Here is a 115,343-nt window from a genome sequence, read left to right on the forward strand (position 1 = left end):
TGTCAGGTACACCACCGCTATTTTTAGTAGTATAACCTATTATTTTATTTTCCTTCGGAAGTAATTTTACATATGATCCTTTATCTAATGCATCGATTACAATATAAGCACTATCGGTTTCTGGAAAAGTAAATCTAAAGCGAGCAGCTCTCTCTGTTGGTGTAATCTCTGTGGTAACATTGTGATCTGCCAAATAAACACTATAATAATGAGGCTTTACGGTTTCGGCTTTATGAGAAAACCAACTTGCACGATCGTCTTCATTAAAAACTAACTTTCCAGTAATTGGCATGATAGCAAATTGCCCATAGTCGTTCATCCAAGGTGATGGCTGATGTGTTTGTTTAAAACCTCGGAGTTTATCTGCATCGTATTCATATGCCCAACCATTCCCCATTTTACCAGTTTGAGGTGTCCAAAAATTCATTCCCCAAGGCATTGCAATAGCTGGATATACATTACCATTAGACATACTTGGTTTTGAGTCGGTTCCCATTAAGGGCTTGACATAATCAATTGGATTCTCAATTGAAGCTATTTGCTTTGTTTGTCCAAAAGCGACTGAACAAGCAAAGAATAGTGAGGTAAGGAGTAAAAATCTCATATAAAATGTAACTTAGGTTGTTTCCACTATTATGTGGTTTTTATTAAAATTTAATAGAGGATATATAAAAGCAATCTTCTTTAAAATGACTCTCCCACTCTTAAAAAAGAGAGGGAGAAATCAAACTAACTAATTGATAATAGAAAACATTTTTACCAATCTGGATTCTGTGTCAACTCTTTATTGTTATTAATTTCCCTTTGCGGAATTGGAAATAACAAATACTTTTCTGTAAGCGTAGGTCCATATGAAAATTGATGCCCTACAAAATTTTCAAAACTTCCAGTGGTAAGGTTTAAAGCTTTTCTTCTTCTTGCCATGTCAAACCAATATTTATTTTCGAACGAAAGTTCATAAAAACGTTCTTTCCAAATATCTTCCTGTGTAATACTTGCGTCATATAATGGTAAATTAGCTCTATCTCTAACTTCATTTATAGCAGCAAGTACATCTTTAGTTGCTCCATAAGCTTCGAATCCTGCTTCTGCATATGTTAATAAAACTTCAGCATATCTAAAGAACTTCCAACCAAGGCTACTTTGCGCCGTTCTTAAAACTGCATCTTCATCAAAATATTTATATATATATGTAGCGCTAAAATCAACTATTTCATTCGGGTCATCAATAGAAGGGTACTCTGTAAAGTAAAACTCTTGTTCTTCTAAACGTTTATCACCTGCTTCATGTGCATCTATAAAATCTTGAGTTGGATACAGCGCTCCATATTCATCAGAAAATTGAGAAATCCCTCTAGATCTTGGTAACATCCATGATGTTAAACCACTTGTAGCAAATCCTACTAAATATTGATTCTGAAAAATAATCTCTCCCGTGTTATTAATATTTGGGTCATGTAAATTATCATAATCATCAAAAAGACTATATTTCTTACTATCTATTACCTCTTTTGCTTTATCTGCAGCTAACTTATAATAATTATCCCCTGCCTGTAATGGATAACCCGCCATAGTAAGATACACACTAGACAATAATGTTTTTGCAGCTCCTAGACCTACTCTTCCTGACTCATCTGTAAAAGGAATTCCAGAGTTTTCTACATCTTTGAGGTCTGCAACAATTGCATTATAAACCTCCTGCTGCGGACTTCTTGCTGGATAAAGTAACTCAGATGATGCGTCTACAGGTTCTAAAATTAAAGGCACATCTCCAAACAACCTTACTAAATGAAAGTAATAAAAAGCTCTAACAAACTTAGCCTGACCAATAAGGTTGTCCTTATCAGATTGCGCCATATCTACTTCTGGGATACGAGCAATTGCCAGGTTTGCATTTGCTATGGCTCTATATGAATTCTGCCACCAGTTTAAAACATAAGCATCTTCTGAGTTTGCTGTTAGGTTTCTATATGCATTGTTAAATTGGCTTTGTCCAACCTCTGTATTGCACAGACCTGTTGCAAATTCTAGCATCATAAATGGACTTTCTCCATAGGTACCAGAACCATCACTAACAAACCTCAATGAAGCATATAGAGTATTTATTGCCGACTCCGCTTGTTCTCTAGTTTGAAAGTAATTGTCTTGAGTATATTCAGATTCATTTTCTTCAGCTAAAAAATCTGAACAACTACTTACTCCTACTAAAACTAAACATAGGAGAGCGTTGATATATATTTTTTTTGAAATTTTCATTGCTATCAATTTATAAGTTTAAAAAGTAAGGTTTAACCCCAAAGTAAATGTTCGAGGTTTAGGGTAGTCAAAAAATGTGATTCCTTGTGCAAACGCATCACCATATGTACTTACTTCAGGATCATAACCAGTATAATCTGTTGCCAAAAAGAAGTTTTGTACGGATGCGTATAATCTTAATCTTTTCAGTTTAAATTTATCTAAAATATCTTGAGAGAAGTTATAACCTAAGATTAAGTTTCTACCTCTAATAAAGGAAGCATCTTCTACCATTCTTGAATCAATAGTAGATCTATAGTAAGCACTAGACGGTCTGTTTTGAGCAATCATTGTATTTTGATTGTCTGGTGTCCATCCATCTAAAACAGTTGCATAACTATTTGCTTGCCCTGTTCTATCTTCTCCAGAGTGTCTAGACAAATTCAAAACATCATTACCATATGAGAACTGAAGATCTAATGTAAGATCTAAGTTTTTATATCTAAATGTATTAAACAATGCACCAAACCCTTTAGGATATCCACTTCCTATTATTTTTCTATCGGCAGCATTTATTTGCCCATCTTCATTTAAATCTGCATGCTTAATATCTCCAGGTAAAAGACCATAGATAGCAGCCTCATCAGCCTCATCGCTCCCCCAAGTTCCTTCTCGAACTAAACCGTAAAAAGATCCTACAGATTCTCCTACTCTTAAAATATTAGTGTCGGATAAAAAGCCTGGGCCAGGGAAAATATCATCATCCTCTTCTCCCAAAGCCAATATTTCATTCTTATTAAATGAAATATTGAATGTTGTAGTCCATGAAAAGTCTTCAGAACTGATATTAACAGTGTTTAGCGTTAACTCCAAACCTTTATTCTGCATACTCCCTATATTAGAATAAATATTAGAGTAACCACTAGAAGTTGGAACTGGTGCATTCAATAGCATGTCTGTTGTCTTTTTGTAATAAACATCTGCTTCTAATTCTATTCTATTATTAAACATACCCAATTCGACACCAGCATCAAATTGCGCTGTTTTTTCCCATTTTAGATTAGGATTTGCTAAAGTCCCAATACCTACACCTGGATACCTTTCTCCTCCTAAAATTGCTGTATTAGAGCCCAAACTAGCTAAAGACTGATAAACTCCGATTTCTGAATTTCCAGTTTCTCCATAACTTGTTCTGAATTTAAGATTGGAAATAGTTTCACTATCTTTTAAAAAGTCTTCTTCTGAAACTTTCCACGCAAATGCTGCTGAAGGGAAAAAAGCTCTTTTATTCTCTTCCCCAAATTTTGAAGAACCATCTAAACGCCCAGTAACAGTGAATAAATATTTATTCATTAAACTATAGTTTATTCTTCCAAAGAAAGAATTAAGTGTCCATTGGTATGTATCTGAATCAGGTGTAAGTGGATTTGCTCCTACTTCTAAATTATTAAATTGATAAAAATCATCTGTAAAACCTCTACTTCCAGCATAGCTATAAAAATAGTCATATTGTTGCCAACTAAGTCCAGCTAAGGCATTAATTCTATGATTCTCGTTGAATTCATAGTCATAAGTTAGATAGTTTTCAAATTGCCAATAATTTGTTCTCGTATTTCTTATAGTTGCTTCCCCTTGAAAATTTGCACTTAGGTTATTTAATTCTCTTCCTGAGTAAAAATCATCTTGGATATTATTAATATTCGCTCCAATACTACTTCTTAATTGAAGATTTTTAGTAATATCAATATTAGCATAAACATCTCCTAAAAAGGATTGTGTTTTTAGAATGTTAGTACGGTTTAAAAGTATGTTTACAGGGTTTTCTCCTCCTTCCATATTTGGGTAATCAGCGTTTGTACCATAATCTCCATTTGGATATTTCACAGGAACAATAGGAAGTGTCTCAACCATCATTCTTAAGGCTGTTAAACCACCTACACCTCCATCAACTCTATTTTCTTCTATATGATTAAATGTAAAGCTACCACCTACTTTTAGCCAGTCTTTAACCTGACCATCTAATACTAATCTCCCAGAATATCTTTTTAAATATGATTCTAAAAGAACTCCTTCCTGATCAGAATGATTTAAATACAATCCATAAGATGTCTTTTCATTCCCTCCAGTAAACGAAAGATTATGATTTTGAGTTATAGCAGTTCTAGTTGCTTCTTCTTGCCAGTCTGTATCATATAATGGATTTCCATTAGCATCAAATAAATTAGAATCATCACGATAATTCATTGGGTTTTCATACTTCCCATTCGCCCAACCAACTGGATCATACTTTTGCGCATTGTTATAAGAATTCATTTCTACTTGCAAAAACTCTTCAGAATTTAAAACATCTAGCTTTCTTACCATCTCACCAATACTAATAAAAGAATCAAAGCTTACTTGACCTCCAGTTTTAGAACCTCTCTTAGTTGTTACAATGATCACTCCATTAGCACCTCTTGCTCCATAAATTGCGGTTGCAGAAGCATCCTTCAAAACCTCCATTGATTTAATATCATTGGGATTTAAATAATTAATAGGTCATGCTCCAATAACTCCATCTACTACATATAATGGCGAATTATTTGCATTAATAGAGTTATTACCTCTAATTCTTACATTTGTATTTCCTCCTGGCCTACCAGAGTTTGAAGAAACATTAACCCCCGCTGCTTTACCAGCCAATGCCTGCTCCGGATTAGTCGTTGGAATCTCTTGGATAGACTCACTATTTATTGTTGATACAGAACCTGTTAAGTCAGATTTTCTTTGAGTTCCATAACCTATCACAACAACTTCATCTAAAGCCTGTGTATCAGGTTGCAATGTAATATCAACAGAAGATTGTCCGTCTACTGCCACCTCTTTAGTTTTAAAACTGATAAAACTAAAGACTAAAATAGCATTATCAGGTACATCATTTAACTCATAGTTACCATCAAAGTCGGTTTGTGTTCCATTTGAAGTACCTTTTACTAAAACATTGGCTCCAGGCAATGGACCATTTTCATCTGAAACAGTTCCAGAAACCGTTTGCGCTTGCGTAATACCAAAGCATAAAAATGCTATTGGCAAAACAAGCCTTTTAAATAAATTAGCTTTCATAAATTACAGTTAGTTAATAATTAAACTTGCACTAAATCGTTTTTAACGAACTAAAAAATAACACTAAAATCATAGTAAAACGTTTTAGTAGTGTTTTTTAAAAAAAATAGAAGTAAAAATACCCCTATGTTTTAAAATCAATAAAACGATTAAATTCAATGCTATATTACAAAAAATATAATATTCTTACAAAATCAAGCGTAGTATTTTATGAAATATATAAAATATGAAGCTAAAAAATTTCATAAAACCATATGTAGAAGCCTACATTTTTAAATAAAAGTCTGTGGTAAGCTCTATATAGTCTGTGGTATACTTATGTCTTTCTTTTTCTATAATCAGTTCTGCATAATTACAGTCTGATTCTAAAAAGGACAATTCTATAAGAGATCTTTTAATTTCTGAAGTGGGATTTCCTTTAACTCGTAATACTCGATTAGGAAAAAGGTTGTTTTTTGAAGCCAATTCTAAAAAACTAACTTCTTCTTTATATGGAATAATGATACTAAAAACTCCACTAGGAGATAATAGAAGAGACACTCCTTTTAATAAATCTTCAAAAGGGAGTGAAAAATTAGATCGTGCTTTTTCTCTTTGATTATCTTGGCTTGTAAAGTCTTCTGTATAAAAAGGAGGATTGGAAATTATCAAATCATATTTATCCTCAATCTCCTCAACGAACTCATCAAAACCTGCATGATAACAAAACAAACGATCTCCCCATGGAGAAGTTTCAAAATTACCTACACATTGCTCATAAGCATCATCGTCTATTTCTATTGCATCAATTAATTCGGCATTACTCCTTTGCGCTATCATCAATGCAATTAATCCGGTTCCTGCTCCTATATCTAGAACAGAAAAAGGACTACCTTTTAAAGACGTCCATGCTCCTAATAGCACTCCATCCGTTCCTATTTTCATAGCGCAACGGTCTTGCTGAACAGTAAACTCTTTAAATTTAAAAGGCTTCGTAGACATTTTTAATATATTATAGAGAATTTATAGATATAGGTCAATAAGTCCCTCGGGAGTTTTTACGACCACTTCATTGTTTTCTCGATCTATTTTTTCAATAAACTCATCGTTCATTGGAATCAAAATTTGTCTACCTTCATTTTCTACCTCAAAAAGTGCTTGGGCAGTATTATCATTAACGGAAACAATGGTCCCTACAGTACCATACTTCACATCTTTCATTGTAAAACCAATAATCTCATGGAAATAAAACTTATCTCCAGTTAATTTAGGCAAGAACTCTAAAGGCAAATAGAGTTCACTCTTCAAAATAGAATCTGCTTCGGCTTCTGTATCTACATCCTCTAATCGCATTCTTAAGAGCTGCGATTTATGCAAGGAAGATTTCTCTATAAAAAAAGGAACCAGATTATTGCCATGGGCAATAAATACTGATTCCAAATCTTTGTAAAGTTCAGGTTCATCAGTATCGAGCTTTGCCAATACTTCACCCTTAAAGCCGTACTTTTTAACTATTTTTCCGAGATAGAAGCATTCTTCTTTTCTCATGGAAATATATTAAGCGTCTGCTTTATTTTCTTCTTGTGCATCAGCTGCTGGAGCCTCTGCTTCCGCTTCAGGAGCAGCTTCTTCAGCTACTTCTTCTTCAGCTGGAGCTTCTGCTTTAGCATCTGCAATACGCTTCTCATTAATTGCTTTTTCAGCTTCTAATGCTTTAGCTTTAGCCTCTTCTTTAGCTTTGTCTAAGTCACTTTGCTTAGCCTCTACTATTCCAGCTTTATCTTCAACCCAAGCATTGAATTTCTCTTCTGCTTGCTCTGCTGTTAAAGCTCCTTTAGCTACACCTCCTAAAAGGTGGTGCTTTAATAAAACACCTTTGTAAGATAAAATTCTTCTAGCAGTATCAGTTGGCTGTGCACCATTCTGAAGCCATTTTACAGAACCATCTACATCCAAGTCAATTTGAGCTGGATTTGTGTTTGGATTGTAAGTTCCTAATTTTTCAAGAAATTTACCATCTCTTTTTGCGCGAGCATCAGCCGCTACAACCCAATAAAAAGGTTTTCCTTTTTTACCGTGTCTTTGTAATCTAATTTTTACTGGCATAATCCATTAATTTGCGGGGTACTCGACCCCATTATTAATTATGTTTCGCTCGCCATATGGCTTAAGCGGGTGCAAATATACGCTATTTCTCTTTTGATATCAATATCAAACACTTCTTTTTGTGTAAAAAACTGAAAATAAATTATTTATTGAAAATTTCAAAAAAACATAATAATGTTAAATATTCTATAGTTTTACTATTAATTATGAATATAATAGTTAATATGTCGTATATTTACACGCTCCTTCAACAACAATTGATCATATAATATTTTACCGAATAAGTGATGATTCATCTCACCCCCCAACTACTACACTATATTAGTTAAGAAAAAAGAGATGTTTTTTTCGATGGAAAGCCTGGTTTATACCGGGCTTTTACTATTTACAATACACTACTTCAATACAAGAGACCCCTTATAGGTTACTAAACGCACCCCTTTTAGTATAATAATAGTAACTTTGTGTTTTCAGAAATTATATCTTCACAACATCATGGCACAAGAAAACAATAGAAAGGTCTCTTTTGAAGGTGACATAAAATTCACTGGAATAAAATTAAAAACACCCGAAGTTTATGCTGCTGGTTTTAAAGCTGTAAAAGTCGCATTACAGCATACTTTTAAAGAAATGGGAGTCTCCAGATCGCTACCTACACTTTCACATATGAATCAGAAAGATGGTTTTGATTGCCCAGGTTGCGCATGGCCAGATCCAGAAAAGCCTTCAAAATTAGGAGAATACTGTGAGAATGGCGCAAAAGCCTTAGCAGAAGAGGCAACTCTTAAACAAGTGGATATCAATTTTTTTGAAAAATATTCTCTTGAAGAACTCTCCAAATGGTCGGATTTTGAAATTGGAAAAAGCGGGCGTATAGAAACTCCTATGATTTTAGAGGAAAACTGCACACACTATAAGCCAATTTCATGGGAGGAGAGTTTTAATGTTATTGCTGAAGAATTAAAAAAACTGAATTCTCCAAATGAAGCTGTTTTTTACACTTCTGGAAGATCAAGTAATGAAGCGGCATTTTTATATGGCCTATTTGCTAGAGCTTTTGGCACTAATAATATGCCAGATTGCTCCAATATGTGTCATGAATCTAGCGGAGTAGCATTAGTAGAAACACTGGGAATAGGTAAGGGCTCTGTAAAGCTTGAAGATTTTGAAGATGCAGAAGTGGTTATGGTAATCGGTCAGAATCCAGGCACAAATCACCCTAGAATGCTTTCTGCTCTAGAAAAATGTAAAAATAACGGCGGACATGTAGTAAGTATTAACCCTTTAGAAGAGGCCGGATTAACAAGGTTTAAAAATCCACAGGAAGTAAACGGGCTCCTATTTTCTGGAACTGCCCTTACGGATATTCATCTTCCTGTGAAAATAAATGAAGATGTTGCGCTCTTAAAACTTATCATGAAGAAGCTTGCTTTACTAGATACTTCAGAGCCTGTTTTTGATCATGATTTTATTAATAAATATACTGCTGGTTACGAATCTTTCTTAGCGCATTTAAATCAATTTTCAGAAGAAGAACTTTTAAAACGTTGTGGCGTAAAAGAGAGTTTAATAAACCAAACTGTAGCTCTATTAGCAAAAAAGAAGAAAATTATTGTTTGTTGGGCAATGGGACTTACACAGCATAAAAATGGTGTTGAAAACATTAAAGAATGCGTAAATCTATTGCTTCTAAAAGGTAGTTTAGGAAAACCTGGCGCTGGTACATGCCCCGTTCGCGGACACAGTAATGTACAAGGTGATCGCTCTGTTGGAATTATGCATTTTGTAGATAAGGAGTTAAATAATAACATCAAAAAGGTTTTTAATTTCTCCGCTCCGCAAGAAGAAGGTTATGATACCGTAAAGGCCATCGAAGCTATGCATGAAAATAAAGCAAAAGTGTTTATTGCTCTTGGAGGAAACTTTGTTTCTGCAGCTTCCGACACAGAATACACAGCAAACGCATTGCAGAAATGTAACCTTACTGTGCATATAAGTACCAAACTGAATAGATCTCACTTAATCCCTGGTAAAAGAGCATTAATTCTCCCTACATTGGGACGCTCTGAGCAGGATAAAAAAGATAATACGATTAGATTTCTTACTGTAGAGAATAGCATGGGTAAAGTTCATCGTACAAAAGGAATTCTCCCTCCATCTTCTACAAACTTAAAAAGTGAACCTGAAATTGTAGGAGGGATTGCTAATGCATATTTTAATGGTAATCACTCTGTAAATTGGTCTGATTTAAGTGAAAATTACGATCTTATTCGTGAGAAAATGGGTGCTGTAATTCCTAGTTTTAATAAAGTTTCTAAAAAGAGTGAAGGCACAGGCTACTACTTGCCTAACAATGTTCGAGAGTTAGATTTTAGTAAGCTTCCGCAGGGAAAAGCACAGTTTAGCAATTGTAATTTACCTTCTCACGAATTATCAGAAAATGAGTTTTTATTGATGAGTATTAGATCTCATGATCAATTTAACACTACTATTTACGGACTCAATGATCGCTATCGAGGGATTTATAATGAAAGACGTATTGTTATGATTAATGAAAATGATATGGGAAAATTTCAGCTTAAAAAACTCGATAAAGTAAACCTTATAAGTAATTATGATGGCGTTACACGAATTGCTAGACAATTTCTTGTGATCCCTTATAAAATACCGAAAGGCAACTTGGCAGCTTATTTTCCTGAAACTAATGTTCTAATTCCACACAATCAGTTTGCAGATAAAAGCTATACGCCCATTAGTAAATCCGTGAAAGTAACAATTGAAAAATGTAGTTAATAGCAAATAAATAGAACGTCAAAACTACTCCTTTTATATACTGATGCTTCAAATAGAGGGATTCTAACTACAAAGTGATACTTTTGTAATATGGCTGGAATTTACATTCACATCCCCTTTTGCAAGCAGGCTTGCCACTATTGCGATTTTCATTTTTCTACTTCTCTGAAAAAGAAATCGGAACTTATAAATGCGCTTGCTCAAGAAATGATTCTTCGGAAGTCAGAAATCGATGAGCCTATAGAAACTATTTATTTTGGCGGAGGTACTCCTAGCGTTTTATCAGTTGAAGAAATTAATTTTTTAATAGACACAGCATACAATCATTATGAAATAAGTGAAAAGCCAGAAATAACGCTAGAAGCTAATCCCGATGATCTTGACAAAGAAAAAATAATTGCATTTTCGCAAACTCCAATAAACCGCTTAAGTATTGGAATACAATCTTTCTTTGAAGAGGATTTAAAACTAATGAATCGTGCTCATAATGCTAAAGAAGCTAAAGAGAGTCTAGATCTTGCTACCCGATATTTTGCAAATATTTCTATCGACCTTATTTATGGAATCCAACAGATGTCTATAGCGCGCTGGAAAGAAAATATCCAAACAGCTTTAGATTACAACATTCCTCATATCTCCAGCTATGCACTTACAGTAGAGCCCAAAACAGCATTAGCAAAGTTTATAGAAAAAGGTATTATAGAAGATGTAGACGACGCCTTAGCGCAACAACATTTTGATGTATTAGTAGACACTTTAGAGAAGAATAATTTTGAGCATTACGAGCTTTCTAACTTCGGGAAAAAAGGCTTTTTCAGTAAAAACAATACCGCTTATTGGCTCGGAAAAAAATACCTTGGCATTGGTCCTTCTGCTCATAGTTTTAATGGCAAAAATAGAAGTTGGAACATTAACAATAACACTAAGTATATTAAAAGCATTACTGAAAGCATGCTACCAAGCGAAATAGAAACATTAACCCCCATCGATAGATATAATGAAGCTGTTATGACGGGCTTAAGAACTTCTTGGGGAGTTTCTATAGATAAAATTCAGGAAGAATTCGGTGAGGATTTTAAGAAATACATCTTCGAGCAAGCTGAAAAACATACTACTAGAGACTTGCTAATTTTTACTTCAGAAAAAAATAAAACAGTTCTTAAAACTACAAAAAAAGGAAAATTTCTAGCTGATGGAATTGCATCCGATCTTTTTATGTTAAATTTAGAGTGATTCAATAAATTGCATGAAAACAATCATAAAATACAACAATAAAACATACGAAGTTGACTTCTCTAAACCTTTAGATATTTCTATTCCTTTAAAGGGAGATGTTTCGAACCCAAATGCATGGTATATTCCTGCCCCAAAAATAACGCCAGTTAAAGACGGAGATTTTACTGGGAGCATTAAAGCAGGTGCCTCTACCAATTTTAATAACATATTTTTTAACCCTCACGCACACGGTACGCATACAGAATGCGTTGGCCATATTACCAGAGAGCTCTATAATATAAATGATGTTTTAAAACAGTTCTTCTTTATAGCTGAATTGATAACTATTTCTCCAGAACAAAGGGGAAATGACATGGTAATCACAAAAAAACACCTAGAGTCTAAACTGAAAGATACTACAACGGAGGCTTTAATTATTAGGACTCTACCCAATACCAACACCAAACTTACTAAACAATATTCGCATACAAACCCGCCTTATCTTTTAGAAGAAACCGCTATCTTTATAAGAGAATCTGGAATTAATCACCTTTTAATAGATTTACCTTCTGTAGACAAAGAAAAAGACGACGGAGAATTATTAGCTCATAAAAGTTTTTGGGATTATAATAATAACATTAGATTGGATGCTACAATTACAGAGTTTATTTTTGTACCGAATTCAATTTCAGATGGTAGCTATATTTTAAACCTACAGATAGCTCCTTTTGTAAACGATGCTTCCCCTAGCAAACCTATTTTATATAAAATAGCGAATTCATGAAAAGTAGTTTAAGAATAGAAGAGTTTTGCATGCTCCTACTAGGAACTTTTCTTTTTAGCAAGCTATCCATAGATTGGTGGTGGTTTTTAATCTTATTTCTCACTCCAGATATTGGAATGCTAGGTTACTTAAAAGATTCTAAATTAGGCGCCATAACATACAACCTATTGCACCATAAAGGAATTGCAATAATTCTATATCTTACAGGGATTATTTTAAAAAATGAAATCCTTCAATTTATCGGGTTATTAATTTTCTCTCATGCTTCTTTTGATAGAATGCTGGGCTATGGACTAAAATTTAAAGACAATTTTAACAACACACATTTAGGAAAATATGAGTGATATTATCCAAATATTATTAGGACTGCTATTAGGGATTCTTGGTACTTATTGGCTGGTTTCAATATTATGGAAACGTAAATCTTCAGAAAGTACAGAAAAGCAATCTGTAATACTTTTAGAGAAAATTAGAAACGTATACAAACTAGTAACAGTAGAAGGGGAGTTTGCGGAAATTTATCAATATGAGAATGTCCGCGAACATTTTATGAAACTTATCAGCAGCAAGAAAAAAGCATTGCTAGTAATAAATGCGAAGGTAAATATTGGCTTCGATCTAAAGAAAATAGAAATGCATGCCGACCCGAGTTCAAAAAAAATAATTCTTACTGCATTTCCACAACCTGAAGTACTAAGTATAGAACCAGATGTAAAATATTATGATATAAAAGAAGGCCTTTTTAATTGGTTTAAAACTGAAGATCTTTCTACTTTAAACAGTGAGGCCAAAGAGCATATTTTGAAAAAAATCCCTGAAAGCGGATTGATAGAAACCGCAAAAAAAGAAGCGCTAGATGCAGTTCTTATGATTGAGAATATGGTTCAAGCCATTGGTTGGAAATTAGACTATAAAGCGCTAGAAACCGATTTCATTCCTGAAAAGATTAAAGAAAAAACTACTCTCAAAAAGTAACAACACATCCATAACATATAAATATCCGCTTATCATTGCGCCTATATAAGGATTCCAGCAACAAAGAGTTCCTCATATAAATCTATTATTCTATCTTTGCAGCTGTCTAAAAAACAATAGAAATGACTACAAATTTAGTAGAAGAACTACGTTGGAGAGGAATGGTACATGATATGATGCCAGGAACTGAGGAGCAATTAAGTAAAGAAATGACGCCAACATATATAGGTTTCGACCCTACGTCGGATTCCCTACATATTGGTAGCTTGGTGCCTATAATTATTCTTGTTCATCTATATAAATCTGGTCATAAACCTATTGCATTAATTGGAGGTGCTACAGGAATGATTGGAGATCCTTCTGGAAAATCTGACGAACGTAACTTACTAGACGAAGCTACGCTGGCAAAAAATGTTGCAGGAATTAAAGGTGTGCTATCAAAATACCTTGATTTTAATGCTACTACTGAAAATGCTCCAATTCTTGTTAATAATTACGATTGGATGAAAGATTTTTCTTTTATCGAATTCGCGAGAGACGTAGGAAAAAGAATTACTGTTAATTACATGATGTCTAAAGATTCTGTAAAAAAACGTCTTAGTGCCGATTCTGGTGTTGGAATGTCTTTTACTGAATTTACATACCAGTTAATTCAAGGATACGATTTTTACCATTTACATAAAGAGTACGGTTGTATGCTACAAATGGGTGGTAGCGACCAATGGGGAAATATCACCACAGGAACAGAATTAGTGAGACGTATGAATGTTGACGCTGACGGAGACGAGCCTGCAAAAGCTTTCGCTCTTACATGCCCGCTTATTACTAAAGCTGATGGTTCTAAATTTGGTAAATCTGAAGGAGGAAATGTATGGCTAGATGCCGATAAAACATCTCCATATAAATTCTACCAATTTTGGTTGAATACTTCTGATGAAGATGCTGAAAAATATATTAAGATTTTTACATTTTTAGATAAAGCTACAATTGATGCACTTATTACAGAGCACAAAGAAGCTCCACATATGCGTTTATTACAAAAACGCTTAGCACAAGAAGTAACAACTTTTGTTCACTCTCATGAAGAATATGAAAATGCTGTTAAAGCATCTAATATTTTATTTGGAGGAACAACAGACGACTTAAGATCGCTTAATGAAAAGACATTTTTAGATATTTTTGAAGGTGTTCCTCAAGCGGATATTGAACGTCAAGAAATTGAAAACGGATTAGATGTTATTGCTGCTTTAGCTGTAAATACAGGTTTCTTAAAATCTAACGGAGAAGCTAGAAGAGCGCTAAAAGAAAACTCTATTTCTGTAAATAAAGAAAAAGTAAAAGAAGACTATATAATTAAAAGTTCTGACCTTATTAACGATAAGTTTGTATTACTACAACGTGGTAAGAAAAACTATTTTGTAATTAAAGTGAAGTAAGAATATACCTCTTTTTAAAAAATACCCCAAGAGTTTTAAAACTCTTGGGGTATTTTTTTTGAATTCCATTCTATCAGATAAATTATAGAAACCATAAAATCACATCAATTAACTTCATAACAGGCAATTACACACAATTACATTCCGTAAAATAATTGCTCATTCAAAAGAATTAAAAACTACATTTGCCAGCTTTTTAAATTTAGTGAATGAAGGAATTGTTTGATCAATTGGATTTCGTTGAAAATCCGTTGTATGAGAATATTATTACAGATCTTATAGAACAACAATATAGTATTATTGATGATTTCTTTTCTCCAGAAGAAGTAACCTTACTTAGAGACTCTCTACTTGAAAAATACGAAGAAGACAACTTTAAAAAAGCTGCTATAGGTAATAAGTTTGAGGAAAAAATTATAAATGCCATTCGTGGAGATTTTGTTTTATGGATCGACGAAAAGAAAAATGACCCGAGCGAACAGCTATTCTTCTCGAAAATAAATAACCTTGTTAGCTATTTAAATGAAACATGCTTTTTAGGAATTCTCCACAAAGAGTTCCACTACGCAGTGTACCCAAAAGGCACTTTTTACAAACGTCATTTGGATACTTTTCAGAATGACAACCGTCGTAAGCTCTCATTTGTTTGCTATCTAAATGATGATTTATGGAAGAATGATAATGGTGGAGAGTTAACTATTTACAAAACGGAAAACAATCAAGAAATCACAAAAAACATCTATCCTTTACCTGGCCGAGTTGTTATTTTTGAGAGTCAGGTTTTAGAACACGAGGTAAAACCTGTTCTTGCAGCAGAACGTTACAGCATTACTGGATGGTTAAAAACAAGGTAGTCTCTAAAAAATATTTTAAAAATTAAACACCCTTACTTTTTAAGTAACGATTTACATTACGCTCCAAAATTGGGAGCGTAACTGTACCTTGCGCTAAAATAACTTCATGAAACTCCCTAATATCAAAATCTGCTCCCAATGCTTTCTCAGCCTTTTCCCTTAATTCTCGAATCTTAAGCTCTCCTATTTTATAAGAAATCGCCTGACCTGGCCAGCCTATATATCGGTCTGTTTCTGTGTTAATTTCATGTTCAGAAAGTGCAGTATTAGACCTCATATAATCCAATACTTCATCTCTTGTCCAGCCTTTAGCATGAATTCCAGTATCTACAACCAATCGGCAAGCACGCCACATTTCGTATGTAAGTTTCCCAAACTCCTCGTACGGAGTAGTATAAATTCCCATTTCGTCTGCTAGAGATTCTGTATAAAGCGCCCACCCTTCTCCATAAGCTGATAAATATAAGTTTCGTCTAAATTGTGGGATGCTATCTCCTAATTCATTATTTAAGGATCCTTGTAAATGATGTCCTGGTACTGCCTCATGAGCAGTTAAAGCTGGTAGATTATACAACGGCCGACTCTCCAAATTATAAGTATTTACAAGATAATAACCTGGTGTGGTTTTATTTAAACTTCCTGCGTAGCGTCCAGCAGTGTACTTTGGCGCCATAGCATCTGGAACTTTAATAACACCATATGGTTTTCTTGGTAGCGTATTAAAATATTTAGGAAGCTCCGCATCAATCCGTTTTGCAATATCTCTAGCTACCATTAATAATTCACGTCCTGAAGTGGCATAAAACTGCTTATCTGTTCTTAAAAACTCCAGAAAATCTTGAAAACTCCCTTCAAAACCTACTTTTTCAATTATTTTTTTCATTTCGCTCTTAATTCGAGCTACTTCTTTTAAGCCTATTTCATGAATCTCATCAGCAGTATATTCTGTGGAGGTTGTGTAATAGTTAATTCTATTTTGATAAAATTCTTTCCCATTAGGCGTTTCCGAAACACCTATTTTAGCTCTTGTATTTGGAAGGTATTCGCTTTCTACAAATACTTTAATTTTTTTAAAGGCAGGAACAACACTTTCTCTTATCGCTTTTTTAGCAGCCAATAAAACAGAATCCTTTTGAGCATCTGTTAGGATTCCTGGAAGCTTTTCAAAAGGACTATAAAAAGGACTCAATATTGGATCTTCAACAATATGATCGTTATAAGAAGATTCATATCCTTTAAAAATGACCTTTGGCTGCGCCATCCCTTTGTCAATTCCTTCTCTAATTAAAACAATCTTCTGATCTACAAAATGTGGGATATCATTTAAAATAGCTAAATAATTCTTTGCATCTTCGTAATTTAATATCGGTTTTATACGATAATTTAAGTCTAAATGAAATCCTTGGTCTGCTTGAATAGGATTTAGATACATTTCAAAAGTGACTTTATCAATTCTATTCTGGAGAGAAAACCGCAGTAATTCCCATGAGATTTGTTCCGTTTCTGATAAACTCTCTAAAGGTATTTGCTTTAACTTATCTAATTGTTCACTGGCAAACTCTGCATCTTTTTTAAATAATTCCTTTTCATACCTTCCTAAAGGATGATCCTTTCTGTCGTATAATTTAAAATCTTCTACCGTTTGAATAACACTTGCTAGTGCTTCAGAATTATCAGTTGTATTTTCTGTTTTACATGAAAATTGGAATGCTGTAGAAGTGAGTATAAACAATAAAGAGTATTTCTTAAAAATCATATCAGAATAGGTTTATTATCGCTTTTCCTATGAAGGAATCTTGAAAAGTTCCCAAGTTAGTATTTTTAAGGTAAACATCTTACACTATCGAATCTCGAACTTTTTTTGGCAATCCTTTTACGACCAGCTCATAAGAATGATCTATTAATTTCATTAAAAAGGAAGGAGTCATTTCTGTTGCATCATAAGTAACAGTATTCCAATGCACTTTATTCATATGAAAACCTGGCTTTATATTTTCATACTCATCTCGTAACTCCAAAGCCCATTCAGGATCACACTTTAAATTTATCCCGTTAGCTCCCGACTCCCAACTACTGATATCGCAAAGTGCAAACATTTTCCCCGCTACTTTAAATACCAATGTATTATCATCAAAAGGAAAACCCTCTGTAACCTGCTTCTTAGAGAGACAATAATCACGTATCATTTCAACATCCATAATTCTAAATTTTAAGGAACTCTTAAAGTTAATCAGAAGTATTGAACCCTAAAACAACAATAAGGGTTATTGCATCTTTTATTACCAAAAATTCTCCCAATCTTTCCAAACAACATCCACACCTTTATTTCTAAGCATTCCCACAACTTCTTCAGTAGAGCGCTCATCGGAAATCTCAAATTGATCTAAAGATTGTGGATCTACTACATAACCTCCAGGATTAGTTTTAGATTCTGCGCTCATAGAAGTAATTCCAAGATGGGAAGCATTATTCCTAAAAACTTCGCTTTCTCTCGTAGAAATTGTTAATTCCAGATCTTCATCCAACAATCTGTAAGCACAAATAGTTTGCACTAAATCGCGATCTGTCATTTCTACTTTAGGGTCTAAACCTCCTGAAAAAGGTCGCAACCTAGGAAAGGAGATGGAATACTTCGTCTTCCAATATGTCTTTTTAAGGTAAGCTAAATGTAACGCTGTAAAATAACTATCGGCTCTCCAATCTTCTAAACCAAATAAAGCTCCTAATCCTATTTTATGAACTCCAGCTCTCCCCAATCTATCGGGAGTTTCTAAGCGATAGAAAAAATTAGACTTCTTTCCCTTCGGATGGTGTTTTTTATACTCTTCTTGATGATAGGTTTCTTGATATACTAAAACTCCATACAATCCATGTTCTGACAAAAGCTTGTATTCATCTTCGTCTAAAGGCTGAACTTCTATACTGATATTAGAAAAATGCTTCCGAATTAATTGAATTGCATTTTTAAAATAAGAAACTCCAACTGTAGTATTTGCCTCTCCTGTAACCAATAAAATAGTATCAAATCCTTTACTCTTTATAAAGGCTACCTCCTTTAGAATCTCATCATCAGTAAGCGTTCGTCTGGGTATTTTATTTGTCAAGCTAAATCCACAATATGTGCATATATTTTGACACTCATTACTCAAGTACATCGGAGCAAAAAGCTGCATAGTATTTCCAAATCGCTTCTTTGTTATTTTATTACTTTCCACTGCCATTTCTTCAATATAATTGCTTGCAGCAGGAGAAATTAATGCCTTAAAATCTTCTAAATCTCTTTTTGGACTCTCAATTGCTCTTAGCACATCATTACTGCCTTTTTCCATTATGCTTTGCAGCACCTCATCCCAAGAGTATTGTAAGAATATATCTTTAAAATTAGTCATATAAAAAACTGGTTAACGGACTACTAGCTTCGGCCTTGGTTTTTATTGGAGCAAGATTAGCTATGTACGCTTCTCTTCCTGCCTCTACAGATTTTTTAAATGCATTCGCCATTTGTATCGGGTTGTTAGATACGGCAATTGCAGTATTTACTAACACAGCATCTGCACCCATTTCCATCGCTGCTGCAGCATGAGATGGCGCGCCAATCCCAGCATCTACAATTACAGGAACATTACTTTGTGCTATAATAATTTCTAGAAAATCGAAAGTTTTCAACCCTTTATTCGTTCCAATTGGCGCCCCCAAAGGCATCACACATTGTACTCCTACATCTTCCAAGCGCTTGCATAAAACTGGATCTGCATGAATGTATGGCATCACAACAAAGCCTTTATTTACCAATTCTTCAGCTGCTTTTAATGTTTCGATAGGATCTGGAAGTAAATATTTAGGGTCTGGATGGATTTCTAATTTTATCCAATTCGTTTCCAATGCTTCCCTTGCCAATTCTGCTGCGAAAACAGCTTCTTTAGCGTCTCTTACTCCAGAAGTGTTAGGTAATAAATTTACGCTCGAATGTTGTAAGCTCAACAGCATAACATCTTCGCTATCTTTTACATCTACTCGTTTCAACGCTACCGTAACCAATTCACTTTTACTGGCCAAAACAGCCTTTTCCATCATTGATGATGATGAGAATTTTCCTGTTCCCACAAAAAGTCGGGAGTTAAATTCTCTATCACCTATTTTTAAAATATCTTCTTTAACCATAATTCTTTATTTTTTTGGATTCCATTGTAGTTCTTATAAAATGGATTCGCTCTTTTATATCCTCATTTTCTGTTAGCCACCCAGACATAGCAACTCCATGTATTCCTATATCTACTAACTCTAAAACATCATTATTGGTAATCCCTCCAATTGCAATGATTGGGGTCATTTTTTCTACTGAAGTAAGCCCTAAAAGAAGCTTTTTGTAGCCTTCAGTCCCTAGAATTGGACTCAATTTCTTTTTCGTATCGGTAAACCTATAAGGACCCAAACCAATATAATTCACTCCTTTCTGTATGAGTAATTTACAATCATCTAATGTGTTAGCCGTCCCTCCAATTATTTTATTATCTCCAAGAAGTTTCCTAGCAATAAGTGGACATTGGTCTTCCTTTCCTAAGTGCACACCATCTGCGTTCATTTCTCTGGCAATCTCCAGATGATCATTGATTATTAATGTAGCACCAAAATCCTTACAGATCTCTTTTGCAGAAACTGCTGTTTTATAAAGCACTCCTGCTTCTTCACTTTTTAATCGCAACTGTACCCAATTTGCTCCCTCTCTACAAACCTTTTCTATATTCTGAAGATGGTCTTCTGGCGTTGCCCCTTGTGATATATAATGTAATGCCGCTATTTCCATAAATGATATCCTAATTTTGTTCTGTTAGATGCTAATAAACTCTCTGTATATCGTTTTGCTTCTTTACAAGCGTTTTCTATCGTACTCCCCTTTGCCAAAAAACTAATCAAAGCAGAAGCTAAAACACATCCACTACCATGCTTTTCATAGGTTTTTACTGCTGAAGGATAAAAGTCAATTGATCTTCCATTCTTTAAATACAATACATCTTTTCCTTTTTCTGAAGGATGATGACCGCCCTTTAAAAAAACATTTGTCGACTCTTGAAGCTTAGCAAGAGTATCTTTAATTGATAGGTCTTTAAACAACCGTTCTATTTCCTGATAATTTGGAGTAAGCACTGTAATCTGCTCTAAAATTTCCTCCGAAAACACACAATCATTATTATGGAAAGAGAAGCCACTACTCGCTTTTAATACAGGATCTAAAACTATTGGCATCTTAGCATCATACCTCCGAATCCGAGAAACAACTTCCAATAAAACATCCGTATTCTCTATAATTCCAATTTTCACCCCTTCTATTTTATACCGACTTAGCAACACTTTCAATTGAGAATAAATAACTGATGGACTTGCCCAATTGCAAGCCTCAAAGCTATCTTCCGTTTGGATGGTGTTGGCAGTACAAACTCCAAAACCATATACATGCATAGCTTCAGCAGTTTTTATATCCGCCAATAATCCCGCGCCTCCAGAAGGATCAAATCCTGAAACACTAATTATATAAGGACGATTCTCCATATACTTTTTTATATTTCTGATTTATACTTTTAAAGCTTTCCAAAGGGTCTTTAGCATTCCAAACACTCCCTAAAACAGCAACGCCACTATACCCTAAGTTATAGGCGCTTTCTATATTTGTAGCATGTACTCCTCCAAGAGCAATTATATTTTTTTTCAAAGAAGAAGCATCAAATCCCTTCCCTTGATAGTTTTCTTTAGAGATGGAGTTAAAAACTGGACTTAAAAAAGTATAGTCATAACCTTCTTCTATAGCTACAATAGAATGAAATCCTGTACTAACCAACTTGCCATTATTTTGATGATTTTTAATACATTTCTGCACGTTTTCATGCTCTTTTCTATAGTTTTCAGTAAAATGGATGCCTTTTAGGTTAAATTCAGAAATCAATTCATGATGTCCATGTAACATTATTTTCTGATGATAACACTCCTCAAGATTTTCTAATAATAGATTGAGTTCCTCCTTTTTAATGCTAGGCTTACGAATATGTAACCTCTCTAAACCACTATCAAAAAGCATTTTCCATATTTTCCATTCCTCTCTATTGTTCTCCTCGTTTGTAATTAAAATTAGCATCGCTTTATACTTTAATTAGATAAAATGAATCAGACCAAATTATAAATACACTTCACTTCCTTTTTGCTTAAACTCTTCCGCTTTCTTTTTCATCCCTTCTTCGATTGCCTCTTGGGAATCCAATCCATTCTCTTTTGCATAATTTCTTACGTCTTGCGTAATCTTCATAGAGCAAAAATTAGGACCACACATAGAACAGAAATGTGCTACTTTAGCATTATCCGAAGGAAGCGTTTCATCATGATAAGATCTAGCCGTATCGGGATCCAACGATAAGTTAAATTGATCTTCCCAACGGAACTCGAATCTTGCTTTACTCATGGCATCATCTCTGTGTTGAGCTCCAGGATGCCCCTTTGCCAAATCTGCAGCATGAGCAGCAATTTTATAAGTAATAACACCCGTTTTTACATCCTCCCTATTTGGCAATCCTAAATGTTCTTTTGGAGTTACATAACAAAGCATTGCGCAACCAAACCATCCAATCATTGCTGCTCCAATACCACTGGTGATATGATCGTAACCAGGGGCAATATCTGTAGTAAGAGGCCCCAAAGTATAGAAAGGTGCTTCTCCACATTCGTGCAATTGCTTGTCCATATTCTCTTTAATCATATGCATAGGAATATGTCCTGGACCCTCTATTATTGTTTGGATATCGTGCTTCCAAGCAATTTTTGTAAGCTCTCCTAAAGTTTCTAATTCTGCAAACTGTGCATAATCATTAGCATCAGCAATACTTCCTGGACGCAATCCATCTCCTAAAGAGAAAGAAACATCATAAGCCTTCATTATCTCACAGATTTCTTCAAAATGTGTATATAAAAAGCTCTCTTTATGGTGAGCCAAACACCATTTTGCCATTATCGATCCTCCTCTAGAAACTATTCCTGTTAAACGCTTTGCAGTATGTGGCACATATTTAAGTCGGACACCAGCATGAATAGTAAAATAATCTACTCCTTGCTCTGCTTGCTCAATTAATGTATCTCTGAAAATCTCCCAAGTAAGATCTTCAGCTTTTCCGTTTACTTTTTCTAAAGCTTGGTAGATTGGAACTGTACCTATTGGAACTGGAGAATTACGTAGAATCCATTCACGTGTTTCATGAATATTTTTTCCTGTTGAAAGATCCATTATGGTATCTGCTCCCCAGCGGCAAGCCCAAACAGATTTTTCTACTTCTTCTTCAATTGAAGAACTTACAGCAGAATTCCCAATATTAGCATTGATTTTTACTAGAAAATTACGCCCTATAATCATAGGTTCGCTTTCTGGGTGATTTATATTACACGGAATTACCGCACGTCCACTTGCTACTTCTTGACGTACAAATTCTGGAGTTATTTCTTTAGGAATAGAAGCTCCAAAACTCTCTCCAGGATGCTGCTCGGAAATCATTTTTGTTTGCTGTATTTTTTGATTTTCGCGAATTGCAATAAACTCCATTTCTGGAGTTATAATTCCCTTTTTAGCATAATGCATTTGGGTAACATTTTTTCCTGCCTTAGCTTTTAAAGGTTTCTTTATATGCTTAAACCGTAGCTCATCTAGTTTTTCATTTTGTAAACGTGAATTTCCATAATTTGAGGTTAATCCCTCTAACTGCTCTACATCTCCACGTTTCATAATCCATTGCTCACGGATTGGTTGAAGTCCCTTTTTTACATCTATTTCAATATTTGAATCTGTATATGCTCCACTGGTATCATAAACTAAAACAGGTTGATTTTTCTCTGTTGTTCCATTAAATTGATCTGTGGTGTCATCTAATTTTATTTCTCGCATCGGTACTTTTATATCTTTATAGATATTACCGTAAACATAGATTTTAGAAGAATTTGGAAAAGGCTCTCTACTAATTTTTGAACTTGTACTTGGTGTTGACTGCTGGGTTTTCATATGCTTTATATTTGATGTATGTTTTGAGATTTACTGTTTTTTGCGTGAAGGATAGTAGCGGCATCCTTTTTGTTTTTCACAAAAAGATATAGCAGATAGCCTGACCGTAATAAAATGGAGGGCACGCCACTAAAACCGTAATTATCCGCCTTGAGTAGCTTTAATTATTAATATATTTACATGATTTGATAACGGCTCTTCCCATTTAGATTTTGGAAGAACATTGTTATCTAAGGCAACGGCAATGCCATTGGAAGAAATATTTAACCTCTCCAATACCTCTTTAATAGTGGGCGATTTTGAAAATGTGTGTGCTGTGTTGTTTACGTTTACAGTGATCATAATAAAATGGTTTACTGCAAACTTTAGGAAGTGCTCCTAAAAAAGTAGATTCCTAGAGTTATCTCCAAAAAATTATAGAAACAACTACTGCCATACAAAAGTATGGTGATAGGAAGTATATCAACTTTTCCCTTCGCTCGTACTAACGAGATCAGGTTCTAAGGGTTTTATCTCAGCTGATTTAACAGCACCCCTAAAGTTTACTTAATCCAAAGGTACTTAATTATTAACGAGAATACCAAGCGTATTAAAAATCTTTTAGAAAAAGAGAATTTTCCTTACAAAAGGATGAAAAATGCATTCAATTCATAATTTTAAAATTTCATTAACATTATTTTTTAAGTAAAATTGTTATAATGTACACCTATAATTATAAAATCGATATATGCTTAAAATTACAGTAAAAGAGGGGGAGAACATAGAACGAGCTCTTAAAAGACTTAAAAGAAAATTTAGAAATACTAAAGTGTTGCGAGAATTAAGAGACCGTAAAGAGTACACAAAACCCTCGGAACAAAAGCGTAAAACTATCCAAAAAGCGGCTTATAAAGAACAATATTTAAGAAGCTTAGAAGAATAACTTTTATTTGGCTTTTACATTTAGAATATTTATTTAGCTTTACTGAATAAGGAGAATAAAGCAGCGTATAAATCAATAATAAACCTTGATCTTAGACTTTGCTAAACTCCTACAAAAGTAAACCCATATCTGGGAAAAATAACAGTTTATTCTAAATGGAAAACCCACAACAATTTTATAATAAAGAGTTATCTCTCTTTAAACAACAACTTACAGCAGTCAAAAAAACACTTACCATTTTAAGCGTTTTTAGACTGCTTGTTTTTTTGGTAATTGCTAGTATCCTTTATTTTTTCTGGGGGAATACCTCCATAATCTTACCATCCATTGTTATTTCTATAATACTATTTATTGTATTGGTATCTAAATACACCGACCAGAAGTATAAAAAGAATAAGATTGCCGAGCGTATAAATATCAATGAAATAGAATTAAGGGTTCTTAAAAAAGATTTTCATGATTTAGAAGATGGAAAAAAATATAGTGATTACAATCACGATTATAGCCATGATATTGATCTCTTTGGCAAAGGTAGCTTCTTTCAATACAGCAACAGAACAGCAACGAATGCTGGGAAAGAATTATTGGTTAAAATATACACAGAAAATGATGTTAATAATATTGTAGCCAAACAAGAAGCCATTAAAGAGCTAGCTCAAAAAATAGAATGGCGTCAAGATTTTAGTGCTACCGCCGCACAAGTAAAGACAGAACTTGCTGCAAGCAAAATAGCTGATTGGCTACAAACACATACTCCTATAATCAAGAAAAGTAGTACATGGTTGCCTTACGCCTTTGCTATATCTTCGGTTGCTATTTTTCTATTAGCGTATTTTAATATTATTCCAAGCTCTGTAATTATTTATTGGTTTGTTATTGGACTCGGAGTTTCTGGAAGTAAAATAAAGAAAGTAAATAACCTAGCTGCTTATACTTCTAAAACGCAAGATACCTTCCAGCAATATCATCAGCTGATTGCAAAAATTGAAACTGCTCAATTTTCGAGTGATTTATTAAAAGAGAAACAAAAAATCATCTTAGGTAATGGCACTTCCACTTCTCAAATAATAAAAAAATTCTCTAAAATGTTAGACGCTTTAGAGCAGCGTAACAATTTACTTATCTCTGTGCCTGGAAACGGTTTCTTACTCATGGATCTGTATAATACACGCCGAATAGAAAAATGGATTGCATTGCATAAAAATGAAGTTAAAGAATGGTTTGAAGTAATCGCTTTTTTCGATGCCTATAACTCGTTAGGAAATTTTGCTTACAACCATCCTAATTATACATTTCCGACTATAAACACCGACAATACAACAATAAAAGCCACCCAATTAGGGCATCCTCTTATCGATGAAAATAAATTGGTGTACAACGATCTTCATGTAGAAAAAGAACACTTTTTTGTAATTACTGGCGCTAATATGGCAGGTAAAAGCACGTTCTTAAGAACTGTTTCTTTACATATTGTCATGGCAAATTGCGGCCTTCCTGTATGTGCCGAAAAAAGTGATTACAGTCCGATAAAACTTATTACAAGTATGCGTACGGCAGATTCTCTTACAGACGATGCTTCTTATTTTTATGCCGAGTTAAAACGACTAAAACTAATTGTAGATAAGATTAAAACCGACACCTATTTTGTGGTTTTAGATGAAATTTTAAAAGGTACCAATAGTAAAGATAAGGCTATCGGCTCAAGAAAATTTGTAGAAAAGTTATCGGCTTCTCACTCTACAGGGATTATTGCTACCCACGATTTAAGCCTTTGCGAGGTGGCTAATGTAAACGAAAAAGTAGATAATTATTTCTTCGAAGCCTTTATAAACGGGAAAGAACTTACATTCGATTATAAATTTAAAGAGGGTATTTGTGAAAATATGAATGCCTCCTTTTTACTTAAAAACATGGGAATTGTATAATTTATATTGGCAGTTTTACTCTCGGAGCACAACATAACGCGCGTTTACTCTTTTCCCTGCCAACATACAAACACAACAATTAAAACTCCCTATCTTTGCAATAAATTATGTGAGGTTATGAGCAACATACGTATTACAAAACAGTTTAATTTCGAAACTGGACACGCCCTTTATGGTTATGATGGAAAATGTAGAAATGTACATGGGCACAGTTACAAGCTTTCCGTTACTGTTATCGGGACACCTATTACCGACACTTCGCATGTAAAACTTGGGATGGTGATCGATTTTGGCGACCTTAAAAAGATCGTAAAAGAAGATATTATCGATGTTTTTGATCACGCTACCGTTTTCAACAAAAACACTCCACATAAAGAGCTGGCCGAAGAACTTTCTGTTCGTGGGCACAATGTTATTTTAGTAGATTACCAGCCTACAAGCGAGAATATGGTGATCGATTTTGCTGAGAAAATACAAAAACGTTTGCCAGAACATATCGATTTACATTCCATAAAACTCCAAGAAACAGAGACCTCTTTTGCAGAGTGGTATGCATCCGATAATAAATAGGGCGTTCCCTGCGGGCGGGCTTTTCACGCTACACGGTAGCTTGCTACAATCCCTAACGCAAAAAAAATAGTACTATAAAAACCAAAGAATGAAGATCCCTGAGGGTAAAAAAATATATTTCGCATCCGATAACCATTTAGGCGCTCCTACAAAGGAAGAAAGTATTATCCGTGAGAAAAAATTTGTTGCATGGCTAGATGAAATCAAAACAGATGCCGCAGCTATTTTCCTGCTTGGAGACCTCTTTGATTTTTGGTTTGAATATAAAACAGTAATCCCAAAAGGCTTTTCGAGAACTTTAGGGAAACTAGCAGAAATTACCGATTCTGGAATCCCAGTTTACTATTTTGTTGGAAACCACGATCTCTGGATGGATGGTTATTTTGAAGAAGAACTTAATATTCCTGTATACCATAAACCCCAAGAATTCACTTTTAACAATAAGAAGTTTTTTATTGGCCACGGAGATGGTTTAGGGCCTGGAGACAAAGGATATAAAAGAATGAAAAAAGTCTTTACAAACCCCGTTTCAAAATGGTTTTTTAGATGGCTACATCCTGATCTTGGTGTGAAACTAGCTCAATATCTGTCGGTAAAAAATAAGCTTATTTCTGGAGATGAGGATATAAAATTTCTGGGCGAGGATAATGAATGGCTCGTACAATATTGTAAAAGGAAACTAGAGAAAGAACACAGAGATTATTTTGTTTTTGGCCACCGTCACCTTCCTATGGAAATCTCTCTTCAAAAGGACAGCAAATACATAAATCTTGGAGACTGGATACACTATTATACCTATGCCGTTTTCGATGGGGAAATCATGTCTCTAAAAACCTATGAGAAAAAGTAATTCCTTTTTTCCTCTTAATAAATCCCGTTATTAGAAACTAGCAGCGATTATATCCTGCAAACGCTTACGTTTTTGTATTTTCGTCCTTAAATATAAAGATATGGCTCGTACATTAATTATAATTTCTATTCTATTTAGCTTTTTATGCAGCAATGCGCAAGCGGTAAAAGATAGTACCATACAGGTTGGCTACACAGGTTCGGAACCCTTTTCTATTGCTGGAGAAACCCCAAAAGGTATTGCAATCGACCTATGGAGAGAAATTGCTTTAAAACCGATTTAGAATACAATCTTGTACCTTATAAAACCGTAGATTTAGGACTTGCAGCCATTCAAGATAAAAAGATTGATGTACTTATAGGTCCGATTACAATTAACTCCGATCGTGCTTTGCGCGCAAGCTTCTCACAGCCTTATTTTGATACAGAAATGGCAATTCTAGCGCCCATTTTAGACTTAACAATTTGGGATAGAATCCAACCATTCTTTAGCTCTACCTTTTTATATGCTGTACTTGGACTACTCCTTGTTTTAACATTTGTAGGTTTCCTTTTCTGGCTTGCAGAAGGGAAATATATGTCAGAAGAATATGGAAATAGCGCCATTAAAGGAATTGGAAACGGAATATGGCTTGCCATTGTAACAATGACAACAGTTGGTTATGGAGATTATGCTCCAAAAACTATACTCGGAAGATTTATAATTGGAAGCTGGATGATTATCTCGTTAATTATGGCAACTTCATTTGTAGCAGGGATTGCAACAACATTATCTATTACTAGTAAGGAAGGAAAAACAATTACTTCTCTTTCACATTTGGACAATAAAATGGTGGCAATACCCGCAAATCAACGATTAATTAACAATGTAAATCTTGTAGGAGGAAAGCCTGTAATTGTTTCTAATGCTAAAGAAGGATATTCTAAATTATTAAATGGGGAAGTAGACGCCTTGGTTTACGATGTAATCCCATTAGAATATGTATTTGAAAACAGTAAAAAATCGGACTTTGTAATCAGCAAGAAAAATATATTCCCTCAACATTATGGTTTTGCTTTCCAAGAAGCAAATGCTCTTAAAAAAAAAATTGACCTTGAGCTCCTAAAGCTAAAAGAAGGTGATGCCGTTACTAGGATTATAAATACTTGGATAAATAATAACGAATAAATCTAATCGATAATGGTTTAACCATACCGATTAGATTTAGTTATATTTTTCAGAAGAAAAAATTATTAATGCATGTGCTCTTTAAACTGCTGCACAGCATCATTTACTACGTTCTCAACTTTCTTAACATCTAAATTATAAAGCTTTGCTATTTCTGTTTCTGTAAGCTTCCCAAAAGTTTTAAGATCTATAATACTAGATACACATTCTGGGAGTAATTTATAAAAATTCCCTACCGTTGCATTATCAGAATGGTATACTTCATTATGAAGATCAAATGTAGAAATCACTTCTGTATTTGCAGTTTCATCTTGATAAACCATATCAAAATCATTCTGCTGGTTATAAGAAATATCGTCTAAGTCTTTATAAAGAACAACCTCATTCCCTGCATCAACAAAATATTCAATCTCCAAAGATTGTAATTCCCCTTTTAAAAAATCATCAGAATTTTCTGTGTTAGAATTTTGAATCTCTTTTGCAAAGACACTTTTTAAAATATCATCTACAACTTTAAACAACAGTAGTTTTGTATCACCACCTTTTTCCTGAAGGTTATCCTCATAAATTTTTAAAATAGCATCATCTATAATACCAGTAGAATTATATAAGTTTCTCGGAAGAATCCCTTTGCTTTCTGCTACATATAAACGGTGTTTTACATAAGGATGTAAAAACTCCATATAAGAAAGTATGTCTTTATCAAAAGCCGTTGGGCTATCCTTTTCCTTTAATTTTTCTAATGATTTCATATAATTGTTTTATACTGTTTTAACTTCTTAATGCCAATTTAACTCACTACGCTCCTTCCAATAGAAATCACTTTCTACTGATAGCTCATTAAGCTGGGTAGTTTCCTCTTCCGTAAGTTTAAAGTTATACGCTTTTAAATTCGCTTCTAATTGCGAGCTGGATGAAGCACCGCTTAAAACTATAGAGGGTGCTAATGCATCCATGCAAAAACGCAACGCTACAGCATCAGCTCCTACATTATATTTCGCAGCTAGCTTTTCTAACAAAGCATACATATTTTTATACGCAGGGTAATTCTCATTCTCAAAAACTCTCCCGTTTGCTAAAGCTTCTTTTATAATTACAGTTTTACCATTTGCTAATGCACTCTTTAAAATAGCATTGGTACTGTTTTCTAATATATTATAGGTAACCTGAAAGCTATCAAATAATTCTTCTCCATTTACGACAACATCGAGCCCTTTTTGAATAATAGTTTTTTGATTCTCCCCACTAGAAGTCAGTCCTATTTTTAATCCATATTCAGACTTAATCTCTGCAAGCTTTTCTAAAACTTCTTTATTTTCTAACACCCCGCTTTCCAGCGTTGCAGAATGTATTTGGTAATATTTAAGATTCGGAAGTAACTTTTTTGATACCTCCCATTGCCCAAATAATTTTGCAAGTGAATGCTCTTTTATTTCATGCTTTCCATCATACCCCAACTCCCAATCGGCAACATATGTATATCCCCATTTTGTTCCTAAGAAAACACCTTGATGACTTCTTGTATCATTCCACTCCTGAAGATATTTTTCTCCTTTTCCATACGACGGCGCAGTATCATAATAACGAACTCCCTGCTCATAGGCATCATCTAAAACTTTAAAGGCATTTTTTTTAAATGTCTCTTCAGATTTATTGCTAACCGCAGTTTGCTTGACATTTATATATTCAGGCCGCCCTAATGCAGCTAAACCGATTCCTATAATAGTTTTAGCTCCTGCCATTTAATCGTATTTAATCTGGCAAGTAGCGCAAGTGTATGTATTTTCATCTATTATAATACCATTGATATGTTTGGTAACTATTTCTTTAATGAAACTATTGTAAGTATCGTCCATAGGACTGATATTTTTAGCTCTCATAAGTTCATAGAAATGCCCATCCCATTCTTGGCTCCCCCAACAATTTGGACAAACTCCCTCTGGTGCTTTTCCCGTTGCTTCTTTGTTTTCTTTTTTCTTGAAGTACTCTTTTATATTATCTATGATTGTAGCTTTCATGTTTATTAAATTTTTTATTTATATCTCTTCTGTTTCTATAATTACTTCACTTTGTAATGTTCTATGAACAGGACATTTTGAAGCTATTTCTTTTAACTTTTTTCGTTGTGTATCATCTAGGTTCCCTATAAACTTTAACTTCTTAGAGAGATGATCTATTTTACCAGATTTCTCAACATCTATCATCAAATCGTCAGAATGCTTTTTAGAATGTGTAACATATACATAAACTTCCTCCAGCTCCCATTCTTTTCTCTCTGCATATAATTTAACTGTCATTGCAGAACAAGCAGCTAATCCTGCACTTAAAAAATCGTAAGGTCCAGGACCAAAATCATCTCCCCCTATACTTCCAGGCTCATCAGCTATAAAAGAATGTTTTTTGGTTTGTATATTGGTTGTAAAATTATCCTCTTTAAGGTTTAAATGCGCTACCAACTGCTCTCCATTAGTTCCAAGCATTTCATTTTCTTGAGGTTTGATATATCGCTGCACCCATGTCCCTATAATATCACCTACATACTCGCTATCAACAGACTTAGATAAAAGGTGATCTGCATCATCTAGGCTGACAAAACTTTTAGGATGAATTGCATTATGATATAATTCGTGTGCATTTTCTATACCTACTGTTTTATCAAAAGGAGCATGCATAATTAGCAAGGGTTTTCTTAAAGATTTTACAATCTCAGGAAGATTGGTCTTATCAAAATCTTTGACAAACTCTTCATCAATAGCAAATGGCCTTCCACCTATATTCACCTCAACATTTCCTTTGCTTTCTATATCATCAATCTGATGAGAAAACAGATGCTTAACATGACTAACAGAAGCAGGAGCTCCTATAGTTGCTACTGCTTTAATATTTTTTAATTTTGATGCTGCTACTAGAACTGCAGCACCTCCTAATGAATGCCCTACCAATAATGTTGGTGCTTGAAGGTTTTCTGCCAAATATTCATTTACGGCAATTAAATCGTCCACATTAGCAGAAAAATGGCTTTCTGCAAACTCTCCTTCACTCTGTCCTAATCCTGTAAAGTCAAACCTTACAACTCCAAAGCCATGATTTGTAAGCGACCGACTCACATTTCTTACTGCATTAAAACTACTATTACATGTAAAACAATGAGCAAAAATCACATAATTATTAGGTTTCTGATTTGCTGGTAATTCTAAATGAGCTTGTAGTTTATATCCCTTTTTATTGGTAATTTCTAATTTTGAACTTTTCATTAGGCGGAATTTTATTGTATATGACTTAACTTCTCTTTCCTAGTGTATGCAGAAAAATCGGTTAATAATTTTTTTAACTTCGGATTAATATAACTTTTACAAAAAGGCTTTTCCGTATCGTTATAATAATAATTATGGAACATCTCCTCGGAAGCTTTAAAGCTTTCAAATGAGAAAACGCTGGTAACAATTGGCTCACTGAAATCTTTCTGTAACTTCATTATTGCTTGCGATGCTTCTTTTTTCTGTTCTTCTGAAAAAACATACACAGCAGATTTGTATAAATCACGACGACTATGATTAACAGTACATTTATGTGTGTGCAAATGAATTTTAATAAGAACTTCTAGAGAAATTTCGTCTGGATTAAAATGAACTATAACCGCTTCCGAGAATTCCTCAGGTGCAGATTGTGAAGCTATAAAACCCTGATCGACTTTCTGAATGCCAATTAAAGATTGATAAATGGCTTCCATACACCAATAACAACTTCCTCCAAAAGCAATTTTTTCCATTACATTAACCCTCTTGTATTTCTATACCTTTCCAAAAGGCAACATAGCCTTCAATATCTCTTGCTAAAGGAGATGCTTTTGGATAATACCAAGCAGCATCTTCATTCACTTTTCCATCCACCTCAACAGAGTAATAGAAAGCTTTTCCCTTCCATGGGCATGTAGTGTGCGTTTCCGTTTCTTTAAAAAACTCTTTACGAATACTATCTTCAGGAAAATAAATATTCCCTTCAATACTCTTTGTTTCGTTGCTTTCTGCTAAAACTTCATCATTCCAAACTGCTCTGTATCTCATCCTTCTTAGTTTTGCGTTAATTCTTTTATTTTGAGGTCTAATCGTAATAATGCGTTATTGGGATCGGAGCCAAAAATAGACTGAATCACAACTCCATCTTTGTTTACCAAAAGCCAATGCGGCGTTCCTCCTGCTTTATATTCATTAAAAGTCTTTGCTTCTGGCAGATCTCGATAATAAGGGAACCTTATATAAAATTCTTCCTTAGCAGCCATGAGCTCTTCGTCTGAGTAGGTACGACCCTCAAACCGTGTATGAATTCCTATTACCTGTACTCCAGAATCTTCATAAACAATTCTATTTGCAAACGGGATTGCTCGGCCTTTACATCCGGGGCATCCCATATAAAAAAACATTATTAACAACGGTTTCCCCTTGTAAGACTCTACATTTGGAACTTCATCATTTTCAAAAATTGGTTTAAGCAACCACTCCGGAAGCGGTTTCCCTTCTAATGTTTCCATTACATCAAATGGTTATTATCAAATTGAATTCTTCTAATAATTACTGTTCGCGAAGCATATACTATCAAAATAGAAATTCCAATAAACATCAATACAGTTCCCACATACAAAATAAGACTAGGTAGGCTCCAAATAGACTCCACTTCATAAATAGCTCCCATAATTCCTGAAAGCACATAACATCCAGTAGCAGTATATAAAAGAGTGCTTGCTCTGGTTAACAATCCCAATTGCTTGATCTTTCTATTTGCGATATCATGCTGGAAAGAGTTGCATTTTTTTGAAATTAACCCTGCTATTTCACTACTTAAACCCATCATTTGGGTAGCCGTTGACAGAATTAGCATTCCTAGCCCAGGCAGTATCGTTATCGGTATATACCAATTCATTTTTTTACTTTAAAATTGGCGTTTCCCCTTGTGCTAATTTAAGGCGAGTCCACAAATTCATATTAATAACAATTGCAGCTATTTCTGCGATCTCTTCTGTTGAGAAAAATTTAGCTAAATCATCATGATATTTCTGGAAATTTTTATGAGTTCCCTCAGAAAGTACATCTGTATAAGCAAGAGCTGCTTTTTCTTTGTCAGTGAATAAATCACTATTCCACCATGAAGATATATTATCTGTTTTAGTCTCAGAAATACCTATTTCTCTTGAAGTCTTAGCATGTAATATCACACAAAAAGCACATTCATTTTTTTGAGCAACTCTCAAACGAAGCAATTGTGCTAAATGTTTGTCTGTTTTTAAATCAGCTGTATAACCAAAAGCAGATGCTAATTGTTTTGCTAACCCAAGAAAAGGTGTTATTTCTGGATCAAATCTTTTGTTTTCGAATGTTACATCTTCCATAAATCTATAGTTTTTTATAATTTTTTAAAAAGTGAATCACCTTCTGCTGCGGCATTTCACATGGTTTTAAATTCTCTGCAGTACTAGTTATATAATAATTCAAACTTATAAAATCATTACCCCCTAGCTCTTCTGCATATACTTTTATACTTTTCCCTGCATTAAAATCTGTTCGCGTAACACCATATTTCTTTAGCTGATATTCCACTTCAGAATAACCCAATGGTAGCTCTTTAATACTTTCGAGAATCATTATTCTTTAATATTAACTCCTCCCCATACAACAGAAAACTTACGGCAATGAATTACTAAGGAATTAAAATCACTTAAATTAGTTCCAGATGGGATTTTGTATTTCTGAGCTCCTTTATTTGATGTTAACTCAGCTACAAAAACACCCCCTTCTTGATCTACAGCATCTCTGTTATTAATTTCTTCCATTTTAAGTGGAGATAAGTAGAGCTTTAAATCTGGGCCTGTTAGCGTGTAAAAATTATCGGCAAGTACAAAATATTTATCATCTCCATCTTCTTCTATGCTCCAGTCTCCTTTTACATCGTACACCTTGTCCACCCATTCATTTCCACTTTGAGCAATTCCATCTGTGTTTGTCATAACTACCAATAATAACGTTAATAAGATTGTTTTCATTTTTTTAAATTTGGTTAAGAACTACATGATAACATCGAACATCCAACTTTATGGCGTGCCCAATCTGGACGCTTTGCAAACCATTTTTCTTTGTCGGGCTGTTCGCTGTATGGCTGTTTTAATAATTGAAATAATTCTTCAATTAAAGAATAATCTCCCTTATCTGCGGCATCTATTGCTAATTGAGCCATATAATTTCTAAGAACATATTTTGGATTTACTTGATTCATTCTCTCAGTTCGCTCCCTTTTCGTTAAGGTTTCTTCTTTTAATCGCTTACTGTATAAAACAAACCAATCTTTCCATTTCTTTAAAATATCATTTGAAACATCTTCAAAAACATATAAAGCTTCCTTAAGAATTGCATCTCCGCTCTCAACATTCGTAAATTTACTCAAATTTCTGAAAAAAATCGTCATATCTGTTTCTGATAATTCTAAATTTTCCTCTAATTGTAGAATTAAAGCTGCATCTTGATTACTTTCTTCATACAAACCGAGTTTTTCTTTCATCATTTTCAGCGATTTGACTTCAAACGCAGACTTATAATCATTTAATATTTTCTCTAAAGGAGCTGCTTCATCTACCAAAGGATAAATAGCATTTGCTAATTGATAAAGATTCCATAGTCCAATATTTGGCTGGTTCCCGAAGCGATATCTCTTATGCTGAGCGTCTGTAGTGTTTGGCGTCCATCCAAAATCAAATCCTTCCAACCACCCGTATGGGCCATAGTCTATTGTTAATCCTAAAATCGACATATTATCGGTATTTAGAACTCCATGAACAAAACCAACCCGTTGCCAATGGAGTATAGTTTCTAATGTGCGATCTGCAACCTCCTTAAAAAATTCAACATAAACTTCTTTAGATGGCGCTCCCAAGTGTGGGTAGAAGTGTTTAATTGTATAGTCCGCTAATTTCTTTAAATTTTCATGGTCTCCTCTAGCTGCAAAAATTTCAAAACTTCCGAAGCGAATAAAAGAAGGTGCTACTCTACAAACTACAGCACCCTTTTCATAATCTGGATTTCCATTATAAAGAACATCTCTAAGAACACTATCTCCAGTTAAAGCAAGAGACAACGCTCTTGTTGTTGGAACTCCTAAATAATACATCGCCTCACTACATAAATACTCTCGGATAGAAGAACGTAAGACCGCCAAACCATCTGCAGATCTAGAATATGGTGTTTCTCCAGCTCCTTTTAACTGTAATGCCCATCGTTTATCATTATGAACAACTTCACCTAGATTAATAGCACGCCCGTCGCCAAGTTGTCCAGCCCAATTTCCAAATTGATGTCCTCCGTAACACATAGCGTAGGGTTTGCTGTTAGATAAAACCTCATTTCCTGTAAACACTTTTAAAAATGCATCAGAGTTTTTATCACTCTCCGATAATCCTATTTCATCCAACATAGCATCAGAAACATGGATAAGTTCCGGATCCGCTGTTTTTTTTGGAGTTACATACGAATAGAAAGACTCTTTTACTTGCCTTCTAGAATTTTCCATAATTGGATCTCCTGGAAGCTCTTCGCTAAAGGTATCTTGTATATTTAGTTTTAATTTGCTCACTATATTAATGTTCAATTATATTTTTCCACTTATCACTTCTGCTAGCCACTGCTCTTACATACGTACATACAGCAACTGCTTTGTATCCCTCTTCGGTTAATTTTTCAAAAGTTTTTTCAACCAACTCTTTTCCTATTCCTCTACCTCTAAGCTGTACAGGAACTTCTGAGTGATTTAAATACATTTTTCCATTTTTTAATTGGTATTCAACTTTCGCTTGTGCTCCATTGATATCCAATATGAATTCATTGTTCTGTTTGTCGTGTTCTATATCCAAAATTGACGGTATTAATTTGTTAATCCACTTATTGAGCTCTTTTTTATTCGGGTTTCTTAATTTCTTTGTTCCGATGGTGATCGTTGGAAAGTTTAATTTACCCGATTCATATAGACTTCTTAATTCTATTGCGTATTCCTCATTCTCCTCTACATCGAGAAATAAAAAAGGAAGCCCACGCGCTTCTAGCAATAATTGATAGTAGCGCGTTTTATGACAACCTTCTGCCCCATATAATTTAATTTCTGGGATATTCTTAATCATTAAATTGTTTTTAAAAATGCTATTGCATTATCTACATTTACATGAAAATCTGCAAAAACTACATTATCATGCTTATCAATAAAAATAAACCAAGGTGTCCCTCCAGTTTGGTAATTGGTTAATATTTTAGATCTATTCCCTGTAGATTCATCTCCAGGATCATGACCAAAAGGGATTGCTAGGTTATATTTCTTTTGAGTCTCTATCATTTTCTCATACGTATTGGCATCGTGTCCTTCAAAAACGGTTTGAATCGCTAAAAATTCTACACTTTCATTATCTTTTAATGCCTCTACCATCTTTTGCAATGCAGGAAGTCCTTGACTATGACAACCTGGACACCAACTTTGGAAACAATAAATCACCTTAAATTTACCATTATAATCCGACAATTTAATAGGAGAAGTCTTATTTCCGTTAGCATCAACCCAAGAATCTACTTGAAATTCTGGAGCTTTAAATATTTCTTTTTCTTGTTTATCAGTATTCATATATATTGCCTTTCTTTTATTGTCTCTATGGATTTCTTTGAGACGGTTGACTTAATAAAAAAAGCACCTAAGATTACTCTTAGATGCTAATTCATGTTAACTAAGTAATAATCAAAATTTCAATTAAGAAACTGTCTTTTTTAACTTATCAGCATGCATTTTTCGTAGTTTGGCCAACTTTGGTGTAATAACCGCACTACAATAACCTTGTGCTTGATTGTTTTTATAATAATCTTGATGGTAATCTTCAGCTTCAAAAAACTCTCCTATTGGACTGATTTCTGTAACTATAGGCCCATCATAAAATGGATCTATTTGTTTTGCAACCTCAGTTGCTATTTTCTTTTGTTCATCAGAATGATAATATATCACTGAGCGGTATTGAGAACCTACATCTGCTCCTTGACGATTCATAGTTGTTGGATCGTGACTTGTCATAAAAATAACCAACAAGTCTTCATAAGAAATAACACTAGGATCAAAACTAATTTGAATAACCTCAGCATGTCCAGTTAATCCAGAACATACTTCTCTATAGGTAGGTCTTCCTGGAGCGTTTCCTCCAGTATACCCAGAAACTACTTTTTCTACACCATTTACTTCTTGAAAAATGGCTTCGATACACCAAAAACATCCTCCACCTACAGTCGCTAATTCATAATTTTTATTTGTCATTATCTTTCCTTTCTAATTTAATTGATTCTGAATTTATACAATATCGTAATCCACTTGGTTCTGGACCATCTGGAAATACGTGTCCTTGATGCGCGTCACAAGTATTACATAAAACCTCTACACGCACCATTCCAAAAGAGCTATCTTTTATATACTTAATAGCGTTCTCTTTAATTGGTTGTGTAAAACTAGGCCAACCAGAACTCGAGTCGTATTTTATGGTAGAATCGAACAATGGAGTATCGCAACACACACAATTATATTTACCAGCATCATAAATAGAGCATAGAGCTCCAGAATGTGCCATTTCTGTTCCTTTTAAACGTGTAATTCTAAACTGCTCTGGAGTAAGTAATTCTTTCCATTCTGCTTCTGTTTTTTCTACACGTCTATCTGGTTCCGGATTCCCTTTTACAGAGAAATTAATAACATCTTTCCAAGTTAACATACTATAGTGTCCTTTCTTTTTTAGTTAAGTAATAATTTTCTTGAATTTGCACCTCGAAATATTTAGATACAAATTAATAGTCGTATTTAGTTTCAATTCCTTACAATTTTGAATTTATACTATCACCACTACGCATCTAAAGTTATAGAATTTAATCCTGATAATAAAGGAATAATACTATTTAAATGGTATTTATATTTAAGTGAAGCTTCTATAGCTTACATTTCACATACTATAAACTCCCATATGAATCACAACTAATATAATTAAGAGATTGGGAATTATTTAGATTGAAGAAGGAATCTTTAGAAGACAAATAAAATGTTATTTGATATCCTTTACTTTTAACTGAAGGGAAACTACTCCGTTCCACTCATTTTCATCAATAGCATACACGGCAGCAAATGTCTGTTTTCCTTTTATAGCTTCTATTTTACTTCCTAAATTAAATCCAATCCCACCGATAGAAGGCCCTCCATTTTGAGATACATTTATTTTAAGGTGACTATTATCCTGACCTACACATTTACTATAGCCTGTATCTTTAAGGTTTTGTGTAAGAAAAACAGGCGATAAATTTCCTGGCCCAAAGGGAGCAAACTGCTTAAGGATGCGATAAAACTTTGGTGTTATATCTTTTAATTCAATTTCTGTATCGATAAGAATCTCTGGAGTTAATAGGTTTTTATCTATTGTTGCTGAAACTACTTCTTCAAACTTAGTTTTAAAACCTTGATATTGCGCTGGTTTTAAAGTAAGTCCAGCTGCATATTTATGACCTCCAAATTGCTCCAGATGATCTTCGCATGCCTCAATTGCATTATAAACATCGAAACCTTTTACCGAACGTGCAGAAGCGGCTAACTTATCGCCACTTTTAGTAAAAACTAATGTTGGGCGGTAGTAATTTTCAATAAGTCTCGAAGCAACAATTCCTATAACTCCTTTATGCCAAGTTTCGTTAAAAACAACCGAAGTAAAATTTGTCTCTTCATTATTCTCTTGAATCTGAAGAATAGCCTCTTGTGTAATCTGCTGATCTAAAGTTTTTCGATCCGCATTAAAAACTCCAATTTCTTCAGCATAAGCTTTGGCAAGATCTTCATTCTTTTCAGTAAGTAACTGAACAGCATATAACCCATGCTTCATTCTTCCTGCAGCATTTATCCTTGGAGCTACCACAAAGACAACATCGGTTATAGTTAGTTCTTTTTTAAGCTGTTCTGTAAAAGCTTTTATTCCAGGTCTAGGATTACTATTTATTACCTTTAAACCATGAAAAGCTAAGGCTCTATTCTCTCCAGTAATGGGCACGATATCTGCACCAATAGCTGTTGCTACTAAATCTAAATATGGGATAAAATCTTCTATAGTTTCTCCTCTACGCGATCCTAAAGCCTGAATCAACTTAAAACCAACACCACAACCACATAATTCATCATAAGGGTAATTGCAATCTTCTTGTTTAGGATCGAGAATAGCTACAGCATCTGGAATTACATCGCCCGGTCTATGGTGATCGCAAATAATAAAATCAATCCCTTTTTCTTTGGCATAAGCAACCTTATCCACAGCTTTTATTCCGCAGTCTAAAGCTATTATCAAAGAAACACCGTTATCATCTGCAAAATCTATCCCTAAAGTAGAGACTCCATAACCTTCTTTATATCTGTCTGGAATATATGTTGCTACATTAGGGTAAAGCGTTAACAAATAGGACGACATTAATGACACTGCCGTAGTACCATCAACGTCATAATCGCCATATACCAATATACTCTCTCCATCTGCAATCGCCTGTTCAATTCTAGATACAGCTTTGCCCATATCTTTCATTAAAAAAGGATCATGAAGATCGTTTAAAGAAGGGCGAAAGAATTTTTTTGCTTCCTCGTAATTTGTAATTCCTCGTTGTATTAACAATGAAGCAATAAGATTATCTACCCCTAAAGCTACAGAAAGCTCTTGTACAGCTTCCTTTGGCGGCATTGCTTTTACAGTCCAACGAGTCATATATAATTACGAATTTTGAGTTTTATGAGTTATGAAAAATGGTTTCTATTTTAACTTCAGCAAAACGACGGAACATTTCCATCACGCCACAATAAGTTTCTACAGATAAATCTACAGCACGTTGTAATTTTTTCTCAGCTAAATCTGTACCGTAAAAATGATATTCTACCGTTACTTTATTGTAATATTTAGGGTGCTCATCTGTAAGTTCAGCGTGGATATCGATTCTAAAATCTTCTACATCTAACTTCATCTTTTTTATCATTGAAGCTACATCTAAACCTGAACATCCTGCCAAAGCAGATAACATTAAAGCTTTAGGTCTTAATCCATCTCCATTTCCTCCATCGTCTGGACTTGCATCGATAATTAATTCTCCTGCTGGATTAGTAGAATGAAATTGCATATTCTTTTTCCAGGTAGTAATTACGGTATTTGTAGTTCCCATTTATATGAATTTAAAGTGAACCTCAAAAATACGCATTCTACTAAGAATACACTTTGTTTTTATAGCTGCTTCCTATAAAATTGTTTTTATTTTTTGCTGAAAAACGGGTAACACAGTGGCTTCAAACCACTTATTTTTTGCCATCCAAAAACGATTGGTAGGTGAAGGATGTGGAATTGGAAAAATCTCTGGAAGGAAATCATTATAGTTTCGTACTGTTTCTGTGAGATTCTTATGAAACCTGTCTCCCAAATAATTTTTCTGAGCATACTGTCCAATTAATATTGTTAACGATACATTTTGCATCTCGCTCAATACTTTGTCATGCCATTGCGGTTTACATTCTGGCCTTGGAGGTAAATCTCCAGTCTTACCTTTGCCGGGGTAACAGAATCCCATTGGCATCACGGCTACTTTTTTAGTATTATAAAAGTCTTCTTCGCTAATTCCCATCCAAGAACGGAGCTTTTTCCCACTTGCATCATCAAAATCTTTACCGCTATTATGCGCTTTAATTCCTGGCGCCTGACCAATAATTAATATTTTGGCTTCTTTCGATACTCTAAGAATCGGTTTTGGAGGTAAAGGCAGAAAATCTACACAGACTTGACATTTACTTATTTCATGTAGCAGCTTTTCCATACCCCCAAGGTAAGCATATTATTTATTCTCCCAATGAGTTTAATACTAGGAGATTAAATCTAATTATGAAATTACCGTTTTTTTTGGCAACTATTTCTTTCCAGCAACCACCATTACAAACTCTCCTCTTGGTGCATTTTCTTCAAAATGTTGGATAAGCTCTTTTACGGTTCCCCTTATTGTTTCTTCATGAAGTTTTGTAATCTCTCTGGAAACGGAAGCCATTCTATCTTCTTCTAAATAAGCAGCAAAATCTTTTAAGGTCTTTAGAAGCTTGTGAGGAGATTCATAAAAAATCATAGTCCTTGTTTCTTCAGCTAAAAATTTAAGTCGTGTTTGACGTCCTTTTTTTACGGGTAAGAATCCTTCAAAAATAAATTTATCATTTGGGAGTCCGCTATTTACTAAAGCAGGCACAAAAGCTGTAGCTCCAGGCAAACAATCTACTTCAATACCTTTTTCAATACATGCTCTTGTCAAAAGAAAACCAGGATCGGAAATTGCAGGTGTTCCAGCATCACTAATTAAAGCTACTGTAGTTCCAGATAAAATTTTATCACAAATACCATCAACCGTTTTATGTTCATTATGCATATGATGACTTTGCATATGCGTCTGTACCTCCAAATGTTTTAAAAGCTTCCCACTGGTACGAGTGTCTTCAGCAAGAATAAGATCTGCTTCTTTAAGCACTCTAATAGCTCTTAATGTAATATCTTCTAAATTACCGATTGGTGTTGGAACAATATATAATTTGGACATAGCGTATCCTACAATGTAGATTTATAATTTACAAACACTCAGATTTAATATTGAGTGCCTTTGTTTCTTGTTTTTACATACTACACAAATTAGTGTTATGCTGTAAACGATTACAAAGGTAAAAAGGAATTAAAGAACAATCCTCTTTTAATTTTTTATTATCCATGGACGCACTTGCCTTCCTAAAAAATACGAAGCCATTAAAAGCACCAATGCAATTATAGCTCCCACACCTTCGCCATCTCCTAACACATAATGGGTAATAAAAGCTAATACAAAATTAAAAAACAATCCTGCATATGCCCATTCTTTAATGGTTCCCTTTATATTCGAAAGGATTGCAATGACTCCTAATACTTTTCCTGTTATTAAGATGTAAATAAGGTATTCTGGGTAGTTATAACTCGCTAGCATTCCTTGTACCATTTCAAACTTTGAAATGTACATATAAATAGCGTTTATTAATAATAAGGACAGCAGACCTGTGGAAACCCAATATAATATTCTTTTAACTTTCATTTTTTTATAGATCGAATTAAAGACAAATAACGCATTCTTGCAGTTGATTTTAAATGATAAATTACGAAAATTTGTTTTCTATAATTTCTAAAAAACGATTTTCATAGGCTTCTTTTCCTTCCCAATTATTATAATCTGGTTTTATCATTGTAGTTATAAAACCTCTTGCATCCTCAAAAGTATCCATGGTACTTATTTGAGAAACTACTCTTATATAATCTTCATTGCTATTATTAAAAAGATGCTTTACAAATGCAAGTTTATCATTTAAACCTATTGCCAATCCAGATTTTAACTGATGATTTCTAGAACGCACTTTTTTCTCTACAACCGTAGTTTCTTTAATCTTTGGAGTCACCAAATCCATATCTCTTTTTACAAAAGTAGGATCGGGTGTAATTCCAGACAATAACTCTTCCAGAGATTCTGCTTCCGGCATTTCTTGAACAAGATCCCGAATAGAATCTATAACGGGAGTCATTATAGCATCTTCATGTTCATTAGGGTTTGATTCCGGAACATCGGAATTTCCTTTTAAAACTGAATTTGCTAATACTTCAAACCTATCTGCAACTTCACTTTTTACATCAGAAGATTGGAGTTCTCCAAAATGATCTTCCACATATTTTAAAAGTGTAAGTTTTTCGTACAATTTTTGGGCATCCGACTGTAAAGCGGCTAAATCTCTTTTTCCATTCTGCCTTATTATTCGTTCGGATATACTTATTAATTCTGCTTCTAATTTCTTCTTCATAGTTAATATTATAATTTAAGTGCTGTCTTTCAATAGTAAGCACAAATTTTTATAATTATAGTTACTAAACACGCATAAAAGATAGCTATTTTTTTAATATTTTTCGGTGTAAATCCTTTTAAAAATAAAACTAAATACGAGTAAGTAAATATAAAAAAACTTAATTTTTGTTGATATTATTTCTGCTTTCTTAAATCCAACTTTAAATATTTGCTTAAGTTTGTTTAGTTTTTCTAGAGAAGGGAATTCTTTCCTTCTCAGTATAGAAAATTACAAGATGTTTCTCGAAAATACAGTAAACCATAAAGAGCAATTTGGCTGGATAGAAGTCATCTGCGGATCGATGTTTTCCGGTAAAACCGAAGAATTGATTCGTAGGCTCAAACGCGCCCAATTTGCAAAGCAAAAAGTTGAGATTTTCAAACCTTCCGTAGATATTCGCTATGATGAAGATATGGTCGTTTCTCATGATTCTAATGAGATCCGTTCTACACCTGTTCCTGCTGCTGCGAATATCCGCTTATTAGCCGATGGTTGTGATGTAGTTGGTATAGACGAGGCACAGTTTTTTGATGATGAGATTATATCTGTATGTAACGATCTTGCCAATAAAGGAATTCGTGTGGTTGTTGCAGGATTAGATATGGATTTTAAAGGAAATCCCTTCGGCCCGATGCCTGCACTAATGGCCACTGCCGAGTATGTTACCAAAGTACACGCCATTTGTACACGTACAGGAAATCTTGCTAATTATAGTTTTAGAAAATCTACAAACGATAAATTAGTATTATTAGGGGAAACTGAAGAATATGAACCTTTAAGTAGAGCTGCTTTTTTTAAAGCAATGTTACGAGAAAAGGTACAAAAATTGGAAGTTAAAGACCCCGAAGAAATTATTTCTAAAGAAGCTGTAAATAACATTAAGGATGACAAACATTCAGGAGACAACACTGGAAATTAGTCTTCCAGCACTTACTAATAATTACAAATTTCTACGTTCAAAATTACAAGAAACTACCAAATTAATGGCGGTAGTAAAAGCATATGCCTACGGAAGTGAACCTGCACAGGTAGCTTCTTTTTTAGAAAACTTAGGAGTAGATTATTTTGCCGTTGCATATACCGATGAAGGGATAACTTTAAGAAAAGCAGGAGTTACCAAGCCAATTTTAGTGCTGCATCCGCTGCCTGTACATTTTAAAAAAATAATAGATTATAAATTAGAGCCTAGCATATATAGCTCTTATGTTTTAAATGCATTTTTAAAAGCTGCTGAAAAAGAACATGAGTATCCTGTACATCTTAAATTTAATACTGGATTAAATAGACTTGGTTTTACTTTGGATGAAGTCGATGCTATCACTGATACATTATCAGAAAATAAAGAACTTAAAATAGCTTCTATATTTTCCCATTTAGGAGCTTCAGAAGACCTTTCTGAAAAAGAGTTTACACTGAAACAGATTCATACTTTTAAAAAAATTGCCGAGAAATTACTTTCTAAACTGACTTACAAGCCAATGCTACATATTCTAAATACTTCAGGAATATTAAACTACGCTGCAATAGCAGAGTTTGATATGGTGAGAAGTGGAATTGGGCTCTACGGTTTTGGAAATGATGTTCGTTTTAACAAACACCTAACTCCTGTAATCTCTTTAAAAAGTGTCATCTCTCAGATTCACCATATTTCTGCAAATGAAAGTATAGGTTATAATAAAGGTCATATTGCAAAAACAAACATGAAAACAGCCACCATTCCGATTGGTCATGCAGATGGTATTGGAAGACAATACGGAAAGGGAAAAGCTTTTCTTACAGTAAATGGCGTTAAATGTCCAATTATAGGAAACGTTTGTATGGATATGCTAATGATAGATGTTTCTAATGTGGATTGTAATGAAGGAGACGAGGTTCTCGTTTTTGGAGAGCATCCCACTGCTAGTGAATTTGCTGCCACCGCAGGAACTATTTCTTATGAACTTATAACGGCAATTTCGCAACGTGTAAAACGAAAAATTATATTATAGTAGACCTCATTTAATTATAATCCTTACGCATCATAACTATAAAATGATTCATTTTTGGTGTATATTTACATCAAATACATTGAATTATGCCAAGACAAAGCATCTCATTCACAGAACCGAACGACGAGTGGTTAAAAAATCAAGTGGACAAAAAAGAGTATTCAAGTAAAAGCGAACTCGTAAATGATCTAATTCGACAAGCGCGAAAACAACAAATTGAGATAAATTGGGTTCGAGCTAAATTGGAGAACGCTGAAAATAATGGTTTTTCAAATGAAAGTAAAAATGAAATTTTAGCTGAATCTAAGTCTTTGCTTAATGACTAAATACAAATTAAGTAAAGAAGCTAAAAATGATTTAATACGAATTCATCATTACGGAGTAAATAAATTTGGAATGACTCAAGCAGACAAATACTTTGAATCATTTTTTAAATGTTTTGATATTATCACCCAAAGGCCATATTCCTTTGAATCTGTAGACTTCATTAAAGTAGGCTATAGACGCTGTATTTGTGGGGTTGATAGCATTTACTTCAAAATAAACAAAAATGTTATTGAGATAATGGCAATTGTTGGAAGACAGGATTTAAATGAAAAATTATAAAAAATAGCTTATTACATACTTTTTAAAATTCTATCATCTCTTTAATCTATACTATTTCGCTTCTTATAACCTTAAAATCATCCGTTTAAAAACTATTAAAAAAATTTATATCTTTAAAAGATACTAATCAAGTAATCAAATAACATGGGATTTTTTAAAGATTTTAAGTCTTTCTTATTGAAGGGAGATATAGTAAACTTAGCCACTGCGGTGATTGTAGGTGGCGCATTCGGTAAAATAGTTACCTCCTTTACAAAAGATGTATTAATGCCACCAATAGGTATGCTCCTTGGAGGTGTGAAATTTACAGAGTTAAAATATGTACTAAAAGAAGCTGTTGTAAACGGAGACGAAGTCGTTTCTGAAGCTGTTACCATTAATTACGGAATTTTTATCCAAACTATTATGGATTTTATAATTATTGGTTTCTGTATTTTTATGATTCTAAAGGCTTACGAAAAGTCTAAAAAGAAAGAAGAGGAAGCTCCGGCAGCACCTGCAGGACCAACTCAAGAAGAGTTATTAGCTGAAATTAGAGACGAATTAAAAAGACAAAACACTAAATAATATTTCTTCTATTTCTATAAAAAGTAACAAGAATGCCACCTACTTTAGAAGCAGGTGGTTTTTTTAGTGACAATCTTAAATGTTATTTTTATAACAATCTGTTATATTTTTTTGAAGTTTTGCATTTTAGCTTGTACACATGTGAATATTAATTACTTTTGTCTTTCAGAATGAGAATTAATTAATCGGTTAATACACCATATTAATAAGATAGAAAATGAAAATAGCCGTTGTAGGAGCAACCGGAATGGTTGGAGAAGTAATGCTTAAAGTTTTAGAGGAACGCAATTTCCCTATTACAGAATTATTAGTTGTAGCATCAGAGAGATCAGTAGGAAAAGAACTTTCTTTTAAAGGAAAAACATATAAAGTAATCGGTTTACAAGATGCCGTTGCTGCAAAACCAGACATCGCTATTTTTTCAGCTGGTGGAGGAACATCTTTAGAATGGGCTCCAAAATTTGCTGAAGCAGGAATTACGGTAATCGATAATTCTTCAGCTTGGCGTATGGATCCAACAAAAAAATTAGTTGTTCCAGAGATCAATGCTAATGAGCTTACAAAAGAAGATAAAATTATTGCGAATCCAAATTGCTCTACTATTCAATTAGTAATGGCATTGGCTCCGTTACACAAACAATATAAAATGAAGCGTGTTATCGTTTCTACTTACCAATCTATTTCTGGTACTGGTGTAAAAGCTGTAAAACAATTAGAAAACGAATTGGCGGGTGTAGAAGGAGAAATGGCATATCCTTATCCTATCAATCAAAATGCATTACCTCATTGTGATGCTTTTGAAGAGAATGGATACACTAAAGAAGAAATGAAATTAGCTCGTGAACCGCAAAAAATATTAGGAGATAAATCTTTTGCTATATCTGCAACAGCGGTAAGAATCCCTACTTCTGGAGGACATTCTGAATCAGTAAACGTACAATTCGAAAGCGATTTTACATTGGCAGACGTTCGAAGAATATTAAACGAAACTCCAGGAGTCGTAATTCAAGATAATCCTGATACAAACACTTATCCAATGCCGATCTACGCACATGATAAAGATGATGTTTTTGTAGGGAGAATCCGTAGAGATGAATCGCAGCCAAACACTATAAATATGTGGATTGTAGCAGATAACTTGCGTAAGGGAGCCGCTACAAATGCAGTACAGATCGCTGAGTATTTACTAGAAAATAAATTGGTGTAATTAGGATACCATAAAAATATGTTAAAAAAGCCCTTGATATTAAGCTATCAAGGGCTTTTTCTTTAAATTATCATCGCTAATTACTAATCTAAACATAATGAAGAAACTCATCACTTGTGTGGTGGTTGCAACAAGCATTTTAAGCTCGTGCGACACTACAGAAACTAAAAAAGATTTAACATTGAAATATCCCGCTACTAAAAAGGTAGATACCGTAAACACATATTTCGGTACAGAAGTAAAAGATCCATACCGCTGGCTTGAAGACGATCGCTCTGATGAAACTGCAGCATGGGTTAAAGATGAAAATGAAGTTACCTTCGGATACCTAGAAAAAATTCCATTTCGAGATCAGCTAAAACAACGTTTAGAGAGATTATGGAATTACGAAAAAATATCTGCTCCCTTTAAAGAAGGAGATTACACCTATTATTATAAAAATGACGGACTACAAAATCAATATGTAGTATACCGCAAAAAAGGAGACAACGGAGCTGAAGAAGTATTTCTAGATCCTAATACTTTTTCTGAAGACGGAACGACCTCTTTAGGTGGATTGAGTTTTTCTAAAAGTGGAAAACTAGCTGCTTATTCAATTTCTGAAGGAGGAAGCGATTGGAGAAAAGTAATTATAAAAGATGCAGAAACTAAAGAGATTGTTGAAGATACTATCGTTGATGTAAAATTTAGCGGACTCTCTTGGAAAGGAGACGAAGGTTTCTTTTATTCTAGTTACGATAAGCCAGAAGGAAGTGAACTTTCAGCAAAAACAGATCAGCACAAATTATACTATCATAAGTTAGGAACTTCCCAAAAAGAAGATCAGCTTATTTTTGGAGGTACAGAAGCCGAAAAACACAGATATATTGGAGGGAATGTTACCGAAGACAATAATTACTTACTTATCAGCGCTTCAATTTCTACTTCTGGAAACAAATTGTTTATTAAAGATCTTACCAAAGACAATTCCCCTTTAGTACCGATTATAGAAACTACGGAAAGTGATACCTATGTAATCGAAAATGAAGGATCTAAACTTTATTTAGTTACAAATTTAAACGCCCCTAATAAAAAGATAGTTACTGTTGATGCATCAAATCCAACGCCAGAAAATTGGAAGGATTTTATTCCTGAAACAGAACATGTTCTAAGTCCGAATACAGGAAGCGGTTACTTTTTTGCTGAATATATGGTAGATGCCGTTTCTCAAGTAAAACAATACGACTACGAAGGGAAGTTAATCCGCGAAGTTAAGTTACCAGGACTCGGAAGTGTTGGTGGCTTCGGAAGTAAAAAAGAAGACAAAGTAATTTACTATTCTTTTACCAATTACAATACACCAGGAAGCACCTATACTTTTAATCCAGAAACTGGAGATTCAGAAGTTTATTGGACTCCAGAAATCGATTTTAATTCAGACGATTTCGAATCGAAACAGGTTTTTTATACTTCTAAAGACGGAACTAAAGTTCCTATGATTATCACCTACAAAAAAGGAATTGAGCTTAACGGTAAGAACCCAACGATTCTTTATGGTTACGGCGGATTCAATATTAGTTTAACACCATCCTTTAGCACGGCTATAGCTGTTTGGTTAGAGCAAGGTGGTGTGTATGCTGTTCCAAACCTTCGTGGAGGTGGAGAATATGGTAAAAAATGGCATGACGCAGGAACTAAACTTCAGAAGCAAAATGTTTTTGACGACTTTATTGCGGCTGGAGAATACCTTATCAAAGAAAATTATACTTCATCAGATTATTTAGCAATACGTGGTGGATCTAATGGAGGTTTATTAGTAGGTGCAACTATGACACAGCGTCCAGATTTAATGAAAGTGGCATTGCCAGCGGTTGGTGTTTTAGACATGCTGCGTTACCATACTTTTACTGCGGGAGCCGGTTGGGCATATGATTATGGAACTGCAGAAGACAATCAAGAAATGTTTGAATACTTAAAACAATATTCACCTGTCCACAATGTAAAAGAAGGAACCAAATATCCTGCTACCCTTGTTACGACAGGAGATCATGACGATCGTGTGGTACCTGCTCATAGTTTTAAATTTGCTGCAGAATTACAAGAGAAACAAAGTGGAGACAATCCTGTTCTTATAAGAATCGAAACCAATGCTGGACATGGAGCAGGAACTCCTGTAAGCAAAACAATCGATCAATATGCAGATATTTTTGGATTTACCCTTTATAATATGGGTTATGAAGAATTACCAAATAAAGCTGCATTAAAAGAATTTAAAAAATAAATATCTAGAACGTGATTAAAAAAATAAATCTATTATCTGCATTCTTTATCATTACAAGCGTTTTACACGCACAAACCGATAAAGAAGTTATTGATAAAATTGTAAATGAAGCTTCTCAAAATTCGCAATTAAAAGAACTGGCCTACGAACTCATGGACGGTATTGGTCCGCGTTTAGTAGGAACTCCACAAATGCAAGAAGCACACGATTGGGCTATTAAAAAGTTTGATTCTTGGGGGATTTCTGCTGAAAATGAAAAATGGGGAGAATGGAAAGCTTGGGAACGAGGAATTACACATATCGACATGGTATATCCTCGTGTAAAATCTATTGAAGGAATGCAATTGGCATGGAATCCTGGAACTTCTAGTAAAGGTGTGACGGCAGAATTAGTAGTGCTCCCTTCTGTTAAAGATTCGCTAGCTTTTGATAAATGGTTAAAGTCTGTAAAAGGTAAAATTGTAATGGTTTCTATGAACCAAATTACAGGAAGACCAGATGATAACTGGGAAGAATATGCAACGCCAGAATCTTTCGAGAAAATGAAAGCGGAGCGAGATGCTTTAGAAGAGGCTTGGCAAACTAATATGAGAAACACTGGCTACACTTCTAGAACACTTCCTGAAGCATTAGAGAAAGCAGGTGCTGTAGGAATAGTGCAATCGTATTGGTCTAAAGGCTTTGGAGTAAATAAAATTTTTAGCGCTCGAACTAAAAAAATTCCAATGGTAGATGTAGCTCTTGAAGATTACGGAATGCTATATAGAATGGTAGAACACGGAGCAAAACCTCAACTTAAAATTGTAGCTGAGGCTAAAGATCTTGGCGTAGCTCCTACCTTTAATACTATCGCAACAATTAAAGGAACCGAAAAACCTGATGAATATGTTATTCTTTCTGCACATTTCGATTCTTGGGATGGGGGAACTGGCGCTACAGATAACGGAACTGGAACTATAACAATGATGGAAACAGCAAGAATCTTAAAGAAACTGTATCCTAACCCAAAACGAACTATAATTATTGGTCTTTGGGGAAGTGAAGAGCAAGGTTTAAATGGTTCTCGTTCTTTTGTAGAAGACCATCCAGAAATAGTAAAAAATGTACAAGCCGTATTTAATCAAGATAACGGAACTGGAAGAGTTGTTAACCTTTCCGGACAAGGTTTTTTACATTCTTATGAGTATTTAGGAAAGTGGCTTAAAGCAGTTCCTAATGATGTTACAAAACATATCGATACACATTTTCCTGGAACTCCGTCTAGAGGAGGCTCCGATTATGCATCTTTTGTAGCTGCTGGTGCTCCTGCATTTTCATTAAGCTCGTTAAGTTGGTCGTATTGGAATTATACATGGCATACCAACAGAGATACTTATGATAAAATTGTTTTTGATGATGTTCAAAATAATGTTATTCTAACTGCTATTTTAACTTATATGGCTAGTGAAGATCCAGAAAAAACATCAACAGAAAAAAGTGTTTTACCAATTGATGATAAAACCGGAACTCCAAGAGAATGGCCTTCTCAAAAAGAGCCAACTAGAAGAGGTGGTTTAGATTAAATAATACCATTTTTAGAATAAAAGGAGGTTTATTAAAGAGATCATAATTAGATTTTTTTAATAAACCTCCTTTTTTATACAATCCTTCCTTCTTTAAGCTACACCTCTTTATTCTACTTCTTATATTTGCTAAAACCTAATATCTATGCTCGAAGTAAAAAAGGTATCCTTTCAATATCACGAAACTCCTATTTTAAAAAATATAAACTTTACTTTACAAAAGGGAGAACACTTATCTATTATTGGGGAAAGTGGCTCTGGAAAAAGTACTCTTTTAAAGATTATATATGGACTTTATCATTTAGAGAAAGGAAAACTCTTTTGGAATAAAACACCAATGTTAGGACCTAATTATAACATTGTTCCTGGAGAGCCTTTTATTAAATATGTAGCCCAAGATTACGATCTTATGCCTTTTATTACTGTGGAAGAAAATATAGGGAAGTTCCTATCTAATTTTTATCCTCGGAAGAAGAAAAAAAGGATTGCAGAGCTGTTAGAACTTGTTGGTATGACAGCATATGCTAAGATTAAACCAACAGAATTAAGTGGCGGACAACAACAGCGCGTTGCCTTGGCAAAAGCTTTAGCAAGAGAACCTGAATTGCTTTTATTGGACGAGCCTTTTAGTAACATTGATAATTTTAAGAAGAATCAGTTAAGGCGCGATATTTTTGGATACTTAAAGCAAGAAAATATCAGCTGTATTACTGCCACTCACGACAATACCGACAGCCTCTCTTATGCGGATATTACAATGGTTTTAAAGCAAGGAAAATGCATTGCGTTAGACAATCCTGAAACGCTTTATAAAACGCCTAAAAATAAATATGTAGCCTCTCTCTTCGGAGAAGTAAATGAGCTTCCTATCAATTTGTTTTCCAAGGAGGAAACAAGTAGTAAGAAAGTTTTATTATATCCACATCAATTGGAAGTAACTAATTCTTCAGCAATAAAAGTAAAGGTTAAAAAATCATATTTTCAGGGAACTCACTATTTAATAGAAGGGATTAGAAATAGAACAACAATCCTTTTTAATCACACAAAAGAAATTCCAGTAGATAAGGAAGTAAATATTAAAGCAGTTTACGAGTTTTAGAAGAGCTTAAAAACAATAAAAAAGCCGACATTTAAAACTTATTAAATGTCGGCTTTTAACCTAAAACTTACTTATATTTTCTTAGTTAGCAGGCTCTATTTCTGCTAGCTTTTGAGAGTACGTGTACGTAACAACAATTTGGATTTGCTGTCCGCTTGCATCTGTTGCAATCCCAGAAGTTTGAACTGTATATTCTGTTTCTTCTGCATTGAACTCAAGAGTTTGAATCGACTCATAACAGTTTGTAACAAGACCAAGCGTTGTTCCTCCTAGCTTCCAACTTCCTGAGAAATCTTCAGTAGCTTCACAATCTTCAACTACACCCCCTTGCTCATATGTATAAGTTCTATCAGAATTAAAAGTGTACACTATATCATTCTGACATTCTGTTTGTTGAGCATAAATATCTGTACTTGGGTTCTCTTCCTCATCATCAGTTAAATCGATCTCTTCATCAGATGTTATTCCTGTTAACTCCCAACTTCCTACAAAAGTAGTCTCTTCATCAGAAAGAGCTCCTGTGTAATCTGGTGTACAACTTACAGTATCGTCGTCATCACAACTAATAAATAATCCTGTTAGCGCTACAAATAATGATGCAGCAATTAATTTTCTTGTTTTCATTAAGGTTTTTGCTTTTATGTTATGCTATATATAATAGAAGCAAAGCTTAAGAAATGGTTGCGTGGAAGATTGTTAATTTTTTAAACTAATAGAATGATTAAGGAAAGTTCACTTAGAATTCTACTAATAAATAGCTTGAATTTTTATATTGGAAGTTTGAAAAGTAACCTCATCATCAATCCCTTTTCCTAATAAAAGCTTTCCGATTGGAGACTGTGCAGAAATACAATATACATCTGTATTATCTATGGTTATCTGACCTAAAGAAACGGATATAAAGTAGTTAACGACATTTGTTTGCACCAAGCTTCCCATTTTTACGGCTTTTTCTGCTGAAGTATTCCCGAAATTAATTCTCGAAAATGCATGATGCATCATCTCAACTTCTCGCAAGCGGTTGCCAGCTTTCTCTCTTTCCAACTGAAGCATAGCACGCCCTGTTTCATGCTTATCTCCAGCACTGCTTTTAGTTTCGGAAGCAAAAGATTCTTCTATAGTTGCAATTGCCTTTTGAACTTGATACAACCGTTCATTTAAAAGTTCTTGGCATTTATTTACTAACTGCTCTTTAATGCTTTTCATTATAAGAATTTATTCAAAGATAAGGGAACATGGGCATATTATAAACACTATATAACTATCAAAACTCTACAACAAAATATTCCTTTCTTAAAACTGTAGAATTATTACTATATTCAATATCTTTAAAACTACACCGCCAAAACTAATTTATAAAAATGGAATTCTTACAAACTCTTTACCAGGAGATTATAAACTTTCTTGGAGTTACGCAAGCATGGGAAATTCTCCGAGAAGGTAATTACGAAACTCTTAAAACATACAAAGGATTTACGGCTTTTATACATCCTATTATTCCCATTCTAATAATTTTAGAATTTATACTTGGGCTAATCTATAAAAAACCACAAACAAAAGTATACAAAGTAAATTTCCTAATCTATGTTTTCAATCGTATAATAGGGAGATTTATAGCCATTGCTATGGTTACACTCATTATAGGGAGTTTACAAAAATATGCTCCTTTCCAAACCTCTTTTACATGGTATTGGTTTATATATGGATATGTAGTTTGGGAATTCGGTCACTTTTTATATCATTATTGGGGACATAAAGTACGGTTATTTTGGTGCTTACATTCTACACATCATGCTCCAGAAAACATGAATCTTTCTGTTACTCATGCGCATTTTTTCTTAGAAGCTCCATATGCAGATGCTATACGTACAACCGTATGTATTCTTGCTGGAGTACAACCAGAAATGCTATTAATAATTATGCTTATAGATGGAACATATGGTGCTTTTATTCATATTGGAGAGAATTTATTAAGAGACGGTAGACTTGGTTTTTTAAACAATATTATCTTAACACCATCTCACCATCGGGTACACCACGCTAGAAATCCTTTATACATGGACACCAATTTCTGTAACCTTTTAAACATATGGGATAAAGCTTTTGGAACATTTCAAAATGAAGAAAAGGAGGTTAAAATTGAGTATGGAATCACTAGAGAAATGGACTCAGGCAACTTTATTGATGTTTACTTTGGAGAAATTATTGCACTTTGCAAGGATATTTATAAAGCTCCAGGGATTAAAAATAAAATTCTGTATATCGTAATGCCACCAGGTTGGAGCCATTCTGGAGAGCATAAAACAGCAAAAATAGTAAGAGAAGCCTATTTAAATAACAAGTAAAAAATTCTTATAAATGGGCTTAGTTAAAAATATGAATCCCAATTACTTTTAAAACACTCATTATTCCAAGCCCTAATGTTAGTAATACAATTATGAGTCCCAATACATTTTGAAAAAAGGTATTCTTATATGATTTCAAAATAGAAGTTCTATTAACTGCCCAAAGTAAAAAAACTGCAATTATTGGTAGTAAAATTCCGTTTGAAATTTGCGCTATCTTTATAACTTCAATTGGCTTGATTCCGAATGACATAAAAATAACTCCTAGAATTACAATAAACATCCAAACGGATTTAAAGCGTTTATCTTTCATAGAAGCATTCCATCCAAAGCAACTATTAGCAACAAAAGCAGCCGCTAAAGGAGCCGTAATTGCAGAAGTTAATCCTGCTGCAAAAAGGCCAATTCCCATAAAATATTTAGCACTATTTCCATAAATAGGCTCTAAGCCTTTTGCTAAATCTAATACATTTTCTATCTGTAAATTTTGTGTTTTAGCCGCAGTAATCATTATAGCTATAGAAACCATTCCTCCCAAAGAAATAGCAAGGAAGGTATCTCTCCGAGCATATTTTAAATCGTTCGCTAAATGCCATTTTTTACTCACCAATGAAGCGTGTAAAAACAAATTGTAAGGTACAATAGTCGTTCCAACCAAAGAAATTATAGTCAAGAGGCTGTCTTTAGGAGCTTTTGGAACGAAGAGTCCGTTAATAATATCCATTATATTTGGCTTGGTAACTATTGCAGTTAGCATAAATGATATACTCATTAATAACACTAAAGAAACAAGAATTTTTTCTATCGATTTATAGTTCCCTATATAAAGAAATACAAACGCTAAAATTCCAATTATTAACGGATAAAAACTTGTATAAGTAGTTCCAAATAATGCTTGAAGGCCTAATGTTGCCCCTCCGATATTTCCGCCTTCATAAGCAGCATTTCCAATAACGATAGCTCCTAATATTAAAGCTATAACCAACCATTTTAACCAAGGTTTTTTAATTTCTGTAGCCACCACATCTCCCAACCCCTTTTGAGTGATGATTCCTATTCTTGCGGCCATTTCTTGTAGAATTATGGTTGCTACAATAGAGAATAGCATTGCCCATAATAGCGAAAAACCAAAAGTATTTCCAGCCAACATACAAGCCGTAACTGTTCCAGGCCCAATAAATGCCGCTGCAACTAAAACTCCAGGACCTATTCTTTTAAACATCTATTCGCTTACATGGTTTAAAGAATACAATGCAAAAGTTCCTAACCAATGCGTTCCGCTATAATTATCATCTACAATATTTGGAAGCGAATAATTTATATGCTGATTTGCAATGTTTTTTAAATGCGAATATTCTGGTAAACTCTCTGCAATACCATAAAGACACCAAGCACGACTAAAGTTTAAACCATCTAAATGAACTAATTTACCATCTGCTCTGTCGCCAACTTTACCTGGTTCTAATTCGAAGTTTCTATCAGCTAATTGAGGTAGGAAATTATCAATCCACACTTTAAAATCGTCCTTGCTATATACTTTTTTTACCAAGTTTGCTTCCTCTAGACATGGGGAAAGAAAATCATGACCACTAGGCTCCCAAGTAATCGGACAATCAACATCACTTTTATAAAAACGCTTTACAGTTTCTGTAATACTTTGCTTGAATTGATTATTTCCAAGCGTATTTGCATAATCCCAAGCCAAAGACAATCCGAAGGCTGTATTAGCATGCTCTCCAACACGAATTGGATAATTTAATTTTGGCAGAAATGTTATATAAGCATTTACAATATAGTCTGTAAGTGGTTGTAAATTTGCCTCTAGTTCTTTTGCCATAGGATCATTCCAATTATGTAACTCTTCAACAAGTTTTAGCGTCCATGCCCAACCATAAGTACGCTCAAAAGAAGCGTTCCCTTTCATCTTAAAATAGGCAACCTCAGCTTCTATATTCTCTTTAGAGATATTTGCTTTTAACTTCTCTCGGATAGAAGATGCATTTTCTAAATTAGGAAACTGCTTAAGAAGCGAAATAAGCGACCAATGTCCATGAACTGAAGAATGCCAATCGAAGCATCCATAAAAGGCAGGATGCAACTTCTTTGGTGTTGCTAAATGTGTACTATCTTCTAAAGTTTGATTTAGCTTATTAGGAAACTCAGTTTGCATACATTCCAAAGGTAAAGAAGCAAGTCTATTTGCTTCTTCTATATTTAAAACAGGCGTAGGTGCAGTTTCTATAGTTGTTTTTTCTGAAGTCTTAGCATCTTTACAAGCAACCGTAAACGCAAGTATAATTAAAAGACAAAAGAGTGGTTTTTTCATTTTAAAAGATTTCATTATAAACTGTTGATTAGTGTCATTATTATATGATTCGTAAATATAAACTTTTATTTATAGTTACTTTTATTTTCATTTTGAAGATTGAAAGCACCGTAATATTCCATCTGCTTTAAAATCCATTTTTCCCTTTGTTCAATGTAACTTGTAGCTGGAGAAGCCCTTAAAACTAATGGATTTGGTAGTATGGAAGCAATCGCAGCAGCCTCTAACTTAGACAGCTTGTTAGCGCTTTTATTAAACCAAAATTTTGAAGCAGCTTCAGCGCCATAAATTCCATCCCCCATTTCGATACTGTTCAAGTATACTTCTAGAATACGTTCTTTACTCCAAAGTTGTTCTATTAAAAAAGTAAAATAAGCCTCAAAACCTTTCCGAAGCCAACTTCTCCCAGGCCATAAAAAAACATTCTTTGCTGTTTGCTGACTAATAGTACTGGCTCCTCTTAATTTTTTTTCTTCTGAAGTATTTCTTATTACTTTCTCTATGGCTTGTACATCAAAACCATTATGCTTTTCAAACTTTTGGTCTTCACTACAAATAACAGCTAATTGAAGATTTTTTGAAATATTATCCATGGAAACCCAATCGTGTTTCCAAACTAATTCTTGTTGTTTCTCATTCTGTTGATAAGCACGAATCGCCATTAATGGAGTTACAGGAACAGGAAGCCATTTGTAGAGCAAAACCCAAATAACAGAGATTGCCACAAACCACAAAAAGCATTTAAAAAGAAAGCGAAATATCCTCATATACCTGTAAAAATAAAAAAACCCGTATCAAATGTATTAAATGATACGGGCTTATATTATAATAATCTGCAAGAAATTTATTCTTCCTCTACTTTAGGTTTCATTTTGAAATCCTCCATAAATTTAGTTGTATAATTTCCAGCGATATAATCTGGTTCATCCATTAATTGTCTATGGAAAGGAATTGTTGTTTTTATTCCTTCAATTACAAACTCATCAAGAGCACGCTTCATTTTATTGATAGCTTCTTCTCTAGTTTGCGCTGTTGTAATCAACTTTGCAATCATAGAATCGTAATTTGGAGGAATTGTATACCCACTATAAACGTGCGTATCTAAACGTACTCCATGTCCTCCTGGAGCATGTAATGTAGTGATCATTCCTGGAGAAGGTCTAAAATCGTTGTAAGGATCTTCCGCATTAATTCTACACTCTATAGAATGTAACTTAGGCGTATAATTCTTTCCTGAAATTGGCACTCCAGCAGCCACAAGAATCTGCTCACGGATTAAGTCGTAATCGATTACCTGCTCGGTAATTGGATGCTCAACTTGAATACGTGTATTCATTTCCATGAAATAGAAATTCCTATGTTTATCTACTAAAAACTCTACAGTTCCAGCTCCTTCATATTTAATATATTCTGCTGCTTTAACTGCTGCATTCCCCATTTTTTCACGGAGTTCATCCGTCATAAAAGGAGAAGGAGTTTCTTCTGTTAATTTTTGGTGACGTCTTTGTACCGAGCAATCTCTTTCTGAAAGGTGACATGCTTTTCCGAATTGGTCTCCTACTACTTGTATTTCTATATGGCGAGGCTCTTCAATAAGCTTTTCCATATACATCCCATCATTACCAAAAGAAGCAGCTGCTTCTTGTTTAGCACTTTCATAGGCTTTCTGTAAGTCTTCTTCTTTCCAAACTGCACGCATCCCTTTACCACCACCACCGGCTGTAGCTTTAAGCATAACAGGATACCCCATTTCTTTAGCTAATTTCTTGGTTTGGTCTAAAGATTCTAAAAGTCCTTCTGATCCAGGAACCGTAGGTACCTTAGCATCATTCATAGTTCTTTTAGCACTTGCTTTGTCTCCCATTCTTTCGATCATCTCAGGGCCAGCACCAATAAACTTGATACCATGCTCCTTACAGATTCTCGAAAAGTTAGCATTTTCAGATAGAAATCCGTAGCCAGGGTGAATAGCATCTGCATTTGTAATTTCTGCAGCAGCTATAATACTAGATATTTTAAGATAAGAATCTTTACTAGGCGCTGGTCCTATACAAACAGCTTCATCTGCAAATCTAACATGCAGACTTTCTTCATCGGCCTTAGAATATACAGCAACTGTTTTGATCCCCATCTCTTTACAGGTTCTAATAACACGAAGTGCTATTTCTCCTCTATTTGCGATCAATATTTTTTTAAACATCTTCTGAAATTTTAATTTTTGAATTCTAAATTTTTAGGTTTTGCGAATGATGAGTTATACACCTTCATTCTACAATTTACAATTCTAAATTTCTTATGATGGATCTACCAAAAATAATGGCTGATCAAATTCTACTGGAGAAGATTCATCAGCTAATACTTTAACAATTTTACCTGAAACTTCAGATTCTATTTCATTGAAAAGTTTCATCGCTTCGATAATACATAAAACATCACCTACTGCAACTGTATCTCCAACTTCTTTGAAGTTAGGCTTGTCTGGTGAAGGTCTTCTATAGAAAGTACCTATAATTGGCGATTTTATGGTAATATACTTGCTGTCGTCTTCTGTTGCCGCTGCAGGTGCTTGTCCTGCATCTGCTGCTGCAGGTGCTGGCGCTGCTACAGGCTGTGGTGCCATTCCCTGTTGCATTGGCTGATTTACAGGTATTTGCTGAACATAAGTAGTGTTGTCACTTCTTTTTTCATCATCTCCTGTTCTAATAGTAATCTTCACATCCTCCATTTCAAGCTTTACTTCGCTTGCTCCAGATTTTGCCACGAATTTTATTAAACTTTGAATCTCTTTTAAATCCATGATTGAGTTTTGTTAGTTTTGAGTTTATTATTATGAGTTATATGCCCATTTTAAATAAATGGACCCCCAGGTAAATCCACCTCCAAAGGCTGCAAATACTAAGTTATCACCTTTTTTAAGCTGCTTTTCGTAATCTCTAAGCAACAAAGGTAATGTAGCCGAAGTTGTATTACCATAGTTTTGAATATTAACCATTACTTTAGAGGGGTCTAAATCTACACGATTAGCAGTAGCATCGATAATACGCTTATTAGCTTGATGCGGTACTAACCATTGTACGTCTTCTTTAGTAAGGTTATTGCGGGTCATTATTTTTTCTGCAACATCTGCCATATTAGAAACGGCAAATTTAAATACTGTTTTTCCGTCTTGGTAGACAAAATGTTGCTTATTTTTCACGGTCTCTTCGTTTGTAGGAAGGCGAGAGCCTCCTGCTTCGATTCTTAAGAAATCTCTTCCGATACCGTCACTTCTCAAATATTCATCTTGTAATCCGAGTCCTTCTTCATTTGGTTCAAAAAGTACTGCTCCAGCACCATCACCAAATATAATACAAGTTGCTCTGTCTTCATAATCTATTATTGAAGACATTTTATCAGCTCCAATAAGAAGAACCTTTTTATAGCGTCCGCTTTCAATGTAGCTTGCCGCTGTAGACATTCCAAACAAAAAACTAGAACAAGCTGCTTGCAAATCATAAGAAAAAGCATTTACAGCTCCTATTTCTGAAGCTACAAATGCAGCAGTAGCAGATACAGGCTGATCTGGAGTTGCAGTTCCTACAATTACCATGTCAATCTCATTAGCATCAACTCCACTTTTTCTAAGCAGGTCTTCCGCAGCTTTTATAGCCAAGTAAGAAGTTCCCTGTCCTTCTTCTTTTAAAATGCGCCTTTCTTTAATTCCTGTTCTGGAGGTTATCCATTCATCATTTGTATCAACTAAGGTTTCTAATTCCTTATTTGTTAATATATAATCGGGCACATATGCTCCTACAGCTGTAATAGCTGCTTTAGGTCTATTCATAATTCGCTTAGTTTTTATCAAAAACGTGCAAAATTCGATGAAAATTAATCAAAACTACTAATTTTCGATCAAATAGTGGTGCAAAATAGGGTGTTTTTGACTTATAGAAAAATTTTGAATAAAAAAACTCTCACTTCTGTGAGAGTTTTAACTTTTTACTAAAATTTTGCTTTACGCTACTTCTTCTACAGTGTTATCAATAAGAACTTGACCTCTGTAATAAAGTTTACCTTCATGCCAGTGAGCTCTGTGATACACGTGTGCTTCACCCGTTGTAGGGTCTGTAGCGATCTGAGGAGTAGTAGCTTTGTAATGCGTTCTTCTTTTATCTCTTCTTGTGCTGGACTGTCTTCTTTTAGGATGTGCCATTTTAAATATTATTTATCCGTTAATAGTTTTTTCAATTGATCCCATCTTGGATCTGTTTCTCCGTCGTTACTTTCTTTTTCTTCTTTTGGTTGAAACGCTTCCAGTTTCTTTAAAGTCTCTGTTGCCAATGTTCCGTCTTCTACTCCCGGATGAATCCTTTTATTAGGAACCGAAAGTACAATCATCTCATAAATGTATTGTGCTACATTTATTTGATGTTCTGAATGTGGTATAATAAGGATCTCTTCATTATCATCATTATACTCTTCTCCAAACTGAACCAACAGATGCAATTTCCCTTTTACTTCTTGATCGTAAGGCTCATTGGATAAATCACAATAAACATTTACAGACCCATTTGCTTTAAAGGTTAATTCCAACATATTACTCTTTTTGTCTAAAGTAAATTTAACAGCTACTGCTGCATCATTAAAATCTTCAAACTCAAAAGCATCAAAGAACTTTTTGTCTATTTCAAAGTTGAACTGGTGTTTCCCTTCCTTTAATCCTATAAAAGGAATGTCAAACTCCTTTAATTTCTTCATTTTGAACATCAGTTTTAAAAGCCTATACCTCAAGTATAAGGCGGGTGCAAAGATATAAATTTTTATTTATGATAATAATGTTATTAACTTTTTTTTGTTTATAACTATTATTTCTCTCAACGCTATAGCTCATTCACTTTTAGAACACTAGAAAACACTAGCGTTTAGAGATGATTGGCTGATATAAATGTCATCTTAAAATAGGACTGTAATTTACATACATCCTTTTTAATAATTGGTTTTCTTACAATTATTTATCAAAATAATTGGTTTAAAAATCCCTTTAAAAGCAACTAGTTCCTGTCTGGAGTTTTTCTACTTAACTTTTTTAATGGATTTGCTGTTAACTCCTTATATTCTTCTCTATTTTTAAAGATAGTTATTGCCGTGAACACAGCCTCTTCAAACGATTTATGATTTGCTTCTCCCTTTCCTGCTATTTCAAAAGCAGTTCCATGATCTGGTGATGTTCTCACTTTAGAAAGTCCCGCAGTGTAATTAACTCCTTTACCAAAAGAAAGTGTTTTAAAAGGAATAAGGCCTTGGTCGTGATAAGAAGCTAAAATAGCATCAAAATTAAAGTGCTGACCTGAACCAAAAAAGCTATCGGCAGCATATGGCCCATAAACCAATTTTCCTGTATCGTTAATTTTGGTAATAGCTGGACGTAAAACCTCATCATCTTCTTTTCCTATTACTCCGTTATCTCCCGTATGTGGATTTATCCCTAAAACAGCAATTTTCGGTTTACGCACTTTAAAATCTTGCACTAAAGAGTTGTAAATCTTACTGACTTTTGTTTCTACTAACTTAGCTGTGATTTTTTTACTGACGTCTTTTACTGGAACGTGGTCTGTTAACAAGCCTACTTTTAGAGTATCCGTTACCATAAACATTAACGCTTCTCCTTCTAGTTCTTTAGCTAAATAATCTGTATGCCCTGGGAAATTAAATTCTTCCGATTGTATGTTGTGTTTATTAATAGGCGCTGTAACCAATACATCTATTTCATCATTTTTTAAAGCTTCGACAGCTGCTTTTAATGATAAAAACGCATATTTCCCACCTTCTTCTGTTTCTTTACCTGGCTCTATATTTGGGGTTTCCTTCCAAACATTAACAACATTTATTTTCCCTTCCACTGCTTTATTAACAGCATCTATCCCATTATAAGCCAGCTCCATTTTAAGCATTTTACGCTGGTAGTTTATAACCTTTGTAGAACCAAAAATTACAGGCGTACAAAATTCTAACATTCTACTGTCTTCAAAAGTTTTAAGAATTACTTCGCAACCTATACCATTTAAATCTCCAATGGAAATTCCTACTCTTATGCTGTTATCTGCTTTCATTTTGCTTGCTTTGTACTTGTAACAATTAGTTTATAAAACACCTATTGCGGATTATCGTTATCTTTAGTAGGTTTGTTTAATTGTATTCGACTATAAGGAATACATGCAAATTTAATTAATAAATATACAAATGTTTACGGGAATTATAGAAGAGTTGGCACGAGTTACAAATATTGTACAAGAAGCAGATAATTTACACCTTACTATAAGGAGTACAATTACAAACGAACTAAAAATAGACCAAAGTGTAGCTCATAATGGTGTATGTCTTACTGTAATTGCTATTAATGGCGATGAATATACAGTTACTGCTATTAAAGAAACCCTAGACAAAACTGCTATCGGTAAACTTGCTATTGGCGATGAAATCAATTTGGAGCGTGCCATGAAAATGGGAACACGCCTCGACGGACATATTGTACAAGGCCATGTTGACCAAACTGGGATTTGTAAAAATATCTCTCAAGAGAATGGTAGCTGGAGATTTACTTTTACCTACGATACTTCTAAAAATAATGTAACCATAGAAAAAGGCTCCATAACTATAGACGGTACTAGCCTCACAGTTGTAGATTCTAAAACCGATGAATTTAGCGTTGCAATAATTCCTTATACTTTTGAACATACCCGTTTTAAGAATTATAAAATTGGAGATGAAGTAAACCTTGAGTTTGATGTGATTGGGAAATATGTATCTCGATTAATGGGATTACAGAAATAAGCGTTTTATATTCATTCTTATTAAATATACACACCAATTTAGACTCTATTATTTATTCTTTTTTGGGTGTTGTCTCGTATCAAAAACTCTAACTATATAAATATGAGTGTTCCCTTCCCTGTAAGTTATCTTACAATGGTGACTTATAAGTTTACGATAATCGAACTTTAGATGCGTAAAAGTTTCATCTACTGCACCTATTTTTAAAGTATCTACATTATTATTTTGTAATATCTCCGTGCTTTTACGTAGTTCAGTAGCTATTTCCCTTGCTTTACCACGCCCATATATACCGATATAGAATTTTGTTATTTTTTCTAAATCTTTAATGGCCCTTAGAGACCAAACAACAGACTTCATTCTTTAGTCCAGTCTTCAATCATTTTTTGAACATCACCCTGACTATGCACCCGATTAGATGCAATGTCATCTTCACCTTCTACAATCATCTCATCAAGTTGATTTTGCTCTATATATGATTTTGCTGTTTTATATAAAACGTCCAAGAGATTTTTATCTCCTTTTTCTATATATTTTTGGAGCTCTTCTCTTAATTCTAATACTCCCATAACTTTTGTTTTTAGAATGTATAAAGATACAATTTCTCTATCACACACTTAAATTACAACATTGATTGTTAGCAGGGATGCTTTTAGATACATTTTATAAGGCATGACAAATATTACTTTACACTATTAATTAATATGTATCTCAATTAATGAGATTACAGAAATAATTATTCTTCATTAAATAGAAAAAATCGGTATTTTAGTTTTAAACGACTGACTATGCGCTTATTTCTATTTTTTGTATTGATTTCTGAAGTATTATTTGCTCAAAACCAACTCCAGGCTGTAATTTTGGATAGCGCCACGAAGGCTCCTTTAGAATTCGTAGATGTATATAACCACTATAATTACACGTCTACCAATGCAGACGGTTCCTTTTTATTTACTTCTGAAGGAGATTCGGTTTTTATAAAACACCTTGGATATAAACCTCTGCGGACGACTTTTAATAAACTTTATAATAAAGAAAACATCTTTTTAGTTGAAGAAACTATTGTTTTAGATGCAGTCGTATTGACCAAAAAGAACGATGTTTATAGCAGGATAGTTAAGAGCATAGAAAGCAATTATCCATTTTTTCCTTATGAAGAGCGTTTTACATTGCGCGCTTTTTTAAAGAAAAACGATTCCGTTTTAAAACTCCAAGACCTTACAGGTAAGTTGAAACGAAAACAACTCTTTGCTACCAAAGAACATTCTATGCCTAGAAGAAATTACGAGGTAGAGCTTTCTAATATGCGAAAAGCAGGGATTAAAGAAGAGGATATAGAGTTTATGTTAGGCGATTTTACAAAAATCTTAGATTGGTGTATCCTTCATGCTCCACTGAAAAAAGACAAATACGATGTTAAATCGGGGGTTATAAATGACACCGTAAGCGTTGTGGAGTTTACTGTTAAAGACTCTATTGTCAAGGCAACCAACAGCAATAACAGTGGTTATTTAAAAATTAATACTAAAAACAATGCTATTTTAGAGAATTATTTGGTTTTAGAAAGAGACTCTGTTGACTACGAAAAATCTGGTCCATATAAATACAGAACTAACTTTATGAAAATTAACGCCTTTTTTGAGCAGGCAACCAATAAAAAGTATTTTTTGAAAAACGCCAAAGTGGAAGCAGTTTTAGAGGTTATAAACATAGAAACTTCAAAAAAGGACATATATAGTTGTTCGTATATTTTAACTACTCAAGACAATTTCAAAGAATTAAACATCAAAAAGAATGCGTCGGTTAAGAAAGATATTTTTAAGCTGAAATATCCTTATAATTCTGTTTTCTGGGAGAAACAGAATCAGTTGTTGCTTACCAATGAAATGCTTGATTTCTTGAAAACAGTTAATGATGAGAATAATGAATATCGTGCTATTTCTAACTTAAATTAGCATGAGGGATTGAGCGGTATGTTTGAGCTCTCCAGAAAACAACGTGTCTGGAAGCGAGTAGCGAAAGCGCGACCCAAAGGGGCATGCCATAAAAACACTTATCGTTATTTAGAAATTTTAAATTCTGACCTACGATTTAACTTATAAGATGACTTGCTACAAGGGCCGTTGCTAAAGCAGTCGTTTGAAAGTTGTGCCTCCCCTTTTCCAACGGCAGTGATTCTACTGGTAGAAATTCCTTGAGAAACAATATAAGCAGCTGTTGCCTGCGCTCTTCTCTTGGAGAGTTGTAAATTATAACTTTCGTTCCCAATACGGTCTGTAAATGCAGCTATTTCTAGCTTATAATCAGAATGATTTTTTAAATACGCTGCTATTTTATCGAGTTCTATTTTAGCTGATTCTTTGATTGTACTCTTGTCGAAATCGAAGTAAATCTCTTTTAACGTTAGTAATTCGTCTAAACTTTGCGAAGTTAATGTGTAATTAAATATGTTTTTAGCCGTATCAACATCGGTTTCTGTTGTAGGGATATAACCCTCTTTTTCTATTTGAAGCGTAACTTCTTTCTCACAAGAAACGTAATCTTTAAATCGGTAAGCTCCCGAAACATCTGTATTTGTAGTTGCCACAGAAATTCCGTTCACCAATAGCGTAACAGAAACATTTTGCAAAAGTTCTCCTTTCTGATTCGTAATAGTTCCTGCAACTTCTGTAACACAATTTTCAGTGAATTTATAGATATTGCTATTTCCGTTTTTTGTAGATGCGAAGTAACCAATGTTCCCGTTTTCTACGATAGAGATACTAAAATCGTCTTGAGAAGAATTGATACTCGACCCTAAGTTTGTGATTTTTCCAATCTCTATATTAGAGTCTATTTCTGCTGAAAATATATCGAAGCCTCCCAAACCTGGGTGTCCATCACTAGAGAAATAAAGGATTCCATTTTTACCAATAAAAGGGAAACTCTCGCGAGCTTCTGTATTAATTTTATCTCCTAGGTTTATAGGTTCTGTATACGAGCCATCTTCAAGAATGGAAACGGCATATAAATCTGACATCCCTTTTGTTCCTGACATATCTGAAGCGAAGAATAATGTTCTACCGTCTGGTGTTATTGCAGGGTTTGCCACAGAATATTGATTGCTATTAAAAGGTAATTTATTTATGTTCTCCCAATTACCATCTGCATTTATAGCTGCCTGATATAATTGAAGTCTATTTATTTTATCATCTCCTTTTATAAGTTTATTTTTTTCTGAATTACTTCTTGTAAAATATACCTTTCTATCTTTCTCGATAAAAATAGCCGCCGATTCGTTGAATTTAGAATTAATATTTTTAGAGAACTTAGTTGCCTTATTTCCACTTTTAGGGTCTGCAATATATAGGTCTGTAAAAGGTTTATAATTCCACCGTTGTATATTTTTAGCTAAAAATCCTGTGTCTCGGGCAGAAGTAAAAACTATTTTGTTTTTATAAATAGAAGGCGCATAATCTTCATAAGGAGAATTAAAATTTACAGGAGCTACTTTATATTTAACGGCATCTTTATAAATGGCATTTAAATATTCAGGATTTTTACTGTATAAAATTCCTCTAATATCTTCTGGATACTTTTTATGCAAGTCTTTTAAAACAATATTAGCCTGCTCATAATATTCATTTGCTTTTAAAGAAAGGGAATATCTGTAGTAATATACTGACTCAAGAATGCTGTCTGAATTTACTAACTTCTTGTACCATTGCATCGCCTTTTTGGAATCGCCCATATAATAATAGGTGTCTCCTAATTTTTTATATAATTCTGGCGAAGTATACCCATTGTTTGCAATTCCTTCATAAATCTTTGCCGCCTTTACATAATCTAGTTGCTCATAAGATTTATTAGCCTTTTTTAAGGCCCTATTTTGCGCAAACAAGCTCGTTGAGAACAGTAAGAATAAAACGGTAATATTGGCAAGCAGAAATTTCATAGTATTTATGAACGTATGTTCATATACGTTTCATCTTCATTAGGTTAAATCCACCCTAAAGATTGAATAAAATCTTTTTCTTTTTACGTTTTATTAGTCAAAAGACAATTTTTTAAGTTAAAATGTAAAATATGTATTGTTCGGATATGTAAAACATTTAATCTTCCCATCCACAAAGTGTTCTTTTCTTTTGAATAGCAACATCTAACGTCACTTTTTCTATTGCTGTAGAGCAGTTTGACAAACCTCTACATGTTTTAGTATAATGGTATTTTTTACTGTAATTTCCATTACATATAAAAACTGATCTCTCTATTGAAAATACACTAGAAAGGCTCAGAAATATATATAATGAGCAGGTTATTATTATCCAAAAAGTCTTCATAAGTCTTAATTATTATTTTATCAGTTTAAAAAAGCAAAGGCCATCCAAAAAATGTAATAAAACATGTTTTTAGACAGCCTTTAAGAAACAGTACCGAAACAAGTTTTAGTTACCAGTAAATTCAATTACTTGACCTGATGCAAAAACTTCGTATGTTCTTACAAACGGAAAAGCAGTGTGTTTTAACTCTACAGTTTGGTTTATAACAGCGCGAGAAGCTCCTTCTGTGTCTGCATTTTCAAACATCTCAGCTTTGGCTTCATTAATCATTCCTTGTTTAGAAAGCCCCCCAATTCCTAGAATATAAGTAACTCGAGAGTATCCTTTCGCATTACCAATTACTTTGAAATTGTTTTTTGATAATACCACTTCTGTAGTTGTATTGTTTGTGTTTGAGGTAAGTCCGTTATGCAAAGCACAACTAGAGCATAAAATGGAGAATAATAGCATTGCTATTCCCGCTTTTTTCATAATAGTTAGGGTTTTAAATTAGAGCTGGCGAAGCTAAGTTTTCTAATAAAAAAATCCTTACGGAAAACCGTAAGGACCATTTTCTCCTCAAAATATTTAGCCAAAATAATCTAAATATATCTTTCAATGTTATTAAAAACCAATACCTTATATGATTCCCAAATCTTTAGAAATAGCAACCAAATGAGTGGAATTTTTAGCTTTAAACGAAATTCTTAAACCACTTATACGTTTTTCAATAGCACTCAGGCTACATGGTTTTATATTTTCATTTATAAATTTCTTTCTAATATCTTCTTGAGAATTCCCTTGAGATAGCGCTTCTAGTAATAGAATATCATAATCTTCAATCTCTAAATTCTGAGTTTCCTTGATAGCATATTCTAAATCTGAAGAAACAAATCTTTCCTTATTATACACACTTTCTATGGCAGTAACCATTTCTTTAGTGCTATTTCTCCCCTTACACACATAGCCATCAATTAAAATAGTATCAAAGAAAGATTTTATTAATTGCGGTCTGTCTTCCACAGAATATATAATTACGGAAATGTCTGGCTGCTCCAATTTTACTTTTGCTGCCAGCCGCTCTCCAGAATCGATTAAGGATTCTCTATGGTCTTGCTTAAAAGAAAGGTCCGTAATTAAAAGATCATAAGGTGTATTGTTTAGCAATCCGCTTTTTATCTTTAAAAAAGCATCATCACAATATTTAGCATGATCTATTTCAAAATCATAAAACGCTCTCAAAGTATTTACCAACCCTAAGTTAATACTATCAATATCTTCTGCAATAAGTACTTTTTTAAACATTGATTAAACTGGTATTGTTATGTTTGCTTTAAATCCTTTTCCAAGTGATGAGTCAAAAGTAAAACTTCCTTTAATGCCATCAATACGGTTTTCCACATTTACCAATCCATTTGTCACAAAATCTCTCGTAAGGTCGACTCCACAACCATTATCAGAATAAGAAATTTGTATATCTTTTTTTTCAGAAGTAAAATTTAACACTACAACAGATGCTTTACTATGCTTTTTCATGTTTACTAAAAGCTCTTGCAGTGATCTATAAATCACTCTCTTTTTATAGGTAGGAACTTCTTCCCAAACAATTCTCGATAAACCACGATTTAATATATTCACAGTATCATTTCGATAACTATTTATGAGTCCTATAATTTTTTCTGAAAATTGCTCATCGATATCTAACCTTGCATTATCCCGAGCTATATTTCTGGTTTTCTCGTAAACTCCTTCCAATTGATAAAGAATATCATCCTTTGTCTTATTTTCTAAAGTAGAATTCTCGGTATAAGCAATAATATTAAACATATCATTAGCAAGCTCATCGTGTACTTTTTTAGAAATCAGCATTTCTGTTTGGTAAGCTTGATCTGCCTTTTCCCGTTGGTGTTTAGCTCTTAAAAGCAAATAAAAAATATAGCTAGCTATGACTATTATAACAATAACAACTCCCAAAGCTATATTGTTATTATGCTGCTTTTCTATACGGAGCTGATTAATTTTAGCCTCATTAAGGAGCTTTAAATTTTCTTCTCGGTTTTTATCACTTTCGTATCTAATTTTTGCAAATGTATTTTTTAATCGGCCTTGAGAAGTTGTTATACTATCGTTTAGCTCCTTGTAAACCATAGCATATGTCCTAGGATTATTTGATGAGGCTATCAACAAAGACAAGGCCTCCATAGTATCTTCATTACTTTTTGTTTGCTGCGCTAATTTAAACCCCAACAATGCCATGGAAGATGCTTTATGTATTTGATTATTCTTTAAGTAATGATTAGATAGATGCAAATAACTAGTTGCTTGCCCAGAAACGTCATTAATATCTCTCCTGATTTCAAGCGCCTTTTTTAAACCTTCTTCTGCATCAGGATACTCTAAAAAACTAGCTACATTGGCCTTATTATCTATATTTCTTGCTTTCAGTTCTAAATTATCTTCATCTTCAATAATGTCTTGCTTAGATAATTCATCTAACAATTTATACGCCTTTTTATAAGCTCCTTGCTCTGTATATACAACCGCTATGTTATTTTCTACTTTTGACTTTGTAATAGAATCGCTTGCCACATTTAAAGCTTTATTATACCAATGGAGGGCATCTCCATATATTTTTTGCTTTTTTGATGCTATAGCAAGAGCATTATAAATTCCTGCTACATACTTTCTATTCTTAGTATTCTCCAAATATTGTAATGCTCTAACACCAGTCTGTTCTGCCTCATTATAGTTACCAATTGCATTTAAAAGATTAGTAAGGTTTAATAATTTCATACCTGCTTCAATAGTATCTTTTACGCTTTCATAAGTTTTTATAGAATTATAATAAGCAGCTAGCGATTTATCGATTTTATTATTCTTTCTGAAATAAAATCCTAGTCGGAAATAAGCATCTGCAATAGCTAAGCTATCTTTTCTTTTTTGCTGAAGCTGAAGTAATTTCTCAGTGTAGTAAGTAGTGCTATCTAAATTTGTTTTACGAAAAAGAGAAGCTCTTTGCATTAATAAATCAGCTTCCAGAGAATTATCATAATCACGAACATCTTCGAGTAATTTTTTATTCAATTGAAGCGCACTATTTAAAGAGCTCTTTTTTAAGATGTTTACCTCTTCAAATTTACTATAGAGACTGTCTTTTTTAGGAAATTCATGTGTAGTCTCTTTTGTTACTTTTTTATCACAACTGATAAAACAACAACTTATAAAAAAGAAAAAAGGGAATGAAACTAGTAGCTTTTTCATTCCCCAAAATTAAAAATTTATCGCACTTAGAAACATAATTTGATTAAGGTTTTATGATCAGCTACCTTTTTGTCATTCCTTATAATTACATCCAAAGTATGATTCTTAAAATTAGTCGTTCTTTGTTGGTGTTTCAGGTTCATCAGGCTCATCTGGATCTTCATTAATTTCAGCATCTTCTCCAGTAGAACTTTGTTCATTATAAAGAGCATCTGTAGTTGCTACGCTCTCTTTTGTACAAGACTGTAAAACGGCATTTAAAGAAATAATGGTAAGTATTAAAAATATTTTTTTCATGATTTAATGTTTTAAAAATTAAACAATAGTGCTGCTGTCCGCTCTTGCAGATATCATTTTTCAGCAACTGGAATGGTTAAGGAGAAACTCCTTTGCTTTTTGGGAAGTAGAAATCCAAATGCGATACTAAATAGTTACTTCCCAGCTACTATATTTCTCACATTGTGGATTCCCGTAAGAAAAGTTGATGCGCTTTAGTTATGTTAGCTATACATAACCTCCACTTTTCTTACAGGCAAATTAAGCGTGGATTTACTGTTTAATTGTGGACAAAACACGGAAAAGAATGTCCGACAAAAATGTCCACTCTTTGTCTAAATATTTTTACTTTTAAAGACCTGAACTTAATACAATTATGAAGAGTCCACATGAAGAACTTATAATGTGTGTTTTTGATAAAGCAAAATCCAAAAGCGGTAGTGATACCAAAAATGGGCAAGCAACACATCTAGCGGCAACTTTCTCAGACGATTTCCATCATTCTATTTCAGTAAAAACACTAACTACCATTTATAACATCTATATTTTAAAAGACACGAGCAGATCAGCTACTTTAAAGCCAGAGTTGTTAACTGTTATGGCTCGCTATATTGGATATAATAATTATGAAGAATTTGTAAACGAGACCAATATTGTAGTTCCACCAAAGAAAATAAGAGTGAATAAACTTGAACGAATAACACTTATTTCTTTAGTGATATTATTATTTATAGGACTCTCTTATACATTAGTTTTTAGTTCTGAAACAGAGAAATGTATGAGTTGGAAAAAAGTAAATTATGAAATCGTTTCTTGTGACATTAGTGAAGCTGAAACTCCTAATCAGATTATTATTTACAATAAGGCTTTGTATAAAAAGCAACGTAAAATTTCTCCTGCAGATGTAAAAATAGGAGAATCATACTATTGCAAAATGAATGATGATTCTATTGAATATTTCTCTTATTACGGGCAGCATCCAATTACCAAAAAGCACCTTAAGCCTGTTACGGAATATATCTATAAAAAATATGTGACTCCATTATTAGAAAAGTAAGCAAATAGAAAAAGCCGCTCTAAAGTTACTCTAGAACGGCTTCGTTGGTTAATGCATCATTGCTTGGTTAGTCTTTATAGGTGTATATTACTTTATATGTATTAGTTTCCCCTTCTTTAGCATCTGAAGTAGTAATATCTGCTGATAATGGATACCTATCCTCATCATAGTCATATTCAGCATTATATATGTATATTATCTCATTATTCTCATTTTTATAAGTAATTCTTGTAGGGTTATTATTTGGAAAAAGAGTTCTTGCTGCTACAACTTCTGAAGCTTGTGGACTCATACTAAGATTAAGCTGAACTTTATCCATAGCCTCAACAAATCCTGCCGCTTCTAATGTATAGAAATAAGGGTTTGGAACATCGTCATAAGTTATTTCAGCAGTATATTGCTCATAAGTATAATCTTGAGTATTGTAATTATACTCTTCCTCTATAAATGATACTATTTTTGGATTCTTATTTTCATCATACTCTTCTACAGTTGCTACTTCAAAAGCGTCATAAGGCGACTTATAAAGTTCATTTACATCAAAAGCATCACTACCTCCTCCAGTAATGTCAGATAAACTACCATTTTCATAAACAAAAATGCTACTTTCTTCTCCGTTAGAAACAGTAGAAACACGACCATCTGCATCATAACCTATTGTAATATTTCTGTTGTAATATTCATCTTTAGGTGAAAATGTAGAAATAGATTTTAATAGTTTCACTTTTACATCTCCATTAACTTCTTCAAATTCATCAGAAGCTGAATCACTACAACCAACCATAAGAAAGGCTATTGACATTGATAAAATAGATAGATTTCTAAAATTCATTTTTGTTTATTTAAAATTATTTAGAGCAAAAGTAAATTTCCTTTATCGGCATTCCTTACGGAAAACCTCAATCCAGTGTTTTTTATATCCTTTTTAAAAACATCAATGGGATTCCATGAGAATAAATTAGATTTGTAGCTCGGAAAAAATTAAGAATCTTAAAAAACTACAACTTATATATGGGAATGTTCGTGATTAGCAAACGATCTAATGGAGATTATAAATTTGTATTTACTTCGAGAAGAGGTAAAACTATTTTTACTAGCATTGGTTGTAAGCAAAAATCAGATTGCGAATTAATAATAGCTGCAATTAGAGAACATATCGAGCAATTTACTTTTACAAAGAAGAGCACTCCCTCCCGAAAACATTTTTTTAGACTCTCTAAAAATGGCCTTGTGTTGGCTACCAGCAGAAAGTACTCTACAGAATTAAGCCTTGAAAAAGGGGTTAATGAAATTCTAACCTATATTAAAGAAGCCGAAACATTGGATTTTTCTGAAAATGAAAATGTTTTTAAAGATGAAGCTGCTGTTTTTGGATAAGATCATTTTTTTGGGGATTGATTAAATATAGCTTAACCCTGGTTGTATATAACATACAAACCCAAATTTTATATTAATTCGATAAATACTACTGACACCTATTAAACGCAGAAGCTTTTAGTTCTTGTTCTCTTCTAGACAAACCGTATTTGTTAGCTATTATTTTCCAATTGCTTACAACATGGGTTATTTCTTGTATTATTTGTGAAGCCTCTTTTTTTTCTATTCTAAAATAAGGAGCAACTTCAAAAACCAAATCAAAATCCAAAGCATTATCATCTTCAGATATATTTAATTTTAAACCCGTTCCCGTTTCTACTGGATTTATATCATAAGCAGGAGATAAAACCCAACCTTTATCTGTCAATAAAAAACCATGGTTTCTTAAATGATCATCGGTATTTGACACGCAAATACTAAAAACGATTCTTCGCCATAATTGTTTTAAATCATTTTCTGGGCTTGCGCCGTGCTTTGCTATAAAATCTACCAATTCTAGATAACTAGCTCCCGAAGATGCATCTGTGCCATCTGTATAACCTAATAATGTCATGGCAGATGCAAAATGAATTCTTTCACCAGCAATAGTTCTATCGAAACGCTTAGTTAAAAATGTATGTTGATTACTACTAAATTTTTCAGCTTTAGATTCTGCCATTTGTATACCAGACTGAATGGCTAATTCGTAAGTTACCATTTCCCATCCACCAATATCATCGCCGTCATTCTTACTTGGGAATTTAGCAATCCATAACCTCCCATCGTTATCTAGAACACTTGCTTTTGGTCTTGCACCTCCCAAAGAAGATCCTGGAGAAACAAGCAGCTGCAACCACTTTAAATAATCCGGATTATCTAGACTATCATCTTCTTCTAAACGCAAACTTATTTGCTCTAACTCTTTTATTGATGTCCACGGCGGACTTGCTAACACTTTATTATCATTCAAAAAAGGTCCCTCTTTATCCAATTTAAAACGTAAAGCTCCCATTCTATATCCATCAAAAACACCTAATAAAAAATCTGTTTCGAATAATTTATCAGTTTTTCTTTTTTCTTTTCTAGCTAGTGCAGCTTCTCTTCTTTTCATTAGCACCCTACCCCATCGATCTGGAGAAGAATCTAAAAACAGCCCAAAATTCGACTTCTCATCATTCAAATATTGTATCCCTTCAAACAAGCCCAAATCGGGGTCTAGTTGATAGACGTAATCAGACTGTAACCATTCTTTATGATAAGCGAAAGAAAATATTTCTTTCCCCCTTAAAGTCTCTGAATATAGTTCACCAACTAATACAGGAACACCTAGCTCCAACCAATCGGCATAAACATATATAGTCCTTTTCATTTTTAGTTTCTTTTTGGAGCGCGTTCTTTAGTTGTTAAACCAATATCTTGCAGTTTTCGTCCTAGAACATCATCTTTTGCGATGTTTAAAACGTCCTTTTCTAAACCAAGCACATTTAAAACTTTAATATAAATACCAATGCTAACCGAGCTTTTCCCTTTCTCGATGGAATATAGTGTTTTTCTACTAGTACCTGCCCGTTCCGCTACTTGATCTGTACTTAGTTTTCGTCTTAGACGTGCTAACTTTATTTGCTCGCCCATTTCTTCCAACAAACGCTCTAACTTTGGTAATAATATTGAATTGTTTTTAGACATAATGTGTAATATAATATACAAATATACATATTTTGAGTAATATAATACACATTATAAAGCTAACAATTAAATGTGGAATAATAAATAAAAAGAGTAAATAGCTGGCCATATAAAGTTAAAAAGACGAAATAGAAGGTGTGACTTGAGTAAGTGTTATTTTCCAAAATGGAAAATGAGGTAGAGGTATTATTGGTTTAATTATGCATTTCCAAAATTAAATGAAGAAAAGCATTAAATAAGCTAATCTTTAAAGTAAATAGGAGATGTCTCAGAAATTCTCAACCCCCTAATCAGCCCCTTAAAAAATGATGACCCAATTTTATTTTATGGTAACCTAATTAGGAACCTTTTTTCTTATATAAACTTGACAAGTTGACTTTTTAGGAAAATGCATGGAATGTAGCTAAACATGCACTGTATATAGTTTTAAACTAAAAAATCCAGCCTAAAATATAGACTGGATTCGTATAAAAGTGGTCCCACATGGGCTCGAACCATGGACCCCCTGATTATGAGTCAGGTGCTCTAACCAGCTGAGCTATGGGACCTGCAAATTGCGGATGCAATATTACTATATATTTTTATATTCTGCAAGTAGATCCCTTAGTTTTTATAACTTTAAAGTTCTCTACATTTATATCGTTCAGGTTAAGAGCTCTTTATTACATTAATCTATCTCTTGGCAAAGCTCTATTAACACACCATTTGTAGTTTTAGGGTGTAAAAAAACCACCCACTTATTATCAGCTCCACGTTTAGGTTTTTCATTTATAATGGTAAATCCTTCTTCCTTTAAGCGCTTTACTTCCGACAGGATATCTGCTACTTCAAATGCTATATGGTGAATTCCTTCTCCTTTCTTTTCTATAAATTTCGCAATAGCGCTATCACTATTTGTAGCCTCTAATAGCTCAATTTTACTTTCTCCCGTCTGAAAAAAAGATGTTTTTACTCCTTCAGAGGCTACTTCTTCCATTTTATAATGTGCAACACCAAGCAACTTATGAAAAAGCGTATTCGAAGCCTCCAAGTCTTTTACTGCAATCCCTAAATGTTCAATCTTATTCATCTTATAGCTTTTTTCATTAAAAATAGTGTTCAGATGCCTTTTACAGCTTTCATATACATAAATAACCATTAGAAACTACCTAAAAGTTATCTCTTATGGATACCATCAAAAATAATACTTTAAATTGTAATAATTATTCTCGTACTTTTGCATTATGGAAACAAACAGACAGAAAAAGATTGGTGGCGTTATACAACGCGATTTGGCAGAGATTCTACAGAAAGCTGCAAAGGAAGGTGGAATGTCTGGAACTCTAATTAGTGTTACCAAAGTAAATGTTACTACAGACCTTTCTAGAGCAAAGGTGTATGTAAGTATTTTCCCTATAGCGAAGGCCGATGAGCTAATTGTTGGGATTCGTTCTAATCAACCGCTTATAAAGCACGAATTATCTCAGCGCACAAAAAATCAGCTGCGTAGAGTGCCAGAGTTAGAATTTTTTATTGATGATTCTTTAGAATACATCGACCGTATCGATAAATCACTAAAAGGAGATGATAACCCTATAGACAATCCAGATTTATTAGATAAAAGAAAGAAGTCTTAATTTTTGAATATCTCCCTTTACATAGCCAAAAGATATCTGATTTCTAAAAGTAGTCAGAATGCTGTTAACATCATTAATTTTGTTACGTTCTTGGTGATTGTAATCGGTGCGGCATCTTTATTTATAGTACTTTCTGCTTTTGACGGCTTGAAAACATTAAGCTTGTCTTTCTCTAATTCTTTTGATCCTGATTTGAAAGCAGTTTCCGCTGGTGGAAAATTCTTTGAATTTACAGAAAACGATAAACAAAGTCTTCTTAATATTGAGGGAGTAGCTGATTATTCCAAAGAAATCGAAGAACGAATTTTCCTGACTTTCAAGCAGAAAAACCATATTGCATATATAAAGGCTGTAGACAGTAATTACACGAATGTTACAGGCGTAGATAGCCTTCTTTATTACGGGAGTTGGATAGGGAAAGATCCTTATCAAGTAGTTACTGGAATTGGAATTGCAAACCTCTTGGGACTCGGAATAAATGATTACCGAAATCAACTCAAAATTTTAGCTCCCAAGCCAGGGAAAGGAAGTGTTACAAGTGGCATTTCAGGGTCTAATAAACCATACAACGAACTTTCGGTAAGTGTTTCTGGTGTGTATGCTGTAAATGATGAATTGGATAAAAAGTATGTTTTTGCTCGCTTATCTACCGTGCAGCCATTATTAGAGAAAAACGAGAATCAGATTACAGGAATCAATTTCAAAATAAAACCAACTGCTACCCCAAGTGTTGTAGGGGCTGAAATCGAAAAGGCATTAGGTGGAAAAGTGAAAATTAAAACACGTGCTCAGCTTAACGACACCCTTTATAAAATGCTGAACACCGAAAATCTAGCTATTTACCTCATCTTTACATTGGTATTAATTATTGCCCTTTTTAATGTTGTAGGTGCAATTATTATGATGATTTTAGATAAGAAAAGTAATGCCGCTACTCTTTATAGCATGGGGGTTTCTATAAAAAATTTAAAAAGGATATTTTTCCTCCAAGGACTTCTCGTTACTACTGTTGGTGGAATCACAGGGATTGTACTTGCCTCTATTTTAGTATGGTCTCAAATCTCCCTTCAATGGATCAAACTTACTCCTAGCCTAGCTTATCCTGTGGAATATAACCTAATGAACGTAGCGGTTGTATTTATTACCATTTTTGTATTAGGATTCTTAGCTTCTAAAATTGCTGCTAATAGAGTAAATAAAGACATTATAGCCTTCAACTAGGAATAGTGAAATGGATAACTAGGTGACGCCTGACGCCTCTTAGGGAAAAACTTTTCTGGTTTCAAACTTACAACTTCAAAATTCTGCAAACTTTCTACTTTAAAAGCTATTCGCTTTACAAAGCTTCACTACACAAACTGGAAATCGGCAAATTTCTCTTCTACCTCATCAAAAACAGCAAAAACATCTGGAGATTCATCACTGATAACCATTTTCATACGGTATTCTTTAAAATGTGGAATCCCTTTAAAGTAATTGGTATAATGCCTTCTTGTTTCAAATACTCCAAGCTTTTCTCCTTTCCAAGCTATAGACATTTCTAAATGCCTACGTGCTGCGTCTACACGCTCTTGAATCGTTGGCGGCGTTAAATGTTCTCCAGTTTTAAAAAAGTGCTTTACTTCTTTAAAAAACCAAGGATATCCAATAGCAGCTCTTCCAATCATAGCACCATCAAGACCAAATTCATCACGCATTTTAACAGCCATTTCTGGAGTATCTACATCCCCATTTCCAAAAACGGGAATATGCATTCTTTGGTTGTTTTTAACTTCAGCAATAGGAGCCCAATTTGCATTTCCTTTATACATCTGTACACGCGTACGTCCGTGGATAGAAATTGCTTTTATTCCCACATCTTGAAGTCGCTCTGCAACCTCAACAATTTTTATAGAATCGGCATCCCAACCTAATCGGGTTTTTACGGTAATAGGAAGATCGGTACGCTTTACCATCTCTTCGGTAAGTTTTACCATAAGAGGGATATCCTTTAAAATTCCGGCACCAGCATTTTTACTAACTACCTTTTTTACAGGACATCCAAAATTAATATCGATAATATCTGGCTTCGATTTCGCAACAATATCTATAGATTCCAACATAGAATCTAGATTCGCACCGAAAATTTGTATCCCTACGGGACGTTCTTTTTCATAAATATCGAGCTTCATCACACTTTTAGCAGCATCACGAATAAGTCCTTCCGAAGAAATAAACTCCGTATATACTACATCTGCTCCCTGCTCTTTACATAACGCACGGAAAGGAGGGTCGCTCACATCTTCCATAGGCGCTAATAAAAGCGGAAATTCTCCTACATCTATCGTTCCAATTTTTGCCACAGCTTTTCTTTATTAATTTTAAGTTGCAAAGATACGGATTTAAAAAAAACCCGCTAAGCGGGTTTTAGAATTTCTGCTATTTGTAAAGCTAATGCTTAAAGCAGTTATATATTTAAAATATCCTTAGAAAATATCTTTCTTATCTAAGTAAAGAAGTCCTTTAGAATCTTCGTTTAAAATACGTTTTGTTCTTAAGTAACGATTGTAATTATACGCATCATAATTATCAGCATTTTTATCCATACTACTAATATGCACACTACCAGCAGAATGAATAAACTCATTGTTTCCAATCCACATTCCTACATGAATAATACGTTCTTTAGAAGTTTCCGTTGCCTTTTTTCCAAAGAAAAGTAAATCTCCCGGAATCAGCTTATCAAAATCTTTAGTATCGTCTATTAAAACCCCTTCGTTAATCTGCTGCGAAGCATCTCTAGGAATTACCATTCCGTTTAAAAAATAAACGGTTTTCGTAAACCCACTACAATCTACTCCTTTTGGAGACGTTCCTCCCCATAAATAAGGCAATCCCATAAGCGACTTTGATGTAGCCACCAAACTCTCTTTGGTATGTGCTAAAGAACTTAACCACTCTTTATACGGCTTCGCCTCTTCCTTTATAAGGTATGCAATTCTTCCATCAGGATATTCAACCTCATAAAAAGCACCTTTATCTGCTACAAGCTTTAAAATATTACCCGCAACAAGATCAGAAACTACTTGCGAGCTCTTATCTGCTTCTGTGAAAGAACTTCCAGATGTTTCTGTATATATTATTTTTTCTGACGCCTTCCATGCTTCAAACTCTTCATTATTCATTGGAGCAACACCGCCATAATCTACCCAGGCAATATATTTATCTGGAGTTTGAATTAAATACCAACTCCCTTTCTTATCAAAAATATTTACTGGCATTCCAAGTGTTCCTTGCGTTACCAATTCTGCAGAATGTTTAGGATTTCCTCTTAAATTTGCTGCTGAAATTTTTAAAACTCCTTTTGTTTTACCTTCTAATTCTTCAGCAGGTAAAATCTTTATACTGTCTATAAAACTAATATTTTCGGCCTCTAGTTTCTTCTGAAAAGCACTTACAGCGTCTGGAAGATTAGAATTCCCCTTTACCACATAACCATCTTTAGTAGCAAAAGCTTCAACATCAAAAAGAGCTACACGTTTATCTGGCGCAAATTCTTCCTTTACAGATGTAATTATCGGATCTACTTTATTATCTGCAGCTTCCTTTTTTGAAGCTTGCTCACACGAAATAAATACTGCTGAAACTCCTAGAAGTAAAAGTGCATTTCTTTTTATAAAATTCATAACTAAAATTATTTAGAATTCCACTGAGGGGATTTGTTATTCAATTGAAAATGATAAATTAACGTAGTATTTTTCAACCACTTTTTGTAATTCTGAAAATAAAGTTCGAAAATACAAAATCAACACCCTTGGAGCAAGTCTCCTCGTTATCTATTTTATAATATTTAACCATTCGAAATAAACAAGAGAACTTAATCCATTAATTCATAAAGTAGCAATAGAAGTGTTATTAAAATTCAGCTTCTTCATTTAAGCGCTCTTCTTCTTTAAAATCTATATTTCTCTTATTATCTGCAAGTCTAAAGTTTCCAAACTTATAAATAAAACCAAGACTAAAAGTTCTTTTCTCTGGCTTTGCAAGGTATCCGTTATCTTGATTTAAATAGCGCGAAGTAAATGGAACATTAAAAGTATTAAAGACATCGCTTAAATTCATATTTAAACTAGCTCTCCCGTTCCATAATTTTTTTCTTAGTCCGATGTTTGTCTTAAATCTATCCTTCATTAAATAACTCCCATTATAAAACCTCGAAACATACTCCAAGTATAAATCTGCAGAAAGCGATCTGTCTTTAGAAATAGTAAAAGAATTGTATAACTGTCCGAAGTAGCCTACTGTATTTTTTGTTTGCCTAACATCATTACTTTCTCTAGCTATAAATTCAATTTCATAGAAAAATCCAGACATATACGTACTCAAATACCACCATTTAGTTACAGACCTATAATGAACAAAATCAATACTGTATTGATATGATTCTTCAACATTAAAAATAGAATTATAAAGTATCTGATCTTCATTTCGCTGAAAAGTAAGATTCGTTAAATCATTTTTTTCTTGCTGATAATAAATTTCAAAAATGTAATTCCCATTAAATGTATAATCAAATCCTATTTTACTTTCTATGGAAGGTTTTAAAAATGGATTCCCAGCGACAAAATTATTTTCATTTATATAATATCTAAATGGATTTAAACTTTGATAACGAGGTCTCTCAATAGCCCTTTTATAACTTACTCCAACTTGGTGTTTTTCTGAAATTTGATGCTGTAAACTAAACGTTGGGAATAACTCAAAATAATCCTGCTTATTAACTTCACCTAAAACAATAGAATTACCTATTGCAGTTGTATATTCTCCTCGTAAACCAGCCACAAAAGACCATTTACCCCAATCGCGATTCATATTAACATAAGAAGCCCAAATATCTTCATCGTAACTAAAGTTATCATCAGTAGAAAAATCTGGCATATAATCTCCAGAAAAAACAACCCTACTATTGCTACTAATATTAGAGTATTTAGCTCCAAATTCTATATTACTTTGCCACAAAGAGGCTGTATAATCTAACTGTCCAGTAAAAATGTTATTTTTCTGCCTTGATTCTGTATCAAATGCATTTGTATAATCGTATGCGTTATTTGCATCGTAATAATCGGTTTCCAAAACTTGCTGTTCCTCATCATCATAGTAAACAAAATTTGTTTGGATACTTAAATTTGCTCCGTTGTCGCCTATTTCTCGATTGTAAGTAGCATTTAGGGCAATATTTGTATTGTCATTCTCTAAATTACTATCTGTAATAAAGCTACCCTCTTTTATCTCTTCAGTAGAAAAAATATTGGTATCTACAGTATTATCAATGCTTTTATTCGGACTATAAGAAATATTAGAAGTAAAGCTCAACGTATTTTTATCGTCTAGAGTAAAGTCAAAAATCGTATTGAAATTATGTGCTTTTGAACGTGTTGTTTTATAAAGTGAAGTTTCCCACTCATCGCTTGGGGTATTCCCATCAAAGAAATTTACATAGCTGTCACTTCGTTTATAATCTTTCCTTGGGCTATAAGAATAGCCTGCATAGAGATCTAAGAAATTATTTTTGTAATAATGACTAGTTCCAAGCAAATATTTAGGGAAAATTGCTTGCTCAAAAGTTCCGTTTACGGCTCCTTTATAGCCAATAGAAATATTCTTAGAGGTTATAATATTTAGTACGGCGCCACCTTCCGCATCGTATTTTGCAGATGGATTAGAAATCACTTCTATAGATGCAATATTTTCTCCCGAAAAATTCCCTAAAAGGTCTTTTAGCTCATTTGCAGCTAAGTAAACCTTCTTGTCGTTTATATAAACCGTAGTTTTTAAGTTTTTTACTGAAATCTCATCATTTATAGAAATCACCCCAGGTGTTCTTTGAAGGATTTCAAATGTATTCATTGAAGAGAGCGTAGAGTTTTCAACTTCAAAAATAAGCTTCCCTCCCTTTTTATGTAACTTAGGTCGCTGTTGTGTTACTGTGACGCCATCTAAACTTTCTATATTCTCCATCAGAATAATGGTTCCTAAATTAAAATTGCTGTCTAGTGTAATTTCTCTATAAACACTATTGTAACCTATGTAAGATGTTTTAATAAAATAAGTTCCTGGATTGATATTATTTAAAGTAAAATATCCATTGCTTTCTGTAGAAGTTCCAGCAATAGAAGTAGAATCTGAATGCTTGAGAAGCATTATGTTTACATAAGATAAGGGCGTCTTGTCCACATCTTCTACAATCCCTTCAATCTTATAATCTTGAGAGAAAATAAAATGGACTGTAAAAGACAGAATTAAAAGAAGTCTATATCTACAAATAGGCATATTTAGGTAAACTTAGGGAGATAAATATAGCTTTTTTTTTATTCATTGCTACTTTCAGCTCCTATATTTACATCATCGTAGGTATAATCTTTCTAATAATACTCAATATCTTATTTAGGCGTGTTAAAATAGTTTATATTTGCTGATTGAAAATTTGCATTGATATACGGCTATGAAGCACATAAGAAACTTTTGCATAATCGCTCATATTGACCACGGAAAAAGTACGTTGGCAGATAGATTATTGGATTTTACCGGATCGGTTACTGAGCGAGAAAAAAAAGCACAACTTTTAGATAGTATGGATTTGGAGCGTGAACGTGGGATAACCATTAAAAGCCACGCTATCCAGATGGAATATATCTATAAAGGGGAAGAATACATTTTAAATCTTATTGATACTCCTGGACACGTAGATTTCTCTTATGAAGTTTCGCGTTCTATCGCTGCCTGTGAAGGAGCATTGCTTGTTGTAGATGCTGCTCAAAGTATCCAAGCACAAACAATTTCTAATTTATATTTAGCTTTAGAGAACGATCTTGAGATTATCCCTGTACTTAATAAAGTGGATCTTCCGAGTGCAAATCCTGAAGAAGTTACTGATGATATTGTAGATTTATTAGGTTGTGATGCTTCTGAAGTAATTCCTGCAAGTGCAAAAACAGGAATTGGAATCGAAGAAATACTTTCTGCTATTATTGAAAGAATTCCTGCGCCAAAAGGAAATCCAGACGAACCATTACAAGCTTTAATTTTTGACTCTGTTTATAATCCATTTAGAGGAGTTGAAACTTATTTTAGAGTTATTAATGGAGAGATTTCTAAAGGACAAAAGATAAAATTTTTAGCTACTGGAAAGACGTATGATGCTGATGAAGTAGGAACCTTAAAACTTATTCAACACCCAAGAAAAGTTGTTAAAACTGGAGACGTTGGATATTTAATTACAGGAATTAAAGACGCTAGAGAAGTTAAAGTTGGAGATACGATTACAGATGCTGTAAATCCAACTCAGAATATGATTGCAGGTTTTGAGAATGTAAAACCTATGGTATTTGCGGGGGTTTATCCTGTAGATACAGAAGATTATGAAGAGCTTAGAAGTGCAATGGAAAAGCTTCAATTAAATGATGCTTCTTTAGTTTTTACTCCTGAAAGTTCTGCTGCACTTGGTTTTGGTTTCCGTTGTGGGTTCTTAGGAATGCTTCACTTGGAAATTATTCAAGAGCGTTTAGAGCGTGAGTTTGACATGACGGTTATTACAACGGTACCAAACGTTAGTTACCATGCTTACACTAAGAAAAATCCAGATGAAAAGATAATATTAAACAATCCTTCTGATCTTCCTGATCCTTCTAGTATCGATCGTGTTGAAGAACCTTATATTAAAGCAACGATTATTACTAAAGCCGATTTTGTTGGTCCTGTAATGTCATTGTGTATAGAAAAAAGAGGGATTATTACCAATCAAACTTATTTAACGCCTGAGCGTGTTGAACTTTCATTTGATATGCCATTAGCAGAAATTGTTTTTGATTTCTATGATCGCTTAAAAACAGTATCTAAAGGATATGCTTCTTTTGATTATTCGCCTATTGGAATGCGCGAATCTAAATTAGTAAGAGTAGATGTTCTTTTAAATGCAAATTCTGTAGATGCGCTTTCTGCATTAATCCATGCCGATAATGCTTATAATATCGGTAAGAAAATGGTAGAGAAATTAAAAGAATTAATTCCAAGACAGCAATTTGATATTCCTATTCAAGCGGCAATTGGAGCTAAGATTATTTCTAGAGAAACGGTAAAAGCATTAAGAAAAGATGTAACTGCAAAGTGTTACGGAGGAGATATTTCTCGTAAAAGAAAACTTTTAGAGAAACAGAAAAAAGGTAAAAAACGAATGCGTCAAGTAGGGAATGTAGAAATCCCTCAACAAGCATTTATGGCTGTATTAAAGCTAAATGATTAAATAAAAAAAGGCTGTCTAAAGTAGACAGCCTTTTTTATGCTTTTTCTCTATTTATTATTCCGAACCTAAGAAATCGAAATCAAATTCTCCTGCTGAACATAGTGCATCTGCAACAGTTTCAAAACTTTCTCCTTCGAGGTCAACCTCTTGAGATTCTCCGCCAGCAATAATACTTAATGTCCCGTTACCGTTATTACGAATTACAACTTCTTGTCCTAAGAAATTACATTCCCTTTCATTACTTGCTCCATCATCATCATTAGAACATGCAGTTAAACTTAGGGCAAGAAAACATACGCATACGTAGATTAATTTTTTCATATTTTAAATATATTTAAAGATTATTTACTATAAATATATGTAAAATAAACCACACATGGTTAAATCATAAAAAACTTTCAGTAATAGCTTTAGACACGCTCTATATAATAATCTCCACTCTTGTCTACGATAAGTTCATAATCAAAAAAGGTTTCTTTAGTGGGATTGTAAAAAACTACAGAAAATACAACTCGATCATTTACAGAAGCAATTTCATTAAGTTGAAAATATTGCATCTGCGCATTTTTTAAAAACTCATCTTTATCATTTATAAAAGTATCTCTTTCGATTCGCTTTTTAAAAATAAGCTTCTCATCATAGCAAATAGAAACATCTGAATGAAACTGCTTATAATCAGTTTTATTTAATACGCCTCTTCCTGTCTTTTCTAACTTCAGAATTTTATCGTTTGTAGAATGGTAAAGAGAACTCACCACAAAATTAGTAGTCAAAATAGTATCGGTAGCAACTTCCACATAACCAGAAGGTATCTGTTTACTTTCTATATCTGTTGTGGAAGTATATGAGTTTCCAAACAACTTATTCCCTTTGTTGCGTAAGCGCGTTTGATCGCATCCCGAAAGCCATAAGACTGCCGCAAATAAGAGGAATACTTTTAAAAACATATTAGATTTCATAGTCTAACGGTTTTCGCTTACTTTCTCTTCTTCAGGTTTACTACTTTTTACATCCATCACATCTTTAGGCTTTCCTAAATACACCAATTTATCATCTTCTTGGATTTCTCTTTCTTTGGTATAAGAAGCTATAATATGTAGATTTCCTTTCCCGTCTTTTATAAAGATTGGAATAGCATCTTTTTCTTTATTAAGCATTTCAATCTCTTCAAAGAAATGTTGTTTAGATGTAATATTAACTTCATTAATCTTAGGATAATCTCTTGCAACTTCACTTAAATTAATAAAGTCATCTTTTCTAGAGAATAGTAATTCTACCATCTCTAAGTGGTCACTCTTCATTTCATCAGTAGTAATTAAACGGAAAGCACCGTTCTCTCCCAGCTGGTCTCTAAAGCGCTCGATGGCATGTTTGTTTACCTCTTCACTTCCTGTAAGTGCCATTAAATATCCAATATCGTTAAGCTCTATATTATTAGCTAAATCATCAGAAAAAATATTAGCTTCTTCTGCATCTAGATCCATTCCTCGAGCTCTTTCTATATTCTCCTTATTGCTATCTATAAGCACTACATGGCGACCATTTTTCTGTAAATATTTAGCAATAATTCTAGAAACATTCGAAGCACCAACAATCAAAATCCCTGTAGACTCTTTTAAGAAAACTCCAGATATTTTTGCAAACATTCTTGCCGTTGTTGCATTAAGAAGTACCGTTCCTAAAACAATCATGAATACTAATGGTGTAATATATTCTGCTCCTGGCTCTCCTTCCAATACCAATCGATTTCCAAAAAGAGATGCGATTCCTGCCGCAACAATACCACGAGGTCCCACCCAGCTTATAAATGCCTTTTCATTAATTTTTAATCCAGAGCCAATGGTACTTAAAAGAACTCCAATTGGTCTTATTAAGAAAACTACACAAACAAAAAGTATTAATGTATTCCAATTATAAATCAATTCTAAGTCTTGCATATTGATATTTGCAGACAGAAGAATAAAGAGAATTGAAATAAGAAGTACACTTAATGATTCTTTAAAATATAGTAATTCTTTGATGTTTGGAAGGTCTATATTTCCTAATACCATTCCCATTACCACAACAGAAAGTAACCCCGACTCATGAGCAAATTGTTCTGATAACACATAAACACCCAATACAAATGAAAGTGAAACTACATTCATTAAAAAATGTGGGATTGCATTCTTTTTAATAGCAAAATACAATGCATAGGCAAAAGAAAATCCTATGGAAAATCCAACAACTACTGTCTTTCCAAATTCTATAAATGCTTGTTGTGTATATTCTGATCCTTGTCCTATGGATATAAATTCAAATACCAAAACCGCAGCAACAGCTCCAATTGGATCTATTAAAATTCCTTCCCATTTTAATACTGCTGAAATATCTTTTTTAAGTGGGATATTTCTTAATATTGGCGTAATTACTGTTGGTCCAGTAACGATTATTAATGCAGAAAACAAGAAAGATACTGGCCAACTAAGACCAAATAAAAAGTGAGAAGCTATACCTCCTCCAAGAAAAGTAACAATAGCTCCAACCGTAATTAATTTAAAAATCACGGGACCTACGGTTAAAACTTCATTCTTTTTTAATGTTAATCCTCCTTCAAAAAGAATCACACTAATAGCGAGTGATACAAAATGAAATAAAGATTCCCCTGGAAACAACCCTTTTTTTAATTGTGGATTCCAAATAGGTTCTATAAGCTTAGTCCCATCTTCCGTAAACAATGTAGAAAAAGGTCCTACGAACATCCCAATAAGGATAAGCGGTAGGATTGCAGGGATCTTAAATCTCCAAGCTACCCATTGGGCAATGATACCCAAAATCACAATTCCAGCAAGTTCTATCATATATTATTTTTGATTGATAAGCGAATATAGTTTCTAAAAAGTATAAAAATGTTAAAAAACATTTAATAAAACAAGTGTTTCTAATGATTGTTATTCCCTTTTCTTAATTTGCGAAGCTTTATAACTATAGTATTTACATGAAATTATATACAATTGAAACAGGAAATTTTAAATTAGACGGAGGAGCAATGTTTGGCGTTGTCCCAAAATCGATTTGGAATAAAACAAATCCTGCCGATAATAATAACATGATAGATATTGCCGCAAGGTCTTTATTAATCGAAGATGGCGACAAACTCATCCTTATAGATACAGGCTTAGGAAATAAGCAATCTGATAAGTTTTTTGGGTATTATTTCCTATGGGGAAATGATAATCTAGACGATTCATTAAAGAAACATGGCTTCCACCGAGATGATATTACAGATGTATTTTTAACACATCTACATTTTGATCATTGTGGAGGATGTATTCAGCTAAATAAAGAAAAAGGCATTTATGAGCCTGCATTCAAAAATGCACGCTTTTGGAGTAATGAAGATCATTGGCAGTGGGCTACAAAACCTAATGCCCGCGAAAAAGCTTCCTTTTTAAAAGAGAATATCCTGCCTATTCGAGAAAGTGGTCAGTTACATTTTCTTCCAGTCCCTGAAAATGGATTATTAAAAAATACCGACCTTGGTTTCGATGTCCTTTATGTAAACGGCCATACCGATAAACAGATGATTCCTATCATTAAATACAAAGGAAAAACACTTGTTTTTATGGCAGATTTATTGCCTACAGTAGGTCATATTCCGCTACCATTTGTAATGGGTTATGATACTAGGCCTTTATTAACTCTAGAAGAGAAAAAGAACTTTTTAGACATCGCTGTAGATAATAACTATCACTTGTTATTAGAGCACGATGCCCATAACGAAGTATGTACACTTCAGCAAACAGAAAAAGGAGTACGTTTAGAAAACACCTTTGCATTCAACGAATTATTTTAACTAAAAAACGAATGATGACAATTAAAAAATCTGTTGCATATTGCGCAATTGCAACAACTTTACTAGTAGGATGTGGATCTCCTGCCATTTTATTAACTCCTGAAGAAAATATAGATGCAACGCCACTAAAAGTTACTGAATTAACAGATTCACAGCTTAAACACTGGGGTCACGATGATTTATTATCGGATACCATTCCTGGAATGAGTGTGGATAAAGCATACACTGAAATATTCAACAAAATAAAAGAGCTTACACCAACTACTGTAATTGTAGGGGTTTTAGATTCTGGTGTAGATATTGAGCATCCAGATCTTAAAAATGTAATCTGGACAAATGAAGATGAGATTGCTGGAAATGGAATCGATGATGATAAAAATGGTTTCGTAGATGATATTCATGGATGGAACTTTTTGGGAGAAGCTAATAATGAGCAATTAGAGTTTGTACGTATTTTAGCTAAAGGTGATGATGGTTCTGAGACTTATAAAAAAGCAGCTGCAGAATATGAAGAAAAATACCAAGAGGCAGTTCAGAATAAAACACGTTACGAGCAGATTTTAAACTCGGTAACGCAAGCGGATGAAATGCTACAAAAAGAGCTTGGTAAAGAAACATATACAAAAGAAGATTTAGCAACTATCAAGTCTGAAGATCCTAAAGTACAACAAGCAGTTGCTGCAATGACGCAAATGTTTACTTTTGGAGAAGATGTTCCTGCTCTTAAAAAAGATCTTAAAGATGGAATTGAGTATTTCACAGACCAATTAAACTATAACCTTAATAAAGATTTTGACGGAAGATCTATTGTTGGAGATAATCCAGATGACCTTACTGATATTGGTTATGGAAACAACGATGTTATTGGTGATAAGGACCATGCAAAACACGGAACTCACGTTTCAGGAATTATTGCTGCAGAACGTAACAACAATGTAGGAATGGATGGTGTTGCAGATCACGTTAAAATAATGGCTGTAAGAACTGTTCCTAACGGAGATGAGTATGATAAAGATGTAGCGCTTGCTATTCGTTATGCTGTAGATAATGGAGCTAAAGTAATCAACGGAAGTTTTGGTAAATACTATTCTCCTCATAAAGAATGGGTTTGGGATGCTATAAAATATGCAGCTTCTAAAGATGTTCTTATTATTAAAGCGGCAGGAAACGAATCGTTAGATTTAGATGAAAACAATGTTTACCCTAATGATAATGAAAACAATACTGCAGAAATAGCTGATAACTTCTTAACGGTTGGAGCTTTAAATTACACTTACGGACCAGAAATGGTAGCTACTTTCTCTAACTTCGGAAAAGATAATGTAGATGTTTTTGCTCCTGGAACTAAAATTTGGTCTACAACGCCAAATAACGGTTATGAGTTTTTACAAGGAACTTCAATGGCTGCTCCTGCTGTTGCTGGTGTTGCTGCTTTAATTAGAGCTTATTATCCTAAGCTTAAAGCGGAAGAAGTAAAACAGATTATTATGCAATCTGGACTTACCTCAACTACAAATGTTATTTTAGGAGGAAATCCAAACTATAAAAAACCTTTTACAGAAGCTTCTAAATCAGGGAAAATGGTGAATTTATACAATGCCATGATTCTTGCTGATAAAGTTGCTAATGGAAAAGCTAAATTATAATTCATTAAAGAAAGTAATTTAATTACAAACCATGTCTTAATTGAGTGTAGCTGAAATTTAAGGTTTCTAGAAAAGCTATATTTTTTAACTACACTCAAAAAAGGCAGATTAAATTTCTTTTAAAATACACTAAACTCAAAACACAAACATATATGAAACGAAGATTTATCACTGCTTTAGGTTTAAGTGTTGCAATGCTTTCTCAAACATTTGCTACCACTACACCTAACAACAGTACAAAGTCTGAAACGACGCAACCTAGTCCATCTACATATTGGCAACAACATGTTGACTATAAAATGGATGTTGATATGGATGTTAAGACTTTTCAATATACTGGAACACAAGAATTAAAGTATACAAATAATTCACCAGACACTTTAAAAACTGTCTTTTACCATTTATTTTTTAATGCTTTCCAACCAGAAAGCGAAATGGATGTTAGAAGTAGAACTATAAAAGATCCAGACAGAAGAGTTGGTGATAGAATTAGTAAACTATCTCCTTCAGAAATAGGATATTTAAAAGTAAGTAGCTTAAAGCAAGATGGAACTGCAATTAAATACAATGAAGAGGGAACTATTCTTGAAGTTACATTAAACAAGCCTATTCTTCCTGGACAAACTGTTAAGTTTGATATGGAATTTAACGGTCAGGTGCCAAAACAAATCAGAAGAAGCGGACGTGATAATGCAGAAGGTGTTGCACTTTCTATGACGCAATGGTATCCTAAATTAGCTGAATATGATTTTGAAGGATGGCATGCAGATCCATATATTGGACGTGAATTCCAAGGAGTATGGGGAGATTTTGATGTAAAACTTACATTAGATAAAGACTATGTTGTTGGAGGAACAGGATACATCCAAAACCCTGAAGAAGTTGGTCATGGTTATCTTCCCGAAGGAACAAAGCAGAAAAAAGTAAAAGGAAAAACACTAACATGGCATTTTGTTGCGCCAAAGGTGCATGATTTTGCTTGGGCTGCAGATCCAGAATATATTCATGATACGTTGGAAACTCCTAGTGGAACAACACTTCATTTCTTCTACAAAGACAATGAAGAAATCAAAGAAAACTGGAAAAACTTACAGCCTAAAGCAGCTGAAATGTTAGATTTTTTCAATAAAAACGTAGGTAAATATCCTTACAAACAATACTCCATAATTCAAGGTGGAGACGGTGGTATGGAATATGCTATGTGTACACTAATTACCGGAGAACGTAAATTTGGTAGTCTTGTTGGTGTTACTGCACATGAGTTTGCTCATTCTTGGTTTCAACACGTTCTCGCTTCAAACGAGTCTAAAAACGAATGGATGGATGAAGGATTTACTTCTTTTATTTCTGATTTATGTATGAATCAAGTAATGGGAGAAAACAAAGCTAATCCTTTTGAAGGTGCTTATAAAGGATATATTTCTTTAGCAAATTCTGGATTCGAGCAACCACAAACTACACACGCAGATAGATATGCATATAACCAAGCTTATAGTATTTCTGCTTACAGCAAAGGAGAAGTATTTTTAGCGCAGTTAGGATATATTATTGGTCAGGATAACGTTATGAAAACGCTTCGTAAATATTACAACGATTTCAAGTTTAAGCACCCTACACCAAATGATATCATGCGTACTGCTGAAAAAGTTTCAGGAATGCAATTAGATTGGTATTTAACAGATTGGACAAAAACCACTAATACTATCGACTACGGAATTAAAAGTGTTACTGAAGAAGGAGGTAAAACAACTATCGAAATGGAGCGCATCGGATTAATGCCAATGCCTATAGATGTAATGGTTTTATTTAAAGATGGTTCTGCTAAGTATTTCTATGCTCCATTAAGAATGATGCATGGTGAGAAAGCAAATCCTTTTAAAGGTGTTGAAAGAACTGTATTACCAGATTGGCCATGGGCTTTCCCAACGTATAGCTTTACAATCGATACTCCAAAAAGTGAAATTATTGGAGTTGCTATAGATCCTTCTGGATTGATGGCAGATGTTAAAAGAGAAAACAACGAATACCAAGCAAATTAATTGCTTTAAAGATATTTATCTCGATAACATATAAGTCTTTTTAAAAAATCAGACTTACATATCTAAAAGAAAAGGCTTTTTAAATAAAGCCTTTTCTTATTTTTACACCCAATTAATTATTATATGAATCAGTCGTTCCCAACAAAAGAAAAGCTTAAAAGTGCTATACTTGTTAGTAAATTATTTACTGAAGGGAGTTCTGTATCTAAATATCCTATCCGTTTGGTTTTTATGAAACTTGCCGATGAAGATGTAAAAATAAAAGCAGGGGTTTCTGCTTCTAAACGTTCTTTTAAAAAGGCTGTAGATAGAAATCGAATTAAAAGACTCATGCGAGAGGCTTACCGACTTAATAAACATTTGTTTTTTGATACAATTGAAGAAGGTACTTACGGGTTTATGTTTTTATACACCGGAAAAGAAATGCCTACATTTGAAAAACTGAATACTGTGATGCAAAAAATTCATCAGCGGTTTGAAGAGCATTTAAAACAGTAATTTCCTACTCTATTCCTCTCACAACAATCAAATTTTTCTTTATTACTGATATCTTTCAGAAGAAAAACAATAGGTTTTAAACATTCTCAGAATAACAAATACTTCTATTGATTGATTATATTTTTTATATTTAAATAATTGAAGCAGCATCAACTTGCTAAACTTTAATGAATCTAGTACCTTGTACTTCTCTATTAGAATCCCTTAAATGATTACAGTATCATTTCAGAAAAATATATGATGAAATTATGAAGAAGAAAATTATAATTCCAGCACTTGCAATAATCCTCTTACTGGTTGGAACTAGTTTTAAAAATGATTTTTTTGAAATTGCGAAGCAAGTAGAAATATTTACCACGCTATTTAAGGAACTCAACATGAATTATGTTGATGAAACAAATCCTGGGGAACTTATGGACACTGCTATAAAAAGCATGTTAGAAGATTTGGACCCTTACACCAACTTTATGAACGAACAGGACGTAGAGGGCTTTAAAATTAGCAATGCAGGTGAATATTCTGGAATTGGAGCTGTTGTGAAAAGTTATGACGATAAATTACTAATTATAGAACCTTACAAAGGATATCCTGCAGATAAAGCTGGATTAAAAGCTGGGGATGAAATAATAAAAATTGGAGATATTAATGTGTCGGATTTTAAAGAAGACGCTACAGAATTATTAAAAGGAGCTACAAAAAGTGAGGTTTCTATAACTTATTTAAGACAAGGAAAAACAGGTACAACTTCTGTTTCTAGAGATGAAATTGAAATCGATGCTGTTCCTTATTTTAATATGATAGATGCTGAAACAGGATATATTGTACTTTCTAAATTTAATAGTAAAGCTTCCAAGCAAACAGAAGATGCGCTAGAAGATTTAAAGAGTAAAGGGGCAAAAAAAATAGTTTTAGATCTAAGAGGAAATCCTGGAGGATTATTAACGGAAGCCATTAATGTTTGTAACCTTTTTGTTCCTAAAAAGGAGCTTATTGTAAGTACAAAATCGAAAGTTAAAAAATTCAACCAAGAATATTACACTCGTAAAAATCCTGTAGATACAGAAATTCCATTGGTTATTCTTATCAATGGAAGAAGTGCTTCTGCCAGTGAAATTGTGAGCGGTGCTTTGCAAGATTTAGATCGAGCTGTTATTGTTGGAGCGCGTAGCTTTGGGAAAGGCTTGGTACAACGCCCAATAAAACTCAACTACGGTACACAACTAAAAGTAACTATTTCTCGTTATTACACGCCTAGCGGACGCTGTATCCAGTCTATGGATTATTGGAACCGTGATGATGAAGGGAAGGCTGTTGTTAAGAAAGATTTTAATGAGTTTAAAACCCGAAGCGGAAGAAAAGTTTATGATGGCGGTGGTGTATTTCCAGATTTAGAAGTTAAACACTTAAAAGGCAATAGCCTTACTGCTGCTCTTGTGCAAAACAATGTGCTTTTTGATTATGCTACGGAATATTACTACAGTCACCCAACAGCGAGCATAAGCGATTTTAATTTTACAGAAAGCGACTACCAAGACTTTAAAAACTATGTTACTAAAAGTGGTTTTACTTATGAAACTAAAACAGAAAAAGCACTTAAAAAGGTGATGAATAGTGAAGAAATTGATGAGTTTGGGGAGTCTGTAAAAAATGATTACAAGAAACTACTAAACGATATCAATCAAAGTAAATTGGCTTCTTTAGATGAATACCAAGAGAATATCGAAAAGAATATTGAAGACGAATTAATAGTCCGTTATTTTTACCGTGATGGTCTTTATGATTATTACTTACAAAATGACGAAGCTATAAAAACAGCATCAGCTATTTTAAAAGATCAAGCTAAGTATAAAGGTATTTTAAAATAAAAATAGATTCTTATAAGAGCTTCAAATCTTGTTGTACAGAATTATTCTTCAGCAGGATCATCCACAAAATCTAAGTAACCTCGTCTGAGGAGTTGCTCAACACGTCTTCTATCTGGAGTACGATGAATGGCTTTATATTTTTCAGAAATATAGTAACAAAACAATCCCATTTGATCTCTAGGAACATCCAAATCGTTAAGAATAAAGTCTTTATAATTGTCTTCCAAAAAACCAACAATTATATTTTTTGTTTCTGCCCTTAACCGGCGCTTTAATGTTTTTGTACGTCCGCTTATGGCATTTATTAAAGGATCCAAACTCAAAGACATTCCTCCGCCTTTATAATGATATTTTGTAGCTGCTGCTAAACGTCTTTCTGCTGGCGTATAGGTTTTGGGAGTATTATCTGTAAACTTACCGTAAGAAAGTTTATAATCTGTTAAGACCACTTCTTCCAATTGAATGACTCCATCTTTGGTATACACCTCAATTTTCTTATTATTTATATCTTCTGTGGTAACAAGCTTATAAAAATTCTTAATATCATCTGATGCAATAAATAATTGATCTCCTTCTGAAGCTATAATCGTATGAAATTCATCTTCATATTTACCTTCCGTACTTCTGGTTAAATTGGCGATTCCAAAATTGGTTACAGCCCGATCATCTTTATAAATAAAGACTTTAAGCACTGTTCCTTCTTGAGAAAAAACAGGTAATACTCCTAAAAATAGAAATATAAAAGGGAGTAAGTAGTTAGGTAAATTTATCACATGCATATTGTTTTAGGAGCAACCAATATATCTTATTCCCACACTGCATGTATTTCCTTTAACAGTAATTTCACGGCAATTTGTGATACTTTTTGTAAAATATATAAAACCTTAAGAGTTTTTTAATAATTCCAGTAACTTTATCGAAACCTAAAAAATCAAAACGTATGCCCAAATCGTTTAAATTATGCTTAACTATGGCTGGTGCCGTTTCCGCAGGTTCATACACTGGTGGAGTGTTGGATTATTTAATAGAAACTTTAGCCCTCTGGGAAGAAGCTAAAGCTACCAATAGAAAGTTAGGAATTAATCATCCAGCATATAACCATTCTGTTCCGATGCACGATGTAGAAATTGATGTGTTAAGCGGCGCCTCCGCTGGCGGAATTACAGGAACTCTTACCCTTTTAAGTTTGCTGCGTAAAAACCATAAACCTGTTAATAGATTAAACCCAAAAGGAGATGATAATTTGTTTTATAAATGTTGGGTAAAAATGGCCGATGATGAAGAGAGCAAAACGCTTCAAAAACTATTAAATACAGACGATTTATCAAAAGATGAAATTCCAGAATCGCTATTAAATAGTATTGCCATCGATAAAATTGCAAACGATGCTTTAACGGTGAGCAAAGTAGTTCATTACCCGCCTTTTGTTTCTAAAGATTTAGATTTAATTCTAACGACTACGAATCTTCGGGGGCTTAATTTTAAAGTAGATTTTAGTGGCGATAGTAAAACAAATTCAGCAAATGTAATTACCAATCATGGAGGTTTTTTTAGATATAAAGTAAAAAATGAATTGTTTGAAAGAGGCGTTCCCTCCAATGAAAATTCTCTTTATTACGTCCTCGATCTTAAAGAAAATCAAGATATCGATTACCTAAAAGATGCTACACTTAGCACTGCTGCTTTCCCAATTGGATTAAAATCTAGGGAAATAGAAATCTCTAAAAAATATATTGAGCGCTACCCAAATTATTTATTCGGAAGGAGAAAAGGAATTACTCCATTAATTCTAGATAATGAAGAGAGCTATAAATTTAATTCTATTGATGGCGGACTCATAAATAACGAGCCTTATGGAATTGGACTTAAGGTTTTAAATGAAAAAAATAAAGATTTACAGGCAAATGATAATTATGCTGTTGTTATGGTAGATCCGTTTCCAAACCAAGATAATAATCCGTCGTTATTTAATCCTAAACGAGATATTTTAAGCGTTGCTAAAGGGATGTTTAAAGCGCTTAGAAATCAAGTAATGTTTAATCAAGATGGAATTTTAGATGCTTTATCTCTTAGCGATCGCACAAAATTTTTAGTTGCTCCCAGTAGAAAAACAATCATTAATGGAAAAGCTATTCGTGAGCAACACCATTTAGCATCTTCTCCAATTAGTGGTTTTGCTGGTTTTATGGATGAAGAGCTTAGAAGACACGATTTTAATCTCGGAAGAAAAAACTGTCAAGATTTTCTGAGATATCATTTTTCAGTAAAAGAAGAAAATATCAATAAACGATTGGGAGAAGATATTTCTAAGGAAGCTATCAACAGATTTTCTTACAGGATGCCAGCATCAGATGAAAATGGAATGCGCTTCTTCCCTATTATTCCAGATATAAAAACGATAAATGCTTTTTCTGAAAAATTTGATTTTGAAGAGTATGGAACAGACGCTACAATTGATTATCCGAAGTATCCGAAAATAGATTTGAATGCTTTTGAAGATCAATATAAAGACGCTATTAAAAAGCGCGTTAGAAGTTTGGTGCGAAGTGTTTCTAGAAATGGTTTATTAACGTTTGCCTTTAGGGTTTTATATCAGCGGAAAACATATAATATGGTTATTGATACTGTAAAAAGCAGTCTCCATGAAGCTGGTCTTATTGATAATGCAGATGCAACTACTACAAAGAAATAATGTAGGTACGGGGGAATCTATACTGTTGAATTTACAAACATCATAGCTTCCTCCATTTGAGAAATATCAAAATAACGTTCATAACGTCCTTCACTAGCACGTTGAAAGAAAACATTATCTATAGGAACGAGCGCTTTAACAATATTTGAATGTGCCACAATTGCAAGGTGACCCATTTTCTTATAATTACGAAGCGACCATAAAATATCTTGAAAGAAAGCTTTTGTACTACTTTTAGAAATTCTCATCTCATCCAACTTTACAAGAACATTAATTTTTGTGAAGCCGCGTTTCAATTTATCCTCAAATAATTTCTGACAAATTTTCTCATCTTCCTTTGTAAAACCATCAAACACTTCAATGGCTAGTACATTATTTTCAAAGGATTTTAACTGCGAGATCATAATCTATTGGTTTTACACTCAAATTTAAGCAAAATAGTTTTTCAAAATCAAGTATTAACACTATTTAACTAACTGATAATTGGATATTTACAATGTTTTTTGTATACTACTATTATGATAAGTACAGATAAAGAAAATTACACAGAGTTTTTAAGTCGTTCGGTTAGTTATTTAGAAAATCGAGGATACGATAATATTAAAGCCGATTTAGAGGGCTTTGAAACACCAAAGTCTTTTATAAAGAAAGGGAGCGATGTTACGATTACTCCAGATATTGTAGCTGATAAAAAAGGAATTAAGCATTTCTTCGAAATCAGTGTAAAATCTGACAAACCACATTTGCTAAAATCAAAATGGATGTTTCTAGATGTGCTGAGCAAAATGAAATCGTATCGCTTTAAAATAATTAGCACTAAAGGGCATTATAAGTTTACAACAACCATGTTAGACGACTTAAATATGGATAAGACAATGATTAAGATTAACTCTTAATCATTCTTATGTGCGGTATTCCGTCCTCTAAATATTCTTCTCCAGTTTGAGTAAACCCATGCGAATTATAAAACTTTTTTAAATAGCATTGGGCTGAGATTTCTATGTCTTGTTTTCCGTAGTTATCATAAATAGCAGTAACAGACGCTTTCATAATGTCATGACCGTAACCGTATTTACGTTCGCTATTACGAACTACTACTCTACCAATACTTGGTTTGTCAAAATAAGCACCAGAATTAAAAATTCGAGTATAGGCAACTAACTTACCTTCTTTTTTTCCTAAGATATGCAATGCCTTTTGGTCTTTATAATCGATGTCTTGGTATACACAATCTTGTTCCACTACAAAAACCTCACTTCGGAGTTGTAATATTTCATATAATTGATCTGCTGTGAGCTCAGAAAATAGCCTTATTTCCGTTTCTAACTTCATTTCATTCCTTTGGATACAAAAGTATAAAGTCTAATGTTTATTTCGGCTTCAAAAAGACTTATTGTTTAACTGTTGAGGAGAAATTGGCTTTTAAAGTATTCAGCAAGAAAAAAGTTTACAACAGCGTAATTATATAACGAGATGACTATTTTATTACACACATCACAGTCTGTTATAAAAACTTTCCTTATTCATTCATTAACCGTATTTTTGCAACTTCTTAGAATTAGATTAGGAGATTCAGAACAAAAAAAATAACAATGAAGTACAATTTCAATGAAATTGAAGCCAAATGGCAAAAGCATTGGGCAGAAAATCAAACGTTTAAAGCGAGTAATAATTCCGATAAACCAAAATATTATGTGTTGGATATGTTCCCTTACCCTTCTGGTGCGGGGCTACATGTAGGACACCCATTAGGATATATTGCTAGTGATATTTATGCGCGCTACAAACGCCACAAAGGTTATAATGTACTTCATCCAATGGGTTATGATAGTTTTGGATTACCTGCGGAGCAATATGCCATACAAACTGGGCAACATCCTGCGCTTACAACCGAAACTAATATAAAACGCTACCGCCAACAATTAGATAAAATAGGTTTCTCTTTTGATTGGAGTCGAGAGGTACGCACCTCTACACCAGAATATTATAAGTGGACACAATGGATTTTTATCCAACTTTTTAATTCTTGGTATAATAAAGATTCTGATAAAGCTGAAAATATTTCTACGCTTATCGAGAAATTTGAAGCTGAAGGAAATAAAGCTGTAAATGCTGTTGCCGATGATGCTGTAGAATTTTTTACTGCTTCTGAATGGAAAGAATTTTCTTCAGAAGAAAAACAAGAAATTTTATTACAATATAGACTTACCTATTTAGCAGAGACTGAGGTTAATTGGTGTCCTGCATTAGGAACTGTTTTAGCGAATGATGAGATTGTAAACGGGGTATCAGAACGTGGTGGACACCCTGTAGTTCGTAAAAAAATGAAGCAATGGAGTATGCGTATTTCTGCCTATGCAGATCGTATGCTTCAAGGATTAAATAAACTTGACTGGCCAGAGCCATTAAAAGAAATTCAACGCAACTGGATCGGAAAATCTGTTGGTGCGCAAGTGCAATTCAAAGTACAGAATTCATCATCTAAAATTGATGTTTTCACCACGCGTCCAGATACAATATTTGGTGTTTCATTTATGACGTTAGCACCAGAACACGAGTTGGTCAATAAAATTACTACGCCAGAACAAAAAGAGGCTGTTGAAGCTTATGTTGAAGCTACAGCAAAACGTAGCGAACGTGAGCGTATGGCAGACGTTAAAACCATTAGCGGTGCTTTTACTGGAGCCTATGCAGAACACCCATTTACAAAAGAACCTGTACCAATTTGGATTGGAGACTATGTATTGGCAGGTTACGGAACTGGGGCTGTAATGTCTGTTCCTTGTGGCGATCAAAGAGATTATGATTTCGCTAAGCATTTTGGAATCGATATTCCTAATATTTTTAAAGGAGTAGATATTAGTGAAGAGGCTTTTGCTGATAAAGAAAAAACCATTCTTGCTAATAGCGATTTCTTAAATGGATTAAGTTATAAAGAGGGAACTACAAAAGCGATTGAAGCTTTAGAAAAAATAGGCCAAGGAAAAGGAAAAACAAATTACCGCCTTCGTGATGCTGTTTTTTCTAGACAGCGCTATTGGGGAGAACCTTTTCCTGTGTATTATGTAAACGGATTGCCGCAAATGATTGCTGATGAACATTTGCCTATAGAATTACCAGAAGTAGAAAAATATCTACCTACAGAAACGGGAGAGCCGCCTTTAGGGAATGCTACACAATGGGCATGGGATACAGAAACATCTACTGTGGTAAGCAATACGTTGATTGATAATAAAAAAGTTTTTCCATTAGAATTAAATACTATGCCAGGTTGGGCTGGAAGTTCTTGGTATTTTAACCGTTATATGGATGGCGGAAATACGGAGGAATTTGCTTCTCAAGATGCTTTGAATTATTGGCAAGATGTAGATTTATATATTGGTGGTAGCGAGCATGCTACTGGTCATTTATTATATGCTCGTTTTTGGCAGAAATTCTTATTCGATCAAGGGCTTTTACCTGTAGATGAATTTGCAAAAAAACTCATCAACCAAGGGATGATTTTGGGAACTAGTGCTTTTGTTTATCGATTACAAGATAAAAACACATTTGTATCTAAAAATCTTGTTGGTGATCAAAATGTACTTCCATTACACGCAGACGTTTCATTTGTAAACGCTTCTGGAGAATTAGATATCGAAGCTTTTAAAAATTGGCGTGAAGAATTTAAAGATGCTGAATTCATTTTAGAAGACGGAAAATATATTGTAGGAAACGAGGTCGAGAAAATGTCGAAATCGAAATACAATGTAGTAAGTCCAGATGAGATTTGTGAAGATTATGGTGCAGATACACTTCGTATGTACGAAATGTTTTTAGGTCCTTTAGAACAAGCAAAACCATGGAATACAGCTGGAATTACTGGAGTTCATAATTTCTTAAAGAAACTCTGGAAACTTTATGTTGATGATAATGGAATAAAAGTTACAGATAATGAACCTTCTAAAGAGAGTTTAAAAACATTACATAAAACCATTAAAAAAGTAGAAGAAGATATTGAGAATTTCTCTTTTAATACTTCTGTATCTACATTTATGATATGTGTAAACGAACTTACAGCACAAAAATGTACTAGTAAGGAAATTTTAGAGCCTTTAGCGGTACTTCTATCGCCTTATGCTCCTCATATTGCTGAAGAGCTTTGGAGCATGTTAGGAAATAGCGAATCTATTTCTACAGCAGCTTTCCCTGTTTTTGAAGAAAAGCATTTAGTAGAAAGCAGTAAAACATATCCGATTTCATTTAACGGAAAAATGCGTTTTACATTAGATCTTCCTGCAGACATGAGTAAAGAAGATATAGAAAAGGTTGTAATGGAACATGCTAAAACAAAGGCACAATTAGAAGGAAGAACTCCTAAAAAGATAATTATCGTTCCAGGAAAAATCGTGAATATTGTTGGATAAGATAAAATAGAAAACTGTCGGAACGTCAGTAAGTTAAAACCCTGCTAAATTTGGCGGGGTTTTTGCTTTTTATATTGTAAATTTAATTTGAAAAAATTATAGTTATGGGAATAGGATATTGGATTATTATAGGGGGAATCGGACTTCTGAGTATGCTAGTAAGTTCGAAATTAAAAAGCAAATTTAAACACTACTCTAAAGTTCATCTTAGAAATGGAATGAGTGGTGCTGAAATAGCACGCAAAATGTTAGCAGATAATGGTATTACAGATGTAGAAGTAATTTCAACCCCTGGAATGCTTACAGATCATTATAACCCTTCAAATAAAACAGTTAATTTAAGTGAAGGTGTTTACAACCAACGTAATGCTGCAGCTGCAGCTGTGGCGGCTCACGAATGTGGACATGCCGTACAACATGCTAAAGGATATGAATGGTTACAACTAAGATCAAAATTAGTTCCCGTAGTTAGTGTAGCTTCTGGAATGTCTACATGGGTAATATTTGGTGGTTTAGTTCTTGGAGCTACTTCTGGACTTGGTTATACCGTTGCAGTAATTGGACTTATAATGTTTGCTTTAGGAACACTTTTTAGCTTTGTTACATTACCTGTAGAATACGATGCTAGTAATAGAGCCTTAGCTTGGTTAAAAAATAGAAATATGCTTGCTCCAGAAGAATATAATGGAGCTGAAGATTCTTTAAAATGGGCCGCAAGAACATATGTTGTAGCTGCAATTGGATCGTTGGCTACGTTGTTGTATTTCGCAATGCAAGTTTTTGGAGGAAGAGACTAATAACTATTAACTGTTTTTGGTTTTAAATAAAATTATGAATATTACTTGCATGTAACATTCTGTTATATCGTATAACAACACCTGAATTGATAATTTTGTATCTTTGAGTAAAGACATATAAAATGGATTTAGAAGCAAGAAAAATATCATTTGTACAAGAATTTTTAAGACTCCAAAACGAAGAAATCGTTAGTGGACTTGAAGAATTATTGCGAAAAAGAAAAATTGAATTGATAGAAAAAAGCTTCAAGCCAATGTCTAAGGAGCAATACGATGATGAAATTGATCAAGCAATGAATGACTCCAAAAATGGTAGAGTTATAAAGGCTACAGATTTAAAGGCTAAAATCCAGAAATGGAGTTAGAAGTTTATTGGTTAGAATTTACAGAAAATAAACTTGAAGATATCTATAGTTATCATCTAATAAAAGCGAGTAAAATAGTTGCTGAAAAATTAGTGAATGGAATTGTAGACACAACGATTGGAATTGAAAAACATCCAGAAAGAGGGCAAGTCGAATTCAATTTAAAACACAGAAAGCAGGAATTCCGTTATTTACTTTTTAAAAATTATAAAATTATTTATTGGATAAATTATGATTTTAAGCGCATTGAAATTGTAAATATTTTTGATTCAAGACAAGATCCTGGAAAAATAGAGAAAACATAGTGATCTCTTAAGAGTAATAAATTTTAAACAAAATTAAGCCTGCTGAATAAATTCAGCAGGCTTAATTTATTTATATGCTTATCTGTCTGTCGATCTGCTGATTTAAAGAGATAAAGGTTTCTGTTCTAGAAACCCCTTCTATAGATTGTACTTTATGGTTTAATACATTCATTAAATGCTCATTGTCCTTACAAAGGATCTTAATTAAAATCGACCAATTCCCTGTTGTATAATGACATTCTAAAACTTCTGGAATCTCCTTTAATTGCTTTACAGCTTCAGGGTTTCGCATCGCTTTATCCAAGTAAATACCTATAAAAGCCATTGTATGATATCCTAAAAGCCTTGGGTTAATTACAAACTTAGAACCAGAAATAAGTCCAGAATTCTCTAGCTTTCGCAATCGCTGATGAATAGCAGCACCAGAAATTCCTATCTTTCTAGCAATTTCTAAAATAGGTTTACGAGCATCTTCCATCAAACTCCTAAGAATCTCTTTGTCAATCCCGTCTATTTCTACAGTTTCATTAGTGAATTTCATCTATAACGTTTTAAACATCAACAAAGATACTTAAAACTAGTTATAGATTGTAAGTGTGTACAGCTAGAATTATTCTTTTATATAAACACAAAGATTATTACAAGAATATACTATCTATACCAAATAAAACATGTACAATAACCCAATACTAAACTTATTTTCTACTTACTGCGCAAGCGGATATTCCCTAACTTTGCAGTATGTACGCACTTGTTGATTGTAATAACTTTTATGCTTCTTGTGAGCGGGTTTTTCAGCCTCAGCTCAACAATAAGCCTATTGTTATACTTTCTAATAACGATGGGTGCGTAATTTCGCGTAGCGACGAAGCTAAGAAAATTGGTGTTCCAATGGGAGCGCCTGCATTTAAATACAAAGATTTCTTTAAGGAAAATCATATTCATGTCTTCTCATCAAATTATCCTTTGTATGGAGATATGAGCTCTCGGGTTATGAATATTTTAAAACAATTCACACCTCTTGTTGAACATTACAGTATCGATGAAGCTTTTTTAAAGTTTGAAATGTATGCAAAAATCGATTTTTCTTCTGAAGGAAGAGTAATTAAAGATCGGGTTTTTAAATGGACAGGAATGCCCATTAGTATCGGTATTGCTCCCACAAAAGCCCTTACAAAAGTCGCTAATAAAATAGCTAAGAAATTTAAAGAGCGTACTAATGGAGTCTATGTAATAGATACCGAAGAAAAACGTATTAAAGCCCTCCGATGGACTAAAATTAATGATGTTTGGGGTATTGGCAGCGGTAATACCCGAAGATTGGAGGTGCGTGGTGTAAAAACAGCCTTAGATTTTACGCTTTTAGATGATGCTTGGGTACGTAGTAATTTAGGAGTTGTAGGACTTCGTTTGAAGAAAGATTTACAAGGAGAGCCTACTTTAGCATTAGAAAATGATGTTACCGCTCCCAAAAAAGCAATTGCTACTACGCGGAGTTTTGAATATACTTTTTCTGATCTTGATAATTTAAAAGAACGCATTTCTACTTTTGCGGGTAGTTGTGCTGAAAAACTTAGAAAACAACATAGTAGTTGTAATTCTATGTATGTTTTTTTAAGAAGCGATCGTCATAAAAAAGATGAACAGCAACACAGGCCAGGATTATTAATTACACTGCCCTATCCTACCGATTCTACACTAACGCTTATAAAATATGCTGTTCAAGCAGTAGAAAGTATGTACGAAAAGGGAGTAAAATATAAAAAAGCAGGTGTAGTAGTTTCAGGATTAGTACCCACCAATGCGCGACAATTAGACTTATTTATTGAAGAGAATCCAAAGCATCATCAGTTGATGAAAACTATTGATGGAATCAATAAAAAGTATGGAAATTTAAAAATTCGTATTGCGAATCAAGATTTAAAACGAACATGGAAAATGCGTCAAGAACATCTCTCGCCTCGCTATACAACTAATCTTGATGAGATTATAAAAGTGCGATAATAATACGTACTTTATCTACAATAATAATGAACAGATGAAAGAAGATAAGCTGATATTTTTTAAACCTGATGCAAATGCCTCTTTAGAGCTACAACTAGCAGAAGGTGGAATTTCCGCTGGATTTCCATCCCCTGCAGAAGACTTTAAAGAAACAACGATTGATCTTAATAAAGCTTTGATTAAAAATAAAGACGCTACTTTTTATGCCCGTGTTAGCGGTCAATCTATGACAGGAGCTGGTTTAGACGATGGCGATTTATTGATAATCGATAAAAGTATAGAGCCTGAAAACGGAAAAATAGCAGTGTGTTTCATCGATGGAGAGTTTACTGTCAAGCGACTCAAAATTGAAAAAGATGAGCTCTTTTTAATGCCTGAAAACAAAAAATATAAACCCATAAAAGTCTCCGAAAATGAGCAGCTTATCATTTGGGGTATCGTAACTTATGTGATTAAGAGTTTAGAGTAAAAAAGTTAAAAGTTAAAAAGAAGATAGAAATATAAGATACGAAGTTGTTATGAATCTGCTTAATATTAGTTCTATTTATTTTAACTGTTTAATGTCTATTATTTTTTTTTAATTCTTAATAGGATTTCTATTCTTCGCCTATCGTCTAAACCTATTTTAAAAACAATCAGCCAACAACATATCTACAATTCCAACAAGAGTTGTATTTTAGTCGTATGATTTTAGTAACTGGAGGAACAGGACTCATAGGCGCACATTTGCTGTTAAAACTTTCTCAATCTGAAGAAAACATAAAAGCTATTTATAGAAATGAAGCTAAGCTCAGCTTTATAAAAAATTTCTTTTCTTCGGAAGAAAGCGCTTCTCTATTCGATAAGATAGAATGGATTCATGCTGATATCACGGATATTCCTGCCTTAGAAACTGCTTTTAAAAATGTAACACATGTATACCATTGTGCAGGCCTTATTTCTTTTGATCCCTCTGCATATCGCCAACTCAGAAAAACCAATATAGAAGGCACTGCAAACATTGTAAATCTTTGTATTGCAAATAATATTAAGAAACTATGTTATTTAAGTTCAATTGCTACTTTGGGGGATAAAGTAACCCAAGGCCCTATCGACGAAACTACTTATTGGAACCCAGAAGCAGAGAACAACCTGTATGCTATTACTAAATATGGAGCAGAAATGGAAGTTTGGCGTGGCACACAAGAGGGATTGCCTGTAATTATTTTAAATCCAGGGGTTGTTTTTGGAGAAGGTTTTAAAGATGCACCAAGCAATGCTTTTTTTAAAATGATGAAAAAAGGAATCTCCTATTATCCTCCCGGAAGTACAGCTTTTGTAGATGTTAAAAATGTTGTGGACGCCTTGATAAAAGGAATGCAAACTAATATTATAAACGAACGTTTTATTGTTGTAGGAACAAATACAAGCTATAAAAAAACGCTAGATACGATCGCTGAAGCGTTAAATAAAAAGAAGCCTAGCAAAGGATTGGCAAAATGGCAATTAAGCTTGCTATGGCGCTTAGATTGGTTCGTAGCACTATTTCCTGGTAGAAATAGAAAGCTAACAAAGAATGCAGCAAATTCTTTAATTACCAATACAACGTACAGTAATACTAAAGCTAAAGAACAATTAAATATTGAGTTTATTCCTCTAGAGGATACTGTGAATAGAATTATAAGTAAAGACAGCTATTAAGTGGTTATTTAACAGCTTTAGCCTTCTCTTCAGGCTTTTCTTTAATAGTCTGTTTTTTCTTTAATTTAGAATCTAGCGTGTCTTTAAATTTTTCAAGACGCTCTTGTACCTCTTTAAACATTTCTAATTGTTTTGAAGGGTACGAAGTATAATAAATACTGCTTTGCGATAATTGAGCACTATCGATATCATATTTCTTAAATAAATACTCTTCAGGGTCAATATCATTCTCTTCGAGCTTATTTGTAGCCGTAGATTTTGCAGCATTTAAAATAGAAATATCATAATAGATATCTACCATTTCATCTTCAGAAATAAGATTATCGGGTTTATCAACAATGCTTTCTGCACATGATGAAAACCATAAAAAAGCACATAAAATAAAGACACTTTTTTTCATGATTAAGCTCTATTAAAAGTTAACCTCTTTACATTTCTTTTATCGGATATTTTTCCGTTTTGGTACGCTAAATTACCATTTACAAATGTATGTGTTACTTGCGCACTAAAAGTAGTACCTTCAAAAGGAGACCATCCACATTTGTAAAGGATATTATCTTTATTTACAGTCCAATTACTATTTCTATCAACCAAAACTAAATCTGCATAATAGCCTTCTCTTATATATCCTCTTTTTTCAACATTAAAAAGAATAGCAGGATTATGACACATTTTCTGAATCAGTTTTTCCAAAGATATTTTACCTTCTTTTACTTTTTCTAAAAGTGCTGCTAACGTATGTTGAACCAAAGGCCCGCCAGAAGGAGCATTGGTATATATGTTTTGTTTTTCTTCTAAAGTATGTGGCGCATGGTCGGTTGCTAAAACATCAATACGATCATCTAATAAAGCCTCCCAAAGGCCATCTCTATCTGCCGCTGTTTTAACTGCTGGATTCCACTTTATAAACGTTCCTTTTTCAGCATAATCAACATCAGAAAACCAAAGGTGATGTGTACAAACTTCCGCAGTAATTCTTTTTTCTTCTAATGGAATATCATTTCTGAAGAGATTTGTTTCCTTTGCTGTAGAAACATGAAATACATGTAAGCGTGCATTTGTTTTTTTAGCTAATTCGATTGCTCTTGATGAAGATAAATAACAAGCCTCTTCACTACGAATTATAGGATGGTATTTTAAAGGAATATCATCGCCAAATTCTGCTTTATATTTTTCTAAGTTGTTTTTTATAGTTGTTTCATCCTCACAATGGGCAGAAATAACAAGTTCAGTATTAGAAAAAATCTTTTCGATAACCTCTTCATTATCTACCAACATATTTCCTGTAGAAGACCCTAGAAAAAGTTTAACTCCAGCACATGCATTTTTATCTAGCCTTTTAAGTTCTTCTAAATTATCATTCGTACCACCAAACATAAAAGAGTAATTAGCAAAGGAAGTCTGCTTTCCTATCTCCATTTTTTCTTCTAACTTTTCAATAGTAACCGTCTGCGGATTGGTATTTGGTTGTTCTACAAAAGTAGTTACACCTCCAGCAATCGCGGCTCTACTTTCTGAAGCAATATTTCCTTTATGTGTAAGACCAGGTTCTCTAAAATGCACTTGGTCGTCTATTATTCCAGGCATTAAGAGTTTCCCTTTTGCATCGATAACCGTTGCATTTTCAGCAGAAAGGTCTTTTCCTATTTTTTTTATAAACTCCCCTTCAATCAATACATCTCCTTCAAATACTTGAAATTCGTTTACAATAGTGGCGTTTTTTATAATAGTTCTTTGCATTTCTTATTTTTTACTTAGTAGTAGCTATTTTTATTATTTCTGATACTTGGATTAAGCGGATTTATTAAAAAGGCTGTTCCATTTTAATGAAAGGACACCAAAAACAGCTTCGTTAATAATTTTTCCGTTCATCTTAGATTTTCCAAGCGTTCGGTCTTTAAAAATAATAGGCACTTCTATCATTTTAAACTTATGTCTATGGGCTTTAAATTTCATTTCAATCTGAAAAGCATACCCAATAAATTTTATATTATCTAAATCGATTTTCTCGATAACTTCTCGCTTATAACACATAAATCCAGCAGTAGGATCATGAATTTTCATTCCTGTAATCAGTTTTACATAAACAGACGCTCCATAAGAAAGTAATATTCTTCGTAGCGGCCAGTTTACAACATTTACTCCATTTACATAGCGTGAACCAATGGCTACACTGGCTTTTTCACTAACACATGCATTGTAAATACGAATAAGATCCCGCGGATTATGAGAGAAATCTGCATCCATTTCAAAAATATATTCATAATGGTGCTTTAATGCCCATTTAAAGCCATGGATATAAGCCGTACCCAAGCCAGATTTTTCTTTTCGTACCTCCAGATGTAAAATACCTGGATATTTACTTTGTAATTCTTCTACCTTTTGGGAAGTACCATCAGGAGAATTATCATCTACAACAAGTAAATGAAAAGATTTTTTAAGCTCAAATACAGCGGTAATTATAGCCTCTATATTTTCAATCTCGTTATATGTAGGGATAATTACTAAACTATCTGATTGCATGTTCTCTTTCTTCAAGACACAAAAATAGCATTTAATAAAAAGTATTTGCGATATCTTTTAGTTTTTTAAGCTGATTTTAAGGATTTTTGCAGCTTTATAATTACGTATTTTTACCTATATCTAGAAAATTGTTATGATTGATAAGGCACTTTCAAATAAAATAATCTTTGCTTTTGTATTAATAGTTACGCTTATTAACCTTGTTCAAAGTGCATATACAGGTTTAATATTCGATGAAGCTTACTATTGGTATTTCGCTCAAAACTTAAGTTGGGGTTATTTTGATCATCCTCCAATGGTTGCACTATTAGTGAATATTGGAACTCATATTTTTGATGGTGAACTCGGAGTTAGATTGGCATCTCCATTTTTATATGCTGCTAATGTGATTTTATTGTGGTTGTTAATAGATACAGACAAAAAATATAAATATACGTGGCTTTACATAGCTTTTGTAAGTAGCGTTGGTTTAATGACAGCCTACGGATTTATGATCCTTCCTGATACGGCTTTACTTTCTTTTAGCTTACTTTTTTTATGGGCTTATAAACGTTTTCTTACTAAGGAAGATCTTCTTTCTGTTCTTGTTTTAGGTATTAGTATGGCCGGAGTAATGTATTGTAAATATCATGGGATTCTCCTTATTGGTTTTGTATTTATCTCTAATCTTGCCATCTTAAAAAAAGGAAAATTCTGGTTAGCAGTAATCGTTTCTTTATTACTTTATACACCTCATTTATTATGGCTTTATGAAGTAGATTACGCTCCTCTAAAGTATCATTTATTTGAACGTGCTAATAGCGCTTACAGAATTAAGTTTACAACAAATTATTTAGTAAACTGTATTGCAGTTGCTGGATTAGGATTTCCACTTATGTATTGGGCCTTTTATAAATTTTCTTCTAAAAATAAGTTTGATAGCGCCTTGAAGTTTTTAGGATATGGCGTTTTTATATTTTTCCTTTTTTCAAGTTTTTCTAGAAAAACACAAGCACAATGGGTAATTTTAATGGTAATTCCATTAATTATTTTTTCTCTAAGATATGCTTATATGCATACTAAATACAGAATATGGCTTTTTAGAATTAGTATTTTCTCTTTAGTATTAATATCTTATTTAAGAATTGCGCTTATTTATCAGCCAATATCTCCACTTAAATATGAATCTTATGGAAATAAAGACTGGGTTACAGAATTAAAAGACAAAGTGGGTAATGTTCCTGTAGTTTTCCATAATTCTTATAGAGACGCCGGTATGTATGGTTTTTATTCTGACGGAGCAACTGTTTTTTCTTCTAATGACTTAGATGCTAGACAAAATCAATTTGATTTAGATAGTTCAGAATTTAAAGTACGAGGAAAGAGAGTAGCATATCTTACTGGAAATCATAAATATTTAATAGATTCTACAATCTCTGTAATTAGAGAGTTTAAAGAACATAAAATTCGAGGTACTTTTATAGACAATCTTAAAACTTATAAAAAAATGAAGATTGTAATTCCTCAAAATACTTTTAATAATAAGATTCCGTTACATTTTTCTGCTGAATTATATAACCCTTATAAAGAAACTATTCCAACTGATTCATTGAAATATGCAGCCGTGTTTTATGATAAATATAAAAGAGATATTAAGAAGTTTCCGTTACTAGTAGAAACCTCTTCAGAAGCTATAAAACATGATGAAACAGTAACTCTCAATATAAAAATTCCAGATACAGTTACAATTCCACCAGTTACATATTTTAGAATGGGAATTATTAATAACGGAGCATATGCTGGATTTCAAGGGGAAATGATAAAGCTAGATAAGTAGTGAACGAAGTTTTAAGACATACCAATTTTCATACTACAGAAACGATATTGCTTTTTTCTGCACTATTGAGTTTATCAATTGCTAAGTTTATTAATGAGCAGAAGTTTCAAGCGTTTATATTGCTATTTGTTAATTACAAGTACTTAAAAATTTATAGTAAAGAACCCAATCAATCTACCAGTGTTTTTAATTTCTTTTTGTTTATCCCACAACTTGTATGCTTTTCTCTAATTGTTTGGATTACTATAGATTACTTAAAAATACCATTCACATTGAACCCAATGTTGATATTACCGTTTCTTTTTCTATTCGTACTTTTTAAATTTTATGTAGAGAAAATTATCGCAGCAATTTTTGATATTATTCCATTTGTTGAAAGCTTCCATTTTCATAAAGTTACGTACAGAAATCTATGTTCCTTAATTTTACTGCCTTTAATTAGTTTATTCATTTACAGTGATTTAAGAGGTAACATTATGTTTTTTTTAATAATAGCTGTTTTTCTTTCGTTGAATCTTATTTCTACAGTCCTTATATTAAGAAATCATCAAAAATTAATAGGAAAATATTTATTTTATTTTATTTTGTATCTTTGCACGCTAGAAATAGCCCCTTATTTGATACTAATAAAATTTTATTTTATTGATAAGGCTTCAAACTAACGGATATTTATGAAAGTTAAGACAATTTTAGTTTCACAACCAGAGCCAAAAGTGGAAAATTCTCCTTACTTAAGGCTGGTTGAAAAGCAAAAAATAAAGGTTGATTTTAGACCTTTTATTCATGTAGAGGGAGTAAATGCAAAAGAAGTAAGACAGCAAAAAATTGACTTAGCACAGTTTACAGCTATTGTTTTGACCAGTAGAAATGCTGTGGATAATTTCTTTAGAATTGCTGATGAAATGCGATTTAAAGTCCCAGATTCGATGAAGTATTTTTGCCAATCGGAAGCTGTTGCATACTATTTGCAAAAATATGTTGTATACAGAAAGCGTAAGATTTATGTTGGTAAACGTACTTTTCAGGAATTAGCGCCTATTATTAAGAAGTATAAAGACGAAAAGTTTTTATTGCCTTCTTCAGACGTATTAAAACCATTAATTCCTGAAACATTAAACGAACTAAAAGTAGATTGGAAGCGTGCAATTCTTTACAGAACTGTAATAAGCGACCTTTCTGATCTTAGAGATGTTTATTATGACATTCTAGTTTTCTTTAGTCCTTCTGGAATAGAATCTTTATTAAAGAATTTTCCAGATTTCGAACAAAACGATACTAGAATTGCAGTTTTTGGAAACACAACTGTAAAAGCTGCTACAGAAGCAGGTTTAAGAATCGATATAGAAGCTCCAACTCCGGAGACACCTTCTATGACCATGGCTTTAGAAAAATACATTGCTAAAGCTAATAAGAAGTAAAACGTATTTTACATACCAATAAACAAAAAGCCTCTGGAAATCCAGAGGCTTTTTTACTAACTATTTGGCAAGCTTCGAAAGGTTTCCCTTCCTATAAAATAATATCAAACCAAAGGACCGCCGTCCTTTGTCTCTTTATTAGCATAAGACGCATACTTTTTAAAGTTATCTTTAAAAGCTGCTGCTAACTGATGTGCTTTTTCATAATAACCCACATCATTATTCCATGTTTTTCTTGAACTCAATATTTCATCTGGCACATTAGGACAAGTCCTAGGCTGTGCTAAACCAAATACCGAGTGAATATGATAATTCTCTTTATTTATCTCTCCTAATTCGTTGTTCATTGCGGCAGTAATCATTGCGCGCGTATATTTTAAAGCCATACGCTTTCCTACACCATAAGGACCGCCAGTCCAACCTGTATTAATTAGCCATACATTTACATTAGACTCCTTCATTTTCTCACTTAGCATCTCAGCATAGGCTGTTGGGTGTAATGGCATAAAAGGCGCTCCAAAACACGCAGAAAACGATGGCACTGGCTCATTAACTCCTGCTTCTGTACCAGCTACTTTTGCTGTATATCCAGAAATAAAATGATAAGCTGCTTGACCGGGTGTTAACTTAGCTATTGGAGGTAAAACTCCAAATGCATCAGCAGTTAAGAAAAATATATTCTTAGGAGTAGTTCCTACAGATGGTTTCTGTATGTTTTTAATATGATTTATTGGGTAACTAACTCTTGTATTTTGAGTAATTGAAGTATCATTAAAATCAACTTCCCCATTTGCATCTAAAATAACATTTTCTAGAAGTGCTCCTTTCTTAATAGCGCCATAAATATCTGGCTCATTTTCTTCTGATAGATTGATTACTTTAGCGTAACAACCTCCTTCGAAATTAAATACACTATCATTTTTTGTCCATCCATGCTCATCATCTCCTATAAGTTTACGCTTAGG

General features: G+C 33.5%; 121 protein-coding genes, 1 tRNA gene and 1 riboswitch (2 of these 123 cut by a window edge). Of the genes, 47 read left to right on the forward strand and 75 right to left on the reverse strand.

What is annotated here, in order from left to right:
* From JM658_RS01430 to JM658_RS01460, 7 genes are all read right to left on the reverse strand, one after another.
* Nucleotides 1-604 carry the beginning of a GH92 family glycosyl hydrolase gene (locus JM658_RS01430; RefSeq protein WP_236957446.1) on the reverse strand. Its footprint begins 1,682 nt before the window's first position, so the window shows 604 of its 2,286 coding nt (coding positions 1-604); it begins with the start codon at nt 602-604; the stop codon falls past the left edge of the window.
* Between the two features lie 152 nt (nt 605-756).
* Nucleotides 757-2,256: a RagB/SusD family nutrient uptake outer membrane protein gene (locus tag JM658_RS01435; protein WP_236957447.1), complete on the reverse strand. Its 1,500-nt coding sequence runs from the start codon at nt 2,254-2,256 to the stop codon at nt 757-759.
* An 18-nt stretch (nt 2,257-2,274) separates the two neighbouring features.
* The gene (locus JM658_RS01440) at nt 2,275-4,770 is read right to left on the reverse strand and encodes a SusC/RagA family TonB-linked outer membrane protein (RefSeq protein ID WP_394800462.1); all 2,496 of its coding nucleotides are present in this window, start codon (nt 4,768-4,770) and stop codon (nt 2,275-2,277) included.
* A 3-nt stretch (nt 4,771-4,773) separates the two neighbouring features.
* Nucleotides 4,774-5,337 carry a carboxypeptidase-like regulatory domain-containing protein gene (locus JM658_RS17240; protein ID WP_394800456.1) on the reverse strand — a complete coding sequence of 188 codons (564 nt, stop codon included), beginning with the start codon at nt 5,335-5,337 and terminating at the stop codon, nt 4,774-4,776.
* Between the two features lie 264 nt (nt 5,338-5,601).
* Entirely contained in the window at nt 5,602-6,318 is a 717-nt protein-coding gene (locus JM658_RS01450) for a tRNA1(Val) (adenine(37)-N6)-methyltransferase (protein ID WP_236957448.1), read from the reverse strand.
* A gap of 21 nt (nt 6,319-6,339) precedes the next feature.
* Nucleotides 6,340-6,864, reverse strand: a complete 525-nt coding sequence (gene rimM, locus JM658_RS01455) for a ribosome maturation factor RimM (RefSeq protein ID WP_236957449.1) — start codon at nt 6,862-6,864, stop codon at nt 6,340-6,342.
* 9 nt (nt 6,865-6,873) lie between these two features.
* Nucleotides 6,874-7,422: a 30S ribosomal protein S16 gene (locus JM658_RS01460; protein WP_236957450.1), complete on the reverse strand. Its 549-nt coding sequence runs from the start codon at nt 7,420-7,422 to the stop codon at nt 6,874-6,876.
* Between the two features lie 495 nt (nt 7,423-7,917).
* On the opposite strand from JM658_RS01460, the gene JM658_RS01465 reads away from it, so the two are divergent.
* From JM658_RS01465 to JM658_RS01495, 7 genes are all read left to right on the forward strand, one after another.
* Entirely contained in the window at nt 7,918-10,215 is a 2,298-nt protein-coding gene (locus JM658_RS01465; RefSeq protein WP_236957451.1) for an FdhF/YdeP family oxidoreductase, read from the forward strand.
* 90 nt (nt 10,216-10,305) lie between these two features.
* The gene (gene hemW / locus JM658_RS01470; protein ID WP_236957452.1) at nt 10,306-11,448 is read left to right on the forward strand and encodes a radical SAM family heme chaperone HemW; all 1,143 of its coding nucleotides are present in this window, start codon (nt 10,306-10,308) and stop codon (nt 11,446-11,448) included.
* A gap of 13 nt (nt 11,449-11,461) precedes the next feature.
* Nucleotides 11,462-12,214 carry a cyclase family protein gene (locus JM658_RS01475; RefSeq protein WP_236957453.1) on the forward strand — a complete coding sequence of 251 codons (753 nt, stop codon included), beginning with the start codon at nt 11,462-11,464 and terminating at the stop codon, nt 12,212-12,214.
* Nucleotides 12,211-12,558, forward strand: a complete 348-nt coding sequence (locus JM658_RS01480) for a DUF4260 domain-containing protein (protein WP_236957454.1) — start codon at nt 12,211-12,213, stop codon at nt 12,556-12,558. The genes JM658_RS01475 and JM658_RS01480 overlap by 4 nt, the downstream gene beginning before the upstream one ends.
* Nucleotides 12,551-13,189, forward strand: a complete 639-nt coding sequence (locus JM658_RS01485; RefSeq protein ID WP_236957455.1) for a DUF4230 domain-containing protein — start codon at nt 12,551-12,553, stop codon at nt 13,187-13,189. The genes JM658_RS01480 and JM658_RS01485 overlap by 8 nt, the downstream gene beginning before the upstream one ends.
* Nucleotides 13,190-13,311: 122 nt before the next feature.
* Complete coding sequence (gene tyrS / locus JM658_RS01490) at nt 13,312-14,625, forward strand: tyrosine--tRNA ligase (protein WP_236957456.1); 1,314 nt, start codon at nt 13,312-13,314, stop codon at nt 14,623-14,625.
* Nucleotides 14,626-14,834: 209 nt separating this feature from the next.
* Nucleotides 14,835-15,479, forward strand: coding sequence for a 2OG-Fe(II) oxygenase (locus JM658_RS01495; RefSeq protein ID WP_236957457.1), 645 nt, complete (start codon nt 14,835-14,837; stop codon nt 15,477-15,479).
* Between the two features lie 22 nt (nt 15,480-15,501).
* Here JM658_RS01495 and JM658_RS01500 read toward each other — a convergent pair whose 3' ends face one another.
* The 9 genes from JM658_RS01500 to thiS form a co-directional block, all read right to left on the reverse strand.
* The gene (locus tag JM658_RS01500; RefSeq protein ID WP_236957458.1) at nt 15,502-17,235 is read right to left on the reverse strand and encodes a DUF885 domain-containing protein; all 1,734 of its coding nucleotides are present in this window, start codon (nt 17,233-17,235) and stop codon (nt 15,502-15,504) included.
* Nucleotides 17,236-17,314: 79 nt separating this feature from the next.
* Complete coding sequence (locus JM658_RS01505) at nt 17,315-17,677, reverse strand: MmcQ/YjbR family DNA-binding protein (protein ID WP_236957459.1); 363 nt, start codon at nt 17,675-17,677, stop codon at nt 17,315-17,317.
* Between the two features lie 81 nt (nt 17,678-17,758).
* The gene (thiH, locus tag JM658_RS01510) at nt 17,759-18,868 is read right to left on the reverse strand and encodes a 2-iminoacetate synthase ThiH (RefSeq protein WP_236957460.1); all 1,110 of its coding nucleotides are present in this window, start codon (nt 18,866-18,868) and stop codon (nt 17,759-17,761) included.
* Nucleotides 18,861-19,640 (reverse strand): thiazole synthase, encoded by a 780-nt coding sequence (locus tag JM658_RS01515; RefSeq protein ID WP_262911710.1) that lies wholly within the window; start codon nt 19,638-19,640, stop codon nt 18,861-18,863. Before JM658_RS01515 ends, thiH begins: the two co-directional genes overlap by 8 nt.
* Nucleotides 19,633-20,283 carry a thiamine phosphate synthase gene (gene thiE / locus JM658_RS01520; RefSeq protein WP_236957461.1) on the reverse strand — a complete coding sequence of 217 codons (651 nt, stop codon included), beginning with the start codon at nt 20,281-20,283 and terminating at the stop codon, nt 19,633-19,635. The genes JM658_RS01515 and thiE overlap by 8 nt, the downstream gene beginning before the upstream one ends.
* The gene (locus JM658_RS01525) at nt 20,274-21,026 is read right to left on the reverse strand and encodes a hydroxymethylpyrimidine/phosphomethylpyrimidine kinase (protein ID WP_236957462.1); all 753 of its coding nucleotides are present in this window, start codon (nt 21,024-21,026) and stop codon (nt 20,274-20,276) included. The genes thiE and JM658_RS01525 overlap by 10 nt, the downstream gene beginning before the upstream one ends.
* Nucleotides 21,001-21,606: a thiamine phosphate synthase gene (locus JM658_RS01530; protein ID WP_236957463.1), complete on the reverse strand. Its 606-nt coding sequence runs from the start codon at nt 21,604-21,606 to the stop codon at nt 21,001-21,003. Before JM658_RS01530 ends, JM658_RS01525 begins: the two co-directional genes overlap by 26 nt.
* Before the next feature lie 39 nt (nt 21,607-21,645).
* Complete coding sequence (gene thiC, locus JM658_RS01535) at nt 21,646-23,508, reverse strand: phosphomethylpyrimidine synthase ThiC (protein WP_236957464.1); 1,863 nt, start codon at nt 23,506-23,508, stop codon at nt 21,646-21,648.
* A gap of 141 nt (nt 23,509-23,649) precedes the next feature.
* Entirely contained in the window at nt 23,650-23,850 is a 201-nt protein-coding gene (gene thiS / locus JM658_RS01540) for a sulfur carrier protein ThiS (protein ID WP_236957465.1), read from the reverse strand.
* Between the two features lie 111 nt (nt 23,851-23,961).
* A riboswitch (TPP riboswitch) is annotated at nt 23,962-24,055 on the reverse strand.
* Nucleotides 24,056-24,235: 180 nt separating this feature from the next.
* Between thiS and rpsU the strand changes: the two genes are divergently transcribed.
* The 6 genes from rpsU to JM658_RS01570 all read left to right on the forward strand — a co-directional run bounded on the left by rpsU (nt 24,236) and on the right by JM658_RS01570 (nt 28,942).
* Nucleotides 24,236-24,430, forward strand: a complete 195-nt coding sequence (gene rpsU, locus JM658_RS01545) for a 30S ribosomal protein S21 (RefSeq protein WP_236957466.1) — start codon at nt 24,236-24,238, stop codon at nt 24,428-24,430.
* 155 nt (nt 24,431-24,585) lie between these two features.
* On the forward strand, nt 24,586-26,355 hold the full coding sequence (locus JM658_RS01550) for a MutS-related protein (RefSeq protein WP_236957467.1): 1,770 nt from the start codon (nt 24,586-24,588) through the stop codon (nt 26,353-26,355).
* A gap of 117 nt (nt 26,356-26,472) precedes the next feature.
* The gene (locus tag JM658_RS01555) at nt 26,473-26,925 is read left to right on the forward strand and encodes a 6-pyruvoyl trahydropterin synthase family protein (RefSeq protein WP_236957468.1); all 453 of its coding nucleotides are present in this window, start codon (nt 26,473-26,475) and stop codon (nt 26,923-26,925) included.
* A gap of 88 nt (nt 26,926-27,013) precedes the next feature.
* A complete protein-coding gene (locus JM658_RS01560; protein WP_236957469.1) occupies nt 27,014-27,775 on the forward strand; it encodes a UDP-2,3-diacylglucosamine diphosphatase in 762 nt (253 codons plus the stop codon).
* Nucleotides 27,776-27,875: 100 nt separating this feature from the next.
* Nucleotides 27,876-28,058: a hypothetical protein gene (locus JM658_RS01565; RefSeq protein ID WP_236957470.1), complete on the forward strand. Its 183-nt coding sequence runs from the start codon at nt 27,876-27,878 to the stop codon at nt 28,056-28,058.
* Nucleotides 28,028-28,942, forward strand: coding sequence for an ion channel (locus JM658_RS01570; protein WP_236957471.1), 915 nt, complete (start codon nt 28,028-28,030; stop codon nt 28,940-28,942). Before JM658_RS01565 ends, JM658_RS01570 begins: the two co-directional genes overlap by 31 nt.
* Nucleotides 28,943-29,007: 65 nt before the next feature.
* Here JM658_RS01570 and JM658_RS01575 read toward each other — a convergent pair whose 3' ends face one another.
* The 22 genes from JM658_RS01575 to JM658_RS01680 all read right to left on the reverse strand — a co-directional run bounded on the left by JM658_RS01575 (nt 29,008) and on the right by JM658_RS01680 (nt 43,849).
* The gene (locus JM658_RS01575) at nt 29,008-29,694 is read right to left on the reverse strand and encodes a hypothetical protein (protein ID WP_236957472.1); all 687 of its coding nucleotides are present in this window, start codon (nt 29,692-29,694) and stop codon (nt 29,008-29,010) included.
* A gap of 27 nt (nt 29,695-29,721) precedes the next feature.
* On the reverse strand, nt 29,722-30,684 hold the full coding sequence (locus JM658_RS01580; protein WP_236957473.1) for an aldo/keto reductase: 963 nt from the start codon (nt 30,682-30,684) through the stop codon (nt 29,722-29,724).
* A complete protein-coding gene (locus JM658_RS01585; RefSeq protein WP_236957474.1) occupies nt 30,685-30,960 on the reverse strand; it encodes a hypothetical protein in 276 nt (91 codons plus the stop codon).
* A gap of 18 nt (nt 30,961-30,978) precedes the next feature.
* Nucleotides 30,979-32,196: a bifunctional alpha/beta hydrolase/OsmC family protein gene (locus JM658_RS01590; RefSeq protein WP_236957475.1), complete on the reverse strand. Its 1,218-nt coding sequence runs from the start codon at nt 32,194-32,196 to the stop codon at nt 30,979-30,981.
* An 11-nt stretch (nt 32,197-32,207) separates the two neighbouring features.
* A complete protein-coding gene (locus JM658_RS01595) occupies nt 32,208-32,711 on the reverse strand; it encodes a peptide-methionine (S)-S-oxide reductase (RefSeq protein ID WP_236957476.1) in 504 nt (167 codons plus the stop codon).
* 4 nt (nt 32,712-32,715) lie between these two features.
* Nucleotides 32,716-33,006, reverse strand: a complete 291-nt coding sequence (locus JM658_RS01600; RefSeq protein WP_236957477.1) for a DUF427 domain-containing protein — start codon at nt 33,004-33,006, stop codon at nt 32,716-32,718.
* A 5-nt stretch (nt 33,007-33,011) separates the two neighbouring features.
* Nucleotides 33,012-33,470, reverse strand: a complete 459-nt coding sequence (locus tag JM658_RS01605) for a TlpA family protein disulfide reductase (protein WP_236957478.1) — start codon at nt 33,468-33,470, stop codon at nt 33,012-33,014.
* Entirely contained in the window at nt 33,470-33,859 is a 390-nt protein-coding gene (locus tag JM658_RS01610; protein ID WP_236957479.1) for a hypothetical protein, read from the reverse strand. Before JM658_RS01610 ends, JM658_RS01605 begins: the two co-directional genes overlap by 1 nt.
* A gap of 4 nt (nt 33,860-33,863) precedes the next feature.
* Complete coding sequence (locus JM658_RS01615; RefSeq protein WP_236957480.1) at nt 33,864-34,325, reverse strand: carboxymuconolactone decarboxylase family protein; 462 nt, start codon at nt 34,323-34,325, stop codon at nt 33,864-33,866.
* A 4-nt stretch (nt 34,326-34,329) separates the two neighbouring features.
* Nucleotides 34,330-34,578, reverse strand: a complete 249-nt coding sequence (locus JM658_RS01620) for a peptide methionine sulfoxide reductase (protein ID WP_236957481.1) — start codon at nt 34,576-34,578, stop codon at nt 34,330-34,332.
* Nucleotides 34,578-34,976: a DM13 domain-containing protein gene (locus JM658_RS01625; protein ID WP_236957482.1), complete on the reverse strand. Its 399-nt coding sequence runs from the start codon at nt 34,974-34,976 to the stop codon at nt 34,578-34,580. Before JM658_RS01625 ends, JM658_RS01620 begins: the two co-directional genes overlap by 1 nt.
* Before the next feature lie 14 nt (nt 34,977-34,990).
* Entirely contained in the window at nt 34,991-36,493 is a 1,503-nt protein-coding gene (locus tag JM658_RS01630) for a protein adenylyltransferase SelO (RefSeq protein ID WP_236958052.1), read from the reverse strand.
* A gap of 67 nt (nt 36,494-36,560) precedes the next feature.
* Nucleotides 36,561-37,097: a GNAT family N-acetyltransferase gene (locus JM658_RS01635; RefSeq protein WP_236957483.1), complete on the reverse strand. Its 537-nt coding sequence runs from the start codon at nt 37,095-37,097 to the stop codon at nt 36,561-36,563.
* Nucleotides 37,097-37,588, reverse strand: a complete 492-nt coding sequence (locus JM658_RS01640; RefSeq protein WP_236957484.1) for a peroxiredoxin family protein — start codon at nt 37,586-37,588, stop codon at nt 37,097-37,099. The genes JM658_RS01635 and JM658_RS01640 overlap by 1 nt, the downstream gene beginning before the upstream one ends.
* A 123-nt stretch (nt 37,589-37,711) precedes the next feature.
* Complete coding sequence (msrA, locus tag JM658_RS01645; RefSeq protein WP_236957485.1) at nt 37,712-38,263, reverse strand: peptide-methionine (S)-S-oxide reductase MsrA; 552 nt, start codon at nt 38,261-38,263, stop codon at nt 37,712-37,714.
* On the reverse strand, nt 38,253-38,711 hold the full coding sequence (gene msrB / locus JM658_RS01650) for a peptide-methionine (R)-S-oxide reductase MsrB (protein WP_236957486.1): 459 nt from the start codon (nt 38,709-38,711) through the stop codon (nt 38,253-38,255). The genes msrA and msrB overlap by 11 nt, the downstream gene beginning before the upstream one ends.
* Before the next feature lie 324 nt (nt 38,712-39,035).
* A complete protein-coding gene (gene recJ, locus JM658_RS01655; protein WP_236957487.1) occupies nt 39,036-40,724 on the reverse strand; it encodes a single-stranded-DNA-specific exonuclease RecJ in 1,689 nt (562 codons plus the stop codon).
* A gap of 22 nt (nt 40,725-40,746) precedes the next feature.
* Complete coding sequence (locus JM658_RS01660) at nt 40,747-41,172, reverse strand: OsmC family protein (RefSeq protein ID WP_236957488.1); 426 nt, start codon at nt 41,170-41,172, stop codon at nt 40,747-40,749.
* Nucleotides 41,173-41,244: 72 nt separating this feature from the next.
* A complete protein-coding gene (locus JM658_RS01665; RefSeq protein ID WP_236957489.1) occupies nt 41,245-41,814 on the reverse strand; it encodes a uracil-DNA glycosylase family protein in 570 nt (189 codons plus the stop codon).
* Between the two features lie 90 nt (nt 41,815-41,904).
* On the reverse strand, nt 41,905-42,576 hold the full coding sequence (gene rsmI / locus JM658_RS01670) for a 16S rRNA (cytidine(1402)-2'-O)-methyltransferase (RefSeq protein ID WP_236957490.1): 672 nt from the start codon (nt 42,574-42,576) through the stop codon (nt 41,905-41,907).
* A 147-nt stretch (nt 42,577-42,723) separates the two neighbouring features.
* A complete protein-coding gene (locus JM658_RS01675) occupies nt 42,724-43,095 on the reverse strand; it encodes a DoxX family protein (protein ID WP_262911711.1) in 372 nt (123 codons plus the stop codon).
* A gap of 61 nt (nt 43,096-43,156) precedes the next feature.
* Nucleotides 43,157-43,849: a hypothetical protein gene (locus JM658_RS01680; protein WP_236957492.1), complete on the reverse strand. Its 693-nt coding sequence runs from the start codon at nt 43,847-43,849 to the stop codon at nt 43,157-43,159.
* 277 nt (nt 43,850-44,126) lie between these two features.
* Between JM658_RS01680 and JM658_RS01685 the strand changes: the two genes are divergently transcribed.
* The 9 genes from JM658_RS01685 to JM658_RS01725 all read left to right on the forward strand — a co-directional run bounded on the left by JM658_RS01685 (nt 44,127) and on the right by JM658_RS01725 (nt 53,180).
* Complete coding sequence (locus JM658_RS01685) at nt 44,127-44,810, forward strand: thymidine kinase (RefSeq protein ID WP_236957493.1); 684 nt, start codon at nt 44,127-44,129, stop codon at nt 44,808-44,810.
* Nucleotides 44,776-45,879, forward strand: a complete 1,104-nt coding sequence (alr, locus tag JM658_RS01690; RefSeq protein ID WP_236957494.1) for an alanine racemase — start codon at nt 44,776-44,778, stop codon at nt 45,877-45,879. The genes JM658_RS01685 and alr overlap by 35 nt, the downstream gene beginning before the upstream one ends.
* Nucleotides 45,880-45,965: 86 nt before the next feature.
* Entirely contained in the window at nt 45,966-46,205 is a 240-nt protein-coding gene (locus JM658_RS01695; protein ID WP_236957495.1) for a ribbon-helix-helix domain-containing protein, read from the forward strand.
* Nucleotides 46,198-46,485 (forward strand): type II toxin-antitoxin system RelE/ParE family toxin, encoded by a 288-nt coding sequence (locus JM658_RS01700; protein WP_236957496.1) that lies wholly within the window; start codon nt 46,198-46,200, stop codon nt 46,483-46,485. The genes JM658_RS01695 and JM658_RS01700 overlap by 8 nt, the downstream gene beginning before the upstream one ends.
* Nucleotides 46,486-46,629: 144 nt before the next feature.
* Nucleotides 46,630-47,052, forward strand: a complete 423-nt coding sequence (gene mscL, locus JM658_RS01705; RefSeq protein WP_236957497.1) for a large-conductance mechanosensitive channel protein MscL — start codon at nt 46,630-46,632, stop codon at nt 47,050-47,052.
* A gap of 217 nt (nt 47,053-47,269) precedes the next feature.
* On the forward strand, nt 47,270-48,259 hold the full coding sequence (locus JM658_RS01710; RefSeq protein ID WP_236957498.1) for an aspartate-semialdehyde dehydrogenase: 990 nt from the start codon (nt 47,270-47,272) through the stop codon (nt 48,257-48,259).
* Between the two features lie 97 nt (nt 48,260-48,356).
* Nucleotides 48,357-50,519: a prolyl oligopeptidase family serine peptidase gene (locus JM658_RS01715; RefSeq protein ID WP_236957499.1), complete on the forward strand. Its 2,163-nt coding sequence runs from the start codon at nt 48,357-48,359 to the stop codon at nt 50,517-50,519.
* 11 nt (nt 50,520-50,530) lie between these two features.
* A complete protein-coding gene (locus JM658_RS01720; RefSeq protein ID WP_236957500.1) occupies nt 50,531-52,081 on the forward strand; it encodes a M20/M25/M40 family metallo-hydrolase in 1,551 nt (516 codons plus the stop codon).
* Nucleotides 52,082-52,226: 145 nt separating this feature from the next.
* Nucleotides 52,227-53,180 carry an ABC transporter ATP-binding protein gene (locus tag JM658_RS01725; protein ID WP_236957501.1) on the forward strand — a complete coding sequence of 318 codons (954 nt, stop codon included), beginning with the start codon at nt 52,227-52,229 and terminating at the stop codon, nt 53,178-53,180.
* 81 nt (nt 53,181-53,261) lie between these two features.
* Here the strand turns inward: JM658_RS01725 and JM658_RS01730 are convergent, their stop codons facing one another.
* Together JM658_RS01730 and JM658_RS01735 are read right to left on the reverse strand one after the other, a co-directional pair.
* Entirely contained in the window at nt 53,262-53,804 is a 543-nt protein-coding gene (locus tag JM658_RS01730) for a DUF5004 domain-containing protein (RefSeq protein ID WP_236957502.1), read from the reverse strand.
* Between the two features lie 123 nt (nt 53,805-53,927).
* Nucleotides 53,928-54,386, reverse strand: a complete 459-nt coding sequence (locus JM658_RS01735) for a GreA/GreB family elongation factor (RefSeq protein WP_262911712.1) — start codon at nt 54,384-54,386, stop codon at nt 53,928-53,930.
* Nucleotides 54,387-54,541: 155 nt separating this feature from the next.
* On the opposite strand from JM658_RS01735, the gene JM658_RS01740 reads away from it, so the two are divergent.
* The gene (locus tag JM658_RS01740) at nt 54,542-55,525 is read left to right on the forward strand and encodes a sterol desaturase family protein (RefSeq protein ID WP_236957503.1); all 984 of its coding nucleotides are present in this window, start codon (nt 54,542-54,544) and stop codon (nt 55,523-55,525) included.
* Nucleotides 55,526-55,544: 19 nt separating this feature from the next.
* Here JM658_RS01740 and JM658_RS01745 read toward each other — a convergent pair whose 3' ends face one another.
* From JM658_RS01745 to pdxA, 9 genes are all read right to left on the reverse strand, one after another.
* On the reverse strand, nt 55,545-56,747 hold the full coding sequence (locus JM658_RS01745; RefSeq protein ID WP_236957504.1) for an Nramp family divalent metal transporter: 1,203 nt from the start codon (nt 56,745-56,747) through the stop codon (nt 55,545-55,547).
* On the reverse strand, nt 56,748-57,851 hold the full coding sequence (locus JM658_RS01750) for a DUF2891 domain-containing protein (protein ID WP_236957505.1): 1,104 nt from the start codon (nt 57,849-57,851) through the stop codon (nt 56,748-56,750). It lies immediately after the preceding gene.
* 65 nt (nt 57,852-57,916) lie between these two features.
* The gene (gene mtgA, locus JM658_RS01755) at nt 57,917-58,618 is read right to left on the reverse strand and encodes a monofunctional biosynthetic peptidoglycan transglycosylase (RefSeq protein WP_236957506.1); all 702 of its coding nucleotides are present in this window, start codon (nt 58,616-58,618) and stop codon (nt 57,917-57,919) included.
* Between the two features lie 77 nt (nt 58,619-58,695).
* Nucleotides 58,696-60,051, reverse strand: a complete 1,356-nt coding sequence (accC, locus tag JM658_RS01760; RefSeq protein WP_236957507.1) for an acetyl-CoA carboxylase biotin carboxylase subunit — start codon at nt 60,049-60,051, stop codon at nt 58,696-58,698.
* A gap of 93 nt (nt 60,052-60,144) precedes the next feature.
* A complete protein-coding gene (gene accB / locus JM658_RS01765; protein WP_236957508.1) occupies nt 60,145-60,648 on the reverse strand; it encodes an acetyl-CoA carboxylase biotin carboxyl carrier protein in 504 nt (167 codons plus the stop codon).
* 30 nt (nt 60,649-60,678) lie between these two features.
* The gene (locus tag JM658_RS01770) at nt 60,679-61,674 is read right to left on the reverse strand and encodes a beta-ketoacyl-ACP synthase III (RefSeq protein ID WP_236957509.1); all 996 of its coding nucleotides are present in this window, start codon (nt 61,672-61,674) and stop codon (nt 60,679-60,681) included.
* A 171-nt stretch (nt 61,675-61,845) separates the two neighbouring features.
* Nucleotides 61,846-62,043, reverse strand: a complete 198-nt coding sequence (gene rpmF / locus JM658_RS01775; RefSeq protein WP_236957510.1) for a 50S ribosomal protein L32 — start codon at nt 62,041-62,043, stop codon at nt 61,846-61,848.
* An 8-nt stretch (nt 62,044-62,051) separates the two neighbouring features.
* Entirely contained in the window at nt 62,052-62,588 is a 537-nt protein-coding gene (locus JM658_RS01780; RefSeq protein ID WP_236957511.1) for a YceD family protein, read from the reverse strand.
* Nucleotides 62,589-62,881: 293 nt separating this feature from the next.
* Nucleotides 62,882-63,940: a 4-hydroxythreonine-4-phosphate dehydrogenase PdxA gene (pdxA, locus tag JM658_RS01785; RefSeq protein ID WP_236957512.1), complete on the reverse strand. Its 1,059-nt coding sequence runs from the start codon at nt 63,938-63,940 to the stop codon at nt 62,882-62,884.
* 130 nt (nt 63,941-64,070) lie between these two features.
* Between pdxA and JM658_RS01790 the strand changes: the two genes are divergently transcribed.
* Nucleotides 64,071-64,661, forward strand: a complete 591-nt coding sequence (locus JM658_RS01790; protein ID WP_236957513.1) for a riboflavin synthase — start codon at nt 64,071-64,073, stop codon at nt 64,659-64,661.
* Between the two features lie 48 nt (nt 64,662-64,709).
* Here the strand turns inward: JM658_RS01790 and JM658_RS01795 are convergent, their stop codons facing one another.
* Together JM658_RS01795 and JM658_RS01800 are read right to left on the reverse strand one after the other, a co-directional pair.
* Nucleotides 64,710-65,021, reverse strand: a complete 312-nt coding sequence (locus JM658_RS01795) for a type II toxin-antitoxin system RelE/ParE family toxin (protein WP_236957514.1) — start codon at nt 65,019-65,021, stop codon at nt 64,710-64,712.
* Entirely contained in the window at nt 65,018-65,230 is a 213-nt protein-coding gene (locus JM658_RS01800) for a hypothetical protein (RefSeq protein ID WP_236957515.1), read from the reverse strand. Before JM658_RS01800 ends, JM658_RS01795 begins: the two co-directional genes overlap by 4 nt.
* Nucleotides 65,231-65,449: 219 nt before the next feature.
* Between JM658_RS01800 and JM658_RS01805 the strand changes: the two genes are divergently transcribed.
* Nucleotides 65,450-66,616 carry a carboxypeptidase-like regulatory domain-containing protein gene (locus tag JM658_RS01805; protein ID WP_236957516.1) on the forward strand — a complete coding sequence of 389 codons (1,167 nt, stop codon included), beginning with the start codon at nt 65,450-65,452 and terminating at the stop codon, nt 66,614-66,616.
* A gap of 104 nt (nt 66,617-66,720) precedes the next feature.
* On the opposite strand, the gene JM658_RS01810 is transcribed toward JM658_RS01805, so the two are convergent.
* From JM658_RS01810 to JM658_RS01830, 5 genes are all read right to left on the reverse strand, one after another.
* The gene (locus tag JM658_RS01810; RefSeq protein WP_236957517.1) at nt 66,721-68,595 is read right to left on the reverse strand and encodes an OmpA family protein; all 1,875 of its coding nucleotides are present in this window, start codon (nt 68,593-68,595) and stop codon (nt 66,721-66,723) included.
* Nucleotides 68,596-69,085: 490 nt separating this feature from the next.
* On the reverse strand, nt 69,086-69,451 hold the full coding sequence (locus tag JM658_RS01815; RefSeq protein ID WP_236957518.1) for a DUF6567 family protein: 366 nt from the start codon (nt 69,449-69,451) through the stop codon (nt 69,086-69,088).
* 147 nt (nt 69,452-69,598) lie between these two features.
* Nucleotides 69,599-70,264 (reverse strand): response regulator, encoded by a 666-nt coding sequence (locus tag JM658_RS01820; protein ID WP_236957519.1) that lies wholly within the window; start codon nt 70,262-70,264, stop codon nt 69,599-69,601.
* 3 nt (nt 70,265-70,267) lie between these two features.
* Nucleotides 70,268-72,220: a tetratricopeptide repeat-containing sensor histidine kinase gene (locus JM658_RS01825; protein ID WP_236957520.1), complete on the reverse strand. Its 1,953-nt coding sequence runs from the start codon at nt 72,218-72,220 to the stop codon at nt 70,268-70,270.
* 111 nt (nt 72,221-72,331) lie between these two features.
* On the reverse strand, nt 72,332-72,517 hold the full coding sequence (locus tag JM658_RS01830) for a hypothetical protein (RefSeq protein ID WP_236957521.1): 186 nt from the start codon (nt 72,515-72,517) through the stop codon (nt 72,332-72,334).
* 355 nt (nt 72,518-72,872) lie between these two features.
* Here JM658_RS01830 and JM658_RS01835 point away from each other — a divergent pair, with 355 nt between their 5' ends.
* Nucleotides 72,873-73,553, forward strand: a complete 681-nt coding sequence (locus JM658_RS01835; RefSeq protein WP_236957522.1) for a hypothetical protein — start codon at nt 72,873-72,875, stop codon at nt 73,551-73,553.
* Between the two features lie 67 nt (nt 73,554-73,620).
* Here the strand turns inward: JM658_RS01835 and JM658_RS01840 are convergent, their stop codons facing one another.
* Nucleotides 73,621-74,385: a hypothetical protein gene (locus JM658_RS01840; RefSeq protein WP_236957523.1), complete on the reverse strand. Its 765-nt coding sequence runs from the start codon at nt 74,383-74,385 to the stop codon at nt 73,621-73,623.
* A 179-nt stretch (nt 74,386-74,564) separates the two neighbouring features.
* Here JM658_RS01840 and JM658_RS01845 point away from each other — a divergent pair, with 179 nt between their 5' ends.
* Nucleotides 74,565-74,930 (forward strand): YegP family protein, encoded by a 366-nt coding sequence (locus tag JM658_RS01845; protein WP_236957524.1) that lies wholly within the window; start codon nt 74,565-74,567, stop codon nt 74,928-74,930.
* Between the two features lie 88 nt (nt 74,931-75,018).
* Here the strand turns inward: JM658_RS01845 and JM658_RS01850 are convergent, their stop codons facing one another.
* The 4 genes from JM658_RS01850 to mce all read right to left on the reverse strand — a co-directional run bounded on the left by JM658_RS01850 (nt 75,019) and on the right by mce (nt 77,664).
* Nucleotides 75,019-76,278 (reverse strand): type II toxin-antitoxin system HipA family toxin, encoded by a 1,260-nt coding sequence (locus JM658_RS01850; protein WP_236957525.1) that lies wholly within the window; start codon nt 76,276-76,278, stop codon nt 75,019-75,021.
* Nucleotides 76,279-76,280: 2 nt separating this feature from the next.
* Nucleotides 76,281-76,595, reverse strand: coding sequence for a helix-turn-helix transcriptional regulator (locus tag JM658_RS01855; protein ID WP_236957526.1), 315 nt, complete (start codon nt 76,593-76,595; stop codon nt 76,281-76,283).
* A gap of 474 nt (nt 76,596-77,069) precedes the next feature.
* A tRNA-Ile gene (locus tag JM658_RS01860) sits at nt 77,070-77,143 on the reverse strand.
* A gap of 119 nt (nt 77,144-77,262) precedes the next feature.
* Nucleotides 77,263-77,664 (reverse strand): methylmalonyl-CoA epimerase, encoded by a 402-nt coding sequence (gene mce / locus JM658_RS01865; RefSeq protein ID WP_236957527.1) that lies wholly within the window; start codon nt 77,662-77,664, stop codon nt 77,263-77,265.
* A 154-nt stretch (nt 77,665-77,818) separates the two neighbouring features.
* Here mce and rbfA point away from each other — a divergent pair, with 154 nt between their 5' ends.
* A complete protein-coding gene (gene rbfA, locus JM658_RS01870; RefSeq protein ID WP_236957528.1) occupies nt 77,819-78,211 on the forward strand; it encodes a 30S ribosome-binding factor RbfA in 393 nt (130 codons plus the stop codon).
* Nucleotides 78,212-78,214: 3 nt separating this feature from the next.
* Nucleotides 78,215-79,432, forward strand: a complete 1,218-nt coding sequence (locus JM658_RS01875) for an ABC transporter permease (RefSeq protein WP_236957529.1) — start codon at nt 78,215-78,217, stop codon at nt 79,430-79,432.
* 128 nt (nt 79,433-79,560) lie between these two features.
* Here the strand turns inward: JM658_RS01875 and dusB are convergent, their stop codons facing one another.
* From dusB to JM658_RS01890, 3 genes are all read right to left on the reverse strand, one after another.
* Nucleotides 79,561-80,553, reverse strand: a complete 993-nt coding sequence (gene dusB, locus JM658_RS01880) for a tRNA dihydrouridine synthase DusB (RefSeq protein ID WP_236957530.1) — start codon at nt 80,551-80,553, stop codon at nt 79,561-79,563.
* Between the two features lie 123 nt (nt 80,554-80,676).
* Entirely contained in the window at nt 80,677-81,876 is a 1,200-nt protein-coding gene (locus tag JM658_RS01885; protein WP_236957531.1) for a C40 family peptidase, read from the reverse strand.
* A 229-nt stretch (nt 81,877-82,105) separates the two neighbouring features.
* Entirely contained in the window at nt 82,106-84,520 is a 2,415-nt protein-coding gene (locus JM658_RS01890) for a TonB-dependent receptor domain-containing protein (RefSeq protein WP_236957532.1), read from the reverse strand.
* A gap of 172 nt (nt 84,521-84,692) precedes the next feature.
* Here JM658_RS01890 and lepA point away from each other — a divergent pair, with 172 nt between their 5' ends.
* Nucleotides 84,693-86,489: a translation elongation factor 4 gene (gene lepA / locus JM658_RS01895; RefSeq protein ID WP_236957533.1), complete on the forward strand. Its 1,797-nt coding sequence runs from the start codon at nt 84,693-84,695 to the stop codon at nt 86,487-86,489.
* Between the two features lie 54 nt (nt 86,490-86,543).
* On the opposite strand, the gene JM658_RS01900 is transcribed toward lepA, so the two are convergent.
* From JM658_RS01900 to JM658_RS01910, 3 genes are all read right to left on the reverse strand, one after another.
* Nucleotides 86,544-86,810: a hypothetical protein gene (locus tag JM658_RS01900; RefSeq protein WP_236957534.1), complete on the reverse strand. Its 267-nt coding sequence runs from the start codon at nt 86,808-86,810 to the stop codon at nt 86,544-86,546.
* A gap of 89 nt (nt 86,811-86,899) precedes the next feature.
* The gene (locus tag JM658_RS01905; protein WP_236957535.1) at nt 86,900-87,448 is read right to left on the reverse strand and encodes a hypothetical protein; all 549 of its coding nucleotides are present in this window, start codon (nt 87,446-87,448) and stop codon (nt 86,900-86,902) included.
* A gap of 3 nt (nt 87,449-87,451) precedes the next feature.
* Nucleotides 87,452-89,329 carry a cation:proton antiporter gene (locus JM658_RS01910; protein WP_236957536.1) on the reverse strand — a complete coding sequence of 626 codons (1,878 nt, stop codon included), beginning with the start codon at nt 89,327-89,329 and terminating at the stop codon, nt 87,452-87,454.
* A gap of 137 nt (nt 89,330-89,466) precedes the next feature.
* Between JM658_RS01910 and JM658_RS01915 the strand changes: the two genes are divergently transcribed.
* From JM658_RS01915 to JM658_RS01935, 5 genes are all read left to right on the forward strand, one after another.
* On the forward strand, nt 89,467-90,324 hold the full coding sequence (locus JM658_RS01915; protein ID WP_236957537.1) for an MBL fold metallo-hydrolase: 858 nt from the start codon (nt 89,467-89,469) through the stop codon (nt 90,322-90,324).
* A gap of 14 nt (nt 90,325-90,338) precedes the next feature.
* Complete coding sequence (locus tag JM658_RS01920) at nt 90,339-91,970, forward strand: S8 family serine peptidase (protein WP_236958054.1); 1,632 nt, start codon at nt 90,339-90,341, stop codon at nt 91,968-91,970.
* Nucleotides 91,971-92,122: 152 nt separating this feature from the next.
* Entirely contained in the window at nt 92,123-94,009 is a 1,887-nt protein-coding gene (locus JM658_RS01925) for a M1 family metallopeptidase (RefSeq protein WP_236957538.1), read from the forward strand.
* A gap of 123 nt (nt 94,010-94,132) precedes the next feature.
* Nucleotides 94,133-94,507 (forward strand): ribonuclease P protein component, encoded by a 375-nt coding sequence (gene rnpA / locus JM658_RS01930; protein ID WP_236957539.1) that lies wholly within the window; start codon nt 94,133-94,135, stop codon nt 94,505-94,507.
* Between the two features lie 248 nt (nt 94,508-94,755).
* A complete protein-coding gene (locus JM658_RS01935) occupies nt 94,756-96,372 on the forward strand; it encodes a S41 family peptidase (RefSeq protein WP_236957540.1) in 1,617 nt (538 codons plus the stop codon).
* Nucleotides 96,373-96,413: 41 nt separating this feature from the next.
* Here the strand turns inward: JM658_RS01935 and JM658_RS01940 are convergent, their stop codons facing one another.
* Nucleotides 96,414-97,145 (reverse strand): hypothetical protein, encoded by a 732-nt coding sequence (locus tag JM658_RS01940; protein ID WP_236957541.1) that lies wholly within the window; start codon nt 97,143-97,145, stop codon nt 96,414-96,416.
* Nucleotides 97,146-97,312: 167 nt separating this feature from the next.
* On the opposite strand from JM658_RS01940, the gene JM658_RS01945 reads away from it, so the two are divergent.
* Nucleotides 97,313-99,064, forward strand: coding sequence for a hypothetical protein (locus JM658_RS01945; protein ID WP_236957542.1), 1,752 nt, complete (start codon nt 97,313-97,315; stop codon nt 99,062-99,064).
* Nucleotides 99,065-99,081: 17 nt separating this feature from the next.
* Here the strand turns inward: JM658_RS01945 and JM658_RS01950 are convergent, their stop codons facing one another.
* Nucleotides 99,082-99,468, reverse strand: coding sequence for a SpoIIAA family protein (locus tag JM658_RS01950; RefSeq protein ID WP_236957543.1), 387 nt, complete (start codon nt 99,466-99,468; stop codon nt 99,082-99,084).
* A gap of 114 nt (nt 99,469-99,582) precedes the next feature.
* Between JM658_RS01950 and JM658_RS01955 the strand changes: the two genes are divergently transcribed.
* On the forward strand, nt 99,583-99,960 hold the full coding sequence (locus tag JM658_RS01955) for a hypothetical protein (protein WP_236957544.1): 378 nt from the start codon (nt 99,583-99,585) through the stop codon (nt 99,958-99,960).
* Here the strand turns inward: JM658_RS01955 and JM658_RS01960 are convergent.
* Nucleotides 99,950-100,396, reverse strand: coding sequence for a GNAT family N-acetyltransferase (locus tag JM658_RS01960; protein WP_236957545.1), 447 nt, complete (start codon nt 100,394-100,396; stop codon nt 99,950-99,952). The two genes, JM658_RS01955 and JM658_RS01960, sit on opposite strands and share 11 nt — an antisense overlap.
* A gap of 260 nt (nt 100,397-100,656) precedes the next feature.
* On the opposite strand from JM658_RS01960, the gene leuS reads away from it, so the two are divergent.
* The 4 genes from leuS to JM658_RS01980 all read left to right on the forward strand — a co-directional run bounded on the left by leuS (nt 100,657) and on the right by JM658_RS01980 (nt 104,937).
* Nucleotides 100,657-103,470, forward strand: coding sequence for a leucine--tRNA ligase (leuS, locus tag JM658_RS01965; RefSeq protein WP_236957546.1), 2,814 nt, complete (start codon nt 100,657-100,659; stop codon nt 103,468-103,470).
* 104 nt (nt 103,471-103,574) lie between these two features.
* Nucleotides 103,575-104,267, forward strand: a complete 693-nt coding sequence (locus tag JM658_RS01970) for a zinc metallopeptidase (RefSeq protein ID WP_236957547.1) — start codon at nt 103,575-103,577, stop codon at nt 104,265-104,267.
* A 122-nt stretch (nt 104,268-104,389) separates the two neighbouring features.
* Complete coding sequence (locus tag JM658_RS01975; RefSeq protein ID WP_236957548.1) at nt 104,390-104,632, forward strand: hypothetical protein; 243 nt, start codon at nt 104,390-104,392, stop codon at nt 104,630-104,632.
* Nucleotides 104,623-104,937 carry a type II toxin-antitoxin system RelE/ParE family toxin gene (locus JM658_RS01980; RefSeq protein ID WP_236957549.1) on the forward strand — a complete coding sequence of 105 codons (315 nt, stop codon included), beginning with the start codon at nt 104,623-104,625 and terminating at the stop codon, nt 104,935-104,937. Before JM658_RS01975 ends, JM658_RS01980 begins: the two co-directional genes overlap by 10 nt.
* Before the next feature lie 70 nt (nt 104,938-105,007).
* Here the strand turns inward: JM658_RS01980 and JM658_RS01985 are convergent, their stop codons facing one another.
* Nucleotides 105,008-105,478, reverse strand: coding sequence for an Lrp/AsnC ligand binding domain-containing protein (locus tag JM658_RS01985; protein WP_236957550.1), 471 nt, complete (start codon nt 105,476-105,478; stop codon nt 105,008-105,010).
* Between the two features lie 200 nt (nt 105,479-105,678).
* Here JM658_RS01985 and JM658_RS01990 point away from each other — a divergent pair, with 200 nt between their 5' ends.
* The 3 genes from JM658_RS01990 (at nt 105,679) to JM658_RS02000 (ending at nt 108,621) form a co-directional block, all read left to right on the forward strand.
* Nucleotides 105,679-106,941, forward strand: a complete 1,263-nt coding sequence (locus tag JM658_RS01990; protein WP_236957551.1) for a Y-family DNA polymerase — start codon at nt 105,679-105,681, stop codon at nt 106,939-106,941.
* Between the two features lie 34 nt (nt 106,942-106,975).
* Nucleotides 106,976-107,410 (forward strand): LexA family protein, encoded by a 435-nt coding sequence (locus JM658_RS01995; RefSeq protein ID WP_236957552.1) that lies wholly within the window; start codon nt 106,976-106,978, stop codon nt 107,408-107,410.
* 215 nt (nt 107,411-107,625) lie between these two features.
* Nucleotides 107,626-108,621: an NAD-dependent epimerase/dehydratase family protein gene (locus tag JM658_RS02000; RefSeq protein ID WP_236957553.1), complete on the forward strand. Its 996-nt coding sequence runs from the start codon at nt 107,626-107,628 to the stop codon at nt 108,619-108,621.
* A 4-nt stretch (nt 108,622-108,625) separates the two neighbouring features.
* Here the strand turns inward: JM658_RS02000 and JM658_RS02005 are convergent, their stop codons facing one another.
* From JM658_RS02005 to JM658_RS02015, 3 genes are read right to left on the reverse strand one after another with little or no spacing between them, the layout of a single operon-like run.
* Nucleotides 108,626-109,021 carry a DUF4296 domain-containing protein gene (locus JM658_RS02005; protein ID WP_236957554.1) on the reverse strand — a complete coding sequence of 132 codons (396 nt, stop codon included), beginning with the start codon at nt 109,019-109,021 and terminating at the stop codon, nt 108,626-108,628.
* Nucleotides 109,022-109,023: 2 nt separating this feature from the next.
* Nucleotides 109,024-110,361 (reverse strand): dihydroorotase, encoded by a 1,338-nt coding sequence (locus tag JM658_RS02010; RefSeq protein WP_236957555.1) that lies wholly within the window; start codon nt 110,359-110,361, stop codon nt 109,024-109,026.
* Between the two features lie 51 nt (nt 110,362-110,412).
* Complete coding sequence (locus JM658_RS02015; protein WP_236958055.1) at nt 110,413-111,144, reverse strand: polyprenol monophosphomannose synthase; 732 nt, start codon at nt 111,142-111,144, stop codon at nt 110,413-110,415.
* A gap of 133 nt (nt 111,145-111,277) precedes the next feature.
* Between JM658_RS02015 and JM658_RS02020 the strand changes: the two genes are divergently transcribed.
* Genes JM658_RS02020 through JM658_RS02030 form a run of 3 tightly spaced genes read left to right on the forward strand, consistent with a single transcriptional unit; the run spans nt 111,278 to nt 114,378 of the window.
* A complete protein-coding gene (locus JM658_RS02020) occupies nt 111,278-112,960 on the forward strand; it encodes an ArnT family glycosyltransferase (RefSeq protein WP_236957556.1) in 1,683 nt (560 codons plus the stop codon).
* Nucleotides 112,960-113,622: a DUF4271 domain-containing protein gene (locus JM658_RS02025; protein WP_236957557.1), complete on the forward strand. Its 663-nt coding sequence runs from the start codon at nt 112,960-112,962 to the stop codon at nt 113,620-113,622. The genes JM658_RS02020 and JM658_RS02025 overlap by 1 nt, the downstream gene beginning before the upstream one ends.
* 9 nt (nt 113,623-113,631) lie before the next feature.
* Complete coding sequence (locus JM658_RS02030) at nt 113,632-114,378, forward strand: uroporphyrinogen-III synthase (protein WP_236957558.1); 747 nt, start codon at nt 113,632-113,634, stop codon at nt 114,376-114,378.
* A 104-nt stretch (nt 114,379-114,482) separates the two neighbouring features.
* Here the strand turns inward: JM658_RS02030 and pckA are convergent, their stop codons facing one another.
* A protein-coding gene (pckA, locus tag JM658_RS02035) for a phosphoenolpyruvate carboxykinase (ATP) (RefSeq protein WP_236957559.1) crosses the window boundary here: on the reverse strand, nt 114,483-115,343 show its 3' portion. 750 nt of this gene lie beyond the right edge of the window; only the last 861 of its 1,611 coding nucleotides appear in the window; the start codon falls outside the window, past its right edge — the gene reads right to left on this strand; its stop codon occupies nt 114,483-114,485.

It is taken from the genome of Joostella atrarenae, assembly GCF_021764745.1.
GTDB lineage: Bacteria > Bacteroidota > Bacteroidia > Flavobacteriales > Flavobacteriaceae > Galbibacter > Galbibacter atrarenae.

Excerpts from the sequence above, each read along its gene's own strand:
- JM658_RS01435 (WP_236957447.1), bottom strand. The coding sequence starts at position 2,256 with ATGAAAATTTCAAAAAAAATATATATCAACGCTCTCCTATGTTTAGTT.
- JM658_RS17240 (WP_394800456.1), bottom strand. The coding sequence starts at position 5,337 with ATGAAAGCTAATTTATTTAAAAGGCTTGTTTTGCCAATAGCATTTTTA.
- JM658_RS01450 (WP_236957448.1), bottom strand. The coding sequence starts at position 6,318 with ATGTCTACGAAGCCTTTTAAATTTAAAGAGTTTACTGTTCAGCAAGAC.
- rimM (WP_236957449.1), bottom strand. The coding sequence starts at position 6,864 with ATGAGAAAAGAAGAATGCTTCTATCTCGGAAAAATAGTTAAAAAGTAC.
- JM658_RS01460 (WP_236957450.1), bottom strand. The coding sequence starts at position 7,422 with ATGCCAGTAAAAATTAGATTACAAAGACACGGTAAAAAAGGAAAACCT.
- JM658_RS01465 (WP_236957451.1), top strand. The coding sequence starts at position 7,918 with ATGGCACAAGAAAACAATAGAAAGGTCTCTTTTGAAGGTGACATAAAA.
- hemW (WP_236957452.1), top strand. The coding sequence starts at position 10,306 with ATGGCTGGAATTTACATTCACATCCCCTTTTGCAAGCAGGCTTGCCAC.
- JM658_RS01475 (WP_236957453.1), top strand. The coding sequence starts at position 11,462 with ATGAAAACAATCATAAAATACAACAATAAAACATACGAAGTTGACTTC.
- JM658_RS01480 (WP_236957454.1), top strand. The coding sequence starts at position 12,211 with ATGAAAAGTAGTTTAAGAATAGAAGAGTTTTGCATGCTCCTACTAGGA.
- JM658_RS01485 (WP_236957455.1), top strand. The coding sequence starts at position 12,551 with ATGAGTGATATTATCCAAATATTATTAGGACTGCTATTAGGGATTCTT.
- tyrS (WP_236957456.1), top strand. The coding sequence starts at position 13,312 with ATGACTACAAATTTAGTAGAAGAACTACGTTGGAGAGGAATGGTACAT.
- JM658_RS01495 (WP_236957457.1), top strand. The coding sequence starts at position 14,835 with ATGAAGGAATTGTTTGATCAATTGGATTTCGTTGAAAATCCGTTGTAT.
- JM658_RS01500 (WP_236957458.1), bottom strand. The coding sequence starts at position 17,235 with ATGATTTTTAAGAAATACTCTTTATTGTTTATACTCACTTCTACAGCA.
- JM658_RS01505 (WP_236957459.1), bottom strand. The coding sequence starts at position 17,677 with ATGGATGTTGAAATGATACGTGATTATTGTCTCTCTAAGAAGCAGGTT.
- thiH (WP_236957460.1), bottom strand. The coding sequence starts at position 18,868 with ATGACTAATTTTAAAGATATATTCTTACAATACTCTTGGGATGAGGTG.
- JM658_RS01515 (WP_262911710.1), bottom strand. The coding sequence starts at position 19,640 with ATGGTTAAAGAAGATATTTTAAAAATAGGTGATAGAGAATTTAACTCC.
- thiE (WP_236957461.1), bottom strand. The coding sequence starts at position 20,283 with ATGGAAATAGCGGCATTACATTATATATCACAAGGGGCAACGCCAGAA.
- JM658_RS01525 (WP_236957462.1), bottom strand. The coding sequence starts at position 21,026 with ATGGAGAATCGTCCTTATATAATTAGTGTTTCAGGATTTGATCCTTCT.
- JM658_RS01530 (WP_236957463.1), bottom strand. The coding sequence starts at position 21,606 with ATGCTAATTTTAATTACAAACGAGGAGAACAATAGAGAGGAATGGAAA.
- thiC (WP_236957464.1), bottom strand. The coding sequence starts at position 23,508 with ATGAAAACCCAGCAGTCAACACCAAGTACAAGTTCAAAAATTAGTAGA.
- thiS (WP_236957465.1), bottom strand. The coding sequence starts at position 23,850 with ATGATCACTGTAAACGTAAACAACACAGCACACACATTTTCAAAATCG.
- rpsU (WP_236957466.1), top strand. The coding sequence starts at position 24,236 with ATGCTTAAAATTACAGTAAAAGAGGGGGAGAACATAGAACGAGCTCTT.
- JM658_RS01550 (WP_236957467.1), top strand. The coding sequence starts at position 24,586 with ATGGAAAACCCACAACAATTTTATAATAAAGAGTTATCTCTCTTTAAA.
- JM658_RS01555 (WP_236957468.1), top strand. The coding sequence starts at position 26,473 with ATGAGCAACATACGTATTACAAAACAGTTTAATTTCGAAACTGGACAC.
- JM658_RS01560 (WP_236957469.1), top strand. The coding sequence starts at position 27,014 with ATGAAGATCCCTGAGGGTAAAAAAATATATTTCGCATCCGATAACCAT.
- JM658_RS01565 (WP_236957470.1), top strand. The coding sequence starts at position 27,876 with ATGGCTCGTACATTAATTATAATTTCTATTCTATTTAGCTTTTTATGC.
- JM658_RS01570 (WP_236957471.1), top strand. The coding sequence starts at position 28,028 with ATGGAGAGAAATTGCTTTAAAACCGATTTAGAATACAATCTTGTACCT.
- JM658_RS01575 (WP_236957472.1), bottom strand. The coding sequence starts at position 29,694 with ATGAAATCATTAGAAAAATTAAAGGAAAAGGATAGCCCAACGGCTTTT.
- JM658_RS01580 (WP_236957473.1), bottom strand. The coding sequence starts at position 30,684 with ATGGCAGGAGCTAAAACTATTATAGGAATCGGTTTAGCTGCATTAGGG.
- JM658_RS01585 (WP_236957474.1), bottom strand. The coding sequence starts at position 30,960 with ATGAAAGCTACAATCATAGATAATATAAAAGAGTACTTCAAGAAAAAA.
- JM658_RS01590 (WP_236957475.1), bottom strand. The coding sequence starts at position 32,196 with ATGAAAAGTTCAAAATTAGAAATTACCAATAAAAAGGGATATAAACTA.
- JM658_RS01595 (WP_236957476.1), bottom strand. The coding sequence starts at position 32,711 with ATGGAAAAAATTGCTTTTGGAGGAAGTTGTTATTGGTGTATGGAAGCC.
- JM658_RS01600 (WP_236957477.1), bottom strand. The coding sequence starts at position 33,006 with ATGAGATACAGAGCAGTTTGGAATGATGAAGTTTTAGCAGAAAGCAAC.
- JM658_RS01605 (WP_236957478.1), bottom strand. The coding sequence starts at position 33,470 with ATGGAAACATTAGAAGGGAAACCGCTTCCGGAGTGGTTGCTTAAACCA.
- JM658_RS01610 (WP_236957479.1), bottom strand. The coding sequence starts at position 33,859 with ATGAATTGGTATATACCGATAACGATACTGCCTGGGCTAGGAATGCTA.
- JM658_RS01615 (WP_236957480.1), bottom strand. The coding sequence starts at position 34,325 with ATGGAAGATGTAACATTCGAAAACAAAAGATTTGATCCAGAAATAACA.
- JM658_RS01620 (WP_236957481.1), bottom strand. The coding sequence starts at position 34,578 with ATGATTCTCGAAAGTATTAAAGAGCTACCATTGGGTTATTCTGAAGTG.
- JM658_RS01625 (WP_236957482.1), bottom strand. The coding sequence starts at position 34,976 with ATGAAAACAATCTTATTAACGTTATTATTGGTAGTTATGACAAACACA.
- JM658_RS01630 (WP_236958052.1), bottom strand. The coding sequence starts at position 36,493 with ATGGAAAATTCTAGAAGGCAAGTAAAAGAGTCTTTCTATTCGTATGTA.
- JM658_RS01635 (WP_236957483.1), bottom strand. The coding sequence starts at position 37,097 with ATGATTAAGAATATCCCAGAAATTAAATTATATGGGGCAGAAGGTTGT.
- JM658_RS01640 (WP_236957484.1), bottom strand. The coding sequence starts at position 37,588 with ATGAATACTGATAAACAAGAAAAAGAAATATTTAAAGCTCCAGAATTT.
- msrA (WP_236957485.1), bottom strand. The coding sequence starts at position 38,263 with ATGACAAATAAAAATTATGAATTAGCGACTGTAGGTGGAGGATGTTTT.
- msrB (WP_236957486.1), bottom strand. The coding sequence starts at position 38,711 with ATGTTAACTTGGAAAGATGTTATTAATTTCTCTGTAAAAGGGAATCCG.
- recJ (WP_236957487.1), bottom strand. The coding sequence starts at position 40,724 with ATGACTCGTTGGACTGTAAAAGCAATGCCGCCAAAGGAAGCTGTACAA.
- JM658_RS01660 (WP_236957488.1), bottom strand. The coding sequence starts at position 41,172 with ATGGGAACTACAAATACCGTAATTACTACCTGGAAAAAGAATATGCAA.
- JM658_RS01665 (WP_236957489.1), bottom strand. The coding sequence starts at position 41,814 with ATGGAAAAGCTGCTACATGAAATAAGTAAATGTCAAGTCTGTGTAGAT.
- rsmI (WP_236957490.1), bottom strand. The coding sequence starts at position 42,576 with ATGTCCAAATTATATATTGTTCCAACACCAATCGGTAATTTAGAAGAT.
- JM658_RS01675 (WP_262911711.1), bottom strand. The coding sequence starts at position 43,095 with ATGAAAGTTAAAAGAATATTATATTGGGTTTCCACAGGTCTGCTGTCC.
- JM658_RS01680 (WP_236957492.1), bottom strand. The coding sequence starts at position 43,849 with ATGAAGAAGAAATTAGAAGCAGAATTAATAAGTATATCCGAACGAATA.
- JM658_RS01685 (WP_236957493.1), top strand. The coding sequence starts at position 44,127 with ATGTTTCTCGAAAATACAGTAAACCATAAAGAGCAATTTGGCTGGATA.
- alr (WP_236957494.1), top strand. The coding sequence starts at position 44,776 with ATGACAAACATTCAGGAGACAACACTGGAAATTAGTCTTCCAGCACTT.
- JM658_RS01695 (WP_236957495.1), top strand. The coding sequence starts at position 45,966 with ATGCCAAGACAAAGCATCTCATTCACAGAACCGAACGACGAGTGGTTA.
- JM658_RS01700 (WP_236957496.1), top strand. The coding sequence starts at position 46,198 with ATGACTAAATACAAATTAAGTAAAGAAGCTAAAAATGATTTAATACGA.
- mscL (WP_236957497.1), top strand. The coding sequence starts at position 46,630 with ATGGGATTTTTTAAAGATTTTAAGTCTTTCTTATTGAAGGGAGATATA.
- JM658_RS01710 (WP_236957498.1), top strand. The coding sequence starts at position 47,270 with ATGAAAATAGCCGTTGTAGGAGCAACCGGAATGGTTGGAGAAGTAATG.
- JM658_RS01715 (WP_236957499.1), top strand. The coding sequence starts at position 48,357 with ATGAAGAAACTCATCACTTGTGTGGTGGTTGCAACAAGCATTTTAAGC.
- JM658_RS01725 (WP_236957501.1), top strand. The coding sequence starts at position 52,227 with ATGCTCGAAGTAAAAAAGGTATCCTTTCAATATCACGAAACTCCTATT.
- JM658_RS01730 (WP_236957502.1), bottom strand. The coding sequence starts at position 53,804 with ATGAAAACAAGAAAATTAATTGCTGCATCATTATTTGTAGCGCTAACA.
- JM658_RS01735 (WP_262911712.1), bottom strand. The coding sequence starts at position 54,386 with ATGAAAAGCATTAAAGAGCAGTTAGTAAATAAATGCCAAGAACTTTTA.
- JM658_RS01740 (WP_236957503.1), top strand. The coding sequence starts at position 54,542 with ATGGAATTCTTACAAACTCTTTACCAGGAGATTATAAACTTTCTTGGA.
- JM658_RS01745 (WP_236957504.1), bottom strand. The coding sequence starts at position 56,747 with ATGTTTAAAAGAATAGGTCCTGGAGTTTTAGTTGCAGCGGCATTTATT.
- JM658_RS01750 (WP_236957505.1), bottom strand. The coding sequence starts at position 57,851 with ATGAAAAAACCACTCTTTTGTCTTTTAATTATACTTGCGTTTACGGTT.
- mtgA (WP_236957506.1), bottom strand. The coding sequence starts at position 58,618 with ATGAGGATATTTCGCTTTCTTTTTAAATGCTTTTTGTGGTTTGTGGCA.
- accC (WP_236957507.1), bottom strand. The coding sequence starts at position 60,051 with ATGTTTAAAAAAATATTGATCGCAAATAGAGGAGAAATAGCACTTCGT.
- accB (WP_236957508.1), bottom strand. The coding sequence starts at position 60,648 with ATGGATTTAAAAGAGATTCAAAGTTTAATAAAATTCGTGGCAAAATCT.
- JM658_RS01770 (WP_236957509.1), bottom strand. The coding sequence starts at position 61,674 with ATGAATAGACCTAAAGCAGCTATTACAGCTGTAGGAGCATATGTGCCC.
- rpmF (WP_236957510.1), bottom strand. The coding sequence starts at position 62,043 with ATGGCACATCCTAAAAGAAGACAGTCCAGCACAAGAAGAGATAAAAGA.
- JM658_RS01780 (WP_236957511.1), bottom strand. The coding sequence starts at position 62,588 with ATGAAGAAATTAAAGGAGTTTGACATTCCTTTTATAGGATTAAAGGAA.
- pdxA (WP_236957512.1), bottom strand. The coding sequence starts at position 63,940 with ATGAAAGCAGATAACAGCATAAGAGTAGGAATTTCCATTGGAGATTTA.
- JM658_RS01790 (WP_236957513.1), top strand. The coding sequence starts at position 64,071 with ATGTTTACGGGAATTATAGAAGAGTTGGCACGAGTTACAAATATTGTA.
- JM658_RS01795 (WP_236957514.1), bottom strand. The coding sequence starts at position 65,021 with ATGAAGTCTGTTGTTTGGTCTCTAAGGGCCATTAAAGATTTAGAAAAA.
- JM658_RS01800 (WP_236957515.1), bottom strand. The coding sequence starts at position 65,230 with ATGGGAGTATTAGAATTAAGAGAAGAGCTCCAAAAATATATAGAAAAA.
- JM658_RS01805 (WP_236957516.1), top strand. The coding sequence starts at position 65,450 with ATGCGCTTATTTCTATTTTTTGTATTGATTTCTGAAGTATTATTTGCT.
- JM658_RS01810 (WP_236957517.1), bottom strand. The coding sequence starts at position 68,595 with ATGAAATTTCTGCTTGCCAATATTACCGTTTTATTCTTACTGTTCTCA.
- JM658_RS01815 (WP_236957518.1), bottom strand. The coding sequence starts at position 69,451 with ATGAAAAAAGCGGGAATAGCAATGCTATTATTCTCCATTTTATGCTCT.
- JM658_RS01820 (WP_236957519.1), bottom strand. The coding sequence starts at position 70,264 with ATGTTTAAAAAAGTACTTATTGCAGAAGATATTGATAGTATTAACTTA.
- JM658_RS01825 (WP_236957520.1), bottom strand. The coding sequence starts at position 72,220 with ATGAAAAAGCTACTAGTTTCATTCCCTTTTTTCTTTTTTATAAGTTGT.
- JM658_RS01830 (WP_236957521.1), bottom strand. The coding sequence starts at position 72,517 with ATGAAAAAAATATTTTTAATACTTACCATTATTTCTTTAAATGCCGTT.
- JM658_RS01835 (WP_236957522.1), top strand. The coding sequence starts at position 72,873 with ATGAAGAGTCCACATGAAGAACTTATAATGTGTGTTTTTGATAAAGCA.
- JM658_RS01840 (WP_236957523.1), bottom strand. The coding sequence starts at position 74,385 with ATGAATTTTAGAAATCTATCTATTTTATCAATGTCAATAGCCTTTCTT.
- JM658_RS01845 (WP_236957524.1), top strand. The coding sequence starts at position 74,565 with ATGGGAATGTTCGTGATTAGCAAACGATCTAATGGAGATTATAAATTT.
- JM658_RS01850 (WP_236957525.1), bottom strand. The coding sequence starts at position 76,278 with ATGAAAAGGACTATATATGTTTATGCCGATTGGTTGGAGCTAGGTGTT.
- JM658_RS01855 (WP_236957526.1), bottom strand. The coding sequence starts at position 76,595 with ATGTCTAAAAACAATTCAATATTATTACCAAAGTTAGAGCGTTTGTTG.
- mce (WP_236957527.1), bottom strand. The coding sequence starts at position 77,664 with ATGAATAAGATTGAACATTTAGGGATTGCAGTAAAAGACTTGGAGGCT.
- rbfA (WP_236957528.1), top strand. The coding sequence starts at position 77,819 with ATGGAAACAAACAGACAGAAAAAGATTGGTGGCGTTATACAACGCGAT.
- JM658_RS01885 (WP_236957531.1), bottom strand. The coding sequence starts at position 81,876 with ATGAATTTTATAAAAAGAAATGCACTTTTACTTCTAGGAGTTTCAGCA.
- JM658_RS01890 (WP_236957532.1), bottom strand. The coding sequence starts at position 84,520 with ATGCCTATTTGTAGATATAGACTTCTTTTAATTCTGTCTTTTACAGTC.
- lepA (WP_236957533.1), top strand. The coding sequence starts at position 84,693 with ATGAAGCACATAAGAAACTTTTGCATAATCGCTCATATTGACCACGGA.
- JM658_RS01900 (WP_236957534.1), bottom strand. The coding sequence starts at position 86,810 with ATGAAAAAATTAATCTACGTATGCGTATGTTTTCTTGCCCTAAGTTTA.
- JM658_RS01905 (WP_236957535.1), bottom strand. The coding sequence starts at position 87,448 with ATGAAATCTAATATGTTTTTAAAAGTATTCCTCTTATTTGCGGCAGTC.
- JM658_RS01910 (WP_236957536.1), bottom strand. The coding sequence starts at position 89,329 with ATGATAGAACTTGCTGGAATTGTGATTTTGGGTATCATTGCCCAATGG.
- JM658_RS01915 (WP_236957537.1), top strand. The coding sequence starts at position 89,467 with ATGAAATTATATACAATTGAAACAGGAAATTTTAAATTAGACGGAGGA.
- JM658_RS01920 (WP_236958054.1), top strand. The coding sequence starts at position 90,339 with ATGACAATTAAAAAATCTGTTGCATATTGCGCAATTGCAACAACTTTA.
- JM658_RS01925 (WP_236957538.1), top strand. The coding sequence starts at position 92,123 with ATGAAACGAAGATTTATCACTGCTTTAGGTTTAAGTGTTGCAATGCTT.
- rnpA (WP_236957539.1), top strand. The coding sequence starts at position 94,133 with ATGAATCAGTCGTTCCCAACAAAAGAAAAGCTTAAAAGTGCTATACTT.
- JM658_RS01935 (WP_236957540.1), top strand. The coding sequence starts at position 94,756 with ATGAAGAAGAAAATTATAATTCCAGCACTTGCAATAATCCTCTTACTG.
- JM658_RS01945 (WP_236957542.1), top strand. The coding sequence starts at position 97,313 with ATGCCCAAATCGTTTAAATTATGCTTAACTATGGCTGGTGCCGTTTCC.
- JM658_RS01950 (WP_236957543.1), bottom strand. The coding sequence starts at position 99,468 with ATGATCTCGCAGTTAAAATCCTTTGAAAATAATGTACTAGCCATTGAA.
- JM658_RS01955 (WP_236957544.1), top strand. The coding sequence starts at position 99,583 with ATGATAAGTACAGATAAAGAAAATTACACAGAGTTTTTAAGTCGTTCG.
- JM658_RS01960 (WP_236957545.1), bottom strand. The coding sequence starts at position 100,396 with ATGAAGTTAGAAACGGAAATAAGGCTATTTTCTGAGCTCACAGCAGAT.
- leuS (WP_236957546.1), top strand. The coding sequence starts at position 100,657 with ATGAAGTACAATTTCAATGAAATTGAAGCCAAATGGCAAAAGCATTGG.
- JM658_RS01970 (WP_236957547.1), top strand. The coding sequence starts at position 103,575 with ATGGGAATAGGATATTGGATTATTATAGGGGGAATCGGACTTCTGAGT.
- JM658_RS01975 (WP_236957548.1), top strand. The coding sequence starts at position 104,390 with ATGGATTTAGAAGCAAGAAAAATATCATTTGTACAAGAATTTTTAAGA.
- JM658_RS01980 (WP_236957549.1), top strand. The coding sequence starts at position 104,623 with ATGGAGTTAGAAGTTTATTGGTTAGAATTTACAGAAAATAAACTTGAA.
- JM658_RS01985 (WP_236957550.1), bottom strand. The coding sequence starts at position 105,478 with ATGAAATTCACTAATGAAACTGTAGAAATAGACGGGATTGACAAAGAG.
- JM658_RS01990 (WP_236957551.1), top strand. The coding sequence starts at position 105,679 with ATGTACGCACTTGTTGATTGTAATAACTTTTATGCTTCTTGTGAGCGG.
- JM658_RS01995 (WP_236957552.1), top strand. The coding sequence starts at position 106,976 with ATGAAAGAAGATAAGCTGATATTTTTTAAACCTGATGCAAATGCCTCT.
- JM658_RS02000 (WP_236957553.1), top strand. The coding sequence starts at position 107,626 with ATGATTTTAGTAACTGGAGGAACAGGACTCATAGGCGCACATTTGCTG.
- JM658_RS02005 (WP_236957554.1), bottom strand. The coding sequence starts at position 109,021 with ATGAAAAAAAGTGTCTTTATTTTATGTGCTTTTTTATGGTTTTCATCA.
- JM658_RS02010 (WP_236957555.1), bottom strand. The coding sequence starts at position 110,361 with ATGCAAAGAACTATTATAAAAAACGCCACTATTGTAAACGAATTTCAA.
- JM658_RS02015 (WP_236958055.1), bottom strand. The coding sequence starts at position 111,144 with ATGCAATCAGATAGTTTAGTAATTATCCCTACATATAACGAGATTGAA.
- JM658_RS02020 (WP_236957556.1), top strand. The coding sequence starts at position 111,278 with ATGATTGATAAGGCACTTTCAAATAAAATAATCTTTGCTTTTGTATTA.
- JM658_RS02030 (WP_236957558.1), top strand. The coding sequence starts at position 113,632 with ATGAAAGTTAAGACAATTTTAGTTTCACAACCAGAGCCAAAAGTGGAA.